At 55.9% G+C, this 115,343-nt stretch carries 96 protein-coding genes, 2 tRNA genes and 3 rRNA genes (2 of these 101 running past the window's edge); 60 read left to right on the forward strand and 41 right to left on the reverse strand.

Annotated elements, in window-relative coordinates:
• The 3 genes from fdhF to DKK66_RS10910 form a co-directional block, all read left to right on the forward strand.
• Positions 1-925 carry the end of a formate dehydrogenase subunit alpha gene (gene fdhF, locus DKK66_RS10900; RefSeq protein WP_131357968.1) on the forward strand. The gene continues 1,946 nt to the left of window position 1, outside the view, so only the last 925 of its 2,871 coding nucleotides appear in the window; its start codon lies beyond the left edge, outside the window; its stop codon occupies positions 923-925.
• Positions 922-1,152, forward strand: coding sequence for a formate dehydrogenase subunit delta (locus DKK66_RS10905; RefSeq protein WP_131357972.1), 231 nt, complete (start codon positions 922-924; stop codon positions 1,150-1,152). Before fdhF ends, DKK66_RS10905 begins: the two co-directional genes overlap by 4 nt.
• A gap of 300 nt (positions 1,153-1,452) precedes the next feature.
• Complete coding sequence (locus tag DKK66_RS10910; RefSeq protein WP_131357975.1) at positions 1,453-2,289, forward strand: ABC transporter substrate-binding protein; 837 nt, start codon at positions 1,453-1,455, stop codon at positions 2,287-2,289.
• A gap of 111 nt (positions 2,290-2,400) precedes the next feature.
• Here the strand turns inward: DKK66_RS10910 and DKK66_RS10915 are convergent, their stop codons facing one another.
• The 19 genes from DKK66_RS10915 to iscR all read right to left on the reverse strand — a co-directional run bounded on the left by DKK66_RS10915 (position 2,401) and on the right by iscR (position 20,096).
• On the reverse strand, positions 2,401-3,441 hold the full coding sequence (locus DKK66_RS10915) for a fimbrial protein (RefSeq protein ID WP_131357978.1): 1,041 nt from the start codon (positions 3,439-3,441) through the stop codon (positions 2,401-2,403).
• Positions 3,442-3,641: 200 nt separating this feature from the next.
• The gene (locus DKK66_RS10920; protein WP_131357982.1) at positions 3,642-4,655 is read right to left on the reverse strand and encodes a fimbrial protein; all 1,014 of its coding nucleotides are present in this window, start codon (positions 4,653-4,655) and stop codon (positions 3,642-3,644) included.
• Positions 4,656-5,699: 1,044 nt separating this feature from the next.
• A complete protein-coding gene (locus DKK66_RS10925; protein ID WP_131357985.1) occupies positions 5,700-6,029 on the reverse strand; it encodes a hypothetical protein in 330 nt (109 codons plus the stop codon).
• Between the two features lie 24 nt (positions 6,030-6,053).
• The gene (locus DKK66_RS10930) at positions 6,054-6,701 is read right to left on the reverse strand and encodes a tlde1 domain-containing protein (RefSeq protein WP_165494157.1); all 648 of its coding nucleotides are present in this window, start codon (positions 6,699-6,701) and stop codon (positions 6,054-6,056) included.
• Positions 6,702-6,781: 80 nt separating this feature from the next.
• On the reverse strand, positions 6,782-7,690 hold the full coding sequence (locus tag DKK66_RS10935) for a sugar kinase (RefSeq protein WP_207389771.1): 909 nt from the start codon (positions 7,688-7,690) through the stop codon (positions 6,782-6,784).
• 60 nt (positions 7,691-7,750) lie between these two features.
• A complete protein-coding gene (locus tag DKK66_RS10940) occupies positions 7,751-8,137 on the reverse strand; it encodes a RidA family protein (RefSeq protein ID WP_178972229.1) in 387 nt (128 codons plus the stop codon).
• Positions 8,138-8,156: 19 nt separating this feature from the next.
• Positions 8,157-9,632, reverse strand: coding sequence for an amidohydrolase family protein (locus DKK66_RS10945; RefSeq protein ID WP_131357991.1), 1,476 nt, complete (start codon positions 9,630-9,632; stop codon positions 8,157-8,159).
• Positions 9,633-9,700: 68 nt separating this feature from the next.
• Positions 9,701-11,053, reverse strand: coding sequence for a gluconate:H+ symporter (locus tag DKK66_RS10950; protein WP_131357994.1), 1,353 nt, complete (start codon positions 11,051-11,053; stop codon positions 9,701-9,703).
• Positions 11,054-11,120: 67 nt separating this feature from the next.
• Entirely contained in the window at positions 11,121-12,395 is a 1,275-nt protein-coding gene (locus DKK66_RS10955; RefSeq protein WP_131357997.1) for an amino acid deaminase, read from the reverse strand.
• Between the two features lie 519 nt (positions 12,396-12,914).
• Positions 12,915-13,532, reverse strand: a complete 618-nt coding sequence (gene udk, locus DKK66_RS10960; protein WP_045848206.1) for a uridine kinase — start codon at positions 13,530-13,532, stop codon at positions 12,915-12,917.
• Positions 13,533-13,626: 94 nt separating this feature from the next.
• Positions 13,627-14,253, reverse strand: a complete 627-nt coding sequence (locus DKK66_RS10965) for a glutathione S-transferase family protein (RefSeq protein WP_131358000.1) — start codon at positions 14,251-14,253, stop codon at positions 13,627-13,629.
• 167 nt (positions 14,254-14,420) lie between these two features.
• Positions 14,421-14,615 carry a Fe-S cluster assembly protein IscX gene (gene iscX, locus DKK66_RS10970; protein ID WP_045848187.1) on the reverse strand — a complete coding sequence of 65 codons (195 nt, stop codon included), beginning with the start codon at positions 14,613-14,615 and terminating at the stop codon, positions 14,421-14,423.
• A gap of 71 nt (positions 14,616-14,686) precedes the next feature.
• Positions 14,687-15,028 (reverse strand): ISC system 2Fe-2S type ferredoxin, encoded by a 342-nt coding sequence (gene fdx, locus DKK66_RS10975; protein ID WP_045848186.1) that lies wholly within the window; start codon positions 15,026-15,028, stop codon positions 14,687-14,689.
• A gap of 9 nt (positions 15,029-15,037) precedes the next feature.
• On the reverse strand, positions 15,038-16,897 hold the full coding sequence (hscA, locus tag DKK66_RS10980) for a Fe-S protein assembly chaperone HscA (RefSeq protein WP_131358004.1): 1,860 nt from the start codon (positions 16,895-16,897) through the stop codon (positions 15,038-15,040).
• A 58-nt stretch (positions 16,898-16,955) separates the two neighbouring features.
• A complete protein-coding gene (gene hscB / locus DKK66_RS10985; protein WP_131358007.1) occupies positions 16,956-17,489 on the reverse strand; it encodes a Fe-S protein assembly co-chaperone HscB in 534 nt (177 codons plus the stop codon).
• A 79-nt stretch (positions 17,490-17,568) separates the two neighbouring features.
• Complete coding sequence (gene iscA / locus DKK66_RS10990; protein WP_045848183.1) at positions 17,569-17,892, reverse strand: iron-sulfur cluster assembly protein IscA; 324 nt, start codon at positions 17,890-17,892, stop codon at positions 17,569-17,571.
• 12 nt (positions 17,893-17,904) lie between these two features.
• Positions 17,905-18,288, reverse strand: coding sequence for a Fe-S cluster assembly scaffold IscU (gene iscU, locus DKK66_RS10995; protein ID WP_045848182.1), 384 nt, complete (start codon positions 18,286-18,288; stop codon positions 17,905-17,907).
• Positions 18,289-18,356: 68 nt separating this feature from the next.
• Positions 18,357-19,574, reverse strand: a complete 1,218-nt coding sequence (locus DKK66_RS11000; RefSeq protein WP_045848181.1) for an IscS subfamily cysteine desulfurase — start codon at positions 19,572-19,574, stop codon at positions 18,357-18,359.
• Positions 19,575-19,601: 27 nt separating this feature from the next.
• Positions 19,602-20,096 (reverse strand): Fe-S cluster assembly transcriptional regulator IscR, encoded by a 495-nt coding sequence (iscR, locus tag DKK66_RS11005; protein ID WP_045848180.1) that lies wholly within the window; start codon positions 20,094-20,096, stop codon positions 19,602-19,604.
• A gap of 349 nt (positions 20,097-20,445) precedes the next feature.
• On the opposite strand from iscR, the gene DKK66_RS11010 reads away from it, so the two are divergent.
• The 15 genes from DKK66_RS11010 (at position 20,446) to rrf (ending at position 36,085) form a co-directional block, all read left to right on the forward strand.
• Positions 20,446-21,567, forward strand: coding sequence for a beta-ketoacyl-ACP synthase III (locus tag DKK66_RS11010; RefSeq protein WP_131358011.1), 1,122 nt, complete (start codon positions 20,446-20,448; stop codon positions 21,565-21,567).
• A gap of 174 nt (positions 21,568-21,741) precedes the next feature.
• Positions 21,742-23,340 carry an ABC transporter substrate-binding protein gene (locus tag DKK66_RS11015; RefSeq protein WP_062790240.1) on the forward strand — a complete coding sequence of 533 codons (1,599 nt, stop codon included), beginning with the start codon at positions 21,742-21,744 and terminating at the stop codon, positions 23,338-23,340.
• Between the two features lie 434 nt (positions 23,341-23,774).
• On the forward strand, positions 23,775-24,803 hold the full coding sequence (locus DKK66_RS11020; RefSeq protein ID WP_062790237.1) for an ABC transporter permease subunit: 1,029 nt from the start codon (positions 23,775-23,777) through the stop codon (positions 24,801-24,803).
• A 17-nt stretch (positions 24,804-24,820) separates the two neighbouring features.
• Positions 24,821-25,744, forward strand: a complete 924-nt coding sequence (locus DKK66_RS11025) for an ABC transporter permease subunit (protein ID WP_193394093.1) — start codon at positions 24,821-24,823, stop codon at positions 25,742-25,744.
• A 10-nt stretch (positions 25,745-25,754) separates the two neighbouring features.
• Positions 25,755-26,726, forward strand: coding sequence for an ABC transporter ATP-binding protein (locus DKK66_RS11030; protein WP_062790234.1), 972 nt, complete (start codon positions 25,755-25,757; stop codon positions 26,724-26,726).
• Complete coding sequence (locus DKK66_RS11035) at positions 26,726-27,697, forward strand: peptide ABC transporter ATP-binding protein (RefSeq protein WP_131360966.1); 972 nt, start codon at positions 26,726-26,728, stop codon at positions 27,695-27,697. Before DKK66_RS11030 ends, DKK66_RS11035 begins: the two co-directional genes overlap by 1 nt.
• Positions 27,698-27,876: 179 nt before the next feature.
• Positions 27,877-28,401: a pantetheine-phosphate adenylyltransferase gene (coaD, locus tag DKK66_RS11040; protein ID WP_045848205.1), complete on the forward strand. Its 525-nt coding sequence runs from the start codon at positions 27,877-27,879 to the stop codon at positions 28,399-28,401.
• Between the two features lie 117 nt (positions 28,402-28,518).
• Complete coding sequence (locus DKK66_RS11045; RefSeq protein WP_045848173.1) at positions 28,519-29,469, forward strand: class I SAM-dependent methyltransferase; 951 nt, start codon at positions 28,519-28,521, stop codon at positions 29,467-29,469.
• Position 29,470: 1 nt separating this feature from the next.
• Positions 29,471-29,818 (forward strand): 5-carboxymethyl-2-hydroxymuconate Delta-isomerase, encoded by a 348-nt coding sequence (locus DKK66_RS11050; protein WP_131358014.1) that lies wholly within the window; start codon positions 29,471-29,473, stop codon positions 29,816-29,818.
• 154 nt (positions 29,819-29,972) lie between these two features.
• Positions 29,973-30,335, forward strand: coding sequence for a thioredoxin (trxA, locus tag DKK66_RS11055; protein ID WP_045848204.1), 363 nt, complete (start codon positions 29,973-29,975; stop codon positions 30,333-30,335).
• Between the two features lie 479 nt (positions 30,336-30,814).
• Positions 30,815-32,350 (forward strand): 16S ribosomal RNA (locus tag DKK66_RS11060).
• A 64-nt stretch (positions 32,351-32,414) separates the two neighbouring features.
• Positions 32,415-32,491, forward strand: a tRNA-Ile gene (locus tag DKK66_RS11065).
• A gap of 4 nt (positions 32,492-32,495) precedes the next feature.
• Positions 32,496-32,571 (forward strand) — tRNA-Ala (locus DKK66_RS11070).
• 281 nt (positions 32,572-32,852) lie between these two features.
• Positions 32,853-35,739: ribosomal RNA gene (locus tag DKK66_RS11075) — 23S ribosomal RNA — on the forward strand.
• Positions 35,740-35,970: 231 nt separating this feature from the next.
• Positions 35,971-36,085, forward strand: a 5S ribosomal RNA gene (gene rrf, locus DKK66_RS11080).
• Together the 16S, 23S and 5S rRNA genes with 2 tRNA genes alongside form the textbook arrangement of a ribosomal RNA operon.
• 209 nt (positions 36,086-36,294) lie before the next feature.
• On the opposite strand, the gene pssA is transcribed toward rrf, so the two are convergent.
• From pssA to DKK66_RS20595, 4 genes are all read right to left on the reverse strand, one after another.
• Entirely contained in the window at positions 36,295-37,635 is a 1,341-nt protein-coding gene (gene pssA, locus DKK66_RS11085) for a CDP-diacylglycerol--serine O-phosphatidyltransferase (RefSeq protein ID WP_131358017.1), read from the reverse strand.
• Positions 37,636-37,744: 109 nt separating this feature from the next.
• Entirely contained in the window at positions 37,745-39,061 is a 1,317-nt protein-coding gene (locus DKK66_RS11090) for an FAD-binding oxidoreductase (RefSeq protein WP_131358020.1), read from the reverse strand.
• 10 nt (positions 39,062-39,071) lie between these two features.
• On the reverse strand, positions 39,072-40,400 hold the full coding sequence (locus DKK66_RS11095; RefSeq protein ID WP_131358023.1) for a glutamine synthetase family protein: 1,329 nt from the start codon (positions 40,398-40,400) through the stop codon (positions 39,072-39,074).
• Positions 40,401-40,463: 63 nt separating this feature from the next.
• Positions 40,464-40,598: a hypothetical protein gene (locus tag DKK66_RS20595; RefSeq protein WP_255434112.1), complete on the reverse strand. Its 135-nt coding sequence runs from the start codon at positions 40,596-40,598 to the stop codon at positions 40,464-40,466.
• 200 nt (positions 40,599-40,798) lie between these two features.
• Here DKK66_RS20595 and DKK66_RS11100 point away from each other — a divergent pair, with 200 nt between their 5' ends.
• Together DKK66_RS11100 and parE are read left to right on the forward strand one after the other, a co-directional pair.
• Positions 40,799-41,365 carry an RNA pyrophosphohydrolase gene (locus tag DKK66_RS11100; RefSeq protein ID WP_045848710.1) on the forward strand — a complete coding sequence of 189 codons (567 nt, stop codon included), beginning with the start codon at positions 40,799-40,801 and terminating at the stop codon, positions 41,363-41,365.
• A gap of 133 nt (positions 41,366-41,498) precedes the next feature.
• Positions 41,499-43,469 carry a DNA topoisomerase IV subunit B gene (parE, locus tag DKK66_RS11105; protein WP_370303002.1) on the forward strand — a complete coding sequence of 657 codons (1,971 nt, stop codon included), beginning with the start codon at positions 41,499-41,501 and terminating at the stop codon, positions 43,467-43,469.
• A 78-nt stretch (positions 43,470-43,547) separates the two neighbouring features.
• Here parE and DKK66_RS11110 read toward each other — a convergent pair whose 3' ends face one another.
• Positions 43,548-44,258, reverse strand: a complete 711-nt coding sequence (locus DKK66_RS11110; protein WP_131358026.1) for an alanyl-tRNA editing protein — start codon at positions 44,256-44,258, stop codon at positions 43,548-43,550.
• Between the two features lie 164 nt (positions 44,259-44,422).
• Between DKK66_RS11110 and DKK66_RS11115 the strand changes: the two genes are divergently transcribed.
• Positions 44,423-45,103 (forward strand): pseudouridine synthase, encoded by a 681-nt coding sequence (locus DKK66_RS11115; RefSeq protein ID WP_045848707.1) that lies wholly within the window; start codon positions 44,423-44,425, stop codon positions 45,101-45,103.
• A 70-nt stretch (positions 45,104-45,173) separates the two neighbouring features.
• Here the strand turns inward: DKK66_RS11115 and queF are convergent, their stop codons facing one another.
• Positions 45,174-46,013, reverse strand: a complete 840-nt coding sequence (gene queF / locus DKK66_RS11120; RefSeq protein WP_242673477.1) for an NADPH-dependent 7-cyano-7-deazaguanine reductase QueF — start codon at positions 46,011-46,013, stop codon at positions 45,174-45,176.
• 22 nt (positions 46,014-46,035) lie between these two features.
• Entirely contained in the window at positions 46,036-47,571 is a 1,536-nt protein-coding gene (gene murJ, locus DKK66_RS11125) for a murein biosynthesis integral membrane protein MurJ (RefSeq protein WP_131358029.1), read from the reverse strand.
• Between the two features lie 122 nt (positions 47,572-47,693).
• Between murJ and rpsT the strand changes: the two genes are divergently transcribed.
• Complete coding sequence (gene rpsT, locus DKK66_RS11130) at positions 47,694-47,957, forward strand: 30S ribosomal protein S20 (protein WP_045847229.1); 264 nt, start codon at positions 47,694-47,696, stop codon at positions 47,955-47,957.
• A gap of 103 nt (positions 47,958-48,060) precedes the next feature.
• Here rpsT and DKK66_RS11135 read toward each other — a convergent pair whose 3' ends face one another.
• The 3 genes from DKK66_RS11135 to fabI form a co-directional block, all read right to left on the reverse strand.
• Complete coding sequence (locus DKK66_RS11135; RefSeq protein ID WP_131358032.1) at positions 48,061-49,221, reverse strand: acetate/propionate family kinase; 1,161 nt, start codon at positions 49,219-49,221, stop codon at positions 48,061-48,063.
• On the reverse strand, positions 49,218-50,147 hold the full coding sequence (locus tag DKK66_RS11140) for a phosphate acetyltransferase (protein ID WP_045847230.1): 930 nt from the start codon (positions 50,145-50,147) through the stop codon (positions 49,218-49,220). The genes DKK66_RS11135 and DKK66_RS11140 overlap by 4 nt, the downstream gene beginning before the upstream one ends.
• A 63-nt stretch (positions 50,148-50,210) precedes the next feature.
• Complete coding sequence (gene fabI / locus DKK66_RS11145) at positions 50,211-50,987, reverse strand: enoyl-ACP reductase FabI (protein WP_131358035.1); 777 nt, start codon at positions 50,985-50,987, stop codon at positions 50,211-50,213.
• Positions 50,988-51,283: 296 nt separating this feature from the next.
• Here fabI and DKK66_RS11150 point away from each other — a divergent pair, with 296 nt between their 5' ends.
• The 6 genes from DKK66_RS11150 (at position 51,284) to DKK66_RS11175 (ending at position 57,568) form a co-directional block, all read left to right on the forward strand.
• Complete coding sequence (locus DKK66_RS11150) at positions 51,284-51,526, forward strand: FmdB family zinc ribbon protein (protein WP_045847232.1); 243 nt, start codon at positions 51,284-51,286, stop codon at positions 51,524-51,526.
• Between the two features lie 6 nt (positions 51,527-51,532).
• The gene (locus tag DKK66_RS11155) at positions 51,533-52,186 is read left to right on the forward strand and encodes a DUF502 domain-containing protein (RefSeq protein ID WP_062788281.1); all 654 of its coding nucleotides are present in this window, start codon (positions 51,533-51,535) and stop codon (positions 52,184-52,186) included.
• A 79-nt stretch (positions 52,187-52,265) separates the two neighbouring features.
• Positions 52,266-54,068, forward strand: a complete 1,803-nt coding sequence (aspS, locus tag DKK66_RS11160) for an aspartate--tRNA ligase (protein ID WP_131358037.1) — start codon at positions 52,266-52,268, stop codon at positions 54,066-54,068.
• Between the two features lie 297 nt (positions 54,069-54,365).
• Entirely contained in the window at positions 54,366-54,980 is a 615-nt protein-coding gene (locus DKK66_RS11165) for a peroxiredoxin (RefSeq protein WP_045847234.1), read from the forward strand.
• A gap of 120 nt (positions 54,981-55,100) precedes the next feature.
• Positions 55,101-56,315 (forward strand): diguanylate cyclase, encoded by a 1,215-nt coding sequence (locus DKK66_RS11170; protein ID WP_131358040.1) that lies wholly within the window; start codon positions 55,101-55,103, stop codon positions 56,313-56,315.
• The gene (locus DKK66_RS11175) at positions 56,312-57,568 is read left to right on the forward strand and encodes a diguanylate cyclase (protein WP_131358043.1); all 1,257 of its coding nucleotides are present in this window, start codon (positions 56,312-56,314) and stop codon (positions 57,566-57,568) included. Before DKK66_RS11170 ends, DKK66_RS11175 begins: the two co-directional genes overlap by 4 nt.
• A 4-nt stretch (positions 57,569-57,572) precedes the next feature.
• Here the strand turns inward: DKK66_RS11175 and DKK66_RS11180 are convergent, their stop codons facing one another.
• Positions 57,573-58,172 (reverse strand): arylesterase, encoded by a 600-nt coding sequence (locus DKK66_RS11180; protein WP_131358046.1) that lies wholly within the window; start codon positions 58,170-58,172, stop codon positions 57,573-57,575.
• Between DKK66_RS11180 and DKK66_RS11185 the strand changes: the two genes are divergently transcribed.
• The 3 genes from DKK66_RS11185 (at position 58,173) to DKK66_RS11195 (ending at position 61,935) form a co-directional block, all read left to right on the forward strand.
• On the forward strand, positions 58,173-58,865 hold the full coding sequence (locus tag DKK66_RS11185; protein ID WP_045847236.1) for an ABC transporter ATP-binding protein: 693 nt from the start codon (positions 58,173-58,175) through the stop codon (positions 58,863-58,865).
• Positions 58,862-61,348 carry an ABC transporter permease gene (locus tag DKK66_RS11190; RefSeq protein ID WP_131358049.1) on the forward strand — a complete coding sequence of 829 codons (2,487 nt, stop codon included), beginning with the start codon at positions 58,862-58,864 and terminating at the stop codon, positions 61,346-61,348. Before DKK66_RS11185 ends, DKK66_RS11190 begins: the two co-directional genes overlap by 4 nt.
• Before the next feature lie 62 nt (positions 61,349-61,410).
• Entirely contained in the window at positions 61,411-61,935 is a 525-nt protein-coding gene (locus DKK66_RS11195) for a DUF2946 family protein (RefSeq protein WP_131358052.1), read from the forward strand.
• A 22-nt stretch (positions 61,936-61,957) separates the two neighbouring features.
• Here the strand turns inward: DKK66_RS11195 and DKK66_RS11200 are convergent, their stop codons facing one another.
• From DKK66_RS11200 to DKK66_RS11215, 4 genes are all read right to left on the reverse strand, one after another.
• Complete coding sequence (locus tag DKK66_RS11200; protein WP_131358056.1) at positions 61,958-63,232, reverse strand: MFS transporter; 1,275 nt, start codon at positions 63,230-63,232, stop codon at positions 61,958-61,960.
• A 2-nt stretch (positions 63,233-63,234) separates the two neighbouring features.
• Positions 63,235-63,963 carry a FadR/GntR family transcriptional regulator gene (locus DKK66_RS11205; protein ID WP_131358059.1) on the reverse strand — a complete coding sequence of 243 codons (729 nt, stop codon included), beginning with the start codon at positions 63,961-63,963 and terminating at the stop codon, positions 63,235-63,237.
• A 254-nt stretch (positions 63,964-64,217) separates the two neighbouring features.
• Positions 64,218-64,487 (reverse strand): hypothetical protein, encoded by a 270-nt coding sequence (locus DKK66_RS11210; RefSeq protein WP_045847241.1) that lies wholly within the window; start codon positions 64,485-64,487, stop codon positions 64,218-64,220.
• 144 nt (positions 64,488-64,631) lie between these two features.
• Positions 64,632-65,303 (reverse strand): DUF3313 domain-containing protein, encoded by a 672-nt coding sequence (locus DKK66_RS11215; RefSeq protein ID WP_165494158.1) that lies wholly within the window; start codon positions 65,301-65,303, stop codon positions 64,632-64,634.
• A gap of 270 nt (positions 65,304-65,573) precedes the next feature.
• On the opposite strand from DKK66_RS11215, the gene mltG reads away from it, so the two are divergent.
• The 28 genes from mltG to DKK66_RS11355 all read left to right on the forward strand — a co-directional run bounded on the left by mltG (position 65,574) and on the right by DKK66_RS11355 (position 106,171).
• The gene (mltG, locus tag DKK66_RS11220) at positions 65,574-66,563 is read left to right on the forward strand and encodes an endolytic transglycosylase MltG (protein ID WP_242673478.1); all 990 of its coding nucleotides are present in this window, start codon (positions 65,574-65,576) and stop codon (positions 66,561-66,563) included.
• Positions 66,556-67,185: a dTMP kinase gene (gene tmk / locus DKK66_RS11225; protein ID WP_131358069.1), complete on the forward strand. Its 630-nt coding sequence runs from the start codon at positions 66,556-66,558 to the stop codon at positions 67,183-67,185. The genes mltG and tmk overlap by 8 nt, the downstream gene beginning before the upstream one ends.
• Positions 67,185-68,186, forward strand: a complete 1,002-nt coding sequence (locus DKK66_RS11230) for a DNA polymerase III subunit delta' (RefSeq protein ID WP_045847244.1) — start codon at positions 67,185-67,187, stop codon at positions 68,184-68,186. The genes tmk and DKK66_RS11230 overlap by 1 nt, the downstream gene beginning before the upstream one ends.
• Before the next feature lie 82 nt (positions 68,187-68,268).
• The gene (locus DKK66_RS11235; protein WP_045847245.1) at positions 68,269-68,634 is read left to right on the forward strand and encodes a PilZ domain-containing protein; all 366 of its coding nucleotides are present in this window, start codon (positions 68,269-68,271) and stop codon (positions 68,632-68,634) included.
• A 50-nt stretch (positions 68,635-68,684) separates the two neighbouring features.
• Positions 68,685-69,476, forward strand: coding sequence for a TatD family hydrolase (locus DKK66_RS11240; RefSeq protein ID WP_045847246.1), 792 nt, complete (start codon positions 68,685-68,687; stop codon positions 69,474-69,476).
• 4 nt (positions 69,477-69,480) lie between these two features.
• Entirely contained in the window at positions 69,481-70,281 is an 801-nt protein-coding gene (locus tag DKK66_RS11245) for an MBL fold metallo-hydrolase (protein ID WP_207389772.1), read from the forward strand.
• A gap of 611 nt (positions 70,282-70,892) precedes the next feature.
• Positions 70,893-71,744 carry a metal-dependent hydrolase gene (locus DKK66_RS11250; RefSeq protein WP_131358072.1) on the forward strand — a complete coding sequence of 284 codons (852 nt, stop codon included), beginning with the start codon at positions 70,893-70,895 and terminating at the stop codon, positions 71,742-71,744.
• Positions 71,745-72,134: 390 nt separating this feature from the next.
• Positions 72,135-79,742 carry a type I polyketide synthase gene (locus DKK66_RS11255; protein WP_207389773.1) on the forward strand — a complete coding sequence of 2,536 codons (7,608 nt, stop codon included), beginning with the start codon at positions 72,135-72,137 and terminating at the stop codon, positions 79,740-79,742.
• Entirely contained in the window at positions 79,739-81,055 is a 1,317-nt protein-coding gene (locus DKK66_RS11260) for an aminotransferase class I/II-fold pyridoxal phosphate-dependent enzyme (RefSeq protein ID WP_131358075.1), read from the forward strand. The genes DKK66_RS11255 and DKK66_RS11260 overlap by 4 nt, the downstream gene beginning before the upstream one ends.
• Before the next feature lie 27 nt (positions 81,056-81,082).
• The gene (locus tag DKK66_RS11265) at positions 81,083-82,267 is read left to right on the forward strand and encodes a polysaccharide biosynthesis/export family protein (RefSeq protein ID WP_131358078.1); all 1,185 of its coding nucleotides are present in this window, start codon (positions 81,083-81,085) and stop codon (positions 82,265-82,267) included.
• Positions 82,268-82,285: 18 nt separating this feature from the next.
• Positions 82,286-83,095 (forward strand): ABC transporter permease, encoded by an 810-nt coding sequence (locus DKK66_RS11270; RefSeq protein WP_242673479.1) that lies wholly within the window; start codon positions 82,286-82,288, stop codon positions 83,093-83,095.
• Positions 83,092-83,754 (forward strand): ABC transporter ATP-binding protein, encoded by a 663-nt coding sequence (locus DKK66_RS11275; RefSeq protein ID WP_131358082.1) that lies wholly within the window; start codon positions 83,092-83,094, stop codon positions 83,752-83,754. Before DKK66_RS11270 ends, DKK66_RS11275 begins: the two co-directional genes overlap by 4 nt.
• 41 nt (positions 83,755-83,795) lie before the next feature.
• The gene (locus tag DKK66_RS11280; protein WP_131358085.1) at positions 83,796-84,923 is read left to right on the forward strand and encodes a chain-length determining protein; all 1,128 of its coding nucleotides are present in this window, start codon (positions 83,796-83,798) and stop codon (positions 84,921-84,923) included.
• Positions 84,924-84,942: 19 nt separating this feature from the next.
• Positions 84,943-86,961: a hypothetical protein gene (locus DKK66_RS11285; protein ID WP_131358088.1), complete on the forward strand. Its 2,019-nt coding sequence runs from the start codon at positions 84,943-84,945 to the stop codon at positions 86,959-86,961.
• Positions 86,958-88,745, forward strand: a complete 1,788-nt coding sequence (locus tag DKK66_RS11290; RefSeq protein ID WP_131358091.1) for a hypothetical protein — start codon at positions 86,958-86,960, stop codon at positions 88,743-88,745. Before DKK66_RS11285 ends, DKK66_RS11290 begins: the two co-directional genes overlap by 4 nt.
• 1 nt (position 88,746) lies before the next feature.
• A complete protein-coding gene (gene wecB / locus DKK66_RS11295; protein WP_131358094.1) occupies positions 88,747-89,889 on the forward strand; it encodes a non-hydrolyzing UDP-N-acetylglucosamine 2-epimerase in 1,143 nt (380 codons plus the stop codon).
• Positions 89,890-89,970: 81 nt separating this feature from the next.
• Positions 89,971-91,233 (forward strand): UDP-N-acetyl-D-mannosamine dehydrogenase, encoded by a 1,263-nt coding sequence (gene wecC / locus DKK66_RS11300; protein ID WP_131358097.1) that lies wholly within the window; start codon positions 89,971-89,973, stop codon positions 91,231-91,233.
• A gap of 24 nt (positions 91,234-91,257) precedes the next feature.
• Positions 91,258-92,946, forward strand: coding sequence for a glycosyltransferase (locus DKK66_RS11305; RefSeq protein ID WP_131358100.1), 1,689 nt, complete (start codon positions 91,258-91,260; stop codon positions 92,944-92,946).
• 3 nt (positions 92,947-92,949) lie between these two features.
• A complete protein-coding gene (locus DKK66_RS11310) occupies positions 92,950-94,920 on the forward strand; it encodes a glycosyltransferase (RefSeq protein ID WP_131358103.1) in 1,971 nt (656 codons plus the stop codon).
• Positions 94,921-94,937: 17 nt separating this feature from the next.
• Positions 94,938-96,245: a hypothetical protein gene (locus DKK66_RS11315; protein WP_131358105.1), complete on the forward strand. Its 1,308-nt coding sequence runs from the start codon at positions 94,938-94,940 to the stop codon at positions 96,243-96,245.
• Positions 96,246-96,291: 46 nt separating this feature from the next.
• Entirely contained in the window at positions 96,292-97,260 is a 969-nt protein-coding gene (locus DKK66_RS11320; RefSeq protein ID WP_242673480.1) for a polysaccharide deacetylase, read from the forward strand.
• Positions 97,238-98,221 (forward strand): polysaccharide deacetylase, encoded by a 984-nt coding sequence (locus DKK66_RS11325; RefSeq protein ID WP_242673481.1) that lies wholly within the window; start codon positions 97,238-97,240, stop codon positions 98,219-98,221. Before DKK66_RS11320 ends, DKK66_RS11325 begins: the two co-directional genes overlap by 23 nt.
• A 2-nt stretch (positions 98,222-98,223) precedes the next feature.
• Complete coding sequence (locus tag DKK66_RS11330) at positions 98,224-99,555, forward strand: glycosyltransferase family 4 protein (RefSeq protein ID WP_242673482.1); 1,332 nt, start codon at positions 98,224-98,226, stop codon at positions 99,553-99,555.
• A 352-nt stretch (positions 99,556-99,907) separates the two neighbouring features.
• Entirely contained in the window at positions 99,908-101,014 is a 1,107-nt protein-coding gene (locus DKK66_RS11335; RefSeq protein WP_131358115.1) for a hypothetical protein, read from the forward strand.
• Positions 101,015-101,335: 321 nt separating this feature from the next.
• The gene (locus DKK66_RS11340; protein ID WP_131358117.1) at positions 101,336-102,421 is read left to right on the forward strand and encodes a glycosyltransferase; all 1,086 of its coding nucleotides are present in this window, start codon (positions 101,336-101,338) and stop codon (positions 102,419-102,421) included.
• A 16-nt stretch (positions 102,422-102,437) separates the two neighbouring features.
• Positions 102,438-103,910: a glycosyltransferase gene (locus DKK66_RS11345; protein ID WP_131358119.1), complete on the forward strand. Its 1,473-nt coding sequence runs from the start codon at positions 102,438-102,440 to the stop codon at positions 103,908-103,910.
• Positions 103,897-104,667 (forward strand): SDR family oxidoreductase, encoded by a 771-nt coding sequence (locus DKK66_RS11350; protein WP_131358121.1) that lies wholly within the window; start codon positions 103,897-103,899, stop codon positions 104,665-104,667. The genes DKK66_RS11345 and DKK66_RS11350 overlap by 14 nt, the downstream gene beginning before the upstream one ends.
• Before the next feature lie 22 nt (positions 104,668-104,689).
• Entirely contained in the window at positions 104,690-106,171 is a 1,482-nt protein-coding gene (locus tag DKK66_RS11355) for an LTA synthase family protein (RefSeq protein WP_242673483.1), read from the forward strand.
• A gap of 147 nt (positions 106,172-106,318) precedes the next feature.
• Here the strand turns inward: DKK66_RS11355 and DKK66_RS11360 are convergent, their stop codons facing one another.
• The 5 genes from DKK66_RS11360 to DKK66_RS11380 all read right to left on the reverse strand — a co-directional run bounded on the left by DKK66_RS11360 (position 106,319) and on the right by DKK66_RS11380 (position 110,190).
• Positions 106,319-107,050, reverse strand: coding sequence for a YdcF family protein (locus tag DKK66_RS11360; protein ID WP_131358126.1), 732 nt, complete (start codon positions 107,048-107,050; stop codon positions 106,319-106,321).
• A 12-nt stretch (positions 107,051-107,062) separates the two neighbouring features.
• Complete coding sequence (locus tag DKK66_RS11365; RefSeq protein WP_045847248.1) at positions 107,063-107,536, reverse strand: CreA family protein; 474 nt, start codon at positions 107,534-107,536, stop codon at positions 107,063-107,065.
• 35 nt (positions 107,537-107,571) lie between these two features.
• Entirely contained in the window at positions 107,572-107,886 is a 315-nt protein-coding gene (locus tag DKK66_RS11370; RefSeq protein WP_089085528.1) for a chorismate mutase, read from the reverse strand.
• A gap of 67 nt (positions 107,887-107,953) precedes the next feature.
• Positions 107,954-108,976, reverse strand: coding sequence for a tryptophan--tRNA ligase (trpS, locus tag DKK66_RS11375; protein ID WP_131358128.1), 1,023 nt, complete (start codon positions 108,974-108,976; stop codon positions 107,954-107,956).
• A gap of 392 nt (positions 108,977-109,368) precedes the next feature.
• Positions 109,369-110,190 (reverse strand): pyruvate, water dikinase regulatory protein, encoded by an 822-nt coding sequence (locus DKK66_RS11380; RefSeq protein ID WP_131358132.1) that lies wholly within the window; start codon positions 110,188-110,190, stop codon positions 109,369-109,371.
• 333 nt (positions 110,191-110,523) lie between these two features.
• On the opposite strand from DKK66_RS11380, the gene ppsA reads away from it, so the two are divergent.
• The gene (gene ppsA / locus DKK66_RS11385; RefSeq protein WP_045847252.1) at positions 110,524-112,911 is read left to right on the forward strand and encodes a phosphoenolpyruvate synthase; all 2,388 of its coding nucleotides are present in this window, start codon (positions 110,524-110,526) and stop codon (positions 112,909-112,911) included.
• Between the two features lie 165 nt (positions 112,912-113,076).
• Here the strand turns inward: ppsA and DKK66_RS11390 are convergent, their stop codons facing one another.
• Entirely contained in the window at positions 113,077-114,438 is a 1,362-nt protein-coding gene (locus DKK66_RS11390; protein ID WP_165494159.1) for a TolC family protein, read from the reverse strand.
• A 58-nt stretch (positions 114,439-114,496) separates the two neighbouring features.
• On the reverse strand, positions 114,497-115,343 hold the 3' portion of the coding sequence (locus DKK66_RS11395; protein WP_131358139.1) for an HlyD family type I secretion periplasmic adaptor subunit. It continues 497 nt past the right edge of the window; only the last 847 of its 1,344 coding nucleotides appear in the window; the start codon falls outside the window, past its right edge; the stop codon is at positions 114,497-114,499.

Genomic DNA, 115,343 nt, shown 5'->3' on the forward strand with positions numbered 1-115,343 from the left:
CATCGCGCAGAGCGACCCCAATACCCAGCATGTCACCGCCGCGCTGTCGGCCATGGAGTGCGTGGTGGTACAAGATATTTTCCTCAACGAAACCGCCAAGTTTGCCCATGTGTTCTTGCCGGGCAGCTCCTTCCTGGAAAAGGACGGCACCTTCACCAATGCCGAACGCCGCATCTCGCGCGTGCGCAAGGTGATGGACCCGCTGGGCGGCAAGGCCGACTGGGAAGTCACCGTGGCGCTGGCCCAGGCCTTGGGCTATGCCATGGATTACCGTCATCCGTCGGAAATCATGGATGAAATCGCCCGCCTGACGCCCACTTTCAACGGCGTCAGCTATGCCGCGCTGGACCGCCACGGCAGCCTGCAATGGCCATGCAATGCGGCAGCACCGGATGGCACCGTCACCATGCATATCGGTGAATTCGTGCGTGGCAAGGGCCGTTTCATGATTACCCGCTATGTACCGACCGAAGAGCGCGTCAACAGCCGCTTCCCGCTGCTGCTCACCACCGGGCGCATCCTCAGCCAGTACAATGTCGGCGCGCAAACCCGCCGCACCGACAATGTGGCCTGGCACGAGGAAGACCGTCTGGAAATCCACCCGGCCGATGCCGAAAACCGTGGCATTGTCGATGGCGACTGGGTGGGTGTGGCCAGCCGTGCCGGTGAGACTGTGCTGCGCGCCAGGGTAAGCGAACGGGTGGCCGCCGGGGTGGTGTACACCACCTTCCACTTCCCGGAATCCGGGGCCAATGTCATCACCACGGATAATTCCGACTGGGCCACCAACTGCCCGGAATACAAGGTGACAGCGGTGGAAATCATCAAGGTCAACCAGCCGTCGGAATGGCAGCAACGCTACCGCCATTTCAGCCGTCAGCAACAGGAACTGCTGCGGCAAGGCCGTGGGGAGGAGGTGCAATGAACCCGTCACACCTGGTGAAGATGGCCAATCAGATCAGCGACTTTTTCAGCGCCGATTGCAGCGAGGAAGAAGCCGCGGTGGAAATCGCCAGCCATCTGCAACGCTTCTGGGCCCCGGCCATGCGCCAGCGGCTGGCCCAGGCGGTGGAGCAGGGCGAAGCGCAAGACTTGCGCCCGGCGGCCTGCCTGGCCGTGCGCAAGTTGTCATTGCCGGCAGCACAACACTGATGGCAAGGGATGCGTGGCAGCAGGCTGCGCATCCCGTCCTCATCGTTTTTTATCGTTCCTTGCTGTTTTCCGTCCGCGGTGCCATACCGCACCGGCCCAACTTCGCATTACTCCGTCGCTTTACAAAACTTGTCATTCCTCCGTGCTGCAGTATGCTGGGGGAACAGACTGCCCCTCACGCAGACAGCGATGAACTTTCATATTGTTTGCGTAAGCTAAGGCAGCACAGGACGGGACACAATGCCATCATCCAGTATTACCAAGCTTTTCTCTTGCCAGCACCCATGGTGCAAGTGGCTATTGGCACTCATTTGCCTGCTGGCATCCCTACCTGCCCAGGCTGCTGACAATGTGATCCGCTATTACCCCAGCGGCAGCATTTACACCTACCGCTGGGCCTTGCTCAAGCTGGCGCTGGATCACGTGGAAAAGCTGGATCACCGCCACTACGAGCTGCTACCGCTCAAGGACAATGTGACGCAATGGCGGGCCGAACAGCTGTTGAGTTCCGGTAAGGTGGATGTGCTTGCCTTTGCCCCGAATGCACAGCGGGAAAAGCTGCTGCAGCCGGTGCGCATGGACATTCTCAAGGGCATCATCGGTTACCGGGTGTTTTTTGTGCGCAAGGAAGATGCCGCCCGCATTGCCCGCTTGAACGCACAGCAGTTCCGTAGCAGTGTCCGGCTGGGCCTTAACAGCCAGTGGGCCGACTATCCCATCATGAAGAACAACGGTTACGAAATGCTGGCATCCATTGGCTATGAAAGCCTGTTCGAGATGCTGGCCGCCGGCCGTTTTGATGCCTTCCCGCGCGGGCTGAACGAAGTGGGCAGCGAAATGAAGGAACAGCTGCCGCGCTATCCCGGACTGACACTGGAGAAAACCAAGGCCATCTATTATCCCTTCCCGGTGTACTTCTGGGTCAGCAAGGAAAACACAGCCTTGGCCAAACGCGTATTGCAGGGCCTTAAACTGGCCGAGCGCGATGGCAGTTTCAAGGCGCTATTCCTGCGTCACCATGCCGAAGCCATCCAGCTGCTGACCGACAATGGCTGGCAAACCACACAAATCAGCAATACCGAATTACCGCCCGGCAATGTGAAGCCGGATACCAGCTGGTGGTGGAAGCGGCGCTGAACCGGTTTCAGGCACGCCGCCAGTTATCCGCCAAAGGAGGCCCATAAGGGCCTCTTTGACATTGGGTATGGCATTACTTCCGGGTATCGGGAGAGTAGTAAATAACGCTGCTTATTGATAGCTCATGGTAAAGGTGGCACGGCCAGTGACAGTGCCGGGGGTAACAGTGCTACCGGTCTGGATATAACGCACACCCAGCGGAATTACATAACTGCTGACGCCTTGTGCAATGTTGGCAACTTTCCATTGATTGGTATTGCCGGGTGCATTGGAATCCGGCCCATAGCCAATTGGCGTACCGTTATTGAGAATCTGCAGGCCAAGGCCAGTGGCTGTACCGGTACCGCTCGCCAGTGACAAGGTGGTGGAGGTATTGCCTGGCATATTCATGTCGGTAAAGGTGATGTAGGCATTGGTACTACTGCCACTACTGCCACCAGTGCAGGTGAGGATAATCTGGAAAGCCTTGGCAGCGGATACAGAGCCAAGGCCCGTGAAGCTATTTCTTTTTTGTGCATCCAGTGCTACTGATATTGATGGGGTCGCTAAAGAGCATGTGGGAATTGTAGGTGCTATTTTAACCGAACTTCCGTAAGTGACTTGAACCAGTAATTGCCCGCCTGGTGAATTTTCATGAGCTTCGGCAAAAATCCCACTTAGGATTCCTCCTGCAGTTATTTCACCTGTTTTTATTAGTTCGACAAAAACAGGGGAGCTGCTGATGATGGGGGTAACATATTCGGCATAATTGGGTAGATGTCCAATTGGAAATATGAATGGTAGAACGAATGAGCCTTGCGACCTACTGATGCGTATACCTAGTCCATTTATGCTTGTGGGATATATTTTATTGGTTGGGGCCCCATTACCAATCCAGGATTCATACCAGGTTTCGGTGCATATCATCTTCGCACCTAAGGAAGATGAATTGGTGTAGATGAAAGAAGGTGTGGTGCTATATATGGTTGCACCTATGCTATAAGCTTGTGGATTAAAGCTTGGTGGGTTGATTCCGGTTACCGTAACGGTGTAATAATTCAGCCCGTTGTTCGAGTTAAGTGCTGTGCAGCTTGCTAGTGTTATATTTGCTAGCCCAAGACCTAAAATCAAATTGGCCAGTAATGATGAGATTAATTTTAATATTAATTTCATAGGTATGTCTTTCGGTACGCTTGGTAACGAATTTTTGTGATTAATAGCTTATTTTTAGGTGTGGGCGAAATGCCGATTTAATTATAAGCAACTATAAGCTGAATAGTAAAGGAGAATTTATAAATTCATTTCGATGACGGACCGTACAGTACAGCGAGACAAATTGTCCCAATGGCTCATGCTGGATATGAGCCGTTCAGTTATTGATAGCTCATGGTAAAGGTGGCACGCCCGGTGACAGTGCCGGGGGTAACAGTGCTGCCGGTCTGGATGTAACGCACGCTCAGCGGAATCACATAACTGCTGACGCCTTGTGCAATATTGGTCACCTTCCATTGATTGGTATTGCCGGGTGCATTGGAATCCGGTCCATAGCCGATTGGCGTACCGTTATTCAAAATCTGCAAGCCAAGGCCAGTGGCTGTACCGGTAGCGCTCGCCAGTGACAAGGCGGTGGAGGTATTGCCTGGCTGATTCAGGTCCGTAAAGGTAATGTAGGTATTTGTGCTGGTTCCAGTGCTGCCCCCCGTACATACCAGACCAATCTGGAAGGGCCGAATCCCGAAAGTGGAGCCAACACCCCTGAATGTTGTGGTGGACGGATTCAATAAGGGGACGGTGATGTTTGGTGTGCTGACGGTACAAGTAGGCACACTTGGTTTAATTAATACCGGATTTGCCCATGTAACCTGAGCTACTAATTGGTTGCTTGGCTGAATGCGATATTCACCTAAGATGTTGCTCAATACCCCTCCAGCTGTAATGTCACCAGTTTTTATTAATTCGACAGTAATGTTGTAAACTGCTGAAAATGTACTGCTAGCAGGGAGTGACAGAGGCCATGTCCCAGATGTGGATGATATTTTCAAGCCTAGTCCTGCGACGGAACTTGGAAATATTCCATTCACAGCAGGTAGTAATGAGGCAACAGTCCAAGTCCATGTTGATTCTGTACAGTTAATTGTCGGGTTGGTGGGGCCCGTACTTTTATAATTGCTTACGCTTACGGTGCCTGAGCCTTTGTAAATGGTCTGACCTATTGTATATGCAGTTGGGTCGAATGCTGTAGGTGTTACGCCTGATACATTAAATGTATAGTAAGCTAATCCATTAGTCGTGCTGACGGTGCAACTTGCCCAGCATGGTCTTGTTGCAAATAGAAATGCCAATAAAATAATTGTTTGGATTTGTAGTGTTTTAAATGCGATAGTCATGTATTTGCAATTATTAAATGTTAAAGTGTAGTTTCATTTTATGTAATTTTTAGCCAGTCTTCCAAAAATTTTCTCCCATTTCAATAGGAAATTTCTTAAATTAAATTATTAAATGTAATTTAAATGTGTAAAAATAATTGATTTAATAAGCTATTTACCTTTGGCTAATTTTTGATCTTGCTAAAAGGCTGTTGAAATGCCTGTCAGTCGGTCGCATTTTTGCCTCATGCTAGCGCATGACGCAGTTTTGATCTGTCACTAATTTGCCATCTCTCTGGCAAATTCAAGCCAGAATTGATTGTCTGACGGTGCCTGGGAGCGAAATTCCCTGATGTTTACCTTGCTCACGTCAGATCAGGACGCAATGATAGGAAAGTAGAGGTGATTCAGTATCAATTTTATCTGATATAGATTGCCATGATGTCCTCGTTGTCATTCAGGCGATGATCGCAAACTTGTAAGATTATGGTGCCATACGGCTTGTATGTGCTCTGTAAGGTGCTGGATGTGACTCGATCAATTTGTATGTTGCCACTACAGCACGCGATACATGATCAGGCAAAAATAAAAAAATATTGATGTATTGGCAATGAATGGCAACCATAACAGTCACTTGTTCTTGATTTGAACTGGTTTCCATAGCATTAACAGAGCTAGTCCTGCTGCGATGATATCAAATACTGCCCAGTCATAATAAATGACTATCTCCAGGTATTTTTTGTAGTGATAATATTGAGGCGGATAAGAAAATTGCTCGAAGAGTAGAAAGGCTCTATGGTAGTCTGGTGTTTTGTCAAATGGTACTAGTATATTATACAGTCCGCCTACGGTTATAATGAAAAGCAGGTAAATGTTGAGCAATATTTTCATTCCGGCTAGCAGCGAGGCTTGCATTGCTGATGTTAGTTCTGGGGTGAATATTTGTTCATGCGCATGCGATGATGAGGAGAGGGTCTTGGAAAAAACAAGAAATTCGGTATTGAATGTAAGAGTGCTAAATACTATCTGACAGTTTATTTTGTTGATGCGTGTATCGTAGGTTTGTTACCAGCCGTCCCAGCAGCCACTGATGCACCATGTACATGCCAGTTGCAAAGTAAATAATGTTAGTAAAGGTAGTGCTAATAATAGTTTTTTAAAAGAAGTGATAGGTAGCCATAGGGAAATTAATGCAATAAGCGTTACGGCAATATTTGTAATGGTGAGTAGGTAGAAAAAGCTTATGCTATGTCCCTGGATTTTCCAGAGATAAACTCTAGATTGCTCATTTACTTGATCATATGGAAATAGCAGGTCGTTCATCATTGATAGCAAGAATAACAGTAAAAAAATACTTGCAATAAATTTCACGCTCAATGTCAGCCATGTTTTCATGAACTCATCCAGTGCGTAAAGTGACTATTCACCTGAAATGTGACTGCAATGGTAGCCTTTACTATCACGCAAGTGTTTATAGCGTACTTCTAATACCACATCCTTACCATATGAACGAAATCGTTCAGTAAAATCATTCATGCTATGGGTCAGATCAATACACCCTGCCGAGCCAGGGATGTTGCCACCATGAATGCTGAAGCCACTACGACCATAAACATTAGTATGTGCATTCGGTTTTAACCATACACGTTGCTCCCCCCAAGAGTCTCTACAGCCAGGCCATCTTCCAAGACCTATAACGCAGAATGTTTTGCTAAATTGATTCACATCATCCCAAGACTGCAATTCATTCTGCTGAACTTGATAAAAACCTTCAGGAATCGGACCTTTATCCCTTAGGCTTTGAAACTTCTGCGACCAATACCCCTTGCGACCAGAATAAGCGGTCCATTTTCTTTCCTGACCGGCTTCTTGCCAAAACAGGGTTTCACCATCGAACAACAAGCTGGCTTGCCTGCGCTGCCATTCCCTGAAATGTTCTTCCACCTTCATCAGGTCAAACAGTTCCTGATCGGTGAAGCGGTAAGTATCACCATGCAGAGCATGCCGGGCCTGCTCGCGCAGTGTTCTCATAAAGTAATGATCATTACGCAAGCTATACACGTCCATCGACAGCCTCCTGATGCATGCCATGCGTGATCTATCAAAAGCAAAACACCGGCAAGTTGCCGGTGTTGGAGGTGATTCAATCAGCGCTGCGGCATGGCTTGGCGCGGGATGATGGCGCCGCTGTGGGCTATCACGGCGGCAGACAGGCGGTGGGCAAAACCTGCAGCCTGGGCGGGCGGATAGCCCAACACGCGGCTTGCCAGATAGCCTGCAGCGAAGGAATCACCAGCGGCGGTGGTATCCACCACTTGAGGCACGGCAGTGGCGAACACTTCCTCGCGCAGGCCGGAACTGGCCAGCAGGCAGGGTTCGCCGCCGCGCTTGATCACCACTTCCTTGCAGCCCAGCGCTAGCGTGCGTTCGGCGACGGCTTCTGCACTTTCCGGCCCGTAGAGCGCCTGTTCGTCATCCAGCGTCAGCAGGGCGATATCGGCCAGCGCCAGGATGGCTTCGTGACCGGCACGCGCCTGTGCCGTGCTCCACAGCGAGGGCCGGAAGTTGTTGTCGAACCAGATTTTGCCGCCATCGCGGGAGAAGTCGCGCAGGGCATCCAGCAGGCGTTGGCGTTCGTGCTGGTTGAACAGCGCCAGCGAAATGCCTGACAGGTAAATGGCCTGCAACTGTGCGGTGTGCAGCAGGCTGGCAAAGTCGATGCCGGAGGCAAAGTAATGGCGTGCGGCACTGTCGTTGCGCCAATAGAGGAAGCTGCGCTCGCCACGGGCATCGGTTTCTACCATATAGAGGCCGGGCAGCTTGCCCGGCTGGATGACGATATGGCTGACATCCACGCCTTCGGCTTGCCAGTCGGCCAATAGCTGGCGGCTGAGGCTGTCCTGCCCCATGCCGGTCAGATAGCGTACCTGATGGGGACTGCCGGCCAGCACGCGGGCCAGATAGATGGCGGTGTTCAGGGTGTCGCCGCCAAAACGGCGCTGTAGCGGCTGACCGCTCAGTTCGATCATGCCTTCACCAAGGCAGGCAATATGCATGGTGCTGTCTTTCCTGTGACGGGATGCGTGGCCGTTGTCCGAGGACAGCGGCCGGATGGGTCAAGGCTTTTTGTAGGCGATGCAGTCCACTTCCACCTTGCAGTCAATCACCATGCTGGATTGTACGCAGGCGCGGGCGGGCGGATGTTCGCCAAAATACTGCAGGAATACCCGGTTGAACGAGGCAAAGTCGCGGGTGTCATCCAGCCACACTCCGCAACGCACCACATGCTCAGGGCCATAACCGGCTTCCTTCAGTATGGCCATCACATTCTGGATGCACTGGTGTGACTGGGTGACAATGCCGCCTTCAATCACTTCGCCGTTCACCATCGGGGTCTGGCCGGAGACATACAGCCAGCCGTCAGCGGCTTGTACTGCGCGGGCAAAGGGCATGGTCTGGCCACCGGTGCCACCGGCAATGCCATAGCGTTTCAGATCGCTCATGATGGGTTTCCTTGCATTCTTACAGGGTGGGAGTAACGGGAAAGGTGGTACGGATGTCACGGGTGCGCGGCAAAAAGCGGCCGGCCCGCGCGCCGGTAGGTGCCGTGTGCTGCCAGCTGAGCGTGCCATTCACCCAGACCGCGACAATGCCTTGTGCGGGCTGTACCGGTGAGTGGAAGCTGGCGGTGTCATGAATAGTGGCGGCATCAAACAGCACCAGGTCGGCCCAGTAACCAGGGCGGATCAGGCCGCGCTCGTCCAGCGCAAAGCGGCTGGCCGACAGGCCGGTCATCTTGTGAATGGCGGTTTCCAGGCTGAACAGCTTGCGTTCGCGGCAGTAGTGGCCCAGTACGCGTGGGAATGCGCCCCACAAGCGCGGATGGGGGAGCGGGTCTTCCGGCAGACCATCCGAGCCCACCATGGTGAGTGGGTGGCTGAGAATGCGCTCGACGTCTGCCGGGTCCATGCCGTGATACACCGCGCCTGCCGGTTGCAGTTTGCGCGCGGCATCCATCAATGGCAGCTGCCATTGCTCGGCGATGGCCTGCAGGGTTTGGCCGGCCATTTCCGGATGCGGGGTGGACCAAGTGATGAAAATCTCGAAATCGCTGGTGACTTGTTTGAGGTCCAGCGTGGAGGAGCTGGCGGAGTAGGGGTAGCAGTCGCAGCCTACCTGCTGCTGGCGGGCAGCATTCTCCAGCGAAGCCAGCAGTTGCGGGCTGCGCCCCCAGTTGCCTTTGCCGGCGCATTTCATGTGCGACACGATGACCGGGCTGTTGGCATGGCGGCCCACTTGCCAGGCTTCGTCCATGGCCTCCAGAACAGGTTCGAACTCGCTGCGCAGGTGGGTGGTGTAAATCCCACCACTGTTATTGAGCTCCGCTGCCAGTTGTTCTACTTCGCTGCTATCGGCACTGAAAGCCGATGCATAAGCCAGGCCCGTGCTTAGCCCCAGTGCGCCATCGCGCAGGCTTTCAGCCAGCTGTGCGCGCATGGCGATGATTTCGTCCGGGCTGGCGGTACGATCCAGCCGGTCCAGGTGATTGCTGCGCAAGGCGGTGTGGCCCACCAGCGCCGCTACATTGACGGCGGGTTCGGCCTGCTCCACCGCAGCGCGGTAGTCGGCAAAACGCGGATAACGGAAAGCTTCCTGCGGGCCCAGCAGGTTCATCGGGTCTGGCGGTTCGCCTTTCAGGCTGACGGGCGATGCACTGATGCCGCAGTTGCCGACAATCACGGTGGTGATGCCCTGGCTGAGCTTGGGATGCATTTGCGGCTGGCGGATCACCATGGTGTCGTCATGAGTGTGGACGTCGATAAAACCGGGTGCCAGTGTCAGGCCGCGGCCGTCGATTTCATGGCTGGCAGTATGCTGACTGGCATCTCCAATCAGGCTGATACGTTGCTGGCTGATGCCCACATCACAACAGCGAGCTGGTGTGCCACTGCCATCGACCAGATTGACCTGGCGGATCAGGGTATCAAAAGTCTGCATGGGGTTTCTCCTGCGGGCTCACCGGTTGGCTGGCGGCTTTGCTGCCAACCGGTGCTAGACGAGGTTGCTCAGAGGACTTGGGCCAACCCCAGGGTCAGCACAAAGGCGACCACGGAAATCAGTGTTTCCAGCACGGTCCAGGTTTTCAGGGTCTGCACCACGGTCATGTTGAAATACTCTTTCACCAGCCAGAAGCCGCCATCGTTGACGTGGGACAGAATCAGCGACCCTGCGCCGGTGGCCAGCACCAGCAGTTCCGGGTGCGGGTAGCCGCTGGCCATGGCGATGGGGGCGACAATGCCGGCAGCGGTGGTCATGGCCACGGTGGCTGAACCGGTTGCCACGCGCATGAGCACGGCCAGCAGCCAGCCCAGCAGCAAGGGGGAGAGCTGGAATTCGGCCGACAGGGCGATGATTTCCTTGGTAACGCCGGTTTCAATCAGGATGCGGTTAAGGCCACCACCGGCACCCACCAGCAAGGTGATGGCTGCGGTGGGCGCCAGGCATTCATTGGTGAATTTGAGAATGTCGTCACGGCTGAAACCACGGGCCAGACCCAGCGTCCAGAAGCTCACCAGCGTGGCCAGCAGCAAGGCAATCACTGAGTTGCCGATGAATTGGAGCAGGCCGTTCATGGCACTGCCTTTTTCGGTCAGCACATTTGCCCAGCCGCCCAGTAACATCAGGAATACCGGCAGCAGGATGGTGAAAATGGTGATGCCAAAACCCGGCAGCTCACGCGGGGCGGCTTCACGCTCGGTAAACTGCAGTGCGATGGGGTTTTCTGCGGGCAGCTGGATGCGTGGCGCAATGAACTTGGCAAACAAGGGGCCGGCGATGATGGCAGTGGGTACGCCGACGATGATGGCGTAGAACACCGTCTTGCCAACCTGTGCGCCATATTCGCCCACCGCCAGCATGGCGGCTGGGTGCGGCGGCACCAGGCCATGCACCACTGACAAACCGGCCACCATGGGCAGGCCGACCAGAAGCATGGAGACACCGGCGCGCTTGGCTACGGTGAAGGCAATCGGAATCAGCAGGACAAAGCCCACTTCAAAAAACAGCGGCAGGCCGCAGACAAAGGCGATGCACACCATGGCCCAGTGCGCGTTCTTTTCGCCGAATTTATCGATCAGCGTCAGCGCAATGCGTTCGGCACCGCCCGATTCGGCCATCATCTTGCCCAGCATGGTGCCTAATGCGACTACCAGCGCGATATGGCCCAGGGTTTTGCCTACCCCGGTTTCATAGGCGGCCATGATGTCCTTGGCCGGCATTTGTGCAGCCAGGGCCAGACCGATGGAAACCACGGTCAGCACAATGAACGGGTTGATGCGGTAGCGGGCGATCAGTACCACCAGCGCGATGATGGCGATGGCGGCATACAGCAGCAACTGGCTGCCCAGAACTGGGGTCATGTACTTCTCCTTAGTGGTGCAGGGGCAATGCCGCCTCCCGCTTGGGCGGGGGCGGTCTTTATTGGTGTCAGAACAGGGTTTCCACCACGCCGTTGACATTCAGCTGGTCATCCACCAGCAGCAGCTGGCGCCATTTGTCGAAGGTGAGGCAGGGGTGGGATATTTCGAAAGCAAGCATGTCGCCCACCTGCAGGTCGGCATCGGCGGGAATGCGCATGAAGGCGTGCTGGTCCATCATGCTGGCGACCATCCAGTCGGCGGGCGCTTCCTGCGGCGCCTGGTCCCGTCCGGGACGGAAATGCAGCGATACCTGCGGCAGCCCGGCGTCAAAGGCTGCATCGCGCTTGCCCAGTGCAATGATGGCGCGGCCTTGTTCCGGCACCGATTGCACATAGGCCCATAACTGCAATGCCGGCAGCAGGCTGCTGCCCATGTCACGGGCGATGGGGTTCTGGCTCTGGATGCGTTGTTCGGCCTGACGGTAGATGCCGACATCGTGGGTCAGGTAGCAACCCGGTCGCAGCAGGATGTCCACCGGTTTGCCCGGGTTGAAGCCGGAAAACTCATCCGCCACCACGTCGTACCAGGCAGAACCGGCACCACTCAGAATGATGTTTTCTTCGGCAAACAGGCTGCGGACGGCGTGTTCGCGGGTTCTGGCCAGCACCGATTGCAAAAAGGCACGGATATCCGCTTCCTGTTGCAGTACGCCTTCGTAGATTTCCACACCGACCAGACGGAGCGATTGCGGCCAGCGGGCGATGGCTGCCAGCACGGCTTCTTCCTGTTGCGGGGAGCGGATGCCGGTGCGACCGCCTTCCACACCGTATTCCAGCAGAATGCGCAGTTGCTGGCCGCTGGCCGCAAAGTATTCACCGAGTGCATCAACGTTGGCGGCAGAATCGACAATGCAGCAGAAGCTGAAATCCGGGTCTGCCTGTTGCAGGCGGGCAATGATGCCCATATTGCCCTTGCCCACCAGTTGATTGGCCAGCAGCACACGGCGGATGCCATGCTGCCAGGCGGCCTGTACCTGGGGGGCGGTGGCCAGGGTGATACCCCATGCGCCATGCTCCAGTTGCAGGTGGAACAGCGCCGGGCTCATGGTTGTTTTGCCATGCGGGGCCAGTTTTACGCCATAGCGCTGCATGAAGTCCTGCATCCAGCGCAGATTGTGCTGCATGCGGCTCTGGCGTAATACGGCAACCGGCAGGCTGACTTCTTCGCGCAGGATGTTCCAGCCCAGGCTGGCAACGTCTTGCAAGGTGCAGGCGTCCGGGCTGTAGCCCAGGCCTTTGGTAGCTGTGTTGAGCGGCTTTTCCCGCAGTGGATGCGCTGCCATGGGGGTTCTCCTCGCCATTGCTTTGAAAAAACACAGCGAGTGAGGCGTGGCTCGGGGTGGTACTGGCGGACTGGCCAGCGTACGGCTCGCTGTGGGTAAGTACCGGGTGCTGCATGATTGCGCACGGCAGGAGGAGAGACTTTCCAGCAAGCAGGCGGGACTGGCATCTGGCCAAAAGGATGTACCTTCCAGCCCTTCCCGACAGGTGAAACTACTGCTTATCCATGCACAGGCTATGCGATGGCGTGATGAGTCATTGAAAAAGCGGATCTTTTTTACGAAAAGCTAAAGGGGCTGGAGCACGAGGTGCGAGAGGCAGGCAAACGGCAGCACAAAGGGGGAGGACAGGCGAGGAGGCGTTTGTTGCATTGCCGCATGCAGCGGGAGGTGGCTGTCACCGTTGGCGATGACAGCCCTGCATGTACGGCCACACAGACTGGAAGGTCGGCAGCTGGCGCGGCTGATAACCGCGTTCTGTTCCTGGGGCAAGGCCCGCCGCAGGTTTTTTGTCAGCGCTTGCTAACTGTTGATCAGGCTGGCCACCTTGGTGGTGATGATGTCCACCGCCGGGTCGTTGGCACCGTGCGGCAGAATCACGTCGGCAAAACGCTTGGTGGGTTCGATGAACTGGTTGTGCATGGGGCGTACGGTGGCCAGATAGTGTTCAATCACATGGTCCACAGTGCGGCCACGCTCGCGGATATCACGTTGCAGTCGGCGGATGAAGCGCACGTCCGGGTCGGTATCCACGAAGATTTTCAGCGACATCATGTCGCGCAGCGCGGCATCGTACAGCGGGAACAAACCCTCGATTACGATGACCGGTGCCGGTTTCACCGTGATGGTTTCGGCGGCGCGGGTGTGATGGGTGAAGTCATACACCGGCATCTCGATGGCGCGTCCGGCCAGCAGGTCTTCAATATGCTCGATCAGCAAGGGCCAGTCGAAGGCATGCGGGTGATCGTAATTGGTGGCGAGGCGCTGTTCGAAAGTCAGATGGGCCTGGTCCCGGTAGTAGTAGTCCTGCACGATGACTGCCGCCATGTCCGGGCCTACGGTTTCCAGTACCTTGGCGGTGACCGTGGTCTTGCCGCTGCCGCTGCCGCCGGCAACGCCAATGATGAACGGGGTAGTCATGCTGTGAACCTCTTGCTGCGCGAAGGCATGAAAAAAACGCGCCATTCTAATGAGTTATGGCGCGTTGTTCCATCAGAAATGCGGCATTTCCGGCCTATTGTGCCTCCGCTTTGGCTGCAGCATGCCATTCCTGCATGGCCGGCAGTTGCTGCATGTGTCTGACATAGTCGGCAGCATGGCCGCCAAGCGCGACATGGTAGCTGACAAAGCGCCACACCACCGGGGCGAAGAAGGCGTCGGCAATGGTGAAGTGGCCAAACAGGAAGGGGCCGTTATGCTGGTTTTGCTGACGCAGGCCTTCCCACAGGCTGATGATGCGGTCGATGTCTGTCTGGGCGGCTGCGCTGGGTACAAAGCCGACGTTGTCGGCACAGACATTCATCGGCAGCTCGCCGCGCAAAGCCTGAAAGCCGCTGTGCATTTCGGCCACGGCAGAGCGCGCCATGGCGCGGCTGGCGATGTCATCCGGCCACAGCCCGGCGGCCGGGAAACAGTCGGCCAGGTATTCGCAGATGGCCAGGCTGTCGGTGATACGCAGTTGCTGGTCGATCAGCAGCGGAACCTTGCCGGCCGGGTTGCAGGCCAGAATGCGGGCCTTGCTGTCGCTGGCGGTGAGGTCGATGTGTTTTTCTTCGAAAGGTTCGCCCAGCATTTTCAATACCAGCCAGGGACGCAGCGACCAGGATGACAGGTTTTTGTTGCCGATGATCAGGGTAAACATGGTTCAGACTCCATGACGGCACCACCAGGACATGGCGGCAGGGTAGGGGGATGAACCATCTTATAGCAGGCTGTCATAGTCAGCCAGCGTGGCGGGGAGTGCGGAGTAGCAATGAAGAAGCCCGGCATGGCCGGGCTTTGCGGTATCGGTGTTACATGGCGTGGCGCTTATTCGGCCTCGTCGATCCAGGCTTGCTGGATGGCCTCCAGCACACGCTCGCCGCCACGGCTGTGGTCGTCGTTGAAGTCGGGCAGCGCCACCACCCAGTTGTGCAGGTCGACAAAGCGCACGGTCTTGGGGTCGACATCGGGATAGGTTTCCACCAGTTCGATGGCGATGTCGTTAACGTCGGTCCATTTCATTGTGTTCTCCTGCTGTGTATGACAAGCCCGTCATCCCCGTCCTGCCGTGGCTGGCGGGGATGGGTAGTGTCTTAATGGTGTTCGCGGGCGTGGTTGATGGTGTAGCGCGGAATCTCCACTACCAGGTCTTCCTCGCCAATCACGGCCTGGCAGGACAGGCGGGACTGGGCTTCCAGCCCCCAGGCCTTGTCCAGCATGTCTTCTTCCAGCTCGTCCGCTTCGTTCAGCGAATCGAAACCTTCACGCACGATGCAGTGACAGGTGGTGCAGGCACAGGACAGCTCGCAGGCGTGTTCGATCTCGATGTCGTGTTCCAGCAGTACTTCACAGATGTTCTTGCCGGTTTCGGCGTCGTCGATCACCGCGCCTTCGGGGCAGAGGTCGGCGTGGGGCAGCACAATCAGGCGTGGCATGGGTTGTCCTTATAGCTCGGCAATGTTCTGGCCCTTGAGTGCGCGCTGGATGTTGCGGTCCATGCGGCGGGCGGCAAAGTCTTCGGTGGCCTTGTTCAGGCGATGGGTGGCCTGGTTGACCGCCAGCGTGGTCTGGCTGGCGACGGCGGCTTGCAGTTCATCCAGCACCAGGCGGATGGCGGTGGTTTCGTCGGCGGACAGCAGGTCGCCGTCAATCTGCAGGGCGGTGAGGGTGGCATCGCGCAGGCTGTCGGCATCGACAATGGCCTCGCGCAGCTTGCGTGCCTCGATATCGTCCTGCACATGGGCCAGCGAGTCGCTCAGCATCTGGCTGATGGCGTCGTCGGACAGGCCGTAGGACGGTTTGACTTCGATGCTGGCTTCCACACCGCTGGTCATTTCGCGGGCAGATACTGCCAGCAGACCGTCGGCATCCACCTGGAAGGTAATGCGGATGCGGGCGGCACCGGCCACCATGGGCGGAATGCCGCGCAGTACGAATTGCGCCAGGCTGCGACAGTCAGCCACCAGTTCGCGCTCACCTTGCAGCACATGGATGGACATGGCGGTCTGGCCATCCTTGAAGGTGGTGAACTCCTGCGCACGCGCCACCGGGATGGTGCTGTTGCGCGGGATGATCTTTTCGGTCAGGCCACCCATGGTTTCGATGCCCAGCGACAGCGGAATCACATCCAGCAGCAGCCATTCATCCTCGCCCTTGTTACCGGCCAGCACATTGGCCTGGATGGCAGCACCCAGTGCCACCACCTTGTCCGGGTCCAGATTGGTCAGCGGCGGCTGGCCAAAGAAATCAGCCACGGCTTTCTGGATGTGCGGCATGCGGGTGGCTCCACCCACCATCACCACGCCCTTGACGTCTTCGGCGCTGATGTCGGCGTCGCGCAGTGCCTTGCGGACCGGCAGCAGGGTTTTGTCCACCAGGGTTTTGGTGATGCGGCGGAAGGTGTCCTGATCCAGCGTCAGGTCGATGGCATGGCCATCGGACAAAATGGCAGTGATGCGGGTGTCGCTGTGTTCGGTCAGTGCTTCCTTGGCCTCGCGGGCGCGGGTCAGCAGCAGACGGGTGTCCTGGGCCGACAGGCCGTGCAGGTCGGCCTGTTCCAGAATCCAGCAATACACGCGGTGGTCGAAGTCGTCGCCGCCCAGCGCGGAGTCGCCGCTGGTGGCCAGTACTTCAAACACGCCACGGGTCAGTTTGAGGATGGAAATGTCGAACGTACCACCGCCCAGGTCGTACACCACATAAGTGCCTTCGGCACCGTTATCCAGCCCGTAGGCAATGGCGGCTGCGGTGGGTTCATTCAAGAGGCGCAGTACGGTCAGGCCGGCCAGACGGGCTGCATCCTTGGTGGCTTGGCGCTGGGCGTCGTCAAAATAAGCCGGGACGGTAATCACCGCGCCGGTCAACTCGCCCCCCAGGCTGGCTTCGGCACGCTGGGTGAGCGCGCGCAGGATGTCGGCAGAAACTTCAACCGGGCTTTTCACCCCGGCGGCAGTATGCAGTTGCACCATGCCGGGGGCGTCGACAAAACGGTAGGGCAGGCTGCCGGCGTCCTTGATGTCGGACAGGCCGCGGCCCATGAAGCGTTTTACCGAGGTGATGGTATTGTGCGGGTCATGGTTCTGCTGGCGCTGGGCGTCATAGCCCACGGTGACCGAGCCATCTTCCTGGTAACGCACCACGGAGGGCAGCAGGCTGCGGCCGAATTCATCGGCCAGTACGGTGGCAGAACCACTTCTTACCGTGGCCACCAGCGAGTTGGTGGTGCCAAGGTCTATCCCGACAGCAAGTCGATGCTGGTGAGGGGCGGCGGACAGGCCGGGTTCGGCGATTTGTAGTAGAGCCATGACGGAATCTTTATTGTTGTCGCGTGAGCGTTAACATCAGGTGCACAGGGATGGCGGTTCAGCCCAGCAGGGTTTCAATGGCGTCGCCGATTTCCTGGTCCAGTTTTTCCAGAAAGCGCAATTTTCGCACCATCAGGGCGGCGGCGTCCAAATCACCCGCTTCATCCAGTGCGCTGGCCAGTTCCGCCACCAGTGCGCGGTTTTCCTGACGCAAGCTGGCGGACAGGGCTTCCAGTGCTTCGACATTGCTGTCGTCGCGCGCTTCTTCGATGCTTTCCCGCCATTCCATCTGCGCCATCAGGAAATCCACCGGCATGCTGGTGTTGGTTTCTTCCTGGGTGTCGCGGCCTTGCAGGGACAGCAGGTAACGGGCGCGGCGCAGCGGGCTTTTCAGGGTTTGATAGGCTTCGTTCACCCGGGTGGCCTGCATCAGCGCCATGCGTTTTTCCGCATCGGGGCTGCTGGCGTAACGGTCTGGATGGACGGTGGCGGCGGCGGCGCGCCAGGATTGTTCGAGTTGCTGGCTATCCAGCACAAAGCGGCGCGGCAGGCCGAACAGCTGAAAGAAGTCCTGGGAGAATTCGGTAGTCATGGCCTTGGGCTACTGGACTGCAGGGTGACAACCGGGCCGCCACTGGTGGCAGCCCGGCGCAGGTGGGCTAGTCTGGCAATCAGACGTTGAAGCTTTCGCCACAACCACATTCGTTCTTCACGTTGGGGTTGTTGAACTTGAAGCCTTCGTTCAGCCCTTCCTTGGTGTAGTCCAGTTCGGTGCCATCCAGGTAGGCCAGGCTTTTGGCATCGGTGAATACCGTCACGCCATGGCTTTCGAAGGTGATGTCGTCATCGGTGGCGGCATCAACAAACTCCAGCTTGTAAGCCATGCCGGAGCAGCCGGAGGTTTTCACCCCCAGACGGATGCCCAGGCCCTTGCCACGCTTGGCAATGAACTGGCTGACGTGATTGGCTGCACTAGCAGAAAGGGTGATGGCCATGTCCGAAGCTCCTTACTTGCCGTGTTTTTGCTTGTAGTCGCTCACTGCGGCCTTGATGGCGTCTTCTGCCAGGATGGAGCAGTGAATCTTTACCGGCGGCAGGGCCAGTTCTTCGGCAATGGCGGTGTTCTTGATGGCCATGGCTTCATCCAGCGACTTGCCCTTGACCCATTCGGTCACCAAGGAAGACGAGGCAATGGCCGAGCCGCAGCCGTAGGTCTTGAACTTGGCGTCTTCAATCACGCCATCGGCGTTTACCTTGATCTGCAGCTTCATCACGTCGCCACAGGCCGGTGCGCCCACCATGCCGGTGCCTACGGTGTCATCACCCTTTTCGAACGAGCCCACATTGCGCGGGTTTTCGTAGTGATCCATCAGTTTGTCGCTGTATGCCATGACTCTCTCTCCTGCTGGCGGGAGCCCGGCTGTCCTGAGCCAGTTACTCCCGCAAAATCATTGATAGTTCAGTGGGCGGCCCACTGTACCGAATTCAGGTCCACGCCTTCCTTGAACATTTCCCACAGCGGGGACAGTTCGCGCAATTTGCCGATTTTATCTTTCAACAGCGCAATGGCGAAGTCGATTTCTTCTTCGGTGGTGAAGCGGCCCAGGGTAAAGCGGATGGAGCTGTGTGCCATTTCGTCGTTGCGGCCCAGGGCGCGCAGCACGTAGGACGGCTCCAGCGAAGCCGAAGTACAGGCCGAACCGCTGGAAACAGCCAGGTCCTTGATCGCCATGATCAGGCTTTCACCTTCAACAAAGTTGAAGCTGACATTGAGGTTGTGCGGTACACGCTGGTCGATATCGCCGTTGATGTACACCTCTTCCATGTCCTTGATGCCGTTCCACAGGCGATCGCGCAGCATGCGGATGCGTTCGCTCTCGCTGTCCATTTCTTCACGGGCCAGGCGGAAGGCTTCGCCCATACCGACAATCTGGTGCGTCGGCAGGGTGCCGGAGCGGAAACCGCGTTCGTGGCCACCGCCGTGCATCTGGGCTTCCAGACGGACGCGCGGCTTGCGACGCACATACAGTGCACCGATACCCTTCGGGCCGTAGGCCTTGTGGGCCGACAGGCTCATCAGGTCCACCTTCAGCACATTCATGTCCATCTTCACCTTGCCCGGTGCCTGGGTGGCGTCCACGTGGAAGATGATGCCTTTTTCACGGCAGATTTCGCCGATTTGCGGAATGTCCTGGATCACGCCGATTTCATTGTTGACGTACATCACCGACACCAGAATGGTGTCCGGACGGATGGCCGCCTTGAATTCTTCAATGTCGATCAGGCCGTTTTCCTGCACCCCCAGATAAGTCACCTCGAAGCCCTGGCGTTCCAGTTCGCGACAGGTATCCAGCACCGCCTTGTGTTCGGTCTTGACGGTGATGATGTGCTTGCCCTTGCTCTTGTAGAACTGGGCTGCGCCCTTGATGGCCAGGTTGTCGGACTCGGTGGCACCGGAGGTCCAGACAATTTCCTTGGGGTCGGCATTCAAAAGCTTGGCCACTTCTGCCCGCGCATTCTCTACCGCCTCTTCCGCCGTCCAGCCAAAGCTGTGGCTGCGCGAGGCCGGGTTGCCGAACTGCTCGGTCAGATAGGGAATCATCTTCGCGGCAACACGGGGATCAACCGGGGTAGTAGCGGAATAGTCGAGGTAGATGGGAAGCTTGAGCTGACTCATTATCAATTCTCCGGGGATGCGGTGCGCTTACAGTGCGCTGGAGGCGGAGGCAGTCATACGGGGGCTGCTTTCGCGCTTGTCCTGCATTACATTGTTTTCTTTGGCCGCTGCTTCCTTGGCGCGCTGCTTTTCAACCAGGCTGCCCAGGGTGACCTTGGCCAGGTAGTCGAAAATGGTGGCGTTCAGGTTGGTCCACAAGTCGTGGGTCATGCAGCGGTGATTGTCGTGACAGTTTTCGCGGCCGCCGCACTGGGTGGCATCAACCGGCTCGTCCACGGCGGCAATGATGTCGGCCACGGAAATATCGGCAGGGATGCGAGCCAGGGTATAACCGCCGCCAGGGCCGCGTACGCTGTCTACCAGTTCGGAACGGCGCAGTTTGCCGAACAACTGTTCCAGGTAGGAAAGGGAAATGCTCTGGCGCTCGCTGATGCCGGCCAGGGTTACCGGGCCATTGGCTTCACGCATGGCCAGGTCCAGCATGGCGGTAACCGCAAAGCGGCCTTTGGTAGTGAGACGCATGTTTTTTACTCCGGTGGGTGGTTAAGCTGATTATACCCAATTCCCGACTAATTTTGTCAACTATTAATCGCGCATCTGATGTGCGCCAAGCGGACAGGAACATGCTGCATGCGTCGGGCCAGAAGCAGCTGGACAAAGGCAAAGTTGAGCATTTTACTAGGTTTATCAAGAGCCGGGGGCTTTAATTGCAGGGCAGCGCGCAGCTTGGTGTATCATTCAAGCAAACGCCCGTTTACATGGGTGCCATCACAGGTACCGCCTGTTGCATGTGGGCATTGGTGTGCGCTGGCACGCGCGCAGTGCCGGCCACTTGCCACAGGCGGTGTCTTTGTCAGAGAGAGACAGGGAAATGAAGAAAGTGGTCATCAGCGGCTCCGGCTTGTTCACGCCGCCGCACGCTGTCAGCAACGAAGAACTGGTCGTCGCTTTCAATCAATATGTTGCCAGCTGGAATGCGGCACATGCGGCTGAAATTGCGGCCGGAACCGTGGCGGCGCTGGCCGAATCCAGTGCGGAATTCATCGAGAAGGCATCCGGTATCAAGCAGCGTTTCCTGATGGACAAGGACGGGGTGCTGGATCCGGCGCGCATGACGCCTTACCTGCCTGAGCGCAGCAATGATGTGCTGTCCATCCAGGCCGAGATGGGCGTTGCCGCGGCTACGGCCGCGCTGGCGCAAGCTGGCAAGACAGCTGCTGATATCAACATGGTGCTGGTGGCTTGTTCCAACATGCAGCGTCCCTACCCGGCGGTGTCCATTGAAATCCAGCAGGCGCTGGGAGTGCAGGGCTATGCCTTCGATATGAATGTGGCCTGCTCGTCCGCTACCTTCGGCATCCAGACTGCGGTGAATGCCATCCAGAGCGGCCAGGCGCGCGCCGTGCTGGTGATCAGCCCGGAAATCTGCTCGGCCCACCTCAACTTCCGCGACCGCGACAGCCATTTCATTTTTGGTGATGCCTGCACCGCGCTGGTGCTGGAAGCTGCCGAATCGGCCACCTCGTCCGAGCAGTTCGAGATTCTGGGTACCCGTCTGGCCACCGTGTTTTCCAACAATATCCGCAATAACTTCGGCTTTTTGAACCGTTGTGACGAGCAGGGGATTGGTCAGGTCGACAAACTGTTTGTGCAGCAGGGCCGCAAGGTGTTCAAGGAAGTATGTCCGATGGTGGGCGAGCATATCGTGCAACATCTGGAAAGCCTGGATATCCAGCCGCAGCAGGTCAGCCGCTTCTGGCTGCATCAGGCCAATCTGGCGATGAATCAGCTGATAGCCCGTCGCGTGCTGGGGCGTGATGCCACCGAGCAGGAGGCACCAGTCATTCTGGACCGCTATGCCAATACCAGCTCGGCCGGTTCCATCATCGCATTCCATTTGCGACGAGCTGGTATGAGTAAAGGTAATGTTGGCGTGATTTCGTCCTTTGGCGCGGGCTACTCGGTGGGCAGTGTTGTGGTTAAAAAGTGCTAGTTTTTGCCCTTGTCGGCCTGCCGCAGGAAGCATAAAAGCGAAAATGAGGCAGGATGCTTGTCAAACCAGACCTCACTGCCTAATGTATTCCACCAATGCAGACCCACAAGGTTTGCTGTGAGATACAGAAGATCGAACAAGACACAAAGTCGTACACAAGGAAAAGGAAGAACAATGCAAGCTGCAAAGAAAATGCTGCTGGCCGCCGGCCTGATCGCCTCGGCCTCGATGGCTGCACAAGCTGCAGGAACGCTCGTATATTGCTCCGAGGGCAGCCCGGCGGGTTTCGACCCGGGTCAGTACACCACGGGCACCGACTTTGATGCCTCTGCCGAAACCGTATTCAACCGCCTGGTACAATTCCAGCGCGGCGGTACCAAGGTGGTACCGGGCCTGGCTGAGAAATGGGATGTGGCTGCCGACGGTCTGTCCTACACCTTCCATCTGCGCAAGGGCGTGAAGATTCAGACCACTGACTACTTCAAGCCGACGCGCGACTTCAATGCGGACGACGTGGTGTTCACCTTCGACCGCATGCTCAACAAGAACAACGCCTTCCGCAAGGCTTATCCGACCGAATTCCCGTATTTCACCGATATGGGCATGGATGAGAACATCACCAAGGTGGAAAAGCTGGATGCCAATACCGTCAAGTTCACGCTGAAGAGCATCGACGCGGCCTTCCTGCAGAACCTGGCGATGAGCTTTGCCTCCATCCAGTCGGCCGAATATGCCGACAAGCTGTTGAAGGCAGGCACCCCGCAGCTGATCAACCAGCAACCGGTTGGTACCGGCCCCTTCATCTTCAAGCGCTACCAGAAGGATTCCCAGATCCGCTTTGCTGCCAACAAGCAGTACTGGGACAAGGCGGATGGCCCGAAAGTGGATAACCTGGTGTTTGCCATCACCACCGACCCGTCCGTGCGCTACCAGAAGCTGAAGGCTGGCGAGTGCCAGATTACCGCTTACCCGCGTCCGACCGACATCGCCGCGATGAAGGCCGACAGCAAGCTGAACGTGATTTCCCAAGCCGGCTTCAACCTGGGCTACCTGGCCTACAACGTGAAGCACAAGCCGCTGGAAAAACTGGAAGTGCGCCAGGCGCTGGACATGGCTGTCAACAAGAAAGCCATCATCGACGCCGTGTATCAGGGTGCTGGCCAGGCTGCCACCAACCCGATGCCGCCGACCCAGTGGTCCTACAACAAGAGCCTGAAGGATGCGCCGTACAGCGTGGAAAAAGCCAAGGCCCTGCTGGCCAAGGCTGGCTACCCGAATGGCTTCGACATCACCCTGTGGGCGATGCCGGTACAGCGTCCGTACAACCCCAATGCCAAGCTGATGGCCGAAATGGTACAGGCTGACTGGGCCAAGATCGGCGTCAAGGCCAAGATCACCACCTACGAATGGGGCGAGTACATCAAGCGCGCCAAGGCTGGCGAGCATGATGCCATGCTGATCGGCTGGACCGGTGACAATGGTGATCCGGACAACTGGCTGGGCACCCAGCTGGGCTGCGAAGCCATGAACGGCAACAACTTTGCCAAGTGGTGCTACAAGCCGTTTGAAGACCTGCTGCAAAAAGCCAAGCGCACCACCAATGTGGCCGAGCGCACCAAGCTGTACATGAAGGCACAGGAAATCTACAAACAGCAGCTGCCTTTCACCACCATTGCCCACTCCACCGTGGTACAGCCGATGTCCAAGTCGGTGCTTGGCTTCAAGGTCAGCCCGTTCGGCCTGAACTCCTTCTACGGCGTCAGCGTCAAGTAAGCAAGTCCGACCTCCTTGCCAGGAGGTCTTTGGCATCGGGGGCGCAAGCCCCCGATGTTTTGCATGAAACACTACCGCATCCTGTCATCAGAGCAAGAGCGGTGGCGCCGGCAGGGCTGGCCATGCAGCATCGGCAGTGCATACCGGAAGTGATACAGTCTTGCGCCATCACCACATGGCGACAGGCTTGACCTGCATCAAAGGCATGCTTGCCGCCGGGTGATATCGTTCACTCCGTCGCGGCGAAGGCGTAGCTGATGTAGGTGGGTGGTTCAGCTGGCGTCTTCGGCCCGACACCTCCGCGCTTCCCTTCTGCTGTCCTGCTGCTTTTTCCTTGCCGGTTTTCATGACATTCCCATCCACGATCTGGGTCTGAAATAAAGGTGTCCGTCTGCCATGCTGTAAAGCAGGCCGGATACACGGGAGAAGTACGTATGTTGTCTTTCATTTTCCGCAGGCTGGGTTTGCTGATTCCCACGTTCTTCGGCATTACCTTGCTCACCTTCGGCCTTATCCGCATGATCCCCGGCGACCCGGTGGAAGTCATGGTGGGTGAGCGCACACTCGACCCGCAAATGCATGCAGATGCCATGCACCGCCTTGGGCTGGACAAGCCGTTGTACGCGCAGTACGTCGACTACATCGGCAATTTGCTGCATGGCAATCTGGGTGAGTCGCTGGTGACCAAAACCAGCGTGTGGACCGAGTTCAAGACCCTGTTCCCCGCCACGCTGGAACTGGCACTGGCCGCCATGGCCTTTGCCGTGGTGTTCGGCCTGCTGGCCGGGGTGATTGCCGCCATCAAGCGCGGCTCCATCTTCGACCATGGCGTGATGGGCATTTCGCTCACCGGCTTTTCCATGCCGATTTTCTGGTGGGGCCTCATCCTTATCATGTTCTTCTCGGTCAAGCTGGGCTGGACGCCGGTTTCCGGGCGGCTGGACCTGGCCTTCGACATCACGCCGCGCACCGGTTTCATGCTGATCGACACCTGGCTGGCCGAAGCGGCCGATCCGTCTGCCAATGCCGGTGCCTTCAAGGATGCGCTGATGCATCTGATCCTGCCTGCCATCGTGCTGGGCACCATCCCGCTGGCGGTGATTGCACGGATGACCCGTTCTTCCATGCTGGAAGTGCTGCGTGAAGACTATGTGCGTACCGCACGGGCCAAGGGCCTGTCGCCGGCGCGGGTGATTTTTGTCCACACCCTGCGCAATGCGCTGATTCCGGTGCTGACGGTGATCGGCCTGCAAGTGGGCACGCTGATGGGTGGTGCGGTGCTGACCGAAACCATCTTCTCCTGGCCCGGCATCGGCAAGTGGCTGATCGACGCCATCAGCCGCCGTGACTACCCGGTGGTGCAAAACGGCATCTTGATCGTGGCCACGCTGGTGATCATCACCAACTTCCTGGTGGACATTCTGTACGGTGTTGCCAACCCGCGCATCCGCCACGCCAAATAACGCTTGCAGGTATCGACATGACTAATGCAAACATGCAGAACGCTGCCGTGCCCGCTGAAGATGCGGCAGTCAACTATCCCTCGCCACTCAAGGAATTCTGGCAGGGTTTTTCCTATAACAAGGGCGCGGTTGCCGGCCTGATCTTCATGAGCATCGTGGTGCTGTGTGCCGTGCTGGCTCCGCTGGTGGCACCGTACAGCCCGATCGAGCAATACCGCGACCATCTGCTGACGCCGCCGGCCTGGCTGGATGGCGGCTCCAGTGCCTTCCTGCTGGGTACCGATGAGCTGGGCCGCGACATCCTGTCACGCCTGATCTACGGTGCACGCCTGTCGCTGTTCATCGGCCTGTGCTCGGTGTTGCTGGCCATGGTGCCCGGCGTGGTGCTGGGTCTGCTGGCGGCCTTCTTTCCCAAGGTGCTGGGCGGCGTGATCATGCGGGTAATGGACATCATGATGGCCTTGCCGTCCCTGCTGCTTGCGGTGGCCATCATGGCCATCCTGGGGCCGGGCCTGCTCAATGCCATGATTGCCATTGCCACGGTATCCCTGCCTGCCTATGTGCGACTGACCCGTGCTTCGGCCATGACCGAACTGAACCGCGACTACGTCACCGCTTCGCGCGTGTCCGGTGCCGGCCTGTTCCGTCTGATGTTCAACACCGTGCTGCCCAACTGCATGGCTCCCTTGATCGTGCATGCCACCATGAGCTTCTCCTCGGCCATTCTGGAAATTGCCGCACTGGGCTTTCTGGGCCTGGGCGTGCAACCGCCTACGCCGGAGTGGGGCACCATGCTGGCCTCGGCCCGTGATTACATCGAACGTGCCTGGTGGGTGGTGTCGCTGCCTGGTCTCACCATTTTGCTGTCGGTACTGGCCATCAACCTGATGGGTGACGGCCTGCGCGATGCGCTGGACCCGAAACTGAAGCGCGCCGCCTGAGGAGGGAAGTATGAGTCTGCTGGAAATCAAGAACCTCTCGGTGGAGTTCGGTTCGGAAAAGAATCCCTTCCGCGCAGTGGAAGGACTGGACCTGAGCGTCAATCAGGGCGAAATCGTCGGCATCGTCGGCGAATCCGGTTCGGGCAAGTCAGTCACCATGATGGCCATGATGGGCCTGCTGGAAGGGCAGGGCCGCATTGTGGCGGATACCCTGCAATTTGATGGCAAGAATCTGCTCACCATCTCGGCGCGCGAGCGTCGCAAGATCGTCGGCAAGGATATCGCCATGATCTTCCAGGACCCGATGACCTCGCTCAACCCCAGCTACACCGTGGGTTACCAGATCATGGAAGTGCTGAAAATCCACCAGGGACTGCGTGGTGCCGCACTGAAACAGCGCGCGCTGGAACTGATGGAAATGGTGGAAATCCCGGCGGCGGCCAGCCGGCTGAATGCCTATCCGCACCAGTTGTCCGGTGGCATGAGCCAGCGCGTGGTGATTGCCATGGCCATTGCCTGTAATCCCAAGCTGCTGATTGCCGACGAGCCCACCACCGCACTGGATGTGACCATCCAGGCGCAAATCATGGACTTGCTGGTCAATCTGCAGAAAAGCCAGAACATGGCCCTGATCATGATTACCCATGACCTGGCCGTGGTGGCCGAAGTGGCGCACAAGGTGGCGGTGATGTATGCAGGGCAAGTGGCGGAAATGGCCAAGGTGCCGGGCATCTTCCGTACCCCGACTCATCCGTATACCGAGGCGTTGCTCAAGTCCATTCCGGAACACAGCAAGGGCGCGCATCGCCTGTCCACCCTGCCTGGCATCGTGCCGGGACAGTACGACCGGCCAAGCGGCTGCCTGTTGTCTCCGCGCTGTCCCTATGTCCAGGACAAGTGCAAGGCCCAGCGACCGGGCCTGACCGCCATTGACGGTGGCGTCGTACGCTGCCACTACCCGATTACGGCCAAGGAGGCATGATGAGTACCGTATTGCAGGCACGGGACCTCACCCGTTATTACGATGTGGCCCAGGGTTTTCTCAAGCCGTCGGCACAGGTCAAGGCGCTGAACGGCGTATCGTTTGAATTGCAGGCTGGCAAGACGCTGGCAGTGGTGGGCGAATCCGGCTGTGGCAAGTCCACGCTGGCACGCCAGCTGACGCTGATCGAGCCGCCGACTTCCGGTTCGCTGCTGCTGGACGGGCAGGATGCCGCCACGGCCGGCAAGGCCGAACTGAAAGCCATGCGCACCAAGGTGCAGATGGTGTTCCAGAACCCCTACGCCTCGCTCAACCCGCGCCAGAAGATCGGCACCCAGCTGGGCGAGCCGCTGGACATCAATACCAGCCTGTCTGCCAGCGAGCGCGAAGAGCGCGTGCGCGCCATGATGACGCGGGTTGGTTTGCGTCCGGAACATTACTACCGCTACCCGCACATGTTCTCCGGTGGCCAGCGCCAGCGTATCGCCATTGCCCGCGCCATGATGCTCAACCCCAAGATCGTGGTGGCGGATGAGCCCACCTCGGCGCTGGACGTTTCCATCCAGGCCCAGGTGCTCAACCTGTTCATGGATCTGCAGGAAGAGTTCAACACCGCCTATGTGTTCATCTCGCACAATCTGGCAGTGGTGGAGCATGTGGCTGACGACTTGATGGTGATGTATCTGGGCCGTGCGGTGGAAGTGGGTGCCAAGGAAAAGATCTATTCCCGACCGCTGCATCCTTATACCCAGGCCTTGTTGTCCGCCACGCCTTCCATCCATCCGGAAGACCGGCGCGTCAAGATCAAGATCCATGGCGAATTGCCCAGCCCGCTGAATCCGCCGTCCGGCTGCACCTTCCACAAGCGCTGCCCGTTTGCCAACGAGCGTTGCCAGCAGGAAGTGCCGGAACTGCGTGCGCTGGATGAGCGCATGGTGGCCTGCCATCACGCTGAAAACATCAACAGCTGACCCATTCCGGTGCGGTTTTCATGACAAGGGCCGGCTTTTTGTCGGCCTTTCTTGCTTCTTGCACCAGAATGTTCTGCAATCATGATGTAAATGACGCAAAACCCTACTGTTATGCCGCATTTTTGGCGCAGCGCAACAAAAATGCCTTTACCCTCCCACTACTGCACGATACAGTCGCCATGGCACACACATCCAAAGGAAAACGAGAAGTGAAAAGAGCCGTGTATGCCGGAAGTTTCGACCCGGTCACCAACGGTCACTTGTGGATGATTCGCGAAGCCGTAGAGCTGTTCGACGAACTCATCGTGGCAGTCGGCGTGAACCCGGAAAAGCACTGTACCTTCAGTGTTGACGAACGCGTCGAGATGCTGCGTGCCGTTACGCGTGGTTTCAACAAGCTGCGGGTCGATGTATTCGAAAACCAGTTCCTGGTGAACTACGCCCAGAGCATTGGTGCCAACTACATCATTCGCGGTATTCGCACCGCCAGCGACTACGAATACGAACGCACCATGCGTTATATCAATTCCGACCTGCACCCGGACATCACCACCATCTTCCTGCTGCCGCCGCGGGAATATGCCGAAGTGTCCTCCACCATGGTCAAGGGCTTGGTCGGTCCGCGTGGCTGGCAAAACATGATCCGCCAGTATCTGCCCGAGCCGGTCTATCGCAAGCTGATCGCCATGTACCAGCCGGAATAGGCGGTCAGGCAGGACTTGCTGATGCGCGCGCCGGTCGCTTATGCTGGCGCGCGTTTTGTTTTTGTCCGAATGAATTACCCGGCAGTGCCACACCGGCTGCTGTCGCCAAGGAATGTTATGGTCGATGTCTCCGCCTTTGCCAACCGGCTGCAGAAAAATTACAAGCACTACGCCAAGTGGGCCTCCCGCCAGGGGCTGGATGCCTGGCGTGTCTACGACAAGGACGTACCGCAGTTTCCGCTGGCGGTAGACCTGTACGGTGACCGGGTGCATCTGCAGGAGTACGACACCGGCTGGGAAATGGAAGACGATGTCTACCAGCAATGGATTGCCGCCATCATGGCTGCCATCGCGGTAGTCACTGGCCGCGATGAATCCGCCATCACCCTGAAAAGCCGCCGTCGCCAGAAGGGCGTCAGCCAGTACGAAAAAGTGGGCAAGCTGGGCGATGACTTCATCGTGCACGAATTCGGCCAGCGCTTCATCGTCAATCTGGATGCCTATCTGGACACCGGCCTGTTCCTTGATCACCGCAACACCCGCAAACGCGTGCGTGAAGAAGCCGCGGGCAAGCGCTTTCTCAATCTGTTTGCCTATACCGGCAGCTTCACCGTCTACGCCGGTGCCGGCGGTGCAGTCAGCTCGGAAACCGTCGACATGTCCAATACCTATCAGGACTGGTCGCGCCGCAATTTCGAGCTGAACGGACTGGATCTCGCCCGCCATCAACTGGTGCGTGCCGACGTATTCCAGTATCTGGAGCAAGCGGTGGACGAGGGCAAGCAGTTCGACCTCATCGTGATGGACCCGCCCACCTTCTCCAATTCCAAGAAAATGCAGGACATCCTCGACGTCCAGCGCGACCATGTCTGGCTCATCGACTACGCCATGGCATTGCTGGCACCGGGCGGTACCTTGTACTTCTCCAATAATCTGCGCAGCTTCGTGCTGGACGAACGCCTGGCCGAGGACTATCACATCCGCGATATCAGCGGGCAGTCCGTGCCGGAAGACTTCCGCAACCGCAAGATCCACCAGTGTTACCAACTGAAAAAGAAAGCCAGCTGACATGCCACAAGTCATCATGCAATACAGCAGTGGGCTGCAACTGGATGTCCCCGCCACCTTGCTGGCCATCAATCAGGCATTACTGGCTAGCGGCCAGTTCCAGGCAGAAGACATCAAAAGCCGGGCCATCCTGTTGCAAGACTGGCTCACCGGCACCACTCCGGGTAGCGCTCCGTTCGTGCACCTGCAACTCCGTATCCTGAGCGGTCGTGACTTGCCCACTCGTCAACAGCTGTCCGACAGCCTGCTGCCCGTCCTGCAACAACAGATTCAAGGCCCCACCGGCACCCAGCTTTGCGTGGAAGTCTGTCAGATGGAACGCGACAGCTACCGCAAATGCTGGCTGTAATACCGTTGGCAGAACATGAAGGCTCACAACAGTGAGCCTTTTTTCTGCCTGAACCCGCCACAAACCGGCGCACAGCTCTTGTAAAAGCCAGCACACATCCCATCTTGCTGCTACCACCTATATATACATGCCGGTTACCGGCAAGGAGCGCAGCATGGCCACCATCAATATCACCGGCAGCAGTTTCAATGAAACCGTCGACAAGGGCGGCATCGTCATTCTGGATTTCTGGGCCGAATGGTGTGGCCCCTGCAAAATGTTTGGCCCTACCTTTGAAGCGGCTGCGCTCAAGCACACTGATATCGTGTTCGGCAAAATCAATACTGAAGAAGAACAAGAACTGGCTGGCCATTTCCAGATCCGCTCCATCCCCACCCTGATGGCGCTCAAAGACGGCATCATCGTCTTCAACCAGGCTGGCGCGATGATGCCAGCGCAGCTGGAAGAGTTGATCAAGGCACTGCGTGATCTCGACATGGAAAAGGTCAAGGCAGATATCGCCGCACAAGAAGAATGATGACCGTGCTTGAACGCACGCCATGCAAAAAGCCCGGCCCAGCCGGGCTTTTTGCTGCCTGTGTCGGTGCTGAGACCAGCTTTTTGCGTCAGTTTTCACCGCCGGTCGGTGCCGGAAGGGATGATAGTCGAGCATTGGCTGTGCACCCGCAGCAAAACAGTCATGAAACCCGCATTTCATAAAGCATTACCGTTCAGTGACTTAGCGGTCTGTGCGACGGAATTTTGGCAAAACCTGCAGATTTCTTCGCACAAAGTGTTGACGAGGGTGGGGCAGGGCGGTATAGTTCGCCTCCTCAGCAGACAACGCAGCGACGGAAACGAAACGCAGCGACCTGCACCGCTCTTTAAAAAACAGAATAACCGATAGGTGTGAGTGCTTGGCGAAAGCCACACTTGCACTGCGAGAGAGAAAGTAAACAGTCCAAGAAGTACTTGTTTATTCTTTGATCTTGCGTGCCAGAAATTTGCTATGAGATTGAACTGAAGAGTTTGATCCTGGCTCAGATTGAACGCTGGCGGCATGCTTTACACATGCAAGTCGAACGGTAACAGGGAGCTTGCTCCGCTGACGAGTGGCGAACGGGTGAGTAATGCGTCGGAACGTGCCGAGTAGTGGGGGATAACTATCCGAAAGGATAGCTAATACCGCATACGCTTCGAGAAGGAAAGCAGGGGATCGCAAGACCTTGCGCTATTCGAGCGGCCGACGTCTGATTAGCTAGTTGGTGAGGTAAAGGCTCACCAAGGCATCGATCAGTAGCGGGTCTGAGAGGATGATCCGCCACACTGGGACTGAGACACGGCCCAGACTCCTACGGGAGGCAGCAGTGGGGAATTTTGGACAATGGGCGCAAGCCTGATCCAGCCATGCCGCGTGTCTGAAGAAGGCCTTCGGGTTGTAAAGGACTTTTGTCAGGGAGGAAATCCCTAGCGCTAATATCGCTGGGGGATGACAGTACCTGAAGAATAAGCACCGGCTAACTACGTGCCAGCAGCCGCGGTAATACGTAGGGTGCAAGCGTTAATCGGAATTACTGGGCGTAAAGCGTGCGCAGGCGGTTGTGTAAGTCTGATGTGAAAGCCCCGGGCTTAACCTGGGAACTGCATTGGAGACTGCACAGCTAGAGTGCGTCAGAGGGGGGTAGAATTCCGCGTGTAGCAGTGAAATGCGTAGAGATGCGGAGGAATACCGATGGCGAAGGCAGCCCCCTGGGATGACACTGACGCTCATGCACGAAAGCGTGGGGAGCAAACAGGATTAGATACCCTGGTAGTCCACGCCCTAAACGATGTCAACTAGCTGTTGGGGGTTTGAATCCTTGGTAGCGTAGCTAACGCGAGAAGTTGACCGCCTGGGGAGTACGGCCGCAAGGTTAAAACTCAAAGGAATTGACGGGGACCCGCACAAGCGGTGGATGATGTGGATTAATTCGATGCAACGCGAAAAACCTTACCTGGTCTTGACATGTACAGAACTTTCCAGAGATGGATTGGTGCCCGAAAGGGAGCTGTAACACAGGTGCTGCATGGCTGTCGTCAGCTCGTGTCGTGAGATGTTGGGTTAAGTCCCGCAACGAGCGCAACCCTTGCCATTAGTTGCTACCATTCAGTTGAGCACTCTAATGGGACTGCCGGTGACAAACCGGAGGAAGGTGGGGATGACGTCAAGTCCTCATGGCCCTTATGACCAGGGCTTCACACGTCATACAATGGTCGGTACAGAGGGTAGCCAAGCCGCGAGGTGGAGCCAATCTCATAAAACCGATCGTAGTCCGGATCGCACTCTGCAACTCGAGTGCGTGAAGTCGGAATCGCTAGTAATCGCAGATCAGCATGCTGCGGTGAATACGTTCCCGGGTCTTGTACACACCGCCCGTCACACCATGGGAGTGAGTTTCACCAGAAGTGGGTAGGCTAACCGTAAGGAGGCCGCTTACCACGGTGGGATTCATGACTGGGGTGAAGTCGTAACAAGGTAGCCGTAGGGGAACCTGCGGCTGGATCACCTCCTTTCTAGAGAAGGCGATCGTCAAGTATTCACAGCCTATCGGTTATTCGAGATTTTAAGGGTTTGACTGGGTTTGTAGCTCAGCTGGTTAGAGCACTGTGTTGATAACGCAGGGGTCGAAGGTTCGAGTCCTTCCAGACCCACCAGTTTGGGGGATTAGCTCAGTTGGGAGAGCACCTGCTTTGCAAGCAGGGGGTCGTCGGTTCGATCCCGTCATCCTCCACCACCACCTTACAGTGCAAACAAAAGCGCACACAGCGAGTTTTATTGCTGCGTGGATTTTTGTTTGCGTTGTGTAGACAATGCCCGATCTTTAACAAACTGAAGAAGCCGAATTAATTAGACGGCGAGATGAAACACCTGCAGTTAAGTCTGCAAGTGGGACAAATCGTCATCTTGGGAATTTGATTGTATCTAATGTCATGTCGCCATATCAAAAGGGGCGGTGTGACATGTCGCACAAACACAATCCTGTCGGATTGGTAATCTAGGTTACTGAAATGATAGGGTCAAGCGACTAAGTGCATCTGGTGGATGCCTTGGCGATCACAGGCGATGAAGGACGTGTAAGCCTGCGAAAAGCGCGGGGGAGCTGGCAATAGAGCTTTGATCCCGCGATATCCGAATGGGGAAACCCACCCGCAAGGGTATCCCGTACTGAATACATAGGTACGTGGAAGCGAACCGAGTGAACTGAAACATCTAAGTAACTCGAGGAAAAGAAATCAACCGAGATTCCGTCAGTAGTGGCGAGCGAACGCGGAATAGCCTGTATGTGATAAAGATTGAGATAGTGGAAGGACCTGGAAATGTCCGCCATAGTGGGTGATAGCCCCGTACACGAAATTTCATTCTTGGTACTGAGCATACGAAAAGTAGGGCGGGACACGCGAAATCCTGTCTGAAGATGGGGGGACCATCCTCCAAGGCTAAATACTCGTGATCGACCGATAGTGAACCAGTACCGTGAGGGAAAGGCGAAAAGAACCCCGGGAGGGGAGTGAAATAGAACCTAAAACCGGATGCATACAAACAGTGGGAGCCTCGCAAGGGGTGACTGCGTACCTTTTGTATAATGGGTCAGCGACTTACGTTCAGTAGCAAGCTTAACCGCATAGGGGAGGCGTAGGGAAACCGAGTCCGAATAGGGCGTCTTAGTTGCTGGGCGTAGACCCGAAACCGAGTGATCTATCCATGGCCAGGATGAAGGTGCGGTAACACGCACTGGAGGTCCGAACCCACTAGTGTTGCAAAACTAGGGGATGAGCTGTGGATAGGGGTGAAAGGCTAAACAAACTCGGAGATAGCTGGTTCTCCCCGAAAACTATTTAGGTAGTGCCTCATGTATCACTTCCGGGGGTAAAGCACTGTTATGGCTAGGGGGTCATTGCGATTTACCAAACCATGGCAAACTCTGAATACCGGAAAGTGCGAGCATGGGAGACAGACGGTGGGTGCTAACGTCCATCGTCAAGAGGGAAACAACCCAGACCGCCAGCTAAGGTCCCAAATGATCAGTTAAGTGGTAAACGAAGTGGGAAGGCCCAGACAGCCAGGATGTTGGCTTAGAAGCAGCCATCATTTAAAGAAAGCGTAATAGCTCACTGGTCGAGTCGTCCTGCGCGGAAGATGTAACGGGGCTCAAACTGATAACCGAAGCTGCGGATTTGCACGTAAGTGCAGATGGTAGGGGAGCGTTCTGTAGGTCTGTGAAGGTGTCTCGTAAGGGATGCTGGAGATATCAGAAGTGCGAATGCTGACATGAGTAGCGATAAAGCGGGTGAAAAGCCCGCTCGCCGAAAGCCCAAGGTTTCCTACGCAACGTTCATCGGCGTAGGGTGAGTCGGCCCCTAAGGCGAGGCTGAAAAGCGTAGTCGATGGGAAACGGGTTAAAATTCCCGTACTTTTGTGTAGTGCGATGTGGGGACGGAGAAGGTTAGGTCAGCGGCCTGTTGGAATAGGTCGTTCAAGCCGGTAGGCGTGAAGGGTAGGCAAATCCGCGCTTCTTTAACGCCGAGAAGTGATAACGAGGGTCTACGGACCTGAAGTGACTGATACCACGCTTCCAGGAAAAGCCACTAAGCTTCAGCTACACAAGAACCGTACCGCAAACCGACACAGGTGGGCAGGATGAGAATTCTAAGGCGCTTGAGAGAACTCAGGAGAAGGAACTCGGCAAATTGATACCGTAACTTCGGGAGAAGGTATGCCTGTTGTGGTGAACACCCTGCGGTGGGAGCTACGACAGGTCGCAGAGAATCGGTGGCTGCGACTGTTTATCAAAAACACAGCACTGTGCCAACACGAAAGTGGACGTATACGGTGTGACGCCTGCCCGGTGCTGGAAGGTTAAGTGATGGGGTGCAAGCTCTTGATCGAAGCCCCAGTAAACGGCGGCCGTAACTATAACGGTCCTAAGGTAGCGAAATTCCTTGTCGGGTAAGTTCCGACCCGCACGAATGGCGTAACGATGGCCACACTGTCTCCTCCTGAGACTCAGCGAAGTTGAAGTGTTTGTGAAGATGCAATCTCCCCGCTGCTAGACGGAAAGACCCCGTGAACCTTTACTGTAGCTTTGCATTGGACTTTGAAGTGGTTTGTGTAGGATAGGTGGGAGGCTTTGAAGCAGGGACGCTAGTTCCTGTGGAGCCGACCTTGAAATACCACCCTGACCCCTTTGAGGTTCTAACCTTGGTCCGTTATCCGGATTGGGGACAGTGCATGGTAGGCAGTTTGACTGGGGCGGTCTCCTCCCAAAGTGTAACGGAGGAGTTCGAAGGTTACCTAGGTACGGTCGGAAATCGTGCTGATAGTGCAATGGCAAAAGGTAGCTTAACTGCGAGACCGACAAGTCGAGCAGGTGCGAAAGCAGGACATAGTGATCCGGTGGTTCTGAATGGAAGGGCCATCGCTCAACGGATAAAAGGTACTCCGGGGATAACAGGCTGATACCGCCCAAGAGTTCACATCGACGGCGGTGTTTGGCACCTCGATGTCGGCTCATCACATCCTGGGGCTGTAGCCGGTCCCAAGGGTATGGCTGTTCGCCATTTAAAGTGGTACGTGAGCTGGGTTCAAAACGTCGTGAGACAGTTTGGTCCCTATCTGCAGTGGGCGTTGGAAGTTTGACGGGGGCTGCTCCTAGTACGAGAGGACCGGAGTGGACGAACCTCTGGTGTACCGGTTGTCACGCCAGTGGCATTGCCGGGTAGCTAAGTTCGGAAGAGATAAGCGCTGAAAGCATCTAAGCGCGAAACTCGCCTGAAGATGAGACTTCCCTGAGGGCTTGACCCTCCTGAAGAGTCGTTCGAGACCAGGACGTTGATAGGTCGGGTGTGGAAGCGCTGTGAGGCGTTAAGCTAACCGATACTAATTGCTCGTGAGGCTTGATCCTATCATTTGAGTGGCTTGGGAAACCGAGACCGGATGGATAGTGAATGTGCGACGCGATCAAAGATCCAAGATACTAATTAATACGGGAGTGGAGAGTAGGGAGTGGGGAATGAAATCCTGCCTTACGACACGCACCCGGAACGGAGAGCAGGACAAGAGCGGGCAGAGACAACTCTCTATTCCCCACTCCCTACTCCCCACAAGGCTTCTTCAAGTTTGTTGACAGTTTATGTCTGGTGGCCATAGCGAGGTGGTCCCACGCCTTCCCATCCCGAACAGGACCGTGAAACGCCTTAGCGCCGATGATAGTGTGGCATTCGCCATGTGAAAGTAGGACACTGCCAGACTCCCCCTTCGAAGCCCAGCTCACACGAGCTGGGCTTTGTGCATTTCGGCACCGGGTAACGGCTATGTGTCATGCTAGTGGATTGGTACTGATCATTTGGTACTGATCATGAGGAAAATTGCGGGTAACTTGCGGCCCCGATAGCGTGCAGAGTCAAACAAAAAGCCACCCTGGGGTGGCTTTTTGCATTGGTGCCGGCAATTTTTTGCCTTACAGCATTAGGTTGAGCATGCGGTCGATACGTACCCGACTCAGCCTGGTGAGGATGGTGCGGACCTTGAGCGGGTAGCTGCGCACACTTTCCAGTTGGCGGTAGTGATGGATGCGGGTGGTGTGCTGCAGGATATGTTGCTGCTCTGCATGGCTTTGGGCTTGCAGCTGTTGTTCCGGATCGTGGATCAGCAAGGCGTTTTCCAGATCCAGTCGGAAGGCTCGCGGGTTCATGTTGTTGCCGGTCAGCAGGATGTGCCGTGCATCACACCACATGCCTTTGAGGTGATAGCTGTTGTCACCATCTTTCCACAGGCACAGATTGAGCTTGCCGTTTTCGATCTGGGCCTGACGGCGCTTGGCGAAGCGGCGCAGATTCATTTCGTACAGATAGGGCAGGGCACCGATCAGCTTGAATGGCTCGGACTCGGGAATGAAAAAATCATTCGCGGTCTTGTCGCCCACGATGATGGTGACTTCAACGCCACGCCGTAGTGCACGGTTGATGGCGCGCAGCACGGCCATGGGGAAGTTGAAGTAAGGTGTGCAAATGACCAGGCGGTGCTGGGCATGAGCAATCAGCTGCAGGATGAGCCGGTTCAGCGCATTGCCCTTGCCCAGGCCGACAATCGGTGTGACCCCCATGCCTTGCTGGCTGACCTGTTGTCGCGGCAGGTGGTAGTGGGCCTGTTCCAGACGGCCACGAAAGGCACGGATTTCCTTGCGAATGCTGCGCGTGGCCGGGACCGGTTTGTCGAGCCGGAATACCGCTTCGTCATTGCAGATGTGTTGCAGCATGAAACTGGCCATGCAGTCTGCCAGTGCCATGTTCTGAATCAGGTGGTAACGGTCGAAGCGGTATTTGTCCTGCTTGTGCAGGTAGACATTGTTGAGGCTGGCACCGCTGTAAATCACCAGGTCATCAATGATGAAGCCTTTCAGGTGCAGAACGCCGAACAGTTCCCGCGTTTGGGTCGGGACGCCATAGATCGGTACTTCTACCGCATGCAGGCTGGCCTCTTTCCGATACCAGGCGGCATTGCAGCTGGCATTGCTCTCACCAATGCGGCCACGTTGCGCACGATGCCAGTCCACCAGAATGCGTACATCCAGTGCCGGATTGCGCTGTTTGGCCGCAAAGATGGCGGCCAGTATTTCCTGTCCGGCTTCGTCCTGTTCCAGATAGAGTGCCGCTATATAAATGCGCTGTTGCGCGCAATCCAGTTTGCTCAGCAGCGTCTGGCGGAAGTCGGCGGCAGATGGCAGGGAAGCAAAATCGCTGGCCGTCAGCGCAAAGCGTGGCAGACGCTCCAGGGAAGGACGGGAAAGTAGAAATGCCATGTGAATTACGCGTAAAACAGTTGATCGGGGCATCCTAGCATCGTTTGCCTGTTTTGGGGGATGCAGCTGCCTGAGGTCTGTTGTGGCGCAAGTCCTGGCTGCATGATGTCTAGAAACCTAGCGCATCGCGCAGGCGGTAATACAGGCTGCCCAGCCGGATCAGGCTTTCCTCCATGGAGGCCGGCAGCGGTAGCGGGTGGGCATACAGCTTGTTGAAGATGTCAAAGCGGCCCAGGTCTCCGGCAATGGCTTCGGCAATCATCTGTCCGGCCACACCGGTGAAGGCCAGCCCATGTCCGGCAAAGCCCTGCGCATGGTAGACGCGCTGTCCCTGACGGCCAATCTGGGGCAGACGGGCCGGGCCAATATCCACGTGCCCACTCCAGGCGTAGTCGATCGGGCTGTTGTTGAGGCTGGGGAAAATGCTGACCATGCGGGCCTTCCGATCCGCAATCAGCGCTTGTCGTTGCGCATAGGGCCGGCTGGTGCGCCCGCCAAACAGCAGGCGGTGGTCTGGCGTCAGGCGGAAGTAGTCGAGCAGCTTGTCACTGCTGCAAACTGCTGCGCCTTCGGGTAGCAAGCTGGCGGCGTGTTCGGCTGTAAGCGGGGCGGTGGCGAGGATGTGCGACTCAACCGGCAGGATGCTGCGACGCAGCTGCGGTTGCAGTGCTCCGATATCGACATTGCAGGCCAGTACCATCTTGTCCGCCCGGATCCAGCCGCCGGGTGTGCCGATTTGCAGCCCCAGCCTGTCCTCGTCAATGGACGTGACCGGACTGTGTTCGAACAGCCTGACACCGGCGCGGGATGCCGCTCGTGCCAGCCCTTGTGCATATTTCAGTGGATGCAGGTGGCCGCAACCGCTGTCGTGCAGCGCAGCGGTATAGACGGGTGAGTTGATCTGCTCTGCCAGTTCCTTGCCTTCCAGCCATTGTGCATCGTGGTAGCCACAGCTGTGCAGCGTCGACAGTTGTTTGCGTAACTGCTGATGCTGGTGGCGATTGCTGGCGGTGGTGAGAAAACCCCAGCGCAAATCACAGTCGATGTGGTGCTGGTGAATGCGATTGGCAATCAGCGCCAGTCCGTCCAGCGAGGCTTCCCAGCATTGGCGGGCGGCACGGGTACCCAATTGCTGCTCGAAGGCCCGGAACGGGGCAGCAAAACCATGCAGGATTTGCCCGCCATTGCGTCCGGATGCACCAAAGCCCACCAGAGCACCTTCCAGTACGGCTACCGACAAGCCCTTTTCCACCAGGGTAAGGGCGGCTGACAATCCGGTCAGTCCCGCCCCCACCACGCAAACATCGCAGCGCATCACTTCACCCAGCACCGGGTAGCGTTCGCGCTGGGGAGCACTGGCGGCGTACCAGGAGTTGACGTGATGTCCGTCAAACTGACTGAGATGGGGTGCATGTTCGCGTTTCATCTGGCCTCTTTCACGCCTGACCAAGCAGATGGCGGTATTCCCAGGCTGTTACGGTCTGGTTGAATGCCTGCCATTCGCTCAGCTTGAGCTGACAATAGCTTGCAACAAAGTGCGGTCCCAGTAATTCTGCCAGTGCCTGATTGCCAGCCAGTCGTTCGATGGCTTCCAGCTGCGTGCGGGCAAAGGCATAGGGCCGGCCATAGGCGCTGCAATCGAGTGGGGCGCTTGGTTCCAGTTCCTGTTGCATGCCAAGCAAACCGCAGGCCAGGGTGGTGGCCAGAGCGAGATAGGGGTTGGCATCCACGCCCGGCAGCCGGTTTTCCACCCGGCGTGCCTGCGGGCCGCTATGTGGAACACGTAGCCCGCAGGTGCGATTGTCATGGCCCCATTCCACATTGATGGGCGCTGCGGTGAACGGTGCCAGCCGGCGATAGGAATTCACGTAAGGGGCAAGCAGCAGCAGGGCATCGGGCAGATAGCGCTGCAGGCCGCCGATATAGTGGGCAAAGCGCGCGGCAGGCTGGCCATTGTCCTGCGAGAAGGCATTTCGCTGGCTGTCGGCATGGATCAGGCTCTGATGGATATGCATGGCGCTACCGGCATCGTTGGCCAGCGGCTTGGCCATGAAGCAGGCTTCCAGACCATGGCGTGATGCAGCGTGGCGCACCATGCGCTTGAACAGGAAGGCCTGGTCGGCCAGAGCCAGTGCATCGCCGTGTTGCAGATTGATTTCCAGCTGCCCGCAACCGACTTCCTGCAGCAGGGTGTCGGCGCCGATGCCCAGCAGCTCGCAGCCATGGCGGATGTCTTCCAGCACGGCTTCCAGGTCGTGCAGCCGGTCCAGTGCATAGGGTTGGCGCAGGCTGTCGCTGGCCTTGCCGTAGCAGGCCGGGGCTTGAGGTGCCTCATCCAGCCCCTGGCGCCGTGCGAACAGGTAAAACTCCATCTCCGGTGCAACTACCGGCGTCAGCCCCTGTGCACGGTAGCGCTCGAGTACGCGGCGCAGCACATTGCGCGGTGCAAATTCCACCAGGCTGCCGTCCTCGTGATGGCAGTCGTGAATCAGCATGGCCGTGGGTTCGCGACACCAGGGCAGGCGGCGCAGTGTGCTGTAGTCGGGGTGCAGCACCATGTCCGGGTCCAGTTCGGGAACCAGCTCTTGCAGGCAGTCGCCGGTGATGCTTTGCATCAGGCCTACCTGGGAGAAGCGCAATTCGCTGCCGCTGGCCACGCTGCTGGCGGGGAGAATCTTGCCGCGTGCGCTACCGGTGATGTCGGAAAACAGGCATTCGACATGACGAATGCCGTGCTGATGCAGCCATTCTGCAGAAGTGTGCATGAAGGGGTCCTTGTGCGTTGATTTGTCGAGAGCCGCCCTTTGGGCGGGTAAAACGGCAAGACGCTAGCGGTGACCGACTGCAGTGAATGGCTGGATGAAAAAGCCCAGCGACAGGGCGGTCGGATTGACCCAGGCGCACGGCACCGACACTGCAGCAGGCAGTGCATGGCGCATGGCGATGGGTGAATGGACGGGCATGGTCGCTTGGTTTTCCGTGTGGAGTGAAACAGTTGTTGTGCTGGATTTTTAAACGCCTTTGCCCTGCAGCGTCAATTTATTTCATGCCCGGGTAAAGCCAGTGTGGTGGAATCGCAGCTTGTGCCTCGCGTCAGGCGCATGGCAAGAGCTGTCGAAATGTGCAAAAATTCGGTCAACTAGACGAATTGCAGGTTTTTTTCATGCTGGACCGGGACGGATATCGCCCCAATGTCGGAATCATCCTCATCAACGGAAAAAATGAGGTGTTCTGGGGCAAGCGGGTACGCGAACATTCCTGGCAATTTCCGCAAGGAGGCATCAAGCCGGGCGAAAGTCCGGAAGCGGCAATGTACCGCGAGCTTCTGGAGGAAGTCGGGCTGTTGCCGCAACATGTCAAGATTGTGGGGCGAACCCGCGACTGGCTGCGTTACGAAGTGCCCAGCAACTGGGTGCGCCGCGAATGGCGTGGCAGCTACAAGGGGCAGAAGCAGATCTGGTTCCTGTTGCGGCTGACCGGGCGCGACTGCGACGTCTGCCTGCGTGCCAGCAGCCATCCGGAGTTCGATGGCTGGCGCTGGAATGATTACTGGGCACCGGTGGATGCCGTCATCGAGTTCAAGCGTGATGTGTATATCCGCGCGCTGACCGAGCTGTCCCGTTTCCTCAAGGGAATGGAAAGCTACGACGCCTTCCTGCAGCGCATGCGCCAGCCGGCCAAGGCGGCGCCGCTGGCCGAAGGTCTGCCGGGCCCGCAGCAGGATCACTGAACCGCCTGGCGGTTTGCTTCACCCATCTAGCAAGCGGCGGCCCTGGGCTGCCGTTTGAGCATCATGGCCATCCCTGCGGGGATGGTGACATCACCAGGCAGGCCCTGCGCACAGGGCCGCTACAGGCGACGATATATTTATGACTCAACAGTACGACGAATCTTCGGTACGAGTGCTCAAGGGGCTGGAGCCGGTCAAGGAAAGGCCGGGCATGTACACCCGCACCACCGACCCCACCCATATCTGTCAGGAAGTGATTGATAACGCGGCTGACGAGGCGCTGGGCGGCTATGCCCGCAAGATTGCCGTTACCGTGCATCAGGATGGTTCCTTGTCGGTGGAAGACGATGGCCGCGGTATTCCCGTAGGCCTGCATCCGCAAGAAGGCGTGCCGGTGGTGGAGCTGGTATTCACCCGGCTGCATGCCGGCGGCAAGTTCAACAAGAAGGATGGCGGTGCCTATGCCTTCTCCGGTGGCCTGCATGGCGTAGGTGTGTCGGTGACCAATGCCTTGTCTACCCGGCTGGAAGTCGAGGTCAAGCGCGAGGGTGGCGTGCACCGCCTGGTGTTTTCCGGCGGTGATGTGATCGAACCCCTGGCCCGCGTTGGCGACTGCGGCCCGCGCACCAGCGGCACCCGGGTGCGGGTATGGCCGGATGGCAAGTATTTTGAAAGCCCGCGTTATTCCTTGCCGGAACTGGAGCGCCTGCTGCGCGCCAAGGCGGTGTTGCTGCCCGGCGTGGCGGTATCGCTGACCGTTGAGAAGCCCAGTGGCGACGAGGTCAAGGTATGGCAGTACCCGCAGGGCCTGAAGAGCTATCTGGCCGAGCTGTGCAACGGCGATGAGCCGATTGCGCCGCTGTTTGCCGCCGAGGCCTATATCGGTGACGACCACGAGCAATTTGCCAAGGGCGAAGGCGTGCAGTGGGCGATGGCCTGGTTTGAAGACGGCGCCAGCGGCGAGAGCTATGTCAACCTGATTCCCACCCCGTCCGGCGGCACCCACGAAGCAGGTTTGCGTGCAGGCGTGTTTGATGCGGTGAAGAGCTTCATCGACCACCACAACCTGCTGCCGCGTGGCGTCAAGCTGATGGCGGAAGACGTGTGGAGCCGGGTGCGCTTCGTGTTGTCGGCCCGCGTGCTGGACCCGCAATTCCAGGGCCAGACCAAGGACAAGCTTACCAGCCGTGATGCGCTGAAACTGATTTCCAGCCTGTCGCGCGATCCGGTGGAGCTATGGCTGAACCAGAATGTGGAAGCGGGCAAGAAGATTGCCGAACTGGCCATTCGCCAGGCGCAGTCGCGTCTGAAGTCAGTCAAGAAGGTGGAAAAGAAAAAAGGCTCCGGCGTAGCCGTGTTGCCGGGCAAGCTGACTGATTGCGAAAGCGAAGACATCGAACGCAACGAGCTGTTCCTGGTAGAGGGGGACTCTGCCGGTGGCTCGGCCAAGCTGGCGCGCGACAAGGAATACCAGGCCATCCTGCCTTTGCGCGGCAAGGTGCTCAACAGTTGGGAAACCGACAAGGATCAGCTGTTTTCCAATGCGGAAATCCACGATATTTCCGTTGCCATCGGCGTGGACCCGCACGGGCCGGATGATCACCCGGACCTGTCCAGCCAGCGTTACGGCAAGATTGCCATCCTGTCCGATGCCGACGTGGACGGCTCGCACATCCAGGTGCTGTTGCTTACCTTGTTCTTCCGCCATTTCCCGCGCCTGATCGAAAACGGCAATATCTACATCGCGCAGCCGCCGCTGTTCCGCGTGGATGTGCCGGGTTCGGGCAAGAACCGTCCGCCACGCAAGATTTACGCGCTGGACGAGGGCGAGCTCAATGCCATTCTGGACCGTCTGCGCAGTGAGAATGTGCGCGAAGGCAGCTGGGGCATTTCCCGCTTCAAAGGTCTGGGCGAGATGAACCCGGAACAGCTGAAGGACACCACCATGAATCCGGATACCCGCCGCCTGTCGCGGGTGCAGGTGCGTCCGGGTGAAATGGCGCAAACCCTGTCCACCTTTGTCATGCTGATGGGCAAGGGCGAGGCTTCCAGCCGCCGTAGCTGGATGGAAGCCAAGGGTAACGAGGTGGAAGCCGATATCTGAGCCAGCTGCTGTGTGGCGTTGATGGGCAATGCAAAAGGGGACCTGCGGGTCCCCTTTGTGCTGGATGGCAAACAGGCCTCAGTCGGCCAGCGTCACCACCACCCGCTTGTTGCGCGCGCCCTTGCTTTCAATCTTTTTCACCAGCAGGCGGCCGATTTCTCCGGTGCGGCGCACATGGGTGCCGCCACAGGGTTGCAGGTCGACGCCGTCGATTTCGATCAGGCGGATTTCCGGCAGCTCCAGCGGCGGGGTGACCGACATGGTCTTGATCAGCTCCGGACGGGCTTTCAGGGCTTCGCCGCTGGTCATCTGGATGCTCACGGCCAGGTCCTGTGCCACCAGCGCATTCAGGCCGGCCTCGATCTCGTCCTTGTCCAGCTCCATGCCTTCCGGCAAATCAAAATCCAGTCGACCGCCTTCTGCGGTCAGATTGCCGCCGGTCACCCCGGCCTTGATCACCACCGACAGCAGATGCAGGCCGGTATGCACCCGCATGTGACGATGACGGCGCGCCCAGTCCAGCGTCAGGGTGACGGCGCTGCCTGCGGTCAGCCGCGGGGCATCGGCAGCGGTGATGTGCAGGATCTCGCGCGTTTCGCGGTTGCGGCGGGTATCGCTGATGGCTAGCGTGCTGCCATCGGCCAGGGTCAGCGTGGCGGTGTCACCGGGCTGGCCGCCGCCCAGCGGGTAACACAGGGTGTCTGCCAGTACCAGGCCGGCATCGTCATGACGGATGACCGTGGTTTCCAGGGTGGTTTGGTAAGGGTCGAGGTAAAAACGCTCCGGCATGACAGCTCCTTGCATGGGGAATGATCTGATCATGACAGGGTGATGGCGTTGTGCTGCCATTTCAAGTGGCAATTCCCCGGCAAATGCAGGGTGACAGCTTGTGAAGCTGGGCCGGGGGTAAGATAATCGCCGCTCTTTACTTATTCTGTTCCCCTGTTGCCGCCATGAGCCAAGCCCATAATCTGGAAAACTACACGCCTCCGCCGGATACCGGCCTGTCAGTCATTTACGTGGATGACTGCCTGCTGGTGGTGGACAAGCCCTCCGGCCTGCTGTCGGTGCCTGGCCGTGGCGAGGGCAAGGACGACTGCCTGATCAGCCGGGTGCAAAAAGTGTATCCGGATGCGCTGACCGTACACCGGCTGGACATGGCCACATCAGGCCTGGTGATCTTTGGCCGTGGTGCGGCCATGCAGCGGGCGCTGTCCATCGCCTTCATGGACCGCAAGGTCAAGAAGCGCTATATCGCGGTGGTGGATGGCATCGTCCAAAGCAATAGCGGCACCATCGACCTGCCGCTGATCATCGACTGGCCCAATCGCCCGCGCCAGAAGATCGACCATGTGGAAGGCAAAGAGGCCATCACCCATTACCGCGTGGTGTCGCGTGATACCACACGCCAGACCTCGCGCATGGAGCTGGACCCGCAAACCGGGCGTGCCCACCAGTTGCGCATGCACATGCTGCATCTGGAAAGCGGCCACCCGATTCTGGGTGATGATATCTACGCGCCGCCAGAAGCGCTGGCCAAGGCCGACCGCCTGCTGCTGCATGCATCGCGGCTGGTGTTGCGTCACCCGGTGACGCAGGAAGAAATGGAATTCGACGCCCCGACGCCGTTTTGAGTGTGGTGTGGCAAGCAAACAAGAAAGGATGCCTAGCGGCATCCTTTCTTGTTTGGCGCGGAGAAGTGCTTTATTGCCGTGCCGTCCGGATATTGTCCGCCGGTGCCTGTTCGGCATTGCTGCGCCAGGGGTTGATGTCCAGGCCGCCACGGCGGGTGTAGCGGGCGTATACCGTCAGCTGTTCCGGTGCGCAGGCGCGCAGAATGTCGGTGAAGATGCGCTCCACGCATTGCTCGTGGAATTCGTTGTGCTGACGGAAGCCGATCAGGTAGCGCAGCAGTGCTTCACGGTCCAGCTTGGGGCCGGTGTAGCGGATCTGCACGCTGCCCCAGTCCGGCTGGCCGGTCACCAGGCAGTTGGACTTCAGCAGATTGCTGCACAGGGTTTCGCTCACGATATTGCCGGTATCGGCACGCAGGATGTCCGGGCAGGGCGCGTAGTTGTCCACGGCGATGTCCTGCTCGTCGATGTAGTCGCCGTCCAGCTCGGCAATACGCTCTGCGGCAAAGTCCTGTGGCAGCTGCACGCTGACCGTGACGCTGCCGCCGGCCGCGTTGGACAGGTCCAGCGCCAGTTGGGCCTGCAATTCGGCCAGGCTGGCGATGCGGGTCTGGTTATAGCTGTTCAGGTAGAGCTTGAACGACTTGGATTCGATCAGGTTGGGGCTGTCCGCCGGAATGCGGAAGGTGGCAATGCCCACCTGCGGCTTGCCGCGCGCATTCAGCCAGGACAGTTCGAAACCGGTCCAGATATCCACGCCGGCAAAGGGCAGCGCCTGTTCGTCCACGCCGATTTCATCGCGTTTCATCTTGCGCGGAATGGGAAACAGCAGGCTGGCGTCGTATTGGTCCTGATAGCTGACCGTCTTGCCCAGCGGGGACTGTTCCGGTGACATGGCTTGGGGTTTCATGGCGACTCCTTGCAAAACGGTATCAATGTTCACGGCGCATGAACTGGCGCGGGCGGAAGCCCAGCGCAAACAGCATGGCGAAATAAGTGATGGCGCCAGCCACCACCAGCAGCGTCAGCCAGAGCACCCGTTGCCAGGCGTGACCATCCCAGTGGATGGGCAGCACGGCTTGCAGCAGCAGTAGTACGGCGGCCATGGCCAGGATGGCCAGTGCCATCTTGCCAAGGAAGCTGCTCCAGCCCGTTTGCGGCTGGTAGATCTTGCGCTTGAGTAGTGTGGAGAGCAGCAGACCGGCATTCAGGCAGGAGGCGAGGCCGATCGACAGTGCCAGTCCGGCATGTTTGAGCGGGAAGACAAAGGCCAGATTCATCAGTTGGGTGCAGCACAGGGTAATCAGCGCAATGCGCACCGGCGTCTTGATGTCCTGCCGCGCATAAAAGCCCGGCGCCAGTACCTTGACCAGAATCAGCCCCAGGAGGCCGAAGGAGTAGGCGATCACCGCCTGCTGTGACATCAGCGCGTCGTGGGCGGTAAAACGGCCATACATGAACAGGGTGGACAGCAAGGGGCCGGACAGCAGGCCCAGGCCCACGGTGGCCGGTACTGCCAGCAGCAAGGACAGGCGGATGCCCCAGTCCAGCAACACGCTGAATTCGCTATCGGACTTGCTGGCTGCGTGCTTGGACAGCGAGGGCAGCAGGATGGTCCCCAGTGCCACGCCCAGCACGCCGGAGGGAAATTCCATCAGCCGGTCGGCGTAATACATCCACGACACGCTGCCGGTGGGCAGGAAGGAGGCAAAGGTGGAGTTGATCAACAGCGAGATCTGCGCCACTGATACGCCGAAAATGGCGGGGCCCATCTGGCGGATCACCCGCCATACCGCGGCATCCTTGAAGTCGAAGATGGGCATGGTAAGCATGCCGATCTGCTTGAGAAAGGGCAGTTGCCAAACCAGCTGGATCAGCCCGCCAACAAACACTGCCCAGGCCATGGCCATGATGGGCGGGTGAAAACTGTGGGTGAAAAACAGCGCAAACACGATGAAGCTGAGGTTAAGGAAGGTGGGCGTGAAAGCCGGAATCGAGAACTTGCCCCAGCTATTGAGAATGCTGCCGGTCATCGAGGACAGCGAAATGAAAAAGATATAAGGAAAGGATATGCGCAGGATGTCGGCAAACAGCGCGGCCTTGGCCGGTTCGCGATAAAAGCCGGGGGCGGAAATCCACATGATGGCCGGGGCGGCCAGCATGCCGATGGCGGTGACCAGCAACAGCACCGAACCCAGCACGCCGGTTACCTTGGCCACGAATTCGCGGGTTTCCTCTTCGGTTTTCTGGTTCTTGTATTCGCCCAGAATGGGGACGAAGGCTTGCGAGAATGCGCCCTCGGCAAACAGGCGGCGCAACATGTTGGGAATCTTGAAGGCAGCATTGAAGGCATCTGCCGACATGCCGGCACCAAATACGCGGGCGATAAGCGTGTCGCGCACCAGGCCGAGAATGCGCGACACCATGGTCATGCTGCTGACTGCAGCCAGCGCCTTGAGCAGGTTCATTGATGATGGGTGGGAGGGTTGAGCAAGCCGGCTAGTTTACGCTGGCGGGTTTATTGTTGCAAAACCTGCTGTTAAGGCTTAGAATCGCGGGTTTCAGATTCCGCTCATCAGGAGAAAGATTCATGGCTAACAGCGCACAAGCTCGCAAGCGTGCACGCACAGCCCTTAAGCAGCGCGCGCACAACGCCAGCCTGCGTACTGCGTTCCGTACTGCAGTAAAGAAAGTGCTTAAGGCAATTGAAGGTGGTGACAAGGCTGCGGCCAAGGTTGTGTTCCACGCTTCCACCAAAGTAATCGACCGTATCGCTGACAAGGGCGTGTTCCACAAGAACAAGGCAGCTCGTCACAAGAGCCGTCTGTCCGCTCAGATCAAGGCCATGGCCTGATCCCAGCCCAGCGCTGCAAGAAATACATAAAAGCCCCGCATTGGCGGGGCTTTTTGTTTGTCTGCGTGGCATGCAGTGTTGTGCATTTGCCACGCCATATTGCCTACTGCTTTAGCAGGTCAAATGCCTGTCTGGCCATTTCACCTTCTTCATCGGTATCCAGCACATAAGCATGGTGCTGGCTGTCGGCAGTGGTCAGCTTGCGGGCATGTGCCAGATTGGCTGCATGGTCGATAGCAAAGCCCAGCCAGCCCAGCTGGCCCAGCACCCGGCCACGTACTTCTGCCGAATGTTCGCCAATGCCCGCGGTAAAGATGATGGCATCCAGCCCCTTCATGGCAGCGGCCAGCGAGGCAATTTCCCGCACGATGCGGTAGCAGTACAGCTCTACCGCTTCACGTGCTGCAGGCAGGGGGCTTGCCAGCAGCTCGCGCATGTCGGCCGACAGGCCGCCGGAGACGCCCAGCAGGCCGGAGTTCTTGTACAGCTCGCGCCGTACCTCGCGCACCCCCATGCCTTCATGTTCCATCCAGTACAGCACCACTTCCGGGTCCAGATAGCCGGGGCGTGTGCCCATCATCAGCCCGTCCACCGCAGAAAAGCCCATGCTGGATGCCACGCTTTGCCCATGCTCGATGGCGCAGGCACTGCTGCCACTGCCCAGATGGCACACCACCACCTTGCGTTCGGCCAGCTTCAGCTCCGGCAGGCGACGGCTGATGGAGGCATAGGACAGACCGTGAAAGCCGTAACGCCGCACGCCTTCTTCATGCCAGTGCCGGGCAATGCCAAAGCGGGTGGCGACTTCCGGCTGGCTGGCATGGAAGGCGGTATCAAAGCAGGCCAGTTGCAGCAGCCCGGCATCCACGGTGCGGAAAGCTTCGATCACTTGCAGGCTGACTGGCTGGTGTAGCGGGGCCAGCGGCACATAGTCATCCAGTGCCTGGCAGACAGACTCGTCCAGCCGGGTGATCTGATGGAAGCGACTGCCGCCGTGTACCACGCGGTGCACCACGGCGGTGACGGCAATGCCGTGATCGGCCAGGGTGTTGATCATGGCGGCCACGGCAGCTTCGCGGCTGTCATCACCCAGCTCGCGCTCTTCCAGTTGCTGATGCAGGGTGTCGTGCAGGCTGAGGCTGGTGTGCGGCTGGCCGAAATGGTCGATCAGGCCGCGCATCAGCAGCGCACCGCCTTCCATGGCATAGGCGCGGAACTTGAGCGTGGAGGAGCCGGCATTGACGGCAATCAGGGCCTTGATCACTGGCTGGCTCCGCGGCGGCGGTGCGCCAGGACATTGGCGACGGCGGCGGAGGCCAGGCGGCCAGTGGCGTCTTCGGCGCGGCTGGTCAGCACAATGGGCACGCGTGCACCCATCACGATGCCGGCGGAGGCAGCCGCCGCCAGATAAGTGAGCTGCTTGGCCAGCATGTTGCCGGATTCCAGCTCAGGCACCAGCAGGATGTCCGGGTCGCCTGCCACCGGGGACACAATGCCCTTGGTGTCGGCGGCTTCATGGGAGATGGCATTGTCAAAAGCCAGTGGGCCATCCAGCACGGCACCGGTAATCTGGCCGCGATCCGCCATCTTGCACAGCGCCGCGGCATCCAGCGTGGCGCGCATGGCCGGGTTGATGGTTTCCACTGCCGCCAGAATGGCCACCTTGGGGCGGGCAATGCCCAGCGCGTGGGTGAGGTCGATGGCGTTCTGACAGATGTCGCGCTTGGTCATCAGGTCCGGTTCGATGCTGATGGCAGCGTCGGTGATGAACAGATAACGCGGATAGCTTTCCACTTTCATGATGAACACGTGGCTGATGCGGCGATCAGTGCGGATGCCGGTGTCGCGCGCCAGTACTTCAGTCATGAATTCGTCGGTATGCAGGCTGCCCTTCATCAGGATGTCGGCATAGCCGTCACGCACCAGTTTGACCGCCTGTTCGGCCGATGCATGGCTGTGCGGGGTGTCGATCAGCTCGAAGCGGCTGATGTCCACATCCAGCTCTTCGGCCAGCTTCAGCAGTTTGCTGCGCGGGCCGATCAGGATGGGGGTGGCAATGCCGTGATCGGCAGCCTCTACCGCACCCAGCAGGGCTTCACGGCTGCAGGGATGAGCCACCGCCATGGGAAGCGGGCCTTGTGCGGTGGCCTGTTGCAGGATGTCGTCAAATGCTTTGTCATCGCGGGTCATTCAGGGTCTCCGGAGCGCAGGCAGGAGGAGGCCAGCGGCATCAGGCTGCTGGCCGTGGTGTCATCAGGCCATGATGTGGTGGCCGCCATCGACATAGATGGTCTGGCCGGTCAGGCTGCGGGCGGCGTTGGAAATGAGGAAGGCGCAGGTCATGCCCACGTCTTCGATATCCACCAGCTTGTTCTGCGGTGCACGGGCAATGGCGTCGTCGATCAACTGGTCGAAATGGGCAATGCCGGAGGCAGCACGGGTCTTGAGCGGGCCGGGCGAGACCGCATGCACGCGAATGCCCTTGTGGCCCAGTTCGCTGGCCATGTAGCGCGACACGCTCTCCAGTGCCGCCTTCACCGGGCCCATCATGTTGTAGTTTTCCACCACTTTGTCCGCGCCGTAGTAGCTCATGGTAATCAGCGAGCCACCATCCTTCATCAGCGGTTCGGCATGACGGGCCATTTCCACAAAGGAGTAGCACGATACATGCATGGCTTGCTGGAAGCCCTCACGCGAGCAGTCCACCACGCGGCCGTGCAGGTCTTCCATCGGGCAAAAGGCAATGGAGTGGATGACAAAATCCAGCTTGCCCCACAGTTGTTCGATATTGGCGAACACCTCTTGCATCTGGCCCGGCTGTTCCACGTCCAGCGGCAGTACCAGCGGGGCTTCCAGTTTTTCCGCCAGCGGGCGGACATATTTTTCCGCCTTGGCGTTCAGGTAGGTGACGGCCACTTCGGCACCCAGCTCGCGCAGCACGCTGGCGCAGCCATAGGCGATGCTGTTTTCGTTGGCAATACCGACAATCAGGCCTTTTTTGCCACTGATGATGTTGCGAATGCTGTCCATGGAATCCTCTTGGGTTTAGCGGGTCGATGACGGGTTTGATGCATCCTGGCAGCGCGATATTGCGAGTGCGTGAAAAACAGCATTTTTGTATTGCGGCGTCAGTCGGATATAATCGTCCGTTTGCGGGCTGGCGACTTGCATTTGCCTGTCCTGACCGCATTTTGCATCATAGGTCACATGACCCGCGTTATTGTGCACCGTAGCAAAATCTATGTTGCACCGTAGCAAAAATTCATGTTGCACTGTAGCAAGAATACGCCATTTATGCCATTTAGATAGTGGTTGGAGCAAGGAATATGCCGATCTACGAATACCGCTGCACCGCCTGTGGCGCAGCAAAGGAACATTTGCAGAAGATGAGCGACGATCCGATCGCCCAGTGCCCGGCTTGTGGCAGTGCCGACTATCACAAGCAGCTGTCTGCTGCCGGTTTCCAGCTGAAGGGTTCCGGCTGGTATGAAACCGACTTCAAGAACGGCAGCTCCGGCGGTGGTGGTCACAGCTGTGGCAACGGCTCTTGCGGCGGCGGGTGCGCTTAAACCCCCATGACACACATCAAAATGACCGTACGGGGCTACCTGGTTGCCGGCCTGCTGATCTGGCTGCCGCTGGGTATCACCCTGTGGGTGCTGAGCCTGATCATTGGCTCCCTGGACCAGACGCTGAACCTGCTGCCGCATGAATGGCAGCCCGAACAGCTGTTCGGTTTCAGCATTCCGGGCCTGGGCGTGGTGTTTGCCTTCCTGATGCTGCTGGGCACCGGCATGCTGGCCGCCAACGTGCTGGGGCAAAGGCTGGTGGATTTCTGGCATGGCCTGATGTCGCGCACGCCCTTCGTCAAGTCCATCTACAGCAGCGTCAAGCAGGTGAGCGACACGCTGCTGTCGGATTCCGGCCAGGCCTTCAAAAAGGCCCTGCTGGTGCGCTGGCCACACCAGGACAGCTGGACGGTAGCCTTCCAGACCGGTTCGCCGGCACCGCAGGTGGTGGCGCAAATGGGCGAGGAAGAACACGTCAGTGTGTATGTGCCGACCACACCGAACCCGACTTCCGGCTATTTCATCATGGTGCCCAAGCGCGATACACGCGAATTGGCCATGAGTGTGGATGATGCCCTCAAGTACGTGATTTCCATGGGTGTGGTGGTTCCCGCCCCGGCGCCAGATGCCCAGGGTGGCAACAAGAACCAGCAAGCTTAAGCGTTCTGCCGGCATGCTCCGGCAGACGCTCGTTTCATTCAGAATGACCAATACAGAATTCAATACTAAGGGTTACCCGATGCGTACCGACTACTGCGGACTTATTGACAAGAAATACCTCGGCCAGACCGTCACCGTGAAAGGTTGGGCGCATCGTCGCCGTGACCACGGTGGTGTGATCTTCATCGACCTGCGCGACCGCGAAGGCCTGGTACAGGTGGTGATTGACCCGGATACCCCGGAAGCCTTCAAGCTGGCCGACAGCAGCCGTAACGAGTACGTGCTGGCCATCACCGGCATCGTGCGCGAGCGCCCGGCCGGTACTGCCAACAGCAAGATGATTTCCGGCGAAATCGAAATCCTGGCCAAGGAAATCGAAATCCTCAACAGCGCCGCCACCCCGCCGTTCCAGATCGACGACGAGAACATTTCGGAAAACGTGCGTCTCTTGAACCGCGTGATCGACCTGCGTCGCGCCCCGATGCAAAAGAACCTGCGCCTGCGCTACCGCGTGGCCATGGGCGTGCGTAATCATCTGGACAAGCAGGGCTTCATCGATATCGAAACCCCGATGCTGACCCGCTCCACACCGGAAGGTGCGCGTGACTACCTGGTGCCGTCCCGTGTGCATCCGGGCGAGTTCTTTGCCCTGCCGCAATCGCCGCAGCTGTTCAAGCAGCTGCTGATGGTGGCCGGCTTCGACCGCTACTACCAGATCACCAAGTGTTTCCGCGACGAAGACCTGCGTGCTGACCGTCAGCCCGAATTCACCCAGATCGATATCGAAACCTCGTTCCTGAACGAGGACGAGATCATGGACATCACCGAAAACATGGCGCAGGAAATCTTCCGCGACGTGATGAATGTCGAGCTGGGCAAGTTCCCGCGCATGACTTACAACGACGCCATGTTCTACTACGGCTCGGACAAGCCGGACCTGCGCGTGTCGCTCAAATTCACCGAGCTGACCGACCTGATGAAGACCGAGGAATTCAAGGTATTCCGCGGTGCCGCTGATCTGCCGAACGGCCGCGTGGTGGCCCTGCGTGTACCGGGTGGTGCTGCCCTGTCGCGCAAGGAAATCGACGAATACACCCAGTTTGTCGGCATCTATGGTGCCAAGGGTCTGGCTTACATCAAGGTCAACGACAAGAGCAAGATCACCAACGACGAAACCAGCGGCCTGCAATCCCCGATCGTCAAGTTCCTGTCGGTGGCTGCGCTGGAAGAAATCATCGCCCGTACCGGTGCTGACAACGGCGACATCATCTTCTTTGGTGCCGACAAGGCCAAGGTGGTGAACGAAGCCATTGGCGCGCTGCGTATCAAGATTGGCCACGAGCATGGCGAGAAGGGTGCTTACTTCGTACGCGAATGGCGTCCGCTGTGGGTGGTGGACTTCCCGATGTTCGAACACGACGAAGAAGCCGACCGCTGGACTGCCTGCCACCATCCGTTCACCAGCCCGAAACCGGGTCACGAAGACCTGATGGACACCGATCCGGGTGCTTGCCTGGCACGTGCCTACGACATGGTGCTGAACGGTTGGGAAATCGGTGGTGGTTCGGTGCGTATCCACCGTGCCGACGTGCAGGAAAAAGTATTCGCTGCGCTGAAGATCACCCCGGAAGAGCAGCAGAACAAGTTCGGCTTCCTGCTGGACAACCTGAAGTTCGGTGCACCGCCGCATGGTGGCCTGGCCTTTGGTCTGGACCGTCTGGTGACCCTGATGGCCGGTGCCGAGTCCATCCGCGACGTGATTGCCTTCCCCAAGACCCAGCGCGCCCAGTGCCTGCTGACCAACGCACCGAATGCGGTGGACGACAAGCAGCTGCGCGAACTGAACCTGCGTCTGCGTCAGAAAGCCGAACCGGCAGCCTGAGCCTGATGGCAATGGCAGCACACAAGAACGGACACCCAGGTGTCCGTTTTTTTTCATGCTGCAAGCAGTCAGGCAGAAGCTGTCCGGAAAGCGAGGCTTGAAACCGGTAATGGCTGACCTCATCTGTCATGGGTAGTCATTTTCGGCGGCATTCATTGTGAAACTTTATCGACACGATATGGATTTACAATTTGCCCGTCCTCTGCCGCCTGATTTATAAAGCCCCCGCATTCCGCAGCGTTTGCGTATTGCCCGATACCGCAGACGCTGTCATATCAACAACGCAAGGAGATCCGCATGGCCGTACTCGTTGGTAAGCAAGCACCGTTCTTCGCTGGTGAAAAAACCTTCTCCGCCGTTCTGGGCGATGGTCAGATCGTTGACAACTACTCCTTCCAGGAAGCCACTGCCGGCAAATACGCCGTGGTGTTTTTCTACCCGCTGGACTTCACCTTCGTCTGCCCGTCCGAGCTGATCGCTTTCGATCACCGTCTGGCTGAATTCAAGGCCCGCAATGTGGAAGTGATCGGCGTGTCCATCGACAGCCAGTTCACCCACGCTGCATGGCGCAACACCCCGGTGGAAAAGGGTGGCATCGGCGAAGTTGGCTACACCTTGGTGGCCGACATTCAGCACGACCTGTGCAAGGCCTTTGATGTGGAAGCCGACGGTGGCGTGGCCTTCCGTGGTTCCTTCCTGATCGACAAGGCTGGCGTGGTACAGCATCAGGTTGTCAACAACCTGCCGCTGGGCCGCAATGTGGATGAAATGATCCGCATGGTAGACGCACTGCAATTCACTGAAGAACACGGCGAAGTGTGCCCGGCTGGCTGGAACAAGGGCAAGAAAGGCATGAAGCCGAGCGCCGAAGGCGTTGCTTCCTACCTGGCTGAAAACGCCGCCCAGCTGTAAGCAGCCTTGCTGAACCGGCATGTCCGGTCTGCCCTGTTGTCTGAACCCCGCCATTGCGCGGGGTTTTTCATGTGATCTGCTATATCTTATTAACAGATCGCACAGACAGCGGAGGCCAATTTGAGCACGTCTCCATCCGGAGAGGATGCAGCAGTCCAGTTGCACATCATCAAGCGCTTTCGCGCTGCGCTGCCTTATTCCATGGTGGGCGGAGCTTTGCTGGCACTTGCCCTGTCCTGGCATGCGCCCCTGCGTAATATCCTGCTTTGGTGGGGCGTGCTGATCAGCTGGCAGTGTCTCTATCTCCAATGCATCAAGCATTACTTGAACGCTGCCACTGGCGATGGGCTGACACTTCGTCAGTTTCACGGTTTTGTCCTGATGACCACCCTGGCCGGCATCTGGTGGGGCAGTGCCGTCTGGTGGCTGGTGCCGGATGGGGATCCGCTCTACCTGATCGTGGTCATGCTGTGGCTGGCAGCAGTTGCCGCGTCATATGCCGCTTATCTGACAGGTATCCGTTACCTGCCCTTGCTGGTGCTTGGCCTGATGTTGCTGACCGTGCTTCCGCGCTTGTGGATGGCTGATTCTCCGGTGCTGCACCTGGCTGGTTTGTCCGTGCTGTTGTTTACCGTCGTGCTGATTACCATGACCTGGCCCTTGCATCGTTATTTGCGCGAGAACTATGCGGTACGCGAAGAGAACAACCGTTTGCTGCAAGACATGACGGCCCAGCAGGAAACGCTGGACCAGTACAACCAGCAGCTGGAACAGCGTGGTCGCGAGCTGGATATTGCGCTGGCGCGCGTGGAAACCCTGGTGGCGCATGACCCGCTGACCGGGGTGTTGAGCCGGCGCGCCATCATGATTCAGGCAGAGCACCGCCTGGTGGAGGCGGCAGCGGGCAAAGCCTTCTGTTTGGCCATGCTGGACCTGGATCATTTCAAATCCATCAATGACGGTTACGGGCATCTGGTGGGGGATGAAGTCCTGCGCCAGGTTTGTCGCCTGGTTGGCGCGCAAATGCGCTGCAACGACAGCCTGGGCCGCTATGGCGGCGAGGAATTCATGCTGCTGCTGGAAGGAATGAACCTCGAGGCGGCCATGTTGCGGCTGGAGATCATCCGGGAGGACATCGCCCGGCATGATTGGTCCGGCTTGCTGGGTTCGCGCGGGGTGACGGTGTCGATGGGACTGATGCACTGGCAGCCCGGAATGGATTTGCCACAACTGATCAAGCGGGCGGATGACTTGCTGTATGCCGCCAAGCGGGCCGGGCGTAATCAGGTACTGACCGAGGCACTGGCCCGGCAACTGGTCAGGGGGCTGGCATGAAGCGGTTGGCGTATCTGCAACAGGAAAGCCCGCACTGGCGTGAAGAGGCCGACCTCACCCGTTATTTTGTCGATGCGGCCTACCAGTCCATCGGCCCCGCGGTGTGCAGCACGCCCGTGCTGGCCTGGATTGCCTACGAACACGCCTCACTGTGGCGCATGCTGTGCTGGATGGCGCTGTTCTGGCTGGTGGAATGGCGGCTGATTCTGGTGGTACGCAGCTTCCGCCAGCACGATACCCATCCGCTGGTGGTATATCAGTATTACCCTGCGGTGCGGGATTGCCTGCTGGCCAGCAGCCTGCTTTGGGGTAGCTGTATCTGGTTCATGGCACCCATCCAGCCGGACCGGCCTTATGAAATGCTGCTGCTGCTGTGGGTGTCCGGCATTTTTGCCTTGCTGTGCATCATGATGTCCGCCTGTCGCGATATCCATGTGCTGTTTTTTGCCGCTTTCTGGGCTTTCCCGGTGTTTTCCTTGCTCAATGACGGACAGCGGCTGGAGATGGTCGCCCTGCTGGGGGTGGTGTTGTACCTGTTGTCGCAATGGCGTTTTGTGCGCGGCTTCCGCCAGACCCTGTTCGAGACGGTACAACTCAAACATGCCAATCAAAGCATGATGGAGCAGCTGGTGGAAATGCATGTGCAGGCCAGCATGAAACGCGAAAGCCTGGAGCAGAATCGCCTGGCATTGCAAACCGCACTGGCCGAGGGCGAGCGTTTGCTGGAGTGTGATGCGCTGACCGGCTGTTTCAATCAGCGGGCATTGCGTCGTCAACTGGACCTGTATGCCGCCCAGAGTGCGGAAAACGGACAGGGCTGGTCGTTGTCCATTCTGGACCTGGATCACTTCAAGCAGGTGAATGACACTTTTGGTCATCAGGCTGGCGATGCCGTGCTGGAGCAGCTGGTACACAAGGTGAGCGAATTGCTGCCAGACGGAATGCAGCTGTACCGTTACGGGGGAGAGGAGTTTGTCGTGCTGGCACCGCAGCAGCCGGCGGCGGTGCTGGCCACCGCGCTGGATGCCATTCGCCAGCAACTGTCGACCTCGCGCTGGGAGGCGCTGCCGGCCTCCTGGCAGCAAACCGTTTCAGCCGGCGTGGTGGCCTGTCAGCCCGGCGATCCGGTGAACCACAGCCTGCAACAGGCCGACATGGCGCTCTATGCCGCCAAGCATCGCGGCCGCAATCGCATCTGCATGGCCAGCGAGTTGGCCACCCCTGTGCTGCAGGGGTTCTCCCACTCTTCCTGAAGTTTTATTTCAAGGGCAGCTTGGCCTTGACGGTGCGCATCATGGTAGCTTGTACGCTGGCCACCGGGTGCAGCCCGTCCGGCTGGAACTTGCTGATGTCGGTGGCAAAGCCGGCTACCAGCAGCGGAACGTAGGCCAGCTGATTGCGCTTGGCAACACGGTCGTACACCGCGCGGAACTCTGCGGTGTATTGCGGGCCATAGTTGCTTGGCAAGGCCATGCCCACCAGCACCACCCGGGCCGCCGCCTTGCGCGACAGCTCTACCATCTGCTGCAGGTTGTTTTCCATGCGGTTCAGCGGCAAGCCACGCAGGCCATCGTTGGCACCCAGTTCCAGCACCACGATGTCGGGTTTGTGACGGCGCAAGGCATCAGGCAGCCGCGTAAGGCCCCCGTCGCTGGTTTCGCCCGAGATGCTGGCATTGATAATCCGGTGCTTTGGCTCCAGATCCTGTTGTAACAGGCTGACCCAGCCTTGCCCCGGTGTCAGGCCGTAACCGGCCGACAGGCTGTCGCCCATTACCAGAATGGTGGCGGCGCTGACCGGCAAGGCCAGCAGGCTGATGCACAGCGTGCACCACAGCTTCAATTTTGCAGAAAGCATATGACTCCAATACATGACAAGGCGGTATTGTCGGCGCGGGATCTGGCCAAACAAGTTGTTTTCAACGGCGCGCCGCTGGACATCCTGCACGCGGCCAGCCTGAGCGTACAAGCGGGGGAGAGCGTGGCCATTGTCGGCGCTTCCGGTTCTGGCAAATCCACCTTGCTGTCCTTGCTGGCCGGACTGGACCAGCCCAGTCAGGGCGATGTCTCCCTGTTTGGCCAGTCACTGTCCGGCCTGAGCGAGGATGGCCGCGCTTTGCTGCGCAGGGACAAGGTGGGGTTCGTGTTCCAGAATTTCCAGCTGATGCCGCAACTGACCGCACTGGAAAACGTGATGCTGCCGCTGGAGCTGGCCGGGCACAAGGATGCGCGTGACACCGCCAGCCAGATGCTGGGCCATGTCGGCCTGGCACACCGGCTGCGCCATTACCCCAGGCACCTGTCCGGTGGCGAGCAGCAGCGTGTGGCGCTGGCACGCGCGTTTGCCATCCATCCGGGCATCCTGTTTGCCGACGAACCGACCGGGAATCTGGATGCCGCCACTGGCCGCCAGATCATCGACCTGTTGTTCCAGCTCAATAGCGAACAGCATACCTCGCTGGTGCTGGTGACTCACGACAATGAGCTGGCCAGCCGTTGCGATGCCATCTACCGTCTGGTGGATGGCCGTCTGAATGGAGCGCGTGCATGAGCTGGTGGAGCCGCCTGTTGCTGGCCGCCCGCTTTGTGCGGCGGGAAATCGTCTCTGGCGAGCTGAGCATTCTGGCCCTCGCGCTGTTGGTGGCGGTGACTGCGCTGACCAGTGTCAGCTTCTTTTCCGACCGGGTAGCCCGGGCGCTCACCACCCAGGCCACCCAGCTGCTGGCGGCTGACCTGGTGCTCAGTGGCAATCAGCCGGCACCGGCTGCCATCCGTCAGGAAGCACAACGTCGCGGCCTGCAAGTGGCCGATAACATCAGCTTTCCCTCCATGGTGTTTGCCCAGGGCCAGGCTACGCTGGCCACTTACAAGGCAGTCAGCAACAGCTATCCCTTGCGCGGTGAAGTGACCGTGCGCCGGGTGGACGGCCAGTTGCAGACGGGCAGGCTGCACCCGGCGGCTGGCATGGTATGGGCTGATGCGCGCCTGCTGCGCAAGCTGGGGGTGAAGCTGGGTGAGCGCATCAATGTCGGCAATATCGCGCTGCAACTGGATGGTGAAATCCTGCGCGAGCCGGATGGCGCCATGGATTTGTACAATTTTGTACCACGGCTGATGTTCAACAGTGCCGACCTGGCCGCCACCGGGCTGATTCAGGAAGGTAGCCGGGCGCGCTGGCGGCTGATGCTGGCCGGGGATGACCGTCAGATCAGCGACCTGCGGCAATGGCTGGCGGCGCGCTTGCCAGCTGGCAGTCGCCTGGAAAACGTGGAAGAAGCACGCCCGGAAATCCGCACCGCACTGGAGCGGGCCCGACGCTTTCTTGGCCTCACCGCCATGCTGACCGTAGCCCTGTCCGCCGCCGCCGTGGCGCTGGCGGTGCGGCGCTATCTGGCACGGCACTGGCAGCCAGTGGCGGTATTACGCTGCATGGGGTTGACCTCATCCGAGGTGCTGGGCCTGTTTGTCTGCCTGTTCCTGTTACTGGGCCTGCTCAGTGGTGTGCTGGGCACACTGGCCGGTTTTGCCGTGCAGCTGGGCCTGATGCAACTGAGCAGCCGTTTTGTTGGTGAAGTACTGCCCAACCCTGGCTGGCAAAGCTGGTTGCTGGGGCCTGCGGCATCGCTGCTGTTACTGACTGGCCTCGCGCTGCCGCCGCTGCTGGCGATTCGTCAGGTATCGCCGCTGGCGGTGCTGCGTAATGACGTCCCGCTGCTGCGCAGCAGTCTGGTGGCCCCTTTGCTGGCCGTGCTGGTGTTGCTGCTGCTGGCGGCATGGCAGATGGACGATGTGGTACTGGCTGCCTGGCTGCTGGGTGGCATGCTGGCTTTTTTTGCCGGTGTCGGCCTGCTGGCCTGGGGCATGTTGTCCTTGCTGCGACGCCTGCCCGCAGGGCGGCAGGTGGGCTGGCGTTACGGGGTGGCGAACCTGGCGCGCCGTCCCTGGCTGGCCATTGTGCAGATCGTGGCATTGGCGGTGGGCATCATGGCCTTGCTCACCCTTACCGTGGTGCGTGACGACCTGATTGCCGCCTGGCAAAAAAGTGTGCCTGCCGATGCGCCCAACAAGTTTGTCATCAATATCCAGCAAGGCCAGCGTGCCGCCCTGCAACAGCAGTTTGTGACGGCTGGCCTGCCGGCACCTGCCTTGTCGCCGATGATTCGTGGCCGCCTGCTGGCCATCAATGACAAGCCGGTACGGCCTTCGGCACTGCAGGACGAGCAGGCAAGGCGGCTGGCCGAGCGTGAATTCAATCTTTCCTGGCGGGATGAGCTGCCGGAAGGCAACCGCATCCTGTCCGGTCAGTGGTGGCAAGCAAAAGCCAGGCCGCAGTTTTCCGTGGAGCAGGGTCTGGCCAGAACACTGGGCATCAGGCTGGGCGACACGCTGGCATTTGATATCGGCGGCACGACATACCGCGCCAGGGTCACCAGCCTGCGCAGCGTGGCCTGGGACAGTTTCCGGGTGAATTTCTTCGTGCTGGCCCCGCCATCCCTGTTGCAACAGCAGCCAGCCAGCTGGATCAGCAGCTTCCGCCTGGATGCTGCCCAGGAAGACTTTGCCAACCGGCTGGTTGCGGCCTTCCCCAATATCAGCATCATCGATGTCAGCGCTATTCTGGATGAGGTGCGGGCCATGGTGGACAAGCTGACCCGTGCCATCGAAGCCATGTTTGTGCTGGCGCTGGCGGCCGGTGTGCTGGTGTTGTGGGCGGCACTGGCTGCCACCCGTGACGAGCGCCTGTTCGATATTGCCCTGATGCGCGCACTGGGCGCGTCGGACCGTCAGGTCCGTGCGGTGATTCTGGCCGAACTGGCCTGGCTGGGGGCATTCACTGGCCTGCTGGCCGCACTGGGGGCGATGGGTGTGGGTGGAATTGCCGCCAGCAAGTTGTTCAACCTGCCGTGGAGCATCAATGCAGGCTTGCTGCCTTTGGGCATGGGCTGTGGCATGCTGGTGGTCATGCTGGCAGGGTGGCCCCTGGTGGGGCGGGTGACACGTACTTCACCACTGGCGGTATTGCGTTCCGTATGAGCGGCGTCAGGCGACGCCGTGCCATGACAAAGCAGGCAGGAAAGCCTGCAAGGAGTTTGGAGATGGATTCCCAGGTATTGGCTGCCATGGCCAAGTGGCCCAATGTCCCGGCGGTATTCGGCTGGTTGCGGCTGGATGCCCGCGGCCAGTGGTGGATACGGGAGGAAAGGCTGAGCCACGATGGCATGGTGGCTTTTTTTAACCGCAATTACAGCCGTGATGCCCAGGGCCGCTATTACGTGCAGAACGGGCCGCAAAAAGTATTTGTCAGCCTGGATGCCGCACCACTGGTGGCACGTCTGCAGGATGGCCGCTGGCAAACCCTGCCGTGTGACGATGATGTGCAGGCCCGCGAGGCTTTCATGACCGAGGACGGACAGCTGTTCATCGAAATCGCCGGAGAGCTGGCCGTGGTGGATGATCGCGACCTGCCGGACATCGCCGCTGAAGGGCTGGCTGGTTGGGATGGTGACACTACCCGCCTGCCGGCCAGCCTGCAACTGGCGGAACACCCCTTGCCCCTGAGCCGGCACAGTCTGGCTGAGCTGTGGCAGCGTTATGGGGTGGTGGCCCGGCCGCACGCCTGACAGGCAAGCGCTGCGTCCGGATTCAATCCAGACGCCGGGCTTGTGCCTTCACCGTTTTCTTTCTGCCTGCCAGCACGCCGGAACAGAGCGCTGTCACGGCAATGCCGCCAAACAACCAGCCCACCGGTGCCCAGTTGCCTGCCATGTCGTGAATGATGCCGGCGGCCAGCGGGCCGCATGCGGCCACGGTATAGCCCACGCCCTGGGCCATGCCGGACAGATGGGCGGCCACATGCGCATCCGGCGCACGCAATACCAGCAGGCTCAGGGCCATGCTGAAGGCACCGCCCTGACCGATGCCCAGCAATACCGCCCACGCCCAAAGCTGACCAACCGGCGCATACAGCATGCCCAGCAGCCCGGCCAGGGTGAAACTCATCACGCAGGCAATCGGCAGGCGCTGGTCGGCCCCGCGCTGTGCCAGCAAGGGAACGCCCAGCGAGGAAAGTACCTGCGTCATGATGGACAGCGACATCAGCAGTCCGGCTTGCAAGGGCGAGAGGCCCCGTTCGATCAGCATGGACGGCATCCAGCCAAACACGATGTAAGACAGCGAAGACTGCAAGCCCATATAGGCGGTGACTTGCCAGGCCAGTGGATCGCGCCACAAGCCACGGACCTGCCAGTGGCCGGCATGCTGTGCTTGCCGGCCTGACAGCTGTGGCCACCAGGCAATCAAAGCCAGCAAGGCCGGTGTGGCCCAGAACGCCAGTGCCGCTTGCCAGCTGTGGCCAAACAGCTGATCCAGCGGCACGGTGGCACCGGCTGCCAGCGCGGCACCCAGACACAAGGCCATGGTGTACACCCCGGTCATCAGCCCGGCCCGGTCGGCAAAATCCCGTTTGACAATGCCCGGCAGCAGCACACCGCAAATACCGATGGCTGCGCCGGAAAACAAGGCACCCAGTAGCAGGCCGACATAGCCCAGCTGGCTGCGCAGCAGGATGCCGATACTCAGCAGCAACAGCGCGCCGGCAATGCTGCGTTCACTGCCAAAGCGGCGCGCCAGCTGCGGTGCCAGCGGGCCGAACAGGCCCAGACACAGCACGGGCAGGGTGGTGAGCAGGCTGGCCATGGTGGCTGTCAGGCCAAGGTCGTGCTTTACCTGGTCCAGCACCGGAGCCAGGCTGGAAAGTGCGGGGCGCAGATTGATGCCGATCAGCACCATGCCCAGCACCAGCATGGCGCGTGTGCGGGCGGGAGGGGCTTGTTGCTGCACGCCCTCGTCGTCGATTTCGGCATCAATCAGTAGTTCTTCTGCCAACAGCTTGCTGTTGCTGGGTAATGGAGGGGGCATGCTCAATCTCGTGCAGTTATCGGTGGGGTGGGGCTGGCCGGGCTGACGGGCAACAGGCTGTCCAGTATCTGTAGCAGGGGGCGGGTGACTGCGGCGGCAGCTGCGCCGGCGGCCTTGCCATCACCATTGGCAATGGCATCGACAATGGCCTGATGCGAGGCCAGGTCGGGGTCGGGCAGGGCTTCGTCATGCATGGTGCGCAGAATGCTGTCCTGCACCGTCAGGGTGAAATAGCGGTACAGCTCGGCCAGTGCCGCATTGCTACTGGCCTCGGCAATGGCCAGGTGAAAGTCCAGGTCACGGTGGATGAAGTCGGCGGCGTCCGGATACTGCTGTTGCTCGCCGCGTACCGTCAGCAGGTGGGCGATGCGTGCCACATCCTGTGGGCTGGCCCGTTGTGCGGCCAGGCGGGCGGTATGTTCTTCCAGCAGGGCGCGGACTTCCAGCTGCTCGCGCAGGCTGGCCCGGCTGATGGCACGCATGGCCTCGGCCGGGCTGGTGGTGGCCCGGACATAGGTGCCGTCTCCCTGCCGCACCTCCAGCAAGCCGGCATACAGCAATACCCGCACGGCCTCGCGTACCGTGTTGCGGCTGATGCCCAGCAAGGCTGCCAGTTCCGGTTCGGTGGGGATGCGGCTGTCGACCGGCCATTGACCGGCGGCAAGGCGCTGGCCGATATCTTCGACGGCAAGGTCTACCAGCGAGCGTCTGGCTTGGTGCAGTGGCGGCATGGTTTGTCTCTATCCATCCAATCATCCGATGTATTTTGACGTGGGCAGACGGATGAGGCAAGTTTTTAGCTGGAGCTGGAGCTGGAGCTGGAGCTGGAGCTGGAGCTGGAGCTGGAGCTGGAGTGAAGAGTGAAGAGTGAAGAGTGAAGAGTGAAGAGTGGAGAGTGGAGAGTGGAGAGTGGAGAGTGGAGAGTGGGGAGTGGGGAGTGGGGAGTGGGGAGTGGATGGCGGGCCGGTCCGGCCCGCCGGCATGCTTACTTGGCTGCGGAAGCAGCGTCTTTCACGCACTTCTTCACAAAGCTGTTCTTGGCGGCGCCAGCCAGTTTCTTGTCGGCGGCCTTGCCTTCACACATGGCTTGCGGTGCAGCAGCCTTGCTGTCCTTCTCACATTTCTTCAGGAAGCTGGCCTTGGCGGCACCAGCCAGTTTCTTCTCGGCTGCCTTGGCGTCACAGCTGGCATCGGCTGCCAGAGCAACATTGGCGGTGGCCAGGGTCAACAGTGCCATCATCACGAATTTGCGCATTGCAGTTTCCTTTTGGTTGAGTGGGAAGCATCCCGGTTAACAAGCAGAATGTTCTGCTGCTTGTGCAGCGTAACATAAACCGATTTTACTGCCTTATCCATTACGGATTGTTACAACGCTTGTCAGTGGTGGTTCCTGATAAGCTCAATTGGCGGGTGACAGTGCCTGTGCCAGTTGGTGGGCGTTCTTGGCTGTCCAGTTTTTGATCATCTTCTTCAGCAAATCCGCAGTGATCGCTTCATCCTTGGTCTTGCTCCCTGGGTTCTCGATCAGATTGACGCCGCCCGCCAGCAAGGTGTGTTCCTGCGAGTCCTCCAGCTGGCCCATGGTGGACACCTTCAGCAGATAGGGGTCGGTGCCGGTGGCAAAACGTGCCAGGTTGAACGCCGCCTTGATCGGCAGGATGTCGCTGACCGCCAGGCCCGGCTTGTCCTGCTGGAAGCCGGTCACCGCCAGGCGCAGGCGTGCCACACCCGGTCCCGGCTCGGTAACCACCCGGATTTTCTCTTTGCGCAGTGCCGTTTCCATGCTCATGCGGTACAAGCTGTCTATCTTGTTTTTTTCGGCGGAAACCAAGAGTTGCCAATTGCCGTCGTGCTGCCGCTCCAGGAAGGACAGCGGTTCCAGAATGACCGCGTGGTACTGTTTCAGATCGGTGCCGGGTTTGAGATAAATCATCTGGCCGGGCAGTTTCGGGTTGGGCTGAAAGGCTTCCGGCGGCAGATCAAACAGGTGCTGCGGATTTTCCCCGGCCATGGCGTGGTGGCTGAGGCCCAGGGCGATGATGGCGCAGGCAAGGCGGAAAAACGGTTTCATTGCGGGTGTCTCCGGTATGTGGTGTGCAGCATGGGAGAAGGCGGCGGGCCGGGAGTTCCCTCTTATTGGCGGCCAGGCACAGCGCTTACTATAACCGTCATGACAATGTGTTGCTGGCTCGCATGCAAAACCGGCCCATGGCAGGCACACGGCGATCCGTCCCATGTGGCATGCCAGCGACGGCCCTTGCTGGTATCATCACACCCTTGCCCAATCACCTTGTCGTCGATATCTGCCGTGCCTGCCAAACCCAGACGAAAATCCCCCGCCTTGTGGCCTCGCATCCTGTTGCTGGCCGTGCTCACCGCTGTTGCCTGGCTGGGCTGGGTGGTGGTCATTCCGGTCGACCTGCCGCAATCCCCCTACAAGCTGACCATCGGCCCCAATCGCACGCTGGGTCAGGTGGCGCGCAGCCTGGCGGATGAAGGGGTGATCCGCAACCGCAACATCATGATGCTGCTGGGCCGCATGCAGGGCATGGACCGCAAGATCAAGGCCGGTTTGTACCAGTTCAGCGATAGTGCATCGATGTGGGACATCCTGCAGCGCCTGGCCGACGGCCACCCGGATGAGGCCAGCCTGACCTTGATTGAAGGCTGGAATTTCCGCCAGTTCCGTCAGGCGATTGACCGCAATCCGGACATCAAGCACGAAGCGCGCGATTTGACTGATGCCCAGTTGCTGCAACAACTTGGGCTGGACGGCGTGCAGGCCGAGGGCCTGTTTTTCCCCAGCACCTATCTGTTCACCCCCGGCAGCAGTGATCTGGAACTCTATCGCCGCGCCTACAACACCATGCAGCAAAAGCTGGATGCCGCCTGGTCGGCACGCAAGGCCGATCTGCCTTATCACACGCCGTATGAATTGCTGATCATGGCCAGCCTGGTGGAAAAGGAAACCTCGCTGGACGCAGACCGTCCGCTGGTGGCCGCGGTGTTTGTCAATCGCCTGAACAAGGGCATGCGCCTGCAGACCGACCCTTCGGTCATCTACGGCATGGGCAGCGCCTATCATGGCAATATCAGCAAGGCCGACTTGCGCCGCGACACGCCCTACAATACCTATACCCGCAACGGCCTGACGCCCACGCCCATCGCCATGCCCGGCAAGGCCGCGCTGGACGCTGCAGCCAATCCGGCCAACTCCTCGGCCCTTTATTTTGTCGCCAAGGGCGATGGCAGCTCCTATTTCTCGGCTACGCTGGACGAGCATAATCAGGCGGTGCGCAAATACATTCTGAAGAAAGGCTCCAATGACTAGTCGGACTGGCTGCTTCATCACGCTGGAAGGCATAGACGGTGCCGGCAAAAGCACCCATCTGGGCTTTATCCGCGACTGGTTGGGTACACATGGCATTGCGGCCGAATTTACCCGTGAGCCCGGTGGTACACCGCTGGGCGAGCAAATCCGCGCCTTGCTGCTGGCGGTGGATACTGAGGTGTCACTGGATGCCGAAACCCTGCTGATGTTTGCCTCGCGCCAGCAACTGGTGTCCAGTGTGATCCGTCCTGCGCTGCAGGCCGGACGCTGGGTGGTGTCCGACCGCTTTACCGATTCCACCTTTGCCTTTCAGGGTGGCGGACGCGGCGTGCCGACCGAGCGCATTGCCGTGCTGGAAGACTGGGTACAGCAAGGCCTGCAACCTCACCTCACCCTGCTGTTTGATGTACCGCTGGATGTGGCCAGCCAGCGTATGGCCGGCAGCCGTCAGCTGGACCGTTTCGAGCAGGAAAAGGCCGACTTCCACCAGCGCGTGCGTGATGCCTACTTGCAGCGTGCCGCCGCGGATTCCCGCTTTCGCATTCTGGATGCCACCCGCAGCATTGCCCAGTTGCAACAGGACATTGCCGGTCATCTGGCCGCCTTGCTGGAGCAACGCTGATGCTGTTTCCCTGGCAAGAGCAGGACTGGCAACGCCTGAACGCAGAACGGGCCCGCCTGCCCAATGCCTGGCTGTTCATCGGCCCGGCCGGCACCGGCAAGCTGGAGTTCGCCCTGCATCTGGCCCAGTCGCTGCTGTGCGAACAACTGCAAGCCGACCATCAGCCCTGCGGCCAGTGCGAGGCCTGCCGCTGGTTTGCCCACGGCACCCATCCGGACTTCCGTCGCCTGTCCCCGCAAACCGATGACGAAGAAGAGGGCAAGGAAGCCAAACCCGGCCGCAAGCTGCCCTTGATCAAGATTGAAGCGGTGCGTGAAGTCATCGAGTTTGCCCACCTCACTGCCCACCGCGCCGGGCGACGCATCATCGTGGTGGAACCGGCAGAAAACCTGAACCCGGCAGCGGCCAATGCCTTGCTGAAAATCCTGGAAGAGCCGCCGCAGGATGTACTGTTCCTGCTGGTGGCACAGGCTGCCCAGCGTCTGTTGCCTACCATTCGCAGCCGTTGCCGCCAGTTTCCGCTGTCTGCGCCCACGCCAGCCCAGGCGCTGGCCTGGTTGCAGCAACAAGGGGTGGAAAATGCGGCGACCGAACTGGCACATAACGGTGGCGCGCCCTTGTTTGACCACGACCCGGTTCTGGCCAAGCTGCGCAGCCAGTTCATTGACGGGCTGGGGCAACCGACATTCGCCAGCATCCTCAGCCTGGCCGAGCTGGTGGACAAGCAAAAGCTGCCCTTGGCCATTCCGCTGGGCTGGCTGATGAAATGGCTGCATGATCTGGCTGGTTTGAGTCTGGCGGGGATTGTCCGCTATCATCCAGACAAGCAGCAGGTATTGCAGGCACTGGTACAGCGTTGTGACCCGGTGGCCCTGATGCGCTGCCAGGATGCCTTGCAGCAGCTGGCACCGTTTGGTCAGCACACGCTCAATACCCGGCTGCAGCTGGAAGCCTTGCTGATGGATTACCTGAAGATTTTTGCCGGTGGCCGCCAAGGCTGACATGGTCTGCCCCGGAAGTACTTGCCATGCAACAGGCTGCCGAACAACTCGGCGCTTCAATCATCAATAGCGGATATGCGCAATGGACAATACGCCTCGCCCCGATTCCGCACGCCCCGGCGTGCTGTCGCTGCACATCAAGGAGCGCAGTGCCCTGTTTGCGGCCTACATGCCCTTCCTGAAAACCGGGGGGATTTTCATTCCTACCAACAAGGAAATGAAACTGGGTGAAGAAGTCTTCCTGTTGCTGACGCTGATGGATGAGCCGCAGAAAATTGCCGTGCAGGCCAAGGTGGTGTGGATTACCCCGGCCGGGGCCAACAACAGCCGTGTGCAGGGCATTGGTGTGGAGTTTGCCTACGGCGATGCCGGCAACCAGGCCAAGGCCAAGATTGAAACCCTGCTGGGCGGTGTGCTCAATTCCAGCCGCCCCACCCATACCATGTAAACCCTGCCGTCCGGCTAGCGCCGGCGGCACTGCCAGCCAGAACACACACCATGCTTGTCGATTCGCACTGCCATATCAATTTTCCCGATCTCTCCAGCCGTCTGCCCGAGGTGCTGGGCAATATGCAGCACAACGGTGTCGAGCTGGCACTGGTAATCGGTGTGTCGCGGCCCAAATATCCCGAAGTGCTGGCACTGGCGGAAAACCATACCAATCTGTACGCCACCGTCGGCATTCATCCGGATGACCCGGAAGCAGAAGAATTCAGTGAAGAAGAACTGCTGGCCCATGCGGCTCACCCGCGCGTGGTGGGCATTGGCGAAACCGGGCTGGACTACCACTGGTGCAAGGGCGATCTGGAATGGCAGCACCAGCGTTTCCGTACCCACATCCGCGCGGCAAAGCGTGCAGGTTTGCCGCTGATCATCCATACCCGTGAATCCGCCGCCGACACCATCCGCATCCTGCGTGAAGAAGGTGCCGAGCAATGTGGCGGGGTGATGCACTGCTTCACCGAAAACTGGGAAGTGGCGCAGGCTGCGCTGGAGATCGGTTTTTACATTTCCTTCTCCGGCATCGTGACCTTCAAGAACGCTGCACAAATCAAGGAAGTGGCACAGAAAATGCCGCTGGAGCGCATGCTGGTGGAAACCGACTCGCCCTATCTGGCTCCGGTACCTTACCGTGGCAAACTGAACGAGCCGGCTTATGTGCGGCATGTAGCCGAGCATATCGCCGAACTGCGCGGCATCAGTTTCGAAGAAGTTGCCGCCGCCACCAGCGACAACTTCTATCGCCTGTTCAGCAAGATCCAGCGCCCGCAAGCCGGGCAGGCGGCCTGACACGATGACGGCCCCACGTGTTGGCGAAATGGAAATCACCATCCTGGGTTGCGGTTCCAGCTCCGGCACCCCGGCCATTGGCTGCCAGTGTGCCACCTGCAGCTCCACCGACCCGCGTAATCACCGCACACGCTGCTCGGCTTACATCCGTTGCGGCGAGCACGGCCTGCTGATCGACACCGGGCCGGACCTGCGCCAGCAGGCGCTGCGCGAGGGCGTCCGTCAGGTGGATGCCGTGTTGTACACCCATCCGCACGCCGACCATCTCAACGGCATCGACGATCTGCGCGCCTTCTGCTACGTCAAGCAAGGCGCGGTAGTGCTGTACGGCAATGCCTTTACCATGGACAACATCACCAGCCGCTTTGGCTATGCGTTGCAACCACCTTCAAAAGTGTGGGACAAGCCGGTGCTGCTACCGGAAGTGGTGGATGGTCCGTTCGAACATGATGGCCTGTCCATTACCCCCATTCCCTTGCAACACGGCAGCTGGCCCTGCCTGGGCTGGCGCATTGGCAATGCTGCCTGGCTGACCGACCTGTCGCATATCCCGGATGAGAGCCTGGCGCTGCTGCAAGGGCTGGATGTGCTGTTTCTGGATTGCCTGAACATGGACGGCTACCCCTCGCACCTGGGTTTCCATCAGTCGCTGGAGTGGGCAGCGCGTATCGGCGCCCGCCGCACGGTGTTGATCCACATGATTCACCGGCTCGAATACCATGCCTTGTCGGCACTGTGTCCACCGGGGGTGGAAGTCGGCTACGACGGGCTGCGTGTTTGCATACCGTCCACTGGTGCTGTGTGACGGTCTTAACGATTTTTCTCTTGTCTGCGCTTTTCCCTCCTTCCTTGCCTGGGGCCACGATTCCTTCTTCAGCCCCATACCTGTAAGTCACCTGCATCAAGATAGGCTGCACCTGTCAGTGTCTTGTCGATGCGGGATCTCGTTTTCCGGTCGTTGTCTGCCACTGCTGTGGGCTACGTTCTAGCGGCATTCTCAAGATGGTTGGCGAAATCTCCCGAGTTGATGTTGCAATGCGCCATTGGCATGTCAAGGAAAATCTGAATGTAATTTTTAATGCCAATTGACTGGCGTTGGTGTGCTACATCAGGATATCATGATGCATTCTTTGTGCTTGCTAGGTGATTTGGCATCTCATGATTTTGTATGTCAAATGCATTTTATTGTTTTATAGAGTGCCAATTGGCATTCATAATTGAATTTTTCATGAGCATCTCCTTGTGCTTGTAGATTGTGCCTGGCCAGGTTCTCCATCTTGGTTTGTCGCAGATTCGGATGATTTTCATCAAGAAAGGTGCATGAATGGTTTTATTTCGCCTAATTCTTTTTTGCCTGATTGCTGAGTTTGCAGAGTAATACTTTTTTGATTGTTCATTTAAGTAAAGATTGATTGAATGGTTGATATTGTCAGGCGGCGTGTTGATATTGAATTTGATTCTGATAGTGCCTCCGGGTGGTTGCCGGGAGAGCCAATTGTTGAAACTTTCCTGGATACCATATCGTTCTTCTTTCCGGCGGGTGAGAAGTTCTTTATTGATTCCGTGTCGAATTATAAAGGTGCTATCAGAAACGAAGATTTAAAAATTCAGGTGCGAAGTTTTATCTATCAGGAAGCCATGCATACTAGTGTGCATAAACGATGCAATACAGCATTGCTTGCGATATATCCCGACGGGTGGATGGTGGATCGACTTGGGCATGCTGTTTTGAATGGGTTTAGGATGGTTTTCCCTGTTTCATTTCAGTTAGCCATTAGCTGTGCAATTGAGCATTTCACTGCCATCTTGGCTGATAGTTTGTTTCATTATCTTGACTATATCCTTGAGCGGGCTCACCCTGATTTTGCCAAGTTGTGGGCATGGCATGCAGTAGAAGAAACCGAACATAAAGCAGTGTGTTTCGACGTGTATCAAGAACAAATCGGGCGTGGTCCTGTGGCTTATTTGATGCGTATTCTGGCCATGTTACTTGTAACCGTTCTTGGTGTATTGGTTATCACTGCCGGGGTACTACTTGTTCGACGCAACAAGCGTCGCTCACAGCCTATTCAACCTGTCGTGATGGCACCTAATCTCAAGGCTAATACTGCATCGCTGGTTAGTTCCCTTATTCCATGGAGACTATACCTTGATTATTACAAACCATCTTTTCATCCTTGGAATCATGATAATAGTCAGAGCATAGAAGACTGGAAGCAGCGGTTTCCAGGTTTTGGAGTTTCTTCTGATTGCAAATCAGGAAGATAGATTATTTGTTTTTTTGCGAGGAAGTTCTTGATTTTGGTGGTCAATTGATGAATAGAGTATTCGTGGGGGCTTCCGTGCGGTAATGTTGCTTCAATTGATTGCTGGAAATTGTCGGTTGGTTTGATTTTTATTGGTGGTTCGGGTTGGGTGGTTTGGAGTATGTAGTTCTAGGTTTTGCGTAGCATTGGTCTTGACTTAAGTAAGTCATAAAGGGGTTTTTGCGCGCTGCAGTGTAAATATTTGTTAATTTGCGTATGAAAATGTTTGCGTCTTCGAGTAATTGTTTTGGATTCGCTCCTGAGAGTCATGTAGTGGGTTGAGTCCTGCAAATGATCTTGTTGAGTGACTGGTTGATGACTTTTCAGGTTTTTATGGTAGAGATGCGCTTAGATGGATGAAATGATTCAGGACGATAAGTTAAATACAGACGAACGCACCTCCCTGACTAACGCTGTGGATGTCGAATTTTCCACTCGGTCGAACAGCCCGGTAGCCATTGTTGGCTATGCCTTCAGATTTCCGGGAGATCTGGTCGATGATGCACAATTTTGGGAAGCACTCAAACAGAAGCGTGATCTCGTTACTCAAGTGCCGGCTGATCGTTGGGCGGTAAACGAGTTACAACATGACAAACGTTCCGAGCCAGGGCGCAGCATTACATTTGCTGCTGGAGTTTTGTCGCGAATTGATGAGTTTGATGCTGGTTTCTTTGGTATTTCTCCGCGGGAGGCCGCGGTTCTCGATCCTCAGCAGCGGCTCTTGCTGGAGTTGGCCTGGGAGTCGATGGAGCATGCCCAAATTCCTCCGTCTGCACTTGCTGGTTCTGATTGTGCAGTATATGTCGGAATTTCCGGCTTTGATTATGGGATGAGAGGCCTGGATGATCTGGCGGTCATGACCTCTCATTCGATGACCGGCAATACGCTCAGTATTGCGGCTAATCGTATTTCTTATGTATTCGATTTACATGGCCCGTCGCTTGCAGTTGATACTGCTTGCTCTTCGTCGCTGGTGGCATTGCACCAAGCCTGTAACAGCCTGCGTTCGGGAGAAGTGTCTACGGCGCTGGTCGGGGGGGTAAACCTCCTGCTGCACCCACATCCTTTTGTTGGTTTTACCAAAGCGTCCATGCTATCTGCCGATGGCCGTTGCAAAACCTTTGATGATTCGGGTGATGGTTATGTCCGTTCGGAAGGCGGCGCAGTATTAATGTTGAAGCCGCTGGATGAGGCCTTGGCCGATGGCAACGAAATCCATGCGGTGATTCTTGCTAGTGGTGTAAATGCCGATGGCGCACGCAAGACAGGTATAACCATACCGAGCAGCGAGGGGCAGGCTGAGTTGATGCGCGCAGTATTGGCTCGTAGCGGCCTGTGCGCAGATGATGTCGATTTTATCGAGGCGCATGGTACTGGCACTGCCATTGGCGATCCCATCGAAACCGAAGCGATATCCCGCGTTTACGGCCAGGGGCGCACCCGAGCCCTGCCCATTAGCTCAGTCAAGGCCAATCTTGGTCACCTTGAGCCAGCTTCCGGTATGGCTGGCTTGATCAAAACCATCCTGGCACTCAAAAATCGGGCACTGCCAGCTGCGGTGCATCTGGAAAAGCCAAATGCACGCATTGATTTCAAGGCGCTCAACCTGGAGTTGATCACCGAGTATAAATCTCTCTTACCCGAGAGTGACAGACCGCTGGTTGCCGGACTTAATTCGTTCGGCTTTGGCGGAGCCAATGCACATGTCTTGTTGCAAGGTTTTGCCAAGACGCCTGCAAATTCCAGCGAGTATGCAGCCCCGTTTTTGCCGCCGCTTTTTCTTTCTGCTCACTCGGATGCTGCCTTGCAGGCTATGGCGCAGCGCTATGCAGATCTGCTGCAAGATAAAACAGCCAAACAATATTATGACATTGCCCATGCAGCAGCCTTTGGTCGCGAACGCTTGGCAAAGCGTCTAGCCATCCAACCCGAATCAATACATGCGGTAGCAGAACAACTCGGTCAGTACGCGCAAAGCGAAACGGTAAATGGGATTAACCGTGAAGATGCCTTGCCGCAATGCGGCGAGCTTGCTTTTGTTTATTCCGGCAACGGTGCGCAATGGGTGGGAATGGGGCAGACCCTTCTGGAGAATTCGCCGCGGTTTGCTGCAATCATGAGTGATCTGGATGCTGCAATGCGGTCTCAGGCAGGTTTCTCGTTGCTGGAGGAGCTTCGGGCTGTAGCGGATAGCGCAAGGCTGGATGATACAACCGTTGCCCAGCCCTTGCTGTTTGCCATTCAAGTGGCACTCACCATGATGTTGCGTGAGCAGGGTATCAAGCCGTTTGCTGTGGCTGGCCATAGCGTGGGCGAGATTGCCGCTGCGTGGGCTTCGGGTGCCTTTGATCTTACGCAGGCCATTCGTGTCATTTGTGCCAGAAGCCAGGCACAGGGCCTGATGCGAGGGCGAGGGCGCATGGCTGCCCTGGGTATGTCCAGTGAAGCTGCGGATGCCCTTATCCGGCAAACAGGGCGACTGGATGTGGAAATTGCCGGTATCAACAGCCCTGGCAATGTCACTCTATCTGGCAGCCTTGAAAGCTTGCTGTTCTTGCAGCAGGCCGCCGAGACCCAAGGAGTATTCTTCCGTTTGCTGGATCTGGATTATGCCTTCCATAGCAGCCAGATGGACCCGGTAGAGTCCGAGCTTGCAGGGCGCCTCTCTGGTTTGCAAACCAGTACTGCCTGCCAGTCCGTTTTCGTCTCCACGGTGACTGGAGATGTGATGGATGGGAACGGTCTTGATCAGCACTACTGGTGGCGCAATATCCGGGAACCGGTCCGTTTTTCTGCGGCAATTGAGAAGTTGGCTGGGCTGGGCTGCCGTGTTTTTGTCGAAATTGGCCCTCATGCCATTTTGCAGCGTTATATCGGCGAATGTCTGGCTTCCATCGCTATCCAGGGGCGTGTTCTTCCGACGCTGCGGCGTAATGATGATGGTGTAGCCAGATTGCAGGAGGCTGCATTGCGGGTACAACTGCAGCAGACGGCTCCCCAACTGCAAAGCTACTTCCCCGTAGCGGGCGAATATGTCTGCTTGCCAAGCTATCCATGGCAACGTGAACGCCACTGGATGCCCTGGACCAGCGAAGGCTTGCGTTCTATTGCCCGGCGACGTGTACATCCCTTGCTGGGTTGGCGTCTGCAGGATGCTGACCTGGCATGGGAAAATACGCTGGACCCGGTGGTGCTGCCTTGGCTGGCAGACCACAAAGTTGGCGGCGCTATTGTTTATCCAGGATCTGCCTATGCCGAGATGGCTCTGGCGGCTGCCCGCGAGTACTGGGGTGGAGAGCACTTCGTTGTCGAGCAACTCGATATTGTAGCGCCCATGGTTTTTGATGGTGAGCATGCCCGTAGCCTGCGTTTCACCTTGAATCCGCGTGATCATGGTTTTCAGATCAAGAGCCGTCAGCGATTGAGTGACGATGAATGGACAATCCATGCAGCTGGCCGATTGCTTGTCGCTGTCGACAGGCTGCCGTCCGCGGGTATTCACACTCCGGCTGAATCTGCCCTCACTCATGACAGGGAGAGCCACTATCGTCTGGCGTCAGGGCTGGGACTGGATTATGGCCCGGCTTTCCGGGGATTGTTGAGTGTGCGTTTTGGCCAAAACCTGCTGGAAGCACAAGTGGAGTTGCCGCCAGCTTTGTTGCAGGACGAATATCTGCTACACCCTGCCGTGCTTGACCTGTGTTTTCAGTCGTTGGTGAGTTTTATTGGCGATGCTGCCGGTGGCATGCAGGGCGTTGCACTTCTGCCAGTCAAAATGGGCCGTATCGAACGGTATAGGCAAGGCGATGTTGCGTTCTTCCGTGCCAAGTTGTGCAAGCGTGGTACACGTTCGGTCCTGGTGGATTTCGAACTATTCGCCGCCTCTGGTGAGTTGCTTGCCAAAGCTGTCGGCTGTCGTTTTCGTGCCGCCTATCTCAAGCGTAACTCCCTGCAAAAAGTGTCTAACTGGCGCATGCAACCATGGCTGGCGCCTCATGCACAGGATGACAGTTTTTCGCACATGGCCTTGCCCGATGCGGTTTCATCGGCGCGGCGCGTACTCTGCCGCCTGGCTGATGAACGCTTGGTTTGGTTCAAGCAAACCTTGCCTCTCAGTGAGGTGCTTGTTCTTTCCTTTGCTTACGAAGCATTCCGGCAACTGGCACAGCGGCGACCAGACGACTGGTTCCAGGCATTCCGCACACGACTTGCTACACCGCATGCGCGCTGGCTAGCCGACTTGCTCAGTAGTGAAGGCCTGTTGCGTCAGGAAGCAGGGGCGTGGCATATCGAGAGTGCTGCCGATTTGCCACCAGCGCAAGAGCTCTGGCAAACACTACTGCGGGATACTCCTGACTATTTACCGCATCTTGCCCTGTTGGGCCGGGCCGGTCGTGCCTTGCCCGGTTTGCTTGATGGCTCACTGGATGCCGCAAAACTGCAAGAAGAATTACAGCACTCTCCTGTGGCTGAAGTCTTGTATGGCGACGACCCTGCCTATGTGGGCGTTCGGCATGCACTGGAAGGGGTGATGGCCAGTCTGGCCGCCAGCAAGCCGGCATCCCGTCGTTTGCGTGTACTGGAATTGGCTGCAGGATACAGCGATCTGCCCAATGTACTGATCAGCGTATTGGCGGAAGATCAGTTTGAATATGTTCTGGCGCAGCCAGATGACTCCCTGTTTGCCAGACAGCAGGGCGAATATCACGATTGCCACAATGTCACTGTTGCTACATTTGACACCGCAACACTCACTCTTACTGCCAACCAGACCTTGCCTGATCGTTACGACGTGATTGTCCTGCGGCATGTATTGCATAGGGCAAGCGATGCGCGTGCAGCATTGACACAGTTTGATCAGTTGCTTGCCTGCGGTGGCGTATTTGTCCTGGCAGAGCGACATCCGGACTGGTGTGCCAGTTTGCTGGAAGGGTTGAATCCGGCTTGGTGGCACGATTCGCCGGATGAGGGGGACGCACCTCATGCCGCACTGCAGCCTCCGGAAGTTTGGTCACAGGCAATGATCGAGGCTGGCTACGCAGATGTCGAGACCGTCATTGAGCCGGCTGCGGAAGAGCTGGCTGAGGGGGCATATTTACTGCTGGGCCGTCGCAGCGAGGCTAGCCGCTTGCCCTCAATCACCCTGCCTTCAGCCTCTTGGATGTTGCTCTCAGATGCCTCCTCTGCCGAGATGGCTGAGCGACTGTGTCTGGAACTGGAAAGTGCAGGCCAGCAAGTTGTCATTGCCAGCGAAGTAAATGACATGAGTGGCCATGTGCCAGACCATATTGTCCACCTGCTGGCTTGGGATGATGTCGTCGAGCACGCAGCGGCTGCCGTCAGCAAATTGCATGAACTGGTGCGTCTGCTGGAGTCGGTAGGTAGCAGGACTCCACAGCTGAGTCTGGTTTCGTGTGGAGGTGGCTTGCTGGATGGCCTGAGCGATGGCCCACTTCCCAATCCGGTTCAATCGGCACTGTGGGGTTATGCCCGCGTTGTGATGAATGAGTGTCCACATCTGTCTTGCCGAGTCATCGATTTGCACTGTGATCCGGCGGAGCCGTACATGGCACGACGTTTGGCTAACGAATTGCTGTATTCGGAAGGCGTAAATGAGGTGGTGTTGACCTCCGATGCGCGCTACTGCCCGATGCTGACGGAATGCGAGGCAGCATCCAGGGTTTCAGTGGCTCCTGATGCGCGCTACCGGCTGGATTTCCATGTGCCAGGAAAGTTGAGCAATCTGCTTTGGCTGCCGCAAGACGAGCAGGGCTTGCAGGAGCATCAGGTAGAGGTGGAAACCCGCGCAACCGGCTTGAACTTCCGTGATGTCATGTACTTGATGGGGCTGCTTCCCGACGAGGCAGTCGAGAAGGGTTTTGCCGGTGCCAGCCTGGGGCTTGAGTTTTCTGGTGTAGTCACCCGGGTAGGAAGCAAGGTCAGTACATTGTCGCCAGGCGATGCCGTCATGGGCTTTGGTGCTTCCTGCTTTGCCAGCCATGTTGTCACAAGAGCAGATGCGCTGGAGCGTATTCCACAAGGATGGACTTTTGAAGCAGCCGCTACGGTGCCCACGGTATTCCTTACCGTGTATTACGCACTCAAAAAACTGGCAGACCTGCAAGCAGGCGAGCGCGTACTGATTCACGGTGCAGCCGGTGGTGTCGGGATTGCTGCCATCCAGTTGGCACGTCGCCTGGGGGCCGAGGTATTCGCGACTGCCGGCAGCGATGAAAAGCGGGACTTTGTTGCCTTGCTGGGAGCCGATCATGTGTTTGATTCCCGCAGTCTGTCATTTGCCGAGGATGTATTGGCGGCAAGTAGCGGTGAGGGAGTTGATGTTGTACTCAATTCGCTGGCAGGTGAAGCCATGCGGCGCAGTCTTGATGTACTCAAACCATTTGGCCGTTTCCTTGAACTGGGCAAGCGTGACTTCTTTGAAAATACGCCGATTGGTCTGAGGGTTTTCAAGGACAACATCAGTTATTTCGGTATCGATGCTGATCAATTGCTGACCGGGCGCCCTGCTTTCGCAGCACAGGTTTTCCGTGAAGTCATGGCCTTGTTCCACGAGCAGGCACTGACACCATTGCCTTATCGGAGCCTACCGGCCAGCCACATTGTCGATGCTTTCCGCGTGATGCAGCAGGCAAGGCATATCGGCAAAATCGTGGTATCGCAGAACGGCAGCCGGCCTGATATCTCTCTGCCACCTGTGCCGGCTGCCACATTCCGTATTGAGCCGGATGTCAGCTGGCTGGTATCTGGCGGGATCTCTGGTTTTGGCCTGGAGTCGGCCCGCTGGCTGGCAGCGCGTGGGGCCCGAAGCCTGGTCTTGGTTGGCCGCCGTGGTCTGGATACACCTGGTGCCAGCGATGCACTAAGAAGTCTGCAAGCTCTTGGTGTAAAGGTCTCGGTACGTGCCTGCGACTTGACCGACCGGCAGGCCGTTGCCGCCTTGGTGGAGGAGATCCAGTGCACCCTGCCGCCTCTGGCGGGTGTTTTGCATGCGGCGGCCGTCTTTGACGACAAACTCATCGGTAATCTTGATGTGCAGAGTATTCAGTCGGTTTTGAATGCCAAATTGCTGGGTGCATGGCATTTGCATCAGGCAACATTGTCGCTGACTTCACTGAAACATTTTGTACTGTACTCCTCGGTTACCACCGCGATTGGTAATCCGGGGCAAGCCAACTATGTGGCTGCCAACACCGGCCTGGAAGGCTTGGTGGCAATGCGCCGACGCATGGGCTTGCCAGCGATTGCCATTGCGTGGGGGCCGATTGCAGATGCTGGCTACCTGAATCGCCATCAGGCGGTAAAGGACGGACTGGAGCAGCGTCTGGGAAGTGCCGCCCTGACCACAACAACCGCCCTGGCACAGCTGGACCGGGCTCTGGCGGAGAATAATGCGCTCTTTATCCCGGCCAACTTCGATTGGAACGTACTGGCACAGCTGCTGCCAGGCTCTTCCAGCAATCGCTTCAGCATTCTTAACCTTAATAGACAAGACGCCGGCCACGGTGGCGAATCAATCGACATTCGAGCCCTGATCGCTGGCAAGTCACCGGCGGAGGCCGAGGTGGTAATACGCGACCTGGTGGTGCAGGAAGTAGCCAATATCCTGTGCATCGGTGCTGATCGTATCGAGCACAACCGTTCATTACATGACTTGGGCATGGATTCGCTGATGGCCGTGGAATTGGCCATGGGGCTTGAGCAGCGTTTTGGTATTCAGTTGCCGGTGATGATGCTTAACGACTCTCCTACTGCCACCAATGTAACCGCCCGCATCATGGAAAAGCTGCTGGCAGCAGAAGATTCCGGGTCTGAGGATATGGCGGAGGTAGTCGCAGGGCTTGCGCGCCAGCACGGTGAAGGCCTGAGCCAGGACGATATGCAGCAGTTAAATGAAGATGCGCGAAAGTTGGCGCAGTCGGGGGCCAGTCTGATCTTATGAGCAATGAACTCGTTCAAAAAACCAAAGTACAGCTGATCGATCGTATTTTGGGCAAGAAAGCCAGCAGCAGGGGGCCTGGTCTTCCGTTGGAGAGGAAAGCGGGCAGTGTTGTCATCCCGGAAGCTCATACCCGTTTTGATCGCCATCCGGCTTATGAGCAGATGCTGGTACCCAAAGCTGCTGCTGACAAGCTTGGTCTGGACAATCCATTTTTCAAAGTTCACGAAGCTGTCGCTGGTGCGACCACACGAATTGGTGGGGCCGAGTATCTCAACTTCTCCAGCTACAACTATTTGGGACTGGCCGGTCACCCTGAGGTAAACGAGGCTGCCAAACAAGCTATCGATCACTATGGTACTTCTGCGTCAGCCAGCAGGCTGGTTGCCGGGGAAAGACCGATTCAGCGAGAGCTGGAGCAGGAACTGGCCCGGCTCTATGACGTGGAGGACTGCGTTGTATTCGTCAGTGGTCATGCCACCAATGTCAGCACCATCGGCTACCTGTTTGGCCCCAAGGATCTGATCATTCATGACAGCCTGATTCATAACAGCATCTTGCAGGGCATTCAGCTATCTGGTGCTGCCCGACGGTCATTTCCACACAACGATACCGCCGTACTTGAACAGATTCTGCTTGATATTCGACCCCAGTTTGAGCGGGTTCTCATTGTGGTCGAGGGACTGTACAGCATGGATGGCGATTTTCCTGATCTACCCCGGCTGATTGAAATCAAGCGACGTCACAAAGCATTCCTGATGGTGGACGAAGCCCATGCACTGGGTGTGCTAGGCAAAACCGGCAGAGGAATCCATGAGCACTTTGGCGTGGCAGGCAAGGAAGTCGATATCTGGATGGGAACGCTCAGTAAAACCCTGGCCAGCTGCGGCGGCTATATCGCCGGTGAGCGTGCATTGGTCGAGCATCTTAAATATGCGGCACCGGGCTTTGTCTACAGTGTCGGCTTGTCACCGGTACTGGCGGCAGCTTCGCTGGAAGCCTTGCGTGTCATGCAGCGCGAACCCGAGCGTGTCTGTGCATTGAGGGCGCGCGGACAGCAGTTGCTGGGCAATCTGCAACAGCGAGGCATCAACACCGGTTTTGCAGCAGGGTATTCCATTGTGCCCCTCATCATCGGCAGCTCAATCAAGGCGGTTCGCTTGTCAAACCAGCTGTTTAACCAGGGCATCAATGTCCAGCCCATTGTTTATCCGGCTGTGGAGGAAAAAGCAGCACGGTTAAGGTTTTTCCTTTCCGCATTGCATAGCGAGCAGGATATTGAATCAGTTTGTCAGACCATCTCCAAATTGGTGTGACAGTCAGTTATTGGAACAAACAACATCATGCATAGCGTTAATCGACTTATTCGCCGACCTGCCACTTTGCTGAGTGTGGCAATGATCTGTTCATTGAGTGCCTGTGGAACATTTCCCGGCTGGATCTCTGCAAGTGGCCCAAGTCGCGAACAAGTCCAGAGCCCGCGTGATACAAGGCGGATAGAAGGAATCAAGCTGGTCGATGTGGATGATGCCCTGGCAAAGAAACTGGCAAAAGCAAAGCAATTGGGCAGGTTTTCCGACATTTTCCCCAGTCATTCAAGCAATAACTACCTGATCGGACCGGGGGACATCATCGAGGTCTCCATCTGGGAAGCACAGCCACCCATGCTGTTCAGTGGTGTGTCTCTGGATGGCAAAGCCGCATCCTCCTCATCCCCTGCAGTCACACTGCCCGACCAGATGGTTTCACCCGACGGGACGATCAGCATCCCGTTTGCTGGAAAGGTGGCAGTAAAGGGGCGCAATACGGATCAAATCGGAGATGAAATCACCCGTCGTCTGCATGGCAAGGCTAATCGTCCACAGGTACTGGTACGAGTAGCCAAAAACAATACGTCAAATGTCACCGTTGTGGGTGAGGTCAGTACAAGTGCCACTCTGCCCCTTACTCCCAAGGGCGAGCGCCTGATTGACGCTCTGGCACTGGCCGGAGGCGTAAAACAACCTATCAGCCGGATGGCTATCCAGCTATCGCGTGGTGAAACCACCTCGACCATGGCACTGGATTCAATCATTCGTGATCCCAAGCAAAACATCATGCTCAAACCGGGCGATGTCGTGACTGCCCTGTTCCAGCCACTAAGCTTTTCCGTACTGGGTGCGACTGGCAAGAATGATGAAATTCCCTTTGAAGCACAAGGAATATCACTGGCACAGGCACTTGCTCGGTCCGGTGGCCTGAATGATATGCGTGCTGATGCACGGGGTGTATTCATTTTCCGTTTTGAAGATCCTAAGTTATTAGGTCAGGAAACGACACCCAAGACCGTGGTCAATGGCATGGTACCCATTGTGTACCAAGTCGACTTGCGCGATCCGGCCTCCTTCTTCGTGACACAGAATTTCCCGATCCAGAACCACGATATTCTTTATGTCACCAACTCGCCAGTTGCTGAGTTCCAGAAATTCCTCTCACTGATTATTTCAGTCGCAGTGCCTAGCGTAACACTCAACAATGCAGTCAAGTGAGAGTCGTGATGTCAAGTATTGAATATCAAGAAGCAAGAAGTCATGGCTAATCCAAGAAATCCGTTGGCAATTACTCTTGATGTCTGGCGTGCCATTTTCCTGCGCGAGGCACTGGATCGCTTGTTTGACATGCGTGCAGCCTGGTTCTGGCTGCTGATGGAGCCGGTAATGCATATCGGCTTTATCACCGCATTGTTTACCGTAGTGCGTCTGCATCGCATCGCCGGTGCAGATACTACGGTATGGATTATTGTCGGCATGCTGGCATTTTTCCTGTTTCGCCGTACGGGTATTCAGGTGATGTACGCCGTGGATTGTAATAGCCCGATGTTTGCATACCGGCAGGTCCGGCCATTTGATACCGCTATTGTGCGAGGTGGGCTGGAAGGTTTCTTGATGGTGCTGGTATCAGCCATCATTTTGGTGGCTGCATCCTTGCTTGGGCATGATGTCATTCCGGCGGATCTGATTCAGGTCGTGGTGGCACTGTTGGGGTTATGGCTGTTCGGTGTTGGGTATGGGCTGGTTTCATCGGTACTTATGGCACTGGTACCGGAAACCGAACATATCCTCAAGATATTAATGTTGCCGCTCTATCTTATTTCCGGTGTCATCATGCCCATAGGCTCAATCCCGCAGCCCTATCAGGATTGGTTGATGTTCAATCCAATTTCCCATGGTCTCGAATTGGTAAGGCAAGCTTATTCACCGTATTACCATGCAGCGCCTAGTACCAGCATGGCGTATCTATATGGCTGGGCCCTGGTCAGCATATTGCTGGGGTTGATGCTGTACCGGCGATTTGATTTGAAACTGGTAACTCAATGATTATCGTTAACGACGTACACAAACGTTATAAAACTGAGCACGGCATGGGGAAGTGGGTGCTGCAAGGCGTCAATTTCACCATTCCCCGTCATTTGAATGTTGGCCTTATCGGTAAAAATGGCGCAGGGAAATCCACGTTGTTGCGCATGATTGGTGGGGCCGATCATCCAACCAAGGGCAGCATCGAGCGTCGTTGCAAGGTGTCCTGGCCTATGGGGCAGGGCGGGCTGGAGGGCACCCTTAGCGGACGACAAAACGCTAAATTCGTTTGCCGTGTTCATGGGCACCAGGCCGATCTGGCAGACCGGTTGGCATTTATTCAGGACTTTTCCGAATTGGGTGCCGCTTTTGATGAGCCTGTCAGTACCTATTCTTCCGGCATGCGTTCCCGTCTGCAGTTTGGTTTGTCGCTGGCTTTCGACTTTGATGTTTATATCTCAGACGAAGTCACGGCAGCCGGCGATGCCGCATTCAGACAAAAGGCAGCCAATGCTTTCAAGTCCATGACTTCTCAGGCCGGCCTGATCATGGTTGCCCATGATGAAGGTACTCTCCGGGATTTTTGCCAGGCTGGTGTCTGGATTCATGATGGCAAGGCACATTGGTTCGACGATATCGAAGATGCGCTGAAAGCCTATCGGGATACCTTGCCCAAATGATAAATCACCCTAATTCGAGCAATGAAAAGAAACTGACTGGTATGGGAAAGCTATTTAGTCGTATTCACAGTGATTTGTTTTCGATCAGGATATTCAGCCGCCTGATTCAGCTGGTATTCATTCTGGCCGTATTGATCTGTGGCTATTGGTTAGTTATTGCCTCTGATCGCTACGAATCGAGTGCCAGCATGATCATTCGCAAAACGGATTCGCTTAGCCAGCAAAGTGTAGACCTTCCCTTGCTGATTTCGGGGGTATCTTCTGCCAGTCGGCCAGACCAGCTATTGCTGCGGGAATATCTCTTGTCTGTGGATATGCTGAAAAAGCTGGATAGCAAACTGAAGCTGCGTCGCCATTATAGTGATAGTCGTTACGATATATTTTCCCGGCTGTGGCAAGAAGACACGCCGATGGAGCTGTTCCAGCGCTATTTCGAAAAGCGGGTGAGTGTTGATTATGACGAGTTTGCCGGTGTGCTGCGCGTCAAGGTGCAAGCCTACGATGCAAAAACTGCACAGGCTATTGCTGCTGCAATGGTTGCTGAGGGCGAACGGTATATGAACCAGCTAGGCCATGAAATGGCCGAGACGCAGGTTAATTATCTGGTCAATCAGGTACAAATTTCACAGCAACGCTCACAGCAGGCTAATCAGCTACTGGTGGAATACCAGAACAAAAAGGGTTTGCTCTCGCCACAGGCTACGGCGGAAAGCATTAACAGCATTATTTCCGGACTGGAAAGCCAGCGAGCCCAACTGCAAACCCAATTGGCCACCTTGCCCAAGTCACTGGATGCGGACCACCCCAATCTGGTAATGCTCCGCCAGGCTATCAGCTCTGTGAATAGCCAGATTGCCCAGGAGAAGGCACGTTTGGCAAACCCTTCTGGCAAGACGCTGAACGTATCCATGGAAGAGTTCCAGCGCCTGCAGATGGACGCAGCCTTCAAGCAGGATGTGTACAAGTCGTCGCTGGCAGCCCTGGAAAAGGGGCGTTTCGATGCAGCACGCATGCTGGACAAGGTTTCTGTATTGCAATCCCCCAGCCTGCCGGAGTTTCCGCTTGAACCACGCCGCCTTTACAACATTCTGGCTACCTTGATCATCGCCGCCATGCTGGCAGGCACGCTCAAGTTGTTGGAAGGCATTGTGCTGGACCACCTAGATTGATGACTCCCTGAGAATTTCCATGCAAAAAATTCAGAATCTGAACAAGTCTGGGCCAGCTGCCGTCGAGAGCCAGTCGCAAGCCTTGGCTGATGAAAACAAAATGCTTATCGAACAGTTGCACCTGGTACAGGAAGAACTGGAACGGTTGCATCAGGCTAATGATGCAACCGTGGGAGTCTTGCCATCTGGCCAGAAATTGCTTTGGGTCGATGAGGAAATGCCAGATGTCCTGGCAGAAAACACTCGTTTGCAAACCAAGCTGGAAGTGCAGGCACAGCTGTATCAGTGCGAAAGCGCAGGAAGCCTTCACAACAAGCTGGGAACATTGTTGATCCACAGTGTAGATCGCCCTGCCAGCCTGTGGTCCTTGCCCGGCAAGCTGTGGGGAGTATGGCGCTCATATCATAAGCCACCCCCGGCAGCATTGGGGGGCAAGAGTTTTGGCAAGGTGGTGGAGGCTTGGGAGTCTGGAGGCCTGCCTGCGGTGGAGGCTTTGCTAGAAAAGTCGGCATGCTCACCACTAATCCAGGCCAATGCTTACACTGCCCTGGCACGCAGCTTGGTAAACAAGGACAGCCACCATGCTGCCGAGGTTTCGCGGCGTGCTTATGCACTGGATCCCAAACCCTATCGTTTGAAATGGTTGGCCTTTCGGCTGCATGAAGCGGGTGAACTGGCAGAAGCTGAGGCAATGCTGGAAGCATTGCCCACCGATATCCAGATCAGCGAGTCTGAGGCCAAGCAAATCCGCCAGATAAAGCATGAGGCCGAATACTGGCGCAAGTTGCAGGCGAAGCGGCAAACCGGTTATGCCGAAAAGCAGGCCAAAGTAGAGGCAACGATCAGGCAATTGACTGAGCAGTGTGCCGCACAGGGACAACAGCTGGAAGCCAGTCAGCAAGAGATCACACAACTCAAGCAGGATCAGGCCCGGTGGCAACAGGATGCGGACAGTTGGCAGCAGCGATTCCTGCAGCAGCAGGCCGCACTTGCCGATAGCCAAAGTGAATTGGCGGGCATCAGCCAGAGTGTTTTGGCTCTGAAGCAGGAAAACACCCAGCTGCAAGAAGAGCAAAATCTGCTGCTTGCTCAAGTCCATCAACTGCAAGAGGCGGTGGAAAGCCATCATCGACAGTCCGTTGTGCTGGAGCAGGAAAATGCATTGCTTTTGGCCAGATGTGACGAGCACAGCCGTAGTGCAAAAGCGTTGGAGCATGAACGTGAGAGTTTGCTCAAACAACTAGTCACAATAGAACTCAAACAGGCTGAGCAGCTGCAATCAGGTCAGATGGCCTTGGCTGCTTTACAGGCTGAACTGGACACAGTACAAGCCGAGCGTGCTGCCTACGCTTCTGAGCAGGCTTGCACTATCGACGCCCTGCAGCAGGCCAATGCAGCACTGGAGCTGGACAAGAATGCACAGGCTGCACAGCTGGCTGCGCTGCAGACTGAACTGAGTGCAGTACAAGCTGAGCGTCAGGCATTTGCCACCCAGCAACTTGCTGCCATCGAAGCTTTACAGCAGGCCAATGCAGCACTGGAGCTGGACAAGAATGCACAGGCGGCACAGCTGGCCGCGTTGCAGACTGAACTGAGTGCAGTACAAGCTGAGCGTCAGGCATTTGCCACCCAGCAACTTGCTGCCATCGAAGCATTACAGCAGGCCAATGCAGCACTGGAACTGGACAAGAATGCACAGGCCGCACAGCTGGCCGTGCTGCAGACTGAACTGAGTGCAGTACAAACTGAGCGTCAGGCATTTGCCACCCAGCAATTTGATGCCATCGAAGCATTACAGCAGGCCAAGGCCAAGCTGGAAGCCGATATTGCAGGTCTTGCTGCGCGTAGTGACGATCAATCCAAATTACTCAATGAGCGCAACAAGCGCATCAGTGAGCTGGAAGTGCAGATTCAGCAGCGTCAGGAGTCGGAAGCCGAGCTGATCGTTCGCCAGCAACACATGCAGGAAGAGCTGGTCCGTGCAGAGGCGCAGCTTGATCTGATCAAGGTAATGGTCCTGAAGGAGGATGGGCTGTGACCGCGGCGAAAGGCAAGGCGCTGGACAGCACATTGCGTACCGGCTTGGATGAGCAACTGGAAATAGACTCTCCACAAACACTGGTTCCTTTTGACGAACATCTGGTCGAACGTGCCCGCAGTCAATGGCAGTTTGGTGACTGGGAAAGCCTGACATCCATCCTGTTCGACACCATCCAGCACCACCCTGATCGGGCAAAGCTGGCGCTATTTGTGGCAGCCGGACATTTGCAAAGCGGCAATGTGCATGAAGCTCAGCAGTTGCTGCGTTTTGCCACCCGCTGGGGAGCCAGCAAGACCAATCTGGCCCGCATCCTGATTGCCGGGGTACACAACAGTCTGGGACGCGCAGCGGCGCTGACCGGACAAAAGGTGCGCATGCTCAAGCACTTCGAGTCCTCAGTAGGAGTGGGTACTCCGGGGGCGGATATCCGGCTGCTGGCCAAGGCTCGCCAGAACGAGCAATTAGCGCAAATCGATGTCGTAGCCAAGCTTCTTGCCCTGCCGGTATCTGCACCGACAGGTGCAGCACAGATTGCCCGCCAAACCATCAGCAAGACTGAATATTGCATCAGCCTGACTTTCCGCCTGGACAATGCCGGGCTGATGAACATGGGGTTTAACAGCAACAAGCCAGACTGGGTGAACGCCAAACCGGAACTGCTGGAATACAAAACCGAAAACAATGCGCCCATGTATTTGGTCAGCAATGGTAATGGCAATTTTGAAAAGCCTCCGCAGGATCAACAACTCACACTGACGGCAGATACTGCCTATTTGCTCAGCGGGACTATCGCGCAGCAAGGTAATAGCAAGCCAGTGGTTTGGTTGTTTCAATACGCGGGTGGCAAGCGGGAAGATTCCCAATCTGTTCCGGTAACGAACGGACGTTTTCGACTGGCTTTCCGCACACTTCCCCATATGGAAGCCCTCGCAATTGGTATTCGGCTGGCTGGAGAGGGAAGTATTGATCTGAAAAAGACCGTATTTACACTGAAAGAACAGAATAACGAAGAACTGATTGCATTTTTCGAAGAAAAAATAAGCAAACTGGAAAATTCCAGCAGAAACAGTGTCGAAAATTCCATGCGCCAGCTGGAGGCCTGTATCCGGTTACAGCATTATCTGGGCGACGAAACCATTTTGCCTGATATGCATAAATGGCCAATCAGTCCAGACTTCGGCGTCCTGCTGATTAACCTGATCGAACAGAATGTCTATGACGGCATTATCGAGTTCGGCTCCGGTACTTCATCCCTGATCGTGGCCAAAGCACTGGAGCGTGCTGCGCGGCGCCAGAATGGCTCCGCAGTTAGCCTGCTGACTTTTGATCACCTGGATGAATACGCAGGAAAAACCCGCAAACTGATTACCCAGTCCGGCTTGCAGCGCTACGCCAATGTAGTACTTGCCCCCCTTGAAAGCTGGCAAACCAAGGAGGATGAGCCATTTGCATATTATTCCTGTGGTGAAACCATCCGTGCTTACCGGCAGGAAATGGGTGACCAGACGCGTCGGATACTGGTGATCGTTGATGGCCCGCCATCTGCTGTGGGCAAACATGCGCGTTATCCGGCGTTACCTCAGGTTCTCGCTGCCTGTGGTGAAAATGATTGTATCGATTTTCTGATGGATGATTATTTGCGGCAGGAAGAGCAAGAAATTGTCAGACGCTGGATGGCTTTATTGGATGAGAGAAAAATAAAATACCAGCATATCGAATTTAATCATCTAGAGAAAAAAGCCTGCCTGTTACGGTTAAATTTTGAAAATACTGAGAAGTAATATGATTAATAAAAAATTGAAGGTTTTGGCCATATTTGGTACGCGCCCGGAAGCCATCAAAATGGCACCCGTTGTCAAGGCGCTATCGGCAGACCCATTTTTTGAAGCCAAAGTGTGTGTAACAGCGCAGCATCGGGAAATGCTGGACCAGGTACTGGAAATATTCTCCATCCAGCCGGATTTCGATCTGAACCTGATGAAGCCTGGGCAGGACCTGAGCGATATCACCTGCAATGTGCTGCTGGGCATGCGCACCATTTATCAGCAGTGGAAACCAGACATCATTCTGGTACATGGCGACACCACCACTACGCTGGCTGCCAGCCTGTCAGCCTATTACGCCAAAATTCCGGTTGCACATGTGGAAGCAGGTCTGCGTACACATGATAAATATTCCCCTTGGCCGGAAGAAATGAACCGCTGCATCGCCGGTGCAGTAGCCGACATCCATTTTGCACCCACCCAGCAAGCATATGCCAATTTGCTGCGTGAAGGAGTGGACGGCGCCAGCATTCATATTACCGGTAATACGGTCATCGACTCCTTGCTGGAAGTGGCCGAGCGGGTAAAAAGTGATGCACGTGTCAGTGCCGAAATGGCAAGCCGTTTTGATTTTCTGCATTCAGACAAAAGCATCATCCTGGTTACCGGTCATCGTCGGGAGAATTTTGGTTCCGGTTTTGAAAACATCTGTCATGCCCTGCGTGAAATTGCAGGGCGAAGTGATGTGCAAGTGGTTTTTCCGGTACATCTTAATCCAAATGTACAGCAACCCGTGCAGCGTATTTTGTCTGGCGTGCAGCGAGTGCATCTGATTCCACCGCAAGACTATCTTCCCTTTGTTTACCTGATGCAGCGCTGCCAGCTAGTCATTACCGATTCAGGCGGTGTCCAGGAAGAAGCTCCCTCGCTGGGTAAACCGGTCCTGGTGATGCGAGATACTACAGAACGCCCGGAGGCTGTCGAAGCCGGAACGGTTAAATTGGTTGGCACAGACAGTAATACCATCATTCGTGAAACATGCCACCTTTTGGATAATCAGGAAGCCTATCAGCAAATGACGCGCGCCCATAACCCCTATGGGGATGGCCTGGCCGCCATGCGGATAAAGGAAATCCTGAAGTCTTTTGCCGGTGCGGCATAAGAAGGTCGATACACCGCTTTGCCACTCGCTTGACTGCGAACACCTTATTGTCACAGTAAAAATAATTTTTGGATAAATCTCATGTTTAATACCATTTCCATGATCGGTCTGGGCTATATCGGCTTGCCGACGGCCACACTGTTTGCCTCCAGAAAAAAACATGTCATCGGTGTCGATATTAATCAACATGCGGTAGATACCATCAATCAGGGCAAGATTCATATTGTCGAACCAGAGCTCGATATCCTGGTACATGCCGCTGTTGCAGAAGGCTATTTGCGCGCCACTACACAGCCAGAGCCAGCAGATGCCTTTCTGATTGCCGTGCCGACACCCTTTATGGATGAGCACAAGGCAGACCTGCGCTATATCGAAGCAGCTGCGCACGCACTGGCACCAGTTTTGCAGAAGGGTAATCTGGTGATCCTCGAGTCTACCTCGCCGGTAGGAGCGACTGAAAAACTGGCTGCCTGGTTAGCGGCGGCTCGTAGTGACCTTAGCTTCCCGCAGCAAGCCGGGGAGGATGCAGATATCCAGATTGCCTATTGTCCGGAGCGCGTATTACCGGGCCGCGTGGTGCATGAGTTGGTCAGTAACGACCGCGTAATCGGTGGCATGACCAAGGCAGCCTCCACCAAGGCTATCGCCCTGTACCAAACTTTTGTCGAAGGTGCACTGGTAGCCACCAATGCCCGTACTGCAGAAATGTGCAAGCTGACAGAGAACAGCTTCCGTGACGTCAATATCGCCTTTGCCAATGAACTCTCACTGATTTGCGACAAGCTGGATATCAATGTGTGGGAGCTGATTCAGCTGGCCAACCGCCACCCGCGCGTCAATATCCTGCAGCCCGGAGCAGGTGTCGGCGGTCACTGCATTGCTGTCGACCCATGGTTTATCGTAGATACCACGCCAGAACAGGCACGTATTATTCGTACCGCGCGTGAGGTGAATGATGGTAAGCCAGAGTGGGTTATTACAAAAATAAAAAGCGTCATTGGTGATGTACTACGAAATAAACCAGGCATGACAATGGCTGATATCAGCATCGCGTGCCTTGGTCTTGCTTTCAAGCCGGATATCGATGATTTGCGCGAAAGTCCAGCCGTAGAAATTGTTAAAAACATAAATAAGCTTGGAGTAAAAACGCTTGTTGTTGAGCCTAATATAAAGAGCCTTCCGGTCGAAGTGCTATCTGGTAAATGTTTACTGGCTGATATGTCGGAAGCAATTAAGGTGGCTGATATTGTTTGTGTCATAGTTAAACATAAAGTCTTCGATGAGCTAAAGATTAAATTAAGTGAGCGTGAAAATGTCATTGATGTTGTTGGTTTGTTGCGGTAACTGCGTACAAAGGTATCCACGTAAATGAGTATTGTTCGTCGCGCATATGATGCATTTTGTAGAGGTGACTATGAAATGGCATTGGATAATTATCAGCAAGCTGGAAATTCTATCGGACATAAATTTTTCTCAGCTAATACTCAACTTTGTCGAAATAGATACTGGGATGTAAATAGTGGTAGGGTGCTTCGTGAGCCGAATCGGAAGTTGTGTGACGAGAGTGGCCAATTATTTTCGGACTCGCTAGTTGTTGCACTTGTTGCCGATGAGTTTACTAGCAATAGTTTTTCAAATGTATTTCAAGCACTATACGTTAATCCTGATAATTGGCGTGAACTCTTCGATACACATCAACCTGATATCTTTTTTTGTGAGTCAGCCTGGTCAGGGACTGATTCAGAAAAGCGGCCCTGGAAGGGGCAGGTTTATGCAAGTTGCAATTTTAAGCGTGAAAACAGATCAGCACTGTTAGATATAATTTCTTATTGTCGTACGAATGGAATTCCAACTATTTTTTGGAATAAAGAAGATCCTACTCATCATGATGATAAAGTTCATGATTTTGTCAAAACGGCAAAAGAGTTTGATTTTGTATTTACAACCGCGGAGGAATGTGAAGAGAGTTATCGAACTGTACATGGTGTGAATAATGTTTGGGCTCTTCCATTTGCAACGAACCCTCTATTATTTAACCCGGTGGAGAATCAGTCGAGATCATCAAGTATTGTATTTGCTGGTAGTTGGTATGGGAATCACCAGCAGCGCTGTATCGATATGGAGTCTATCCTAGATAGCATTATCACAGATGGATTTGATGTTGAAATTTACGACAGATTTTATGGTGGTCAAGATGAATTGCATTGTTGGCCTCAAAAATACCAAAAAATGCTGAAGCCTTCTAAGCCTCATGCTTTGATGCCTGATGTATATAAATCTAGTAAGTTTGGCTTGAATTTTAATACAGTTAAAAATTCTAAAACAATGTTTGCAAGAAGAGTTTTTGAACTGATGTCATCAAATACTCTAGTGGTTTCGAATTTTTCCCAAGGCACTAATAATTTGTTTGGGGACTTAATCGTATATCCAGATGTTGAGCCTGGGCGGCTGCGTAGTCTGTCAGATAGTCAAATTAACAATTTACGGCAGCGTGCACTAGATTTGGTTCTTTCTGAGCATACATATAAAAATCGCTGGAATACTATTTTAAATAAAATTGGTTTTTCATGTGTGGAAAGAGAAGTCTCGATCACGGTTGCTGTGAAAGTAAATGATCGTTTAGAAGCAAGAAAGGCTGTTGCATGGTACCAGCTTAATCAGGTTTATTTGCCAGGTAGTCGCTTATTGTTGATTGCTAGCGAAAGTATGAGTTGTATTGCCGTCGCAGAGCTATATCAAGAATTTAACCGTTTTAATATTGCGGTTACATCTTGTAGTCATATCAAACACTATGCTGTATTGGGTCGCTACTTCCCTATTGAAACAAGTCACTTTGTTTCTGTTGTTTCTGGAAAATTCCCTGATTTAATGCGCATACGTTCGGCATTGTTGCATTTGCAATATATGAATCAATTTCCAATATCTTTAACGGATGTGGATGAGATAAGATATAGTATAAAAACAATTGATTCTGAAAGTTTGATAATTGATTCGGCCTCTGAGTTGCCAGTCTGGTTACTCAATGCGCATTTAAATAGGATGGCTTACTTGGTTTAGTTTATGAAAATATCAATCATCGTTGCGTGTTTTAATGCGATTGGTAAAATAAGTCGCTGCTTGGCATCCCTTAAAAAATTGGATTTTGATAGTGAGCAGATTGAAGTCATTTTTGTGGATGACCATTCTCTTGATGGTACTGGAGATCTTCTCGATGAAGTTTGTAAAAATCAAAAAAATTGGAAGGTAGTTCGTTTAGGGAGTAATAGTGGTTCTCCTTCTCGTCCGCGTAATTATGGCATTCAAGCCTCTATAGGGAAGTATATATATTTTCTTGATTGTGATGATGAATTAATTTTTGATAAATTAATCGACTTATTTGATTTTGCAGAAGCTAGGAATGCATGTGTTGTTCGATCACCCATTGTTATCGATGATGGGAAGAGTCGTCGCGTTGTAAATAAAATAAATAACTGGGAAGACTGTACGTCGACTCAGCTGCGTGTGGAAAAAATTATTGCTAACCAAAGTACCACGGTGGATAGTTTCATTCGTGGTGATTTGCTGAGAAATTCGCATATTGAATGGCCTGAACATTTAAAAACTGGGGAAGATACAATATTTCTTTCAAGAGTGCTGGCTGTTGCTAATGTAGTAGAATATTTTGAAAGTCCAGTTTATATATATCACAAGTCATTAGCTATGACTCCTTCAACGACACAGCATTACGATAGGCGATCATTGGAAAATCACCTTGAAGTTTGGGAGTCTGTGCAAAGCATTTTAAAGCCAGTTGGTGTCGATTATATAAATATACGTTTAAAGGTTGGTTTAAGGTTTGCAATTGAATCCCTTATTTTCAAGTGTGGAGATGATGTAGATGAAGTCGTCTTTAATGCGTTAAGTCAATTTGTTAATAAGAACTGGAGTGCTATTTGTAGATTTTCATACTCAAATAGAATTTCAGAAGTTTTGATGGCGGTAAGGGATAATGATTTTTTTGCTTTTGAGCGAGTGATTAGGCCTAGATTGTTAATTGCCGGGCATGATCTAAAGTTCATTACAGACGCCATACCTGAACTTGAAAAGGTGTTTGATATCCGAATTGATGAATGGAAAGGTCATCATTCACATGATGAGGCTGCTAGTCGTGCAAGCCTTGAATGGGCAGAATATATATGGTGCGAGTGGTTGCTAGGCAATGCTGAATGGTATGCAAAAAATAAAAAATCAAATCAACGCCTCGTTGTGAGAATGCATCGAATGGAGCTTGGCCGCACTCATGGTGAAGCTCAGGTTATGAAAAATGTTGACAGATTTATTGTGGTATCAACTTTTTTCTTTGAACGATTGCTCGAGAGATTTAATAATATTAAACGATCTGATGTTCGGCTTGTACATAACTATGTTCGATATGAAAATTATGACCGAAGCTGGTGTGATGATAGATTATTTACAATCGGATTGATTGGAATATTGCCTGCGCGTAAAGGTTTTTTAGAAGCGCTGCATATTTTAAATGAGCTTCATAAGTCGAATTCGCGGTTCGTACTGAAAGTATTTGGAAAACGTCCAGAGGAGTTGAGCTGGGTAGTGCGTGACGAGTCTGAGATGAAGTATTTTACAAAATGTAATGAGTACATTAAAAATAATGGACTTGAAAATGTAGTTCATTTTCTTGGTCATTCTAATATAAAAATTGCGTTGGCATCTGAAAATGTCGGCTTTGTTCTTTCTGTTAGTGACTCTGATTATGGATTTCCCGGCCCTGAAAGTTTTCACTTGGCGATTGCTGATGGATTTGCTAGCGGGTGCGTATCATTAGTTAAGCACTGGCCGGGTGCTGAGTATATTTGGCCATCTGAGTATATATTCAATAATTCAAATGAAATAGTAAGAAAGATAAGTTATTTAAGTAAAAGCAAGGTTGAGTTTTTAAATCATGCAAAAGCTGGTTTTGATTTTGTTGCCTCAAGGTATAATGTTGGTGACTTTGTTAAATCAATAAAAACTATATTTTCTGATCTGGTTTGATTTGTAAGGGCAGGGAAATGGATCGATTGGCCATTAATGAATTTTTTTCTATTTTAGGAAATAGTAATCCTGTTTTTACAACGAAAGACAATGTTAACGAAAAGTGTCAATGTGATTGTCAAAGGTACGGTGAACTATTCTTTAATTCGTTGAAGTTAAGAAAGGAAGCTAGATTTTACACGCTAAATGTTTCTGAATTGTTGAGTGATAGCCATGTTGCGTTGTACTTGGCAGATTATGCTGTAATAGATTTGCGTAAAAGTGATTTCCAACATGGTCGATTGTTGGATGATGTCGGGCGATCATTGATTAATAAGGCGACATCCAATAAATTCTCTTTCAGAGAAATTGATAAGGCCGATCATTGGCAGGGTATTCGTGAAATTTTGGTTAGCACTGATGTTCGTTCTGGAGGGAAAGTAAAGAGCGAATGGTATGATGAGAATTATAAAATTCCCGTTTGGACAAACGGTCTTTGTGAGTTTCACCAAGAGCGTTTGTTTGGTATTTTTGATGTGGATAGAATAGTGGCATTTTGTACTGTAAGATTTTTTGGGGAGGTTGCAAGTTTTAATTTTATCATGGGGCATAAGGAATATTTGGATCGTGGTGTAATGAATTTATTAATTTTCAAGTTAAGGGAGTATCTACGTGAGAGCCGGCCAGATATCTTGTATTTGCATTATATGTGGATGGGGCGTCCTCAGTATGCTAACTATTATTTTTTCAAGAAAAATACAGGATTTAGAGATGCATCATTTTGCATAGCAGATGATGAAAAGGTAGCTCGTATTTTAGAGAGGAAATATTTAGAAATGCTCAGTTTGGAGTCGGTGAAGAGTAATAAAAATACCGAAAAAAAGATAAAGAGCAAACTATTTAAGAGCAAATTTGAAAATAAATTATGTGCAAATATTAGTACTATCCAGCATAATTTCTGCTTTTCCTTCTTGCCGGAATGGTGGCGTGGTATAAGTGATAAGGACTGCGCTTTGGTAGCTGATGTGATAGGCAGGCTTTGTTCAAATAGGTCTGTGGGTAATATTTTCTGTGTGGTTGAGGCGGTTGGTAGTGGTGAGAATGGTAATGTAGTCTTTGCTGCAGTACCGGTAGAAAAATTTAAGAGTAAAATTGCTGATCTCCGTTCAAAGATTTCAGCCTCAACGCAGCGTGGTGATTTGCTGTTTTTAATGATTAATGCTGAACTGAATGTGGAGCATTGGGATGATAAATTCGTTTTGAATTCCTTTAAAGGGACTGATTTTCAGATGCTATCTTTTCAGCCATTTTATGGTGGGGGTGTTTTTGTGCTGGCAAGACTTTGATCTTTCTTTTGTTATATTAATGAATTAATTTTATAAGAGAGCTATCTTGTTTAATATCATCGGTCCTTCTCGTTATGCATTTTTGACTGTGGATGTCGAGGCATTGCCAAAGCGTGCTGCTAGTGATCATCTAAAAAAATTAGTCTGGGGTCAGTTTGATAATGGGTCGGCTGGTGTTCGCGAAATGTGCTCGATCGGTAATGACTATAATGTAAAACATACTTTTTTTGTAGATTTGTGCGGTGCGTATTCATTAAAAGAAGACATGTTGCAGGTAGTGCATTGGTTAGATTCTAATGGACAAGATGTTCAGTTACATGCCCATCCTGAAGTTTTGCCTGATGTCTTTTGGCATCAGCAGGGATTGTCACATCAGCCAGCATTAATGAATGAAAACTTGGATCTTGCTCGTGCTGAGTTTGTTCTGACATACTTTGGTAATTTGATTTCTAACTGTACTGGTAAGAAAATTAATGCTTTTCGAGCTGGTTCATTTCGTTGGAATTCAATTATTCTAGATGCAATGAAAAATGTTGGAATACCACTTTCCTTTAATAATTCAATGCGAGCTTTTCATTCTGGTCAGTGTGTTTATAGTAATCCTCAAGGTGGGCCATTTTTCTGGTCTAACGCTGTTATTGAACTACCACTTACAGAAAAGCTGATCCCGGCTAGAGCTAACCGTAATGAAAGATGGGTTAGTCTTACCTATCCGCCTTCTAATTATTTTCATTACCCGAGTGTTGTGAAGTCATTTTTTTCATCTTCTTTATTTTATCCATCAATTGTCTCAGTATTTCTTTTGCACTCGTGGTCTTTTCTTGAATGGGATGAGGATGGCCATGCCGTATATAGAAGTGATGAAAAAATGAATGGATATGCCCAATTACTTTCCCGAGTTAGTAAAGATTTTGATGTGATTACAACGCAGGAATTTCTCGATCTGTATTCGAGGGGGAAAATTAAGATTATAGAATCAGTGGATACCAATCTTGCGAAATGGAAAAATGACTAATAGATATGCAATGATTACGGTAGATACCGAGGCACTACCAAAGCGTGCGGCAGAGGATCATGTCAATCGCCTGATGTGGGGGCGTCACGCCAACGGCACTGCCGGCATTGGTGAAATGTGTTCTGTTGGCGACGAGTTTGGCATCAAGCAGGTTTTCTTTGTCGATCAGTGCGGGTCTTACGCCTATCTGGATGAAACCCGGGAGGTGGTCCGCTGGCTGGATGCTGCCGGGCAGGATGTGCAGTTGCATACGCATCCGGAGTATCTGCCAGACAGTTTCTGGGCCGAGCATGGCCTGGAAAATCGCCCTTCGTATATGAATCAGTATGCTGATGATGGCCGGGCAGAGTTTGTCATCCGCCACTTTGGTGGTTTGATCGAGCAGGTTACTGGCAAACCTTTGCTGTCGCATCGTGCGGGTTCTTTTCGCTGGAATGCCAGCACTATCCGTGCGCTGAAAGCAGCGGGGATTGCGCTGTCTTTCAATAATTCGATGTGCGCGGTGCATGCCGGGCAGTGTGGATTCAGCCAGCCTACCAATCTGCCATTCAGCTGGTCGAACGGGGTGATTGAAATCCCGATGACCGAGAAGAAAATCCTGCCCAAGGTGGGCAAGCCGGAGTGGTGGGCACGGCTGACCTATCCAGAGTCCAGTTATTTCCGCTTTCGTCCGTGGTGGGGCAAGTTGCTGCTGGATACGCTCAGTGGTAGCCCTGGGTTCGCGGTGTTTCTGCTGCATTCGTGGTCTTTGCTGCATTGGGATGAGCAGGGCCATGCCATGTACAAGGATGATGAGAGACTGGAGGGTTATCGCAAACTACTGGCTCGCCTGAGCAAGGATTACGACGTAATTACCAGTGCGGATTTTCTGGATCTGCATGCTCGTGGTCGTATCAAGCTGTCGCCGTCAGTGGATCTGGCGCTGGCCGAGCTGAATGCTGTCGCCGGGCTGGGGGGCTGATTGTGCTGAGTTGGTTTTTACGCTCATGGATGGGTGAGCCATGGCTGGCATTTAATCGTTGGCTGACCGTACATGTGCTGGACTGGCGATTGCGTTTGCTTGCAAGAAAGCGTCAGACGCACCATGCGACAGGGGCCATGCTTTATGTACCGGCCAGTTCGCTGCCTTACCATATCAGTGGCTATACCACGCGCACTCATGAGGTGATTCTTGCCTTGCGTGCCAGCGGTGCGAACGTCCATGTACTGACCCGGCCCGGCTACCCCTGGGATCGTAACGACCGGCGTTGCGATCCTGCGGCAGAGTCCACGACAAGGGACGATGTGTTCTATCAGCATGTCCGTGCACCCTTGAACAACAGGCCTGTCTTGCAATATGCGCTGCAGGCATCGAAGGTGGTGGCAGATTTTGCGCAGCGCCACGGTGTGGTGGCCATTCATGCAGCATCAAACCATGTCAATGCATTGCCTGCCTTGTTGGCTGCGCGACGCCTGGGTATTCCTTTTCAGTATGAAATGCGTGGTTTGTGGGAGTTAACCCGTATTTCCCGCATTCCAGACTATGAGGGTTCGCAAGGGTATGTGCAGGGTTTGCAGCTGGAGGCGCTGGTGGCACGCCATGCTGATCGCTTGTTCGTGATATCCGAACAGTTGGGGCGCTATGTGCAGGAGCACTGGGGGGTAGACCCAGCGCGTATTGATTTGCTGCCCAATTGTGTTGATCCGCAGCGGTTTGTACCGGCTGATGCCGCGAAGGTTGTGCCGCATACGCTGGCCTATGCTGGCTCACTGCTGGGATATGAGGGGCTGGATACCTTGATTGATGCCGTAGCTCTGGCACGTCAGCAGGGCTGCCCGGTTCGTCTGGAGATTATTGGTGATGGCGAAGTGCGCGCGCAGTTGGAAGAGCAGGTTCAGCGACTTGGCCTTTTTGGAACTGTGAGCTTTCTGGGCAAGCAGACACCAGAGGCAACCCGTACCCATCTGGAGAAATGTGCTGTGGTGTGTATTCCACGCAAGCCTTTCAAGGTGTGCCAGATCGTGACTCCGATCAAGCTGGTGGAAGCACTGGCTACCGGCAAGCCGGTTATTGTGCCGGACTTGCCTGTGTTTCGAGATGAAATGGGTAGTCATCCTGCTGGCTGGTTTTTCCGGGCTGGAGACAGTGCAGACCTGGCACGGGTGATTATTGGCGTCTTTGCCGACCCTGCGGAGCTGTTGAAGCGGGGCAGCCGTGCACGTGAATATGCAGCAACCCAACGAAGCTGGGCTCCTTTTGTAGAGAATGTATTACTATGTGGTCCCCGTAAAAAAATAAGTAGCTGGCAGAAATAGACCCAACTGCATAGTCGTGATTGCATAATTAGGGAATGCCAATCTGCAATTGCTAATGACTATTTGCAACGTTAATGCAATATTGTATTGCAAAAAGTGTTATAGCTTTTGCTTTCAGAAATTTGGGAATGATGTGATTTGGTTAGTTATGTGGTAGTCAAGAATATTATTCTAGTTAATTTTAGTTTTATTTATCTAGGAGTATCGAATCGGATGATGCGATCTGCTGTCTTGGATGTGCAATATTAGATCTTAATATTTTTTATCTCGCATGTGATTTAATAACACTTCTAGTGTAAAGGGTGGACTCACTTAGCGAGGTGATCCAGACTGGAAGTATTGTGGTTGTAAAATGTCTCTTCATGATAATTTGAAAGATTTAACAATGAAATTCAATGTGAAAATTCATGCCACTGATGCCGAAATTATTGGTTCTATCGTAAGTGAAGAGAATAAGTGTGTTGATAATGCCGCGTTTTATATTTATCGAGATGGGGAGTATATCGATCAGCAGTGGTATAGTGAAGAAAATTCTATCAAGTATGCTCATCATGGCATCGAAGGTATTTATAGAATTCAAGGTTTTGTAAAGGATGAGAATGGGGAGATTTTTCAAAAACTATCTGGTGAGACTCCTGTTTTTGGTGATGTAATTTCACTAAGTGAATTTAGTGAGAAAGTAAGTAAGGCTCAGAAGCCAATGCCGTTGCATGTAAGTGCGGGGGAGTATAATTTTCACTGTTTGTATGCGCCACATCCAAGTAGTAGTATTTTTGTTCTTTTAACTGCGGCAGTTGATCGTGATAAAATGCCGCCCCCGTATTTCAATCGATGGGGTTGGAAAGAACAATTTCCAGGTAAGGTTTTTTGTATTTCCGATCCTACGTTATGCCTAGATCCTACTATTTCTATTGGCTGGTATTTGGGAAATCAAGAGCATGACGCAACGGCTGATATGGCAGATCTTGTAAAAGTACTTGCCGGATCAGTCGGGGTGAGTGAGGGTAATGTTATTACATATGGGTCGTCTGCAGGTGGATTTGCTGCAATAATGCTTGGAACCTACTTGGATGATGCAATATCCGTGGCAATTAATCCTCAAACTGATATTTTAAAATTTAGTCAGCAACATGTTGATAAGTTGCTTTCAACATGTTTTGAGCTAACTTCTTTTGATGAACGTAGATTTAAAGAGCGCACAAATATTGCAGAAAGATTAAAAATAAAATCTACAAGAATAATTTTGGCGCAAAATGTTTTGGACTCTCATCATTGGGTAAATCATTATTTGCCATTGGCTGAGCAGATTGATTTGCCAATGGCTGTGTCTGGTTTTTCTAAAAATAAAAATTATTATTCAATAATTTATCGAGACAGCAATGGTCATGCGCCTGAGACACCTGAAGTGTTTGATGAGCTGTTGGGGAAAATAAAATCCCTCTTATTGAAGGGCGTCTGAAAAGATTGTCCGGTGGGTGAATTGTAAGATTTGTATTGGTTTTCTTACAGTTCAATATATTTTTATTGTGAGTGGTGATGTTGCTCGAAGTTCTTTTGTGTAGTCTATTGTTATTGAGAATGTTTGTTGTTTCGGTTGATGTATTAGCTGCTTAAATAAGTGGATAAGATATCGATAGATTCATTCTTGCAAGAAAGAATGGTAAGTGGAAGTTGTGTAAAGTATCGATTGGTGTTGGGGTGGGGATTTTTGATGTTCTTTTGCCATATATTTATGGTGAGAGTATTATTTGCTGCGTGCAGTATTAAAAGGTGAGGTGGAATGATAGGCAGGGCAATTCGAAAATTGGGTTCGCTGGTATATACGTTTCCGCAGCTGCCAGAGGATGTGGCGCAGGCTGGTGCGTTCGGCCAGCTTAAAATTGCGCTGGTGACCGATTATTTTACGGCGGATTGTCTGTCAGCCGAATGTCGGATTCGCGTCATGACACCAACCAATTTCAGGGATGTACTGAATGGCTGGCAGCCTGATCTGGTGTTTGTTGAATCCACTTTTCATGGCGTTGGTGGTGAATGGCGTTATGAGCTGGCCAAGCAGTCGAAGCTGTTGCGGCTGGGGCAGCCCAAAACCATTTTCCAGCTTGTGGCACATGCCAGGCAGTTGGGTATTCCCACTGTGTTCTGGAACAAGGACGACGGGGCGTATTTTGACCATTTTATCGAGGTGGCCAAGGCATTCGATTTTGTCTTTACCACGGATAAAGAATGTATCGAACAATATCGGCAGCAGCTACCCGCCCAGGTGCCTGTGGCAACACTGGCCATGCCATATCAGCCAGCATTTCACCAGTTCACCGGCTTCAATTTTACCCGTCACGAGGCTTGTTTTACCGGCAGCTATTACCGGCGCATCCTGAATGTGCGGCGGCAGTTTCTCGATATGATATTCGATACCTGCGCCGAGTCTGATTTGTGGCTGAATGTTTTTGACAGAAACCATCATCGCCTGTCACGACATTTCGAGTTTCGTTTTCCCAAGTGTACACGCTTGCGTTTGCATTCCAGCGTAGCGCATAGGGATACCGCCAGCGTGTACAAATCGCATTTGATATCATTGAATGTCAATTCGGTAACCGATTCCGATACCATGTGCTCGCGTCGTTTGCTGGAAATCCTGGCTTGTGGTGGTGTCGCGGTGACGAATCCGAGCCGGGCGATTGACAAGCATTTTCGTGATTATTGTCATGTGGTGAATAACAGGGAAGAGGCGTTAGAACTGTTTTCCCGCCTTCGGTATGGGCCTTCTGCGGACGATCTTGCGCGAGCCGAGGCTGGTGCTACCTACGTGAGACAAAATCATACCTGGTCTCACCGGCTGGAGCAGATTTGCGCAGCCGTAAACATTTAGCTTTTGGGTTGCAACGGTGTTATTTATTTCTTATCTGGCGCAAGGTCTTTTCCTTGTCGTCGTGATTTATTTTGCCTTGTATGTATTGCTGGAATTGCGTGTTTTACTGATTTCCAGAAAGGTCGAACAGCGTAAACTGACCGAAATTTCGCATCATGCTGTGGATATCGATCCGAGTGCATTGCCCAGGGTAACCATATTGCTGCCGATTTGTAATGAATCGGATGTTGTTGAGCGTCTGATCGATGCCGCCTGCCGTTTGTCCTATCCCGCCAACCTGCTTGAGATCCTGGTGCTTGATGATTCCAGTGATGCGACATCTGCTCTGGCGGAGGCCAGAATCGGCGTTCATGTGCGACAGGGCGTTAATATCCGCCTGGTGCAGCGGCATGACCGGCAGGGCTACAAGGCTGGCAATCTGCTGCATGGCATTAAGCAGTCTGATGGCGATTTTTTTGCCATTTTCGATGCTGATTTCGTTCCGCCAGCAGACTTCCTGTTAAAGACCATTCCTTGTTTTGCTGACCCCGCGCTGGGTTTTTTGCAGACTGGAATTGGCTATGAAAACAGTGATGTTTCATTTCTTACGCGTTTTCAAGCCATGGAAATGGGGCATCAGCAGTATGTCACCGTGGGTTTGTGTGAAGACGGTGATATGGCATCGCTCAGTGGCAGCTCTTGTGTCTGGCGTAAAAGCTGTGTGGAGCAACTGGGTGGCTGGAGTGCGGCAACCATTACCGAGGATGTGGATCTGGGCTACCGCGCCCAGTTGGGCCACTGGAAATATGCCTACCTGCGCGATGTGGTTTCCATGTCGGTATTACCGGAAACCATCAGCGCTTTCCGTATTCAGCGCGAGCGCTGGGGACGGGGCTTGATTCACAGTGCATTCAAGCATTGCCGGCAGATGTTCCGGCAGGAAATGCCGCTGCTAAAGCGCTTGCACGCTATTTCAATGATGTTTTCTTCGGTATTGCTTGCTTCTATTCATGTGCTGGTGTTTCTCAGCTTGCCCTTGAGTTATCTGATTCATGTGGAAGGTTCTGTCTTGCATTGGGTGGTATTGGTTTTCACCCTGCTGGTTTCGGTGTGGGCACTGGATAATGTGTTTGCCGCTCAAAAGAGCTGCAGCATCCAGCGCAGGAAACACATCTGGCATACCTTGTGGGATACCTATCGCTATGTTGCGATGTTTTCGCCCATGGCATGGTATTACTTTGCCGGCGGTATACGTGCCTTGTTGGGGGTGTATGACGAGTTTAATCGTACCCCCAAGGGCAAGTCGGCTTATCGGGCGGCAATGCCCCACATCAATGTGATATTGCTGACTGGAGAAATCATTACTTTCGCGTATTCGCTGCTGGCGATTGCCGTGGCGATCTGGCAAAAAAACTACCTGTTCATTTCTTTCAATATCAATGTATGCCTGGGCTTTGCAATGGTGCTCTATTGGTCCTGGCAGGAAAGGCAGCAGCATGGGCGCGATTAAGCACGCCAGTCCCTCCGTCTTGATTACCGGAGCGACCAGCGCTATCGGTTCCGCCTTGGCCATGGAGTATGCACAAGCAGGGGTAACGCTTTATCTGCAGGGGCGGGATGTTGCCAAGCTGAATGAGGTTGCCACTGCTTGCCGTCAGAAGGGTGCCGAGGTAGTGACCCGGCAGCTGGATGTACGTGATTTTGCTGCATTGGACAGCTGGCTGCGGGACTTGGAGGTATTGGATCTGGTGATTATCAATGCCGGGGTGAACACTAATATCGGTCCGGCGGGTGAGCCGGAACCCTGGAGCGAGGTAGAGGCCCTGCTTGATGTCAATCTGAAATCAGCCATGCTGATTGCCCAGGCGGTGCTGCCTGCCATGCGGCAGCGCGGTAAGGGGCAGATTGCTTTGCTCAGCTCTCTGGCGGGTTATTTCGGTTTGCCAGTCACGCCGGCTTACTCTGCCAGCAAGGCAGGTGTAAAGGCTTATGGCGAGGCCCTGCGCGGCTGGCTGGCCAGCGAGGGAGTCCGGGTGAATGTGATCATGCCTGGCTATGTCAAATCGCCTATGTGTGATGCCATGCCCGGGCCAAAGCCCTTCCTTTGGACGCCTCAGCGTGCTGCCCGCACCATCCGGCGTGGTTTGCAGCGTAACCAGGCACGTATCAGCTTTCCTTTCCCACTGAATCTGGGGTCCTGGTTCCTGGCGGTGTTGCCCGCTGGTTTGTCGTCCTTGATCGTACGCATGGTGGGTTATGGTGATTGAGCTTGCTTTTGGCACAGTGATAATGGCAAGCCTGGTGTTGCTGGTGCTGTCTCTGGGGATAGAACAGCTAATGGTGCCAAAACCTGGGGTGTGCCGTCCCTGGTCGGCCTGGGCCTTGCATGTCGGCTTGGTGATGTCTGCGCATGCCTTGCTCACGCTACTTTTGGGGCGTCCTTGGTTTGCGGCGGCTGCAGTTGCTGCTTTCCTGTTGCTGCTAGTGCTGGTTAACAATGCCAAGGTGCATTCGCTGCGCGAGCCGTTTGTCTTTCAGGACTACGAATACTTCACTGATGCCATCCTGCACCCACGGCTTTATATTCCATTCCTCGGGTGGTGGAAGTTTTTTGCTGCTGTAGCCGGCTTTGTGCTGGCGGTGAGTGTCGGCTTGTATGGTGAATCAGTACCCGTGTTGCGGTTGCACTTGAGTGGGCAGTTGGGGGGCGTCTTGTTGCTGTTGGTTGCCGGAGTGCTACTACTGTATGTGGGGCAGCGCCAGCGTTATCCAGTTAGCCTGAAACCGGAACTGGATATCCCCGCGCTGGGTTTCCTGGCCAGTTTGTGGCGCTACGCCGAGGCCGAGCAGTGCACTCCGCAGGTAATTTCCCCATTCAGTACGCGGGTGAAGTCACCAGCAGATACGGTATTGCCACATTTGCTGGCGGTACAAAGTGAGTCCTTTTTCGATGCCCGCCAGTTGTTTGCCGGTATTCGTTCCGATGTATTGCAGCAGTACGACCGCCTCAAAGAGGATGCTGTACTGCATGGCCCTTTGCAGGTTCCTGCCTGGGGGGCCAATACGGTACGGTCTGAATTTGCCTTTCTCAGCGGAATTGCGGCAGATCAACTGGGTGTGCATCGCTTCAATCCTTACCGTACTGTTGCTGGCGGTTGGACTGTGGCTTCGCTGGCAAGCCATCTCAAACATCTTGGGTATCGCACAGTCTGTATTCACCCGTATCCGGCCAGTTTTTATCGTCGTGACCGTGTTTATCCGCAACTTGGCTTTGATGAATTTCTGGATATCCGGCATTTTGATGAGTCGATGCGCGCCGGACCCTATACGGGGGACGCAGCAGTGGCCAATCTGGTTGACCGCATTGTGCTTGAGGCCACGCAGCCACTATTTGTCTTTGTCATTACCATGGAAAATCACGGCCCCTTGCATCTTGAGCAGGTAGCGGCTGGTGATGTGGGTGATCTGTATCACACCGCGCCACCAGAGGGTTGTGACGATCTGACCATTTATCTGCGTCATTTGCGTAATGCCGACCGGATGATTCTTTCGCTGCGCCAGACGCTGGAGAAGTGTTCGCACCCGGCCAGTCTGTGCTGGTATGGCGACCATGTTCCGATCATGCCGGATGTATACAAGCAGTTTGCCACCCCAAGCGGCGAGGTCGAATATATTGTCTGGGCCAACTGGAAGGCAACGCCACTGCCCGCCACCATGAGTAGTGCTGATGCGTTGGCGCTGCGATGGTTGCAGGCCGTGGGGGTGTCATAAGCGATTTCGCCAGCAGTTCATGGTACTCAAACCATTCCTTTATCAAAGCATGTGCTGACTGTTGATTGCATATCGATCGGTATGATCAGGCTTGATGTTATTCACGAGCACTGGTCATGATCTGAGAATGCATGGGGTGGCTGGAGATTACATCTGATTTGTCTTGTGGTGTAGCCGCGCTGGAGACGGTGGCCGGGCTGTTGGGCCAGGCAGGTCATCCAGCGCGCTGCCGCGCAACAGATGGCGGTTGTAACCCAGCGCAATCAGTTGTTGCCAGGCATCCAGCACCTCGTCCGGAATGGGCAGCGCCTGCTGAAAACCCAGCCGCGGATAGCGCAGCAGGCGGTGTACATCGCCCACCATTTCTTCGATCAGGCCAAATACCCCCACCATATTGGACACGCCCCAGGGAAAGGCGAAGTCCGGCGCATCGACGGAGAAGTCGATATCCGGCCAGTGTATCGGCTGGGTCTGTGCCACCCGGCGGATGGAGTTGGGCTTGGTGACAAAGGTAACGCGCCGTGCATCCGGGCAGAGGGCGCGGGCAAAGGCCAGATTCTCGGCAAAGCTGCGTGCCTGCGGCTCCAGCACTATTTGCTGTGGCTTGATGCCGAGGGATAGCACGCGCTCGGCAAACACATCGGCCTCCGGCCTGTTCCACAAATCGCGGGTCCAGTTGCCGGTATTGCCGCTGATCAGCATGTACGGGGCAATGCCCTGTTGCAGCAGGGCCGCAGCATGCTCTGCCACTCTCAGGTCATAAGAACCGCACACCACCAGCACATCGCAGGCTTGATGTCCCCGGCCTGCTGACAGGAAATCCCACAGCTGCCCAGCCAGTTGCAGGGTGAGGGTGGGGCGGTCCGGTGTGTGGTTCATCGACACCGCCGCTTACTTCTGCGGAATGTTCTGGCCGCTCACCGGTACGGCGGTGACTGCATTGTCCGGGCTGCCGTCCACCAGCTTGTCGGAGTAGGTCAGATACACCAGGGTATTGCGTTTGGCATCGACAATGCGCACCACCCGCACATGCTTGAAGATGAAGGACGCGCTCTCCTTGAACACTTCTTCCTGTTTCGGCAGCGGTTTGGCAAAGCTGATGGTGCCAATCTGACGGCAGGCGACGGAAAAGCGCGACGGGTCCTTGGCCAGGCCTACCGCACCGCTGTAGCCGCCGGTCTGGGCGCGCGATACATAACAGGCCACACCGGCTACCGAGGGGTCGTCGAAGGCCTCAACCACGACCTTGTCGTTGGGGCTGAGCAGGCGGAAGGTTGTGGATACCTTGCCGACTTCTTCGGCCTGGGCCTGGGGTAGCAGGCTGCACAGGCTGGCAGCCAGCAGCAGGGGGCGCAGCAGCGTCATGGTCGTTTCCTGAAGGATAAGTACAGGCTGACAGTCTAAGCCGTGGGCAGTGGTTTGCCCATGCTGGCGAATTCCTGCAGCTCGCTGGCAATGAAGTGGCTGATCATGGTGCGGTACACCTCGGCAGTCAGCCTGGGGTCTGCTCCCAGTTCGCCCGCCAGTTTTTCCACCCGGCGCATCACCTGATCCACCCGTTTGCCGCCTTCCACTTCCTCGCTGCTGTGCTTGAAGCGGGCGGCCTGTTTCACATACAGGCCGCGTTCGGCCAGCAGCGATACCAGCGCACGGTCAATACGGTCGATTTGCGTGCGCACTTCATCCAGATTCTGACATTGATAGACGAATTCCACGGGTGTTTCTCCTGTTGGCGGCCACCCGCAGCGGGGTGGCCGTGTTGCCATGGTGGATGGCGGCGAATCAGTAGTAATTCAGCCCCATGGCTGCCTTTACCTCACTGAGGGTGACAGCCGCCACCTGACGGGCGCGCGCCGTGCCTTCCTTCAGCATGGCCAGTACGGCGGCCGGGTCGCGGGCGTATTCCTCGCGGCGCTGGCGGATGGGGGCCAGCAGTTCCTGCAGGCATTCTTCCAGATGCTGCTTGATCACGCTGTCGCCCAGCCCGCCCAGACGGTAGTGCTCCTTCAGGCGTTTTACCAGTTCGATATTGGGATGGAAGGCATCCAGATAGCTGAACACCACATTGCCTTCCACCTGGCCGGGGTCGGATACGCGCAGATGGTTGGGGTCGGTGTACATCATCTTCACTGCCTGACGGATTTCATCGGCGCTGGCGGACAGGGTGAGGGTGTTGCCCAGCGATTTGGACATCTTGGCCTTGCCGTCGATGCCGGGCAGGCGGGCACCTACTTCCGGCACCATGGCACGGGCTTCCACCAGTACCGGGTTTTCCACGCTGGCATTGAAGCGACGCACGATTTCATTGGTCTGTTCGATCATCGGAATCTGGTCTTCACCCACCGGCACGATGGTAGCCTTGAAGGCCGTGATGTCGGCGGCCTGGGCGGCAGGGTAGGTGAGGAAACCGGCGGGGATGTCGCGCTCGTAGCCGCGTTGTTTTATTTCATCCTTGATGGTGGGGTTGCGTTCCAGCCGCGATACCGTCACCAGGTTGAGATAGTAGGACGCCAGCTCGGTCAGCTCCGGCACCAGGCTCTGGATGAAGATGGTGCTCTTGGCCGGGTCGATGCCTACCGCCAGATAATCCAGCGCCACTTGCAGCACGTTGTCGCGCACCTTGAGGTAATTGCCCATATTGTCGGTCAGCGCCTGGGCGTCGGCCAGCAGCAGGAATTGCTGGCAGCGGTCTTGCAGCAACACGCGGTTGCGCAAGGAGCCAACGTAATGGCCAAGGTGCAGCGAGCCGGTGGTGCGGTCGCCGGTGAGAATGATGTCCTGGGAAGTGATGTCGCTCGGTTTCATGTCGTGTTCCTGTTGCTGATCAAGTAACGGAAACCATCGACAAGGCGGAACGTAGACAAAACAAAACCCGGATCCGCCTTGTCGGCAGCCTCCGGGTTGTATGCGTGCGCAGTCGCCGGTGCCACCTCAGGAGAGGCGCCACCACCAGTTGAAGGATACGAATGCGATGCGGGAGTTCATGTTTTCTATCACACCACGGCGCAGCAGCAGGCGTCAAGCGCAATGCGCCGCGTGTTGCCACAAGGCCGCAGCCCGCTTGCTATCCACGGTTTTCCGGGCGGCGCACAAAACAGCGTAGCGTCCCTGGGGCAAGGCGCGCCGACGCAGACAGTACACGGCGTACGGCAAGGAGGCGCAACGCAGCAACAGGGGTTTTGTGGGCCGCTTGTGTCTTAGAAGCGACGGGTCAGCGTGGCCTTGTGCATGATGGTGGTGGCGATCTCCTCGATCGACTTGTGCGTAGTGCTGATGAAAGGCACACCGTGGAAGCGGAACATGGACTCGGCCTCGTTTACCTCGAAATGGCAGTTGTCCAGGCTGGCGTAGCGCGAATCCGGGCGACGTTCCTGACGGATGTGGTGCAGGCGGGCCGGGTCGATGGTGAGGCCGAACATCTTGTTGCGATAGGGCAGCAACATCTTGGGCAGGGTGGGGCTGTCCAGGTCTTCCGGGGTGAGCGGGTAGTTGGCCGCCTTGATGCCGTATTGCAGCGCCAGGTACAGGCAGGTCGGGGTTTTGCCGGAGCGGGACACGCCCACCAGAATCACATCGGCCTCGGCCAGGTCTTTCAGCTTCACGCCGTCGTCGTGATTGAGCGAGAAGTTCACCGCCTCGATACGGTGGTCGTATTTCTCTTCGCTGCCCACGCCATGCGCCTTGCCCAGGGTGAGCGAGGCCTTCTGGCCCAGCTCGGCTTCCAGTTCGCCAATGAAGGTGTCGAAGAAATCCACCACCAGCGCATTGTCGATGTGCAGCACTTCGCGCACTTCCGGGTTGACGATGCTGGTGAACACCAGAGGCTTGAGGTCGTCCGCTTCAGCTACGGCGCGAATGTGGTGGGCCACGACCTGGGCCTTTTCCACCGTATCGATGAAGGGGATGGCTTCGCGCTTGAAATCCAGCGTATCAAACTGGGTCAGCAGGGTGTTGCCCAGCGATTCGGCGGTAATGCCGGTGCGGTCAGAAATGAAAAAGGCGGAGCGACGGTGTGGCATGGATGCACCTGTTTCGGAAGCAATGGGAAAAAAGTTGTGACAGATTATACCCCTCGACGCCCCTGCCAAGGCAGCGGGTCGGCGTTGATGCTGTTTTTGCCATGATCTGGCCCTGATCCGCCACCATCATGGTTTTTGTTGTAGTCGCCACACTACATTGCAGTCACAAATCTGCAAAGAAACGCCCCCGGATTGACCATTCATCGGCCTTGTTTGCATTGATATGGGGCAAACCCTTGTGTTGTGCGCCGCAAAATGGGCTACGCAAACGCGGTGGTATTCGGCTAGAATGCGGGTTTTCTATCCGTCCAATCCAATACAGGAAGTGAAGTGATGGCAGAGAACTACGTCATCTGGTTCGAGAAACTGCGCATGACTGACGTTGAACAGGTAGGCGGCAAGAATGCCTCCCTGGGCGAAATGATCAGTCAATTGGCAGGCTCGGGCGTCCGAGTCCCCGGTGGTTTTGCGACTACTGCGGATGCCTACCGTGATTTCCTCCAGCACAATGGCCTGGCTGACAAGATCAGCGCCGCGCTGTCCAAACTGGACATCGACGACGTGACCGAGTTGGCCCGCGTTGGCAAGGAAATCCGCCAGTGGATCATCGATACTCCTTTCCCGGCCAAGCTTGATGAAGATATCAAGACTGCCTGGGACAAGATGGTCGCCGATTCCGGTGGTGCAGATATTTCCGTAGCAGTCCGTTCTTCCGCAACCGCAGAAGACCTTCCCGATGCCTCGTTCGCAGGCCAGCAAGAAACCTTCCTGAACATTCGTGGCCTTGAAAACGTCAAGGATGCCATGAAGCATGTTTTTGCTTCCCTGTACAACGACCGCGCCATTTCCTACCGCGTACACAAAGGCTTTGCCCACGACGTTGTGGCCCTGTCCGCCGGTGTACAGCGCATGGTGCGTTCCGACACGGGCGCTGCTGGTGTGATGTTCACCATCGACACCGAATCCGGCTTTGAAGACGTGGTGTTCATCACCGCTTCCTATGGCTTGGGCGAAACCGTGGTGCAAGGTGCCGTCAACCCTGACGAATTCTACGTTCACAAGCCGACCCTGAAGGCAGGTCGTCCGGCTGTGCTGCGCAAGAACATGGGTTCCAAGCTGATCAAGATGGAATTCACCGATGCTTCCCAGGCTGGCCGCTCGGTCAAGACCGTGGATGTGCCGGCAGAACTGCGCAAGCAATTCTCCATCACCGACGCTGAAGTAGCCGAGCTGGCTGAATACGCGCTGATCATCGAAAAACATTATGGCCGCCCGATGGACATCGAGTGGGGCCGTGATGGTGGCGATGGCAAGCTGTACATCCTGCAAGCCCGTCCGGAAACCGTGAAGTCGCAGGAAGACCGCAAGGACACCCTGCGCCGCTACCGTCTGAACAGCAAGTCCGCCGTGCTGTGCGAAGGCCGCGCCATTGGTCAGAAGATTGGCCAGGGCACCGTACGCACCATCAAGGATGCGTCCGAAATGGACCGCGTGAAGCCGGGCGACGTGCTGGTAACCGACATGACCGACCCGGACTGGGAACCGGTGATGAAGCGTGCCGCTGCCATTGTCACCAACCGCGGTGGCCGTACCTGTCACGCTGCCATTATCGCGCGTGAACTGGGTATTCCGGCTGTTGTGGGCTGTGGCGATGCCACCGACGTACTGTCCGAAGGCATGCAGGTGACTGTTTCCTGCGCCGAAGGCGATACCGGCAACATCTACGATGGCCTGCTGGACGTTGAAATCATCGACCTCGAGCTGGACAAGATGCCCGCTGCTCCGGTCAAGATCATGATGAACGTGGGTAACCCGGAACTGGCCTTCGACTTCGCGCAGCTGCCGAACGAAGGTGTGGGTCTGGCCCGCATGGAATTCGTGATCAACCGTCAGATCGGTATTCACCCCAAAGCCCTGCTGGAATTCGACACTCTGCCGGCCGACCTGAAGGCGACCATCAGCGATCGCATCTCCGGCTACGCCAGCCCGGTTGACTTCTACGTGGACAAGATTGCCGAGGGTGTTGCCACCCTGGCCGCAGCCTTCACCCCGAAAAAGGTCATCGTGCGCATGTCCGACTTCAAGTCGAACGAGTACGCCAACCTGATCGGCGGTCAGCTGTACGAACCGCACGAAGAAAACCCGATGATCGGTTTCCGTGGTGCTGCGCGCTACGTGGCTGAATCCTTCCGTGACTGTTTCGACCTGGAATGCCGCGCCATCAAGAAGGTGCGCGACGAGATGGGTCTGGTCAACGTGGAAGTGATGATCCCGTTTGTCCGTACCCTGGCTGAAGCCGAGAAGGTTGTCGAAATCCTGGCTGCCAATGGTCTGAAGCGTGGCGAAAACGGCCTGCGTCTGATCATGATGTGCGAACTGCCGACCAACGCTGTGCTGGCCGACAAGTTCCTGCAGTTCTTCGACGGCTTCTCCATCGGCTCCAACGACATGACCCAGCTTACCCTGGGCGTGGACCGCGACTCCGGTGGCCCGATTGCCGCCACCTTCGACGAGCGTAACGAAGCCGTGAAAGCCATGCTGCACATGGCCATCCAGGCTTGCCGCAAGGCTGGCAAGTATGTCGGCATCTGCGGTCAGGGCCCGTCCGACCATCCGGACTTCGCCAAGTGGCTGGTGGAAGAGGGTATCGAAACCGTCTCCCTCAACCCGGACACCGTGGTGGAAACCTGGCTGTACCTGGCGCGCGAACTGAACGCCTAAACCTGCATCTGCCGGTTAAGCAAAAACCGCCCCTCGAGGGCGGTTTTTTTTATGGCTGTGCTGGGAGTGCTGGGAGGGCTGCAAACAAGCAGCCGCTTGCAGGACCTGCATGAAAATGCCAGACATTTGTCCGGTCTATTCATGCCACTTGATCATTATTGAAGTTCACTCCACATCATGCATGCGCAACTTCCCCGCGTCCGTCAGCAAGCGTAGCTGTGCCGAACGCCATTCTGCCAATGTGCGTACCCGTTCCTGTCGTGCATCGGCCAGACCGGCCTGCGCATTGAGAATTTCCTGCGTGTCAGCCAGCCCCATTGCATATTTCCGCTGTATGGCCTGCATGGTTTCCTCTGCAATGCGCAGCAGTCTTCCCGAGGCCTCCAGGGTGAGCAAGGAGGCCGTGGCTTCGCTGTAAGTTTGACTGATGTCATGCAGTACCTGATTCCGGGTTTCCTGCCATTGCGCTTCTTTCTGGGCGATCTGTGCCAGTGCTCCTTGTTGCTTGTAGTGTCGGCCAAAGCCTTCAAACAGCGGGATGCTCAATGTCAGGCCAGTGACCGTTTCGCGGGACTGCCTGGCGCTCAGTTCCTGATTGGGCCGTCCATTCAGGTAGCGGCTATGGCTGAAGTCCAGTACCGGCAGGCCATCTGCCCGCGTGGCCTTGTACTGCTCTTTCGCGGCTTGCCATTGCGCATAGGCCGCCACAATGGCCGGATGCTGTTCACTGGCGAGAGCCTGCCAGGCACTCAGGTCTTTCTGGATCACGTTATAACGACGGACATCGGCAGCCTGTATGCGTGGCAAGCGCATCACTCCTTGTGGAAAGCCCAGTTTCAAGGCGAGTGCCAGGCTTGTCTTGTCGGCATTGGCTGTGGCGCGAGCCAGTTCCAGCTCTGCCTTGGCCAGGGCCGTTGCCGCTTGCAAGCTATCGGTATGAGCAGCAAGGCCTTGCGTTTCGCGACGCTTGGTCATGGTCAGAATCTCTTGCGCAATATTCTTGCCTTCTGCGCGGGCATCACGTTCGGCTTGTGCGGATTGGGCGGAAAAGTACAAGGCAATCACATCCCGCATGATTTTCTGGATGATGGCATCCCTGCTGGCAAGGGCTGCGCTCAGCATATGGTCAGCCGCTTGCAGCCTGGCTTCCCTGCCACCAAAATCCAGCAGTCGCCAGGTCAGGCTGGCATAACGGCTATCGGTGCTAATGCTGGTATCCATCTGGCGACTGGTGGCAGGGTAACGGGATTGCTGCTGCTGACGGCTGATGCCTGCGCTGATGTTTGGCAAGTAGGCGGCACGTGCTTCTCCGCGTTGTGCACTGTATTGGCGGATGGAGGCCCATGCATCCTGCGATTGCGGATTGAAACAAAGCGCCATATCCAGTGCGGTGGCCAAGCTGATGATTGTTGTGGTGTTATCCGGCACGGTCTGGCAAGGCCGACCATGATCAGCAGCAGTCTCCAGTAGTGGCGGGCTGGCCAGCAGTGGGTCTGACAACCAGCCCGGCCTGCTGATTTCTGCCAAGGCAGACGCCATCGGTAATACAAGGCAACAGAGTGTAAGTAGCGGACAAGCCCGAGTGTTAGCGTTCACGCAAGGACTCCTGCTGGTGGCGAAGCAGGGGAGAGAGCAGATATTCAATCACGCGGCGGTTGCCGGTTTTGATATCCACGTTGACTGCCATGCCCGGGGTGAGCGCCTGTTTTCGGTCGTCAACAGTCAGGCTGTCCCGGTCCAGCGTGATCTTGCTGGCATAGAGCAGCCCGCGCTTTTCATCCTGGATGGCATCGTGGGAAACATGACTGACCTGGGCTGGAATGGTGCCGTACTTGGTGTATTCAAAGGCGTCAATCTTGACGGCAGCAGTCTGGCCGACATGCACGAAGCCGATGTCCTTGTTTTCGATAAACGCTTCGACTTCCACAGCAGATTGTCGGGGAACAATCTGCATCAATGGCTGCGCCGCCGGGACGACGCCTCCCACCGTGTGTACGGTGAGTTGCTGCACCGTACCATCGACAGGTGCGGTCAATTTCAGTAACTGGCTACGCGTACCCGCCCTGCGGGCATCCTGTCCGGAGGCAATCACGATCTTGTTGCCTTCGGTGATGGCGTCGAAGGCCTCTTTGCGGGTTTGGGCAATCAAGGCGGTACGCTGATTGCGCGCATCCGCCAGCTGCCCTACCAGATCAATCCGCGCCTGCTCCTTTTCCAGCCAGGCATGGCGGGAGACGGTATTGTCCTGTGCCAGCAACTTGTAGTCCTGTTCACGCTGTGTCGCCAGCGGCAATGCGGCGGCAAAGCGGGCGATATCACTATCCAGCCGTTGGAGTTTTGCGCGGAAATCCTGATATTGACTGTCCAGCTGTTGCTTGGCCGCACGCCATTGTTGCTTGGGAATATCACTGGTATCCGGCAGGCGTGGCGGA

This window comes from Aquitalea sp. USM4, from assembly GCF_004328945.1.
In the GTDB taxonomy this organism is placed as follows: domain Bacteria; phylum Pseudomonadota; class Gammaproteobacteria; order Burkholderiales; family Chromobacteriaceae; genus Aquitalea; species Aquitalea pelogenes.

Excerpts from the sequence above, each read along its gene's own strand:
- DKK66_RS11010 (WP_131358011.1), top strand. The coding sequence starts at position 20,446 with ATGAAGAAAGTGGTCATCAGCGGCTCCGGCTTGTTCACGCCGCCGCAC.
- trxA (WP_045848204.1), top strand. The coding sequence starts at position 29,973 with ATGGCCACCATCAATATCACCGGCAGCAGTTTCAATGAAACCGTCGAC.
- iscA (WP_045848183.1), bottom strand. The coding sequence starts at position 17,892 with ATGGCCATCACCCTTTCTGCTAGTGCAGCCAATCACGTCAGCCAGTTC.
- DKK66_RS11305 (WP_131358100.1), top strand. The coding sequence starts at position 91,258 with ATGAGTATTGTTCGTCGCGCATATGATGCATTTTGTAGAGGTGACTAT.
- DKK66_RS11165 (WP_045847234.1), top strand. The coding sequence starts at position 54,366 with ATGGCCGTACTCGTTGGTAAGCAAGCACCGTTCTTCGCTGGTGAAAAA.
- wecB (WP_131358094.1), top strand. The coding sequence starts at position 88,747 with ATGATTAATAAAAAATTGAAGGTTTTGGCCATATTTGGTACGCGCCCG.
- DKK66_RS11210 (WP_045847241.1), bottom strand. The coding sequence starts at position 64,487 with ATGCGCAAATTCGTGATGATGGCACTGTTGACCCTGGCCACCGCCAAT.
- DKK66_RS11095 (WP_131358023.1), bottom strand. The coding sequence starts at position 40,400 with ATGCACACTTCTGCAGAATGGCTGCATCAGCACGGCATTCGTCATGTC.
- aspS (WP_131358037.1), top strand. The coding sequence starts at position 52,266 with ATGCGTACCGACTACTGCGGACTTATTGACAAGAAATACCTCGGCCAG.
- DKK66_RS10905 (WP_131357972.1), top strand. The coding sequence starts at position 922 with ATGAACCCGTCACACCTGGTGAAGATGGCCAATCAGATCAGCGACTTT.
- trpS (WP_131358128.1), bottom strand. The coding sequence starts at position 108,976 with ATGAAACCGAGCGACATCACTTCCCAGGACATCATTCTCACCGGCGAC.
- tmk (WP_131358069.1), top strand. The coding sequence starts at position 66,556 with ATGACTAGTCGGACTGGCTGCTTCATCACGCTGGAAGGCATAGACGGT.
- DKK66_RS11365 (WP_045847248.1), bottom strand. The coding sequence starts at position 107,536 with ATGACGCTGCTGCGCCCCCTGCTGCTGGCTGCCAGCCTGTGCAGCCTG.
- DKK66_RS11140 (WP_045847230.1), bottom strand. The coding sequence starts at position 50,147 with ATGACCCGCGATGACAAAGCATTTGACGACATCCTGCAACAGGCCACC.
- DKK66_RS11100 (WP_045848710.1), top strand. The coding sequence starts at position 40,799 with ATGCTGGACCGGGACGGATATCGCCCCAATGTCGGAATCATCCTCATC.
- DKK66_RS11360 (WP_131358126.1), bottom strand. The coding sequence starts at position 107,050 with ATGAACCACACACCGGACCGCCCCACCCTCACCCTGCAACTGGCTGGG.
- DKK66_RS11235 (WP_045847245.1), top strand. The coding sequence starts at position 68,269 with ATGGACAATACGCCTCGCCCCGATTCCGCACGCCCCGGCGTGCTGTCG.
- DKK66_RS10950 (WP_131357994.1), bottom strand. The coding sequence starts at position 11,053 with ATGACCCCAGTTCTGGGCAGCCAGTTGCTGCTGTATGCCGCCATCGCC.
- DKK66_RS10940 (WP_178972229.1), bottom strand. The coding sequence starts at position 8,137 with ATGAGCGATCTGAAACGCTATGGCATTGCCGGTGGCACCGGTGGCCAG.
- pssA (WP_131358017.1), bottom strand. The coding sequence starts at position 37,635 with ATGGCATTTCTACTTTCCCGTCCTTCCCTGGAGCGTCTGCCACGCTTT.
- iscR (WP_045848180.1), bottom strand. The coding sequence starts at position 20,096 with ATGCGTCTCACTACCAAAGGCCGCTTTGCGGTTACCGCCATGCTGGAC.
- murJ (WP_131358029.1), bottom strand. The coding sequence starts at position 47,571 with ATGAACCTGCTCAAGGCGCTGGCTGCAGTCAGCAGCATGACCATGGTG.
- hscB (WP_131358007.1), bottom strand. The coding sequence starts at position 17,489 with ATGACTACCGAATTCTCCCAGGACTTCTTTCAGCTGTTCGGCCTGCCG.
- DKK66_RS11230 (WP_045847244.1), top strand. The coding sequence starts at position 67,185 with ATGCTGTTTCCCTGGCAAGAGCAGGACTGGCAACGCCTGAACGCAGAA.
- DKK66_RS11150 (WP_045847232.1), top strand. The coding sequence starts at position 51,284 with ATGCCGATCTACGAATACCGCTGCACCGCCTGTGGCGCAGCAAAGGAA.
- DKK66_RS10965 (WP_131358000.1), bottom strand. The coding sequence starts at position 14,253 with ATGTTTACCCTGATCATCGGCAACAAAAACCTGTCATCCTGGTCGCTG.
- DKK66_RS11315 (WP_131358105.1), top strand. The coding sequence starts at position 94,938 with ATGGATCGATTGGCCATTAATGAATTTTTTTCTATTTTAGGAAATAGT.
- DKK66_RS10945 (WP_131357991.1), bottom strand. The coding sequence starts at position 9,632 with ATGCAGACTTTTGATACCCTGATCCGCCAGGTCAATCTGGTCGATGGC.
- DKK66_RS11000 (WP_045848181.1), bottom strand. The coding sequence starts at position 19,574 with ATGAGTCAGCTCAAGCTTCCCATCTACCTCGACTATTCCGCTACTACC.
- DKK66_RS11350 (WP_131358121.1), top strand. The coding sequence starts at position 103,897 with ATGGGCGCGATTAAGCACGCCAGTCCCTCCGTCTTGATTACCGGAGCG.
- DKK66_RS11015 (WP_062790240.1), top strand. The coding sequence starts at position 21,742 with ATGCAAGCTGCAAAGAAAATGCTGCTGGCCGCCGGCCTGATCGCCTCG.
- DKK66_RS11205 (WP_131358059.1), bottom strand. The coding sequence starts at position 63,963 with ATGCCGCCACTGCACCAAGCCAGACGCTCGCTGGTAGACCTTGCCGTC.
- wecC (WP_131358097.1), top strand. The coding sequence starts at position 89,971 with ATGTTTAATACCATTTCCATGATCGGTCTGGGCTATATCGGCTTGCCG.
- fabI (WP_131358035.1), bottom strand. The coding sequence starts at position 50,987 with ATGGACAGCATTCGCAACATCATCAGTGGCAAAAAAGGCCTGATTGTC.
- DKK66_RS11090 (WP_131358020.1), bottom strand. The coding sequence starts at position 39,061 with ATGAAACGCGAACATGCACCCCATCTCAGTCAGTTTGACGGACATCAC.
- fdx (WP_045848186.1), bottom strand. The coding sequence starts at position 15,028 with ATGCCACGCCTGATTGTGCTGCCCCACGCCGACCTCTGCCCCGAAGGC.
- DKK66_RS11180 (WP_131358046.1), bottom strand. The coding sequence starts at position 58,172 with ATGCTTTCTGCAAAATTGAAGCTGTGGTGCACGCTGTGCATCAGCCTG.
- DKK66_RS11215 (WP_165494158.1), bottom strand. The coding sequence starts at position 65,303 with ATGAAACCGTTTTTCCGCCTTGCCTGCGCCATCATCGCCCTGGGCCTC.
- udk (WP_045848206.1), bottom strand. The coding sequence starts at position 13,532 with ATGACTACCCCGTTCATCATTGGCGTTGCCGGCGGCAGCGGCAGCGGC.
- DKK66_RS11380 (WP_131358132.1), bottom strand. The coding sequence starts at position 110,190 with ATGCCACACCGTCGCTCCGCCTTTTTCATTTCTGACCGCACCGGCATT.
- coaD (WP_045848205.1), top strand. The coding sequence starts at position 27,877 with ATGGCACACACATCCAAAGGAAAACGAGAAGTGAAAAGAGCCGTGTAT.
- DKK66_RS11255 (WP_207389773.1), top strand. The coding sequence starts at position 72,135 with ATGGATGAAATGATTCAGGACGATAAGTTAAATACAGACGAACGCACC.
- DKK66_RS11260 (WP_131358075.1), top strand. The coding sequence starts at position 79,739 with ATGAGCAATGAACTCGTTCAAAAAACCAAAGTACAGCTGATCGATCGT.
- DKK66_RS10930 (WP_165494157.1), bottom strand. The coding sequence starts at position 6,701 with ATGGACGTGTATAGCTTGCGTAATGATCATTACTTTATGAGAACACTG.
- DKK66_RS10955 (WP_131357997.1), bottom strand. The coding sequence starts at position 12,395 with ATGGCAGCGCATCCACTGCGGGAAAAGCCGCTCAACACAGCTACCAAA.
- DKK66_RS10935 (WP_207389771.1), bottom strand. The coding sequence starts at position 7,690 with ATGCATATTGCCTGCCTTGGTGAAGGCATGATCGAACTGAGCGGTCAG.
- DKK66_RS11200 (WP_131358056.1), bottom strand. The coding sequence starts at position 63,232 with ATGCCCCCTCCATTACCCAGCAACAGCAAGCTGTTGGCAGAAGAACTA.
- DKK66_RS11335 (WP_131358115.1), top strand. The coding sequence starts at position 99,908 with ATGTCTCTTCATGATAATTTGAAAGATTTAACAATGAAATTCAATGTG.
- DKK66_RS11275 (WP_131358082.1), top strand. The coding sequence starts at position 83,092 with ATGATTATCGTTAACGACGTACACAAACGTTATAAAACTGAGCACGGC.
- DKK66_RS11265 (WP_131358078.1), top strand. The coding sequence starts at position 81,083 with ATGCATAGCGTTAATCGACTTATTCGCCGACCTGCCACTTTGCTGAGT.
- DKK66_RS11045 (WP_045848173.1), top strand. The coding sequence starts at position 28,519 with ATGGTCGATGTCTCCGCCTTTGCCAACCGGCTGCAGAAAAATTACAAG.
- DKK66_RS10925 (WP_131357985.1), bottom strand. The coding sequence starts at position 6,029 with ATGAAAACATGGCTGACATTGAGCGTGAAATTTATTGCAAGTATTTTT.
- iscU (WP_045848182.1), bottom strand. The coding sequence starts at position 18,288 with ATGGCATACAGCGACAAACTGATGGATCACTACGAAAACCCGCGCAAT.
- DKK66_RS11185 (WP_045847236.1), top strand. The coding sequence starts at position 58,173 with ATGACTCCAATACATGACAAGGCGGTATTGTCGGCGCGGGATCTGGCC.
- DKK66_RS11195 (WP_131358052.1), top strand. The coding sequence starts at position 61,411 with ATGGATTCCCAGGTATTGGCTGCCATGGCCAAGTGGCCCAATGTCCCG.
- DKK66_RS11035 (WP_131360966.1), top strand. The coding sequence starts at position 26,726 with ATGAGTACCGTATTGCAGGCACGGGACCTCACCCGTTATTACGATGTG.
- DKK66_RS11240 (WP_045847246.1), top strand. The coding sequence starts at position 68,685 with ATGCTTGTCGATTCGCACTGCCATATCAATTTTCCCGATCTCTCCAGC.
- DKK66_RS11245 (WP_207389772.1), top strand. The coding sequence starts at position 69,481 with ATGACGGCCCCACGTGTTGGCGAAATGGAAATCACCATCCTGGGTTGC.
- DKK66_RS11155 (WP_062788281.1), top strand. The coding sequence starts at position 51,533 with ATGACACACATCAAAATGACCGTACGGGGCTACCTGGTTGCCGGCCTG.
- DKK66_RS11310 (WP_131358103.1), top strand. The coding sequence starts at position 92,950 with ATGAAAATATCAATCATCGTTGCGTGTTTTAATGCGATTGGTAAAATA.
- DKK66_RS11250 (WP_131358072.1), top strand. The coding sequence starts at position 70,893 with ATGGTTGATATTGTCAGGCGGCGTGTTGATATTGAATTTGATTCTGAT.
- DKK66_RS11115 (WP_045848707.1), top strand. The coding sequence starts at position 44,423 with ATGAGCCAAGCCCATAATCTGGAAAACTACACGCCTCCGCCGGATACC.
- DKK66_RS10920 (WP_131357982.1), bottom strand. The coding sequence starts at position 4,655 with ATGACTATCGCATTTAAAACACTACAAATCCAAACAATTATTTTATTG.
- DKK66_RS11110 (WP_131358026.1), bottom strand. The coding sequence starts at position 44,258 with ATGCCGGAGCGTTTTTACCTCGACCCTTACCAAACCACCCTGGAAACC.
- DKK66_RS11190 (WP_131358049.1), top strand. The coding sequence starts at position 58,862 with ATGAGCTGGTGGAGCCGCCTGTTGCTGGCCGCCCGCTTTGTGCGGCGG.
- DKK66_RS10915 (WP_131357978.1), bottom strand. The coding sequence starts at position 3,441 with ATGAAATTAATATTAAAATTAATCTCATCATTACTGGCCAATTTGATT.
- DKK66_RS11280 (WP_131358085.1), top strand. The coding sequence starts at position 83,796 with ATGGGAAAGCTATTTAGTCGTATTCACAGTGATTTGTTTTCGATCAGG.
- DKK66_RS11020 (WP_062790237.1), top strand. The coding sequence starts at position 23,775 with ATGTTGTCTTTCATTTTCCGCAGGCTGGGTTTGCTGATTCCCACGTTC.
- queF (WP_242673477.1), bottom strand. The coding sequence starts at position 46,013 with ATGAAACCCCAAGCCATGTCACCGGAACAGTCCCCGCTGGGCAAGACG.
- DKK66_RS11355 (WP_242673483.1), top strand. The coding sequence starts at position 104,690 with ATGGCAAGCCTGGTGTTGCTGGTGCTGTCTCTGGGGATAGAACAGCTA.
- DKK66_RS20595 (WP_255434112.1), bottom strand. The coding sequence starts at position 40,598 with ATGCCCGTCCATTCACCCATCGCCATGCGCCATGCACTGCCTGCTGCA.
- hscA (WP_131358004.1), bottom strand. The coding sequence starts at position 16,897 with ATGGCTCTACTACAAATCGCCGAACCCGGCCTGTCCGCCGCCCCTCAC.
- DKK66_RS11340 (WP_131358117.1), top strand. The coding sequence starts at position 101,336 with ATGATAGGCAGGGCAATTCGAAAATTGGGTTCGCTGGTATATACGTTT.
- DKK66_RS11050 (WP_131358014.1), top strand. The coding sequence starts at position 29,471 with ATGCCACAAGTCATCATGCAATACAGCAGTGGGCTGCAACTGGATGTC.
- DKK66_RS11030 (WP_062790234.1), top strand. The coding sequence starts at position 25,755 with ATGAGTCTGCTGGAAATCAAGAACCTCTCGGTGGAGTTCGGTTCGGAA.
- ppsA (WP_045847252.1), top strand. The coding sequence starts at position 110,524 with ATGGCAGAGAACTACGTCATCTGGTTCGAGAAACTGCGCATGACTGAC.
- DKK66_RS11175 (WP_131358043.1), top strand. The coding sequence starts at position 56,312 with ATGAAGCGGTTGGCGTATCTGCAACAGGAAAGCCCGCACTGGCGTGAA.
- DKK66_RS11025 (WP_193394093.1), top strand. The coding sequence starts at position 24,821 with ATGACTAATGCAAACATGCAGAACGCTGCCGTGCCCGCTGAAGATGCG.
- rpsT (WP_045847229.1), top strand. The coding sequence starts at position 47,694 with ATGGCTAACAGCGCACAAGCTCGCAAGCGTGCACGCACAGCCCTTAAG.
- DKK66_RS11285 (WP_131358088.1), top strand. The coding sequence starts at position 84,943 with ATGCAAAAAATTCAGAATCTGAACAAGTCTGGGCCAGCTGCCGTCGAG.
- iscX (WP_045848187.1), bottom strand. The coding sequence starts at position 14,615 with ATGAAATGGACCGACGTTAACGACATCGCCATCGAACTGGTGGAAACC.